This is a genomic window from Clavibacter tessellarius, from assembly GCF_001618005.1.
GTDB lineage: Bacteria > Actinomycetota > Actinomycetes > Actinomycetales > Microbacteriaceae > Clavibacter > Clavibacter tessellarius_A.
This window is the reverse complement of sequence record NZ_LQXA01000030.1, coordinates 1-109,990: the sequence shown is the minus strand read 5'-3', so window position 1 is coordinate 109,990 and position 109,990 is coordinate 1. Positions and strand designations below refer to the sequence as shown.

General features: G+C 73.8%; 115 protein-coding genes, 5 tRNA genes and 1 riboswitch. Of the genes, 47 read left to right on the top strand and 73 right to left on the bottom strand.

What is annotated here, in order from left to right; genetic code table 11:
* The first annotated feature begins 26 nt into the window (after positions 1-26).
* The 4 genes from AWH51_RS08190 (at position 27) to AWH51_RS08175 (ending at position 5,254) form a co-directional block, all read left to right on the top strand.
* Complete coding sequence (locus AWH51_RS08190; RefSeq protein WP_063071593.1) at positions 27-968, top strand: carbohydrate ABC transporter permease; 942 nt, start codon at positions 27-29, stop codon at positions 966-968.
* Positions 969-970: 2 nt separating this feature from the next.
* Positions 971-1,921 (top strand): carbohydrate ABC transporter permease, encoded by a 951-nt coding sequence (locus tag AWH51_RS08185; RefSeq protein ID WP_063071592.1) that lies wholly within the window; start codon positions 971-973, stop codon positions 1,919-1,921.
* A 61-nt stretch (positions 1,922-1,982) separates the two neighbouring features.
* Positions 1,983-3,335 (top strand): ABC transporter substrate-binding protein, encoded by a 1,353-nt coding sequence (locus tag AWH51_RS08180; protein WP_063071591.1) that lies wholly within the window; start codon positions 1,983-1,985, stop codon positions 3,333-3,335.
* 83 nt (positions 3,336-3,418) lie between these two features.
* Positions 3,419-5,254, top strand: a complete 1,836-nt coding sequence (locus tag AWH51_RS08175; protein WP_063071590.1) for a glycoside hydrolase family 35 protein — start codon at positions 3,419-3,421, stop codon at positions 5,252-5,254.
* A 19-nt stretch (positions 5,255-5,273) separates the two neighbouring features.
* Here the strand turns inward: AWH51_RS08175 and AWH51_RS08170 are convergent, their stop codons facing one another.
* Entirely contained in the window at positions 5,274-5,651 is a 378-nt protein-coding gene (locus AWH51_RS08170) for a hypothetical protein (RefSeq protein ID WP_063071589.1), read from the bottom strand.
* The gene (locus AWH51_RS08165) at positions 5,632-5,862 is read right to left on the bottom strand and encodes a hypothetical protein (RefSeq protein WP_063071588.1); all 231 of its coding nucleotides are present in this window, start codon (positions 5,860-5,862) and stop codon (positions 5,632-5,634) included. The genes AWH51_RS08170 and AWH51_RS08165 overlap by 20 nt, the downstream gene beginning before the upstream one ends.
* Before the next feature lie 251 nt (positions 5,863-6,113).
* Here AWH51_RS08165 and AWH51_RS08160 point away from each other — a divergent pair, with 251 nt between their 5' ends.
* Genes AWH51_RS08160 through AWH51_RS08145 form a run of 4 tightly spaced genes read left to right on the top strand, consistent with a single transcriptional unit; the run spans position 6,114 to position 10,416 of the window.
* Positions 6,114-7,604, top strand: a complete 1,491-nt coding sequence (locus AWH51_RS08160) for an aldehyde dehydrogenase family protein (RefSeq protein ID WP_063071587.1) — start codon at positions 6,114-6,116, stop codon at positions 7,602-7,604.
* On the top strand, positions 7,601-9,187 hold the full coding sequence (rfaE2, locus tag AWH51_RS08155; RefSeq protein WP_063071586.1) for a D-glycero-beta-D-manno-heptose 1-phosphate adenylyltransferase: 1,587 nt from the start codon (positions 7,601-7,603) through the stop codon (positions 9,185-9,187). Before AWH51_RS08160 ends, rfaE2 begins: the two co-directional genes overlap by 4 nt.
* Positions 9,184-10,203 (top strand): glycosyltransferase family 2 protein, encoded by a 1,020-nt coding sequence (locus AWH51_RS08150; protein ID WP_081234980.1) that lies wholly within the window; start codon positions 9,184-9,186, stop codon positions 10,201-10,203. Before rfaE2 ends, AWH51_RS08150 begins: the two co-directional genes overlap by 4 nt.
* Before the next feature lie 21 nt (positions 10,204-10,224).
* Complete coding sequence (locus tag AWH51_RS08145; RefSeq protein ID WP_063071585.1) at positions 10,225-10,416, top strand: DUF2795 domain-containing protein; 192 nt, start codon at positions 10,225-10,227, stop codon at positions 10,414-10,416.
* A 73-nt stretch (positions 10,417-10,489) separates the two neighbouring features.
* Here the strand turns inward: AWH51_RS08145 and AWH51_RS16270 are convergent, their stop codons facing one another.
* Positions 10,490-10,630, bottom strand: a complete 141-nt coding sequence (locus tag AWH51_RS16270) for a hypothetical protein (protein ID WP_175345489.1) — start codon at positions 10,628-10,630, stop codon at positions 10,490-10,492.
* A 57-nt stretch (positions 10,631-10,687) separates the two neighbouring features.
* On the opposite strand from AWH51_RS16270, the gene AWH51_RS08140 reads away from it, so the two are divergent.
* Positions 10,688-11,203, top strand: coding sequence for a DUF2087 domain-containing protein (locus tag AWH51_RS08140; RefSeq protein WP_063071584.1), 516 nt, complete (start codon positions 10,688-10,690; stop codon positions 11,201-11,203).
* A gap of 8 nt (positions 11,204-11,211) precedes the next feature.
* On the opposite strand, the gene AWH51_RS08135 is transcribed toward AWH51_RS08140, so the two are convergent.
* The 4 genes from AWH51_RS08135 to AWH51_RS08120 form a co-directional block, all read right to left on the bottom strand.
* A complete protein-coding gene (locus AWH51_RS08135) occupies positions 11,212-12,453 on the bottom strand; it encodes a PP2C family protein-serine/threonine phosphatase (RefSeq protein ID WP_063071583.1) in 1,242 nt (413 codons plus the stop codon).
* A gap of 148 nt (positions 12,454-12,601) precedes the next feature.
* Positions 12,602-13,927 (bottom strand): PP2C family protein-serine/threonine phosphatase, encoded by a 1,326-nt coding sequence (locus AWH51_RS08130; protein WP_063071582.1) that lies wholly within the window; start codon positions 13,925-13,927, stop codon positions 12,602-12,604.
* Positions 13,924-14,367 carry an ATP-binding protein gene (locus tag AWH51_RS08125; protein ID WP_063071581.1) on the bottom strand — a complete coding sequence of 148 codons (444 nt, stop codon included), beginning with the start codon at positions 14,365-14,367 and terminating at the stop codon, positions 13,924-13,926. Before AWH51_RS08125 ends, AWH51_RS08130 begins: the two co-directional genes overlap by 4 nt.
* Positions 14,360-14,698 (bottom strand): STAS domain-containing protein, encoded by a 339-nt coding sequence (locus tag AWH51_RS08120; RefSeq protein ID WP_063071580.1) that lies wholly within the window; start codon positions 14,696-14,698, stop codon positions 14,360-14,362. The genes AWH51_RS08125 and AWH51_RS08120 overlap by 8 nt, the downstream gene beginning before the upstream one ends.
* Positions 14,699-14,969: 271 nt before the next feature.
* Between AWH51_RS08120 and AWH51_RS08115 the strand changes: the two genes are divergently transcribed.
* On the top strand, positions 14,970-15,329 hold the full coding sequence (locus AWH51_RS08115; protein ID WP_063071579.1) for a hypothetical protein: 360 nt from the start codon (positions 14,970-14,972) through the stop codon (positions 15,327-15,329).
* 20 nt (positions 15,330-15,349) lie between these two features.
* Here AWH51_RS08115 and AWH51_RS08110 read toward each other — a convergent pair whose 3' ends face one another.
* The gene (locus AWH51_RS08110) at positions 15,350-15,994 is read right to left on the bottom strand and encodes a histidine phosphatase family protein (protein ID WP_063071578.1); all 645 of its coding nucleotides are present in this window, start codon (positions 15,992-15,994) and stop codon (positions 15,350-15,352) included.
* Positions 15,995-16,082: 88 nt separating this feature from the next.
* Here AWH51_RS08110 and AWH51_RS08105 point away from each other — a divergent pair, with 88 nt between their 5' ends.
* The 4 genes from AWH51_RS08105 (at position 16,083) to AWH51_RS08095 (ending at position 19,325) form a co-directional block, all read left to right on the top strand.
* Positions 16,083-16,457 (top strand): hypothetical protein, encoded by a 375-nt coding sequence (locus tag AWH51_RS08105; protein WP_063071577.1) that lies wholly within the window; start codon positions 16,083-16,085, stop codon positions 16,455-16,457.
* Positions 16,458-16,459: 2 nt separating this feature from the next.
* Complete coding sequence (locus AWH51_RS08100; protein ID WP_063071576.1) at positions 16,460-17,284, top strand: nitroreductase family protein; 825 nt, start codon at positions 16,460-16,462, stop codon at positions 17,282-17,284.
* Positions 17,285-17,287: 3 nt separating this feature from the next.
* The gene (locus tag AWH51_RS16265; RefSeq protein ID WP_175345488.1) at positions 17,288-17,452 is read left to right on the top strand and encodes a hypothetical protein; all 165 of its coding nucleotides are present in this window, start codon (positions 17,288-17,290) and stop codon (positions 17,450-17,452) included.
* A 301-nt stretch (positions 17,453-17,753) separates the two neighbouring features.
* Positions 17,754-19,325: an ABC-F family ATP-binding cassette domain-containing protein gene (locus AWH51_RS08095; protein ID WP_063071575.1), complete on the top strand. Its 1,572-nt coding sequence runs from the start codon at positions 17,754-17,756 to the stop codon at positions 19,323-19,325.
* A 6-nt stretch (positions 19,326-19,331) separates the two neighbouring features.
* Here AWH51_RS08095 and AWH51_RS08090 read toward each other — a convergent pair whose 3' ends face one another.
* Complete coding sequence (locus AWH51_RS08090; protein ID WP_063071574.1) at positions 19,332-19,754, bottom strand: GNAT family N-acetyltransferase; 423 nt, start codon at positions 19,752-19,754, stop codon at positions 19,332-19,334.
* 113 nt (positions 19,755-19,867) lie between these two features.
* On the opposite strand from AWH51_RS08090, the gene AWH51_RS08085 reads away from it, so the two are divergent.
* The 3 genes from AWH51_RS08085 (at position 19,868) to AWH51_RS08070 (ending at position 23,103) form a co-directional block, all read left to right on the top strand.
* A complete protein-coding gene (locus AWH51_RS08085; RefSeq protein WP_063071573.1) occupies positions 19,868-20,989 on the top strand; it encodes an ice-binding family protein in 1,122 nt (373 codons plus the stop codon).
* Between the two features lie 159 nt (positions 20,990-21,148).
* Positions 21,149-22,114 (top strand): carbohydrate ABC transporter permease, encoded by a 966-nt coding sequence (locus AWH51_RS08075; protein ID WP_063071571.1) that lies wholly within the window; start codon positions 21,149-21,151, stop codon positions 22,112-22,114.
* On the top strand, positions 22,114-23,103 hold the full coding sequence (locus AWH51_RS08070) for a carbohydrate ABC transporter permease (protein WP_063071570.1): 990 nt from the start codon (positions 22,114-22,116) through the stop codon (positions 23,101-23,103). The genes AWH51_RS08075 and AWH51_RS08070 overlap by 1 nt, the downstream gene beginning before the upstream one ends.
* Positions 23,104-23,125: 22 nt before the next feature.
* Here the strand turns inward: AWH51_RS08070 and AWH51_RS08065 are convergent, their stop codons facing one another.
* The 5 genes from AWH51_RS08065 to AWH51_RS08045 all read right to left on the bottom strand — a co-directional run bounded on the left by AWH51_RS08065 (position 23,126) and on the right by AWH51_RS08045 (position 28,341).
* The gene (locus tag AWH51_RS08065) at positions 23,126-23,449 is read right to left on the bottom strand and encodes a DMT family transporter (protein ID WP_063071569.1); all 324 of its coding nucleotides are present in this window, start codon (positions 23,447-23,449) and stop codon (positions 23,126-23,128) included.
* A gap of 10 nt (positions 23,450-23,459) precedes the next feature.
* A riboswitch (guanidine-III (ykkC-III) riboswitch) is annotated at positions 23,460-23,524 on the bottom strand.
* 48 nt (positions 23,525-23,572) lie between these two features.
* Positions 23,573-24,931, bottom strand: coding sequence for an ABC transporter substrate-binding protein (locus AWH51_RS08060; protein WP_063071568.1), 1,359 nt, complete (start codon positions 24,929-24,931; stop codon positions 23,573-23,575).
* Between the two features lie 128 nt (positions 24,932-25,059).
* A complete protein-coding gene (locus AWH51_RS08055; RefSeq protein ID WP_254654516.1) occupies positions 25,060-25,971 on the bottom strand; it encodes an alpha/beta hydrolase in 912 nt (303 codons plus the stop codon).
* Positions 25,972-26,031: 60 nt separating this feature from the next.
* Positions 26,032-27,018 carry a class II fructose-bisphosphatase gene (glpX, locus tag AWH51_RS08050; RefSeq protein WP_043668345.1) on the bottom strand — a complete coding sequence of 329 codons (987 nt, stop codon included), beginning with the start codon at positions 27,016-27,018 and terminating at the stop codon, positions 26,032-26,034.
* Positions 27,019-27,075: 57 nt separating this feature from the next.
* Positions 27,076-28,341 (bottom strand): AI-2E family transporter, encoded by a 1,266-nt coding sequence (locus tag AWH51_RS08045; protein ID WP_254654515.1) that lies wholly within the window; start codon positions 28,339-28,341, stop codon positions 27,076-27,078.
* Between the two features lie 107 nt (positions 28,342-28,448).
* Here AWH51_RS08045 and AWH51_RS08040 point away from each other — a divergent pair, with 107 nt between their 5' ends.
* From AWH51_RS08040 to AWH51_RS08025, 4 genes are all read left to right on the top strand, one after another.
* Positions 28,449-29,567, top strand: coding sequence for a FecCD family ABC transporter permease (locus AWH51_RS08040; protein WP_081234976.1), 1,119 nt, complete (start codon positions 28,449-28,451; stop codon positions 29,565-29,567).
* 69 nt (positions 29,568-29,636) lie between these two features.
* Entirely contained in the window at positions 29,637-30,665 is a 1,029-nt protein-coding gene (locus AWH51_RS08035; RefSeq protein WP_063071567.1) for an ABC transporter substrate-binding protein, read from the top strand.
* Complete coding sequence (locus AWH51_RS08030) at positions 30,662-31,471, top strand: ABC transporter ATP-binding protein (RefSeq protein ID WP_063071566.1); 810 nt, start codon at positions 30,662-30,664, stop codon at positions 31,469-31,471. The genes AWH51_RS08035 and AWH51_RS08030 overlap by 4 nt, the downstream gene beginning before the upstream one ends.
* Positions 31,468-32,298 (top strand): class I SAM-dependent methyltransferase, encoded by an 831-nt coding sequence (locus AWH51_RS08025; RefSeq protein ID WP_063071565.1) that lies wholly within the window; start codon positions 31,468-31,470, stop codon positions 32,296-32,298. Before AWH51_RS08030 ends, AWH51_RS08025 begins: the two co-directional genes overlap by 4 nt.
* Here AWH51_RS08025 and AWH51_RS08020 read toward each other — a convergent pair.
* Both AWH51_RS08020 and AWH51_RS08015 read right to left on the bottom strand, forming a co-directional pair.
* Complete coding sequence (locus tag AWH51_RS08020) at positions 32,253-32,990, bottom strand: ABC transporter ATP-binding protein (RefSeq protein ID WP_063071564.1); 738 nt, start codon at positions 32,988-32,990, stop codon at positions 32,253-32,255. The genes AWH51_RS08025 and AWH51_RS08020 overlap by 46 nt on opposite strands.
* Complete coding sequence (locus AWH51_RS08015; RefSeq protein WP_063071563.1) at positions 32,987-34,072, bottom strand: ABC transporter permease; 1,086 nt, start codon at positions 34,070-34,072, stop codon at positions 32,987-32,989. The genes AWH51_RS08020 and AWH51_RS08015 overlap by 4 nt, the downstream gene beginning before the upstream one ends.
* A 147-nt stretch (positions 34,073-34,219) precedes the next feature.
* Between AWH51_RS08015 and AWH51_RS08010 the strand changes: the two genes are divergently transcribed.
* Together AWH51_RS08010 and AWH51_RS08005 are read left to right on the top strand one after the other, a co-directional pair.
* The gene (locus AWH51_RS08010; RefSeq protein ID WP_063071562.1) at positions 34,220-35,401 is read left to right on the top strand and encodes a sensor histidine kinase; all 1,182 of its coding nucleotides are present in this window, start codon (positions 34,220-34,222) and stop codon (positions 35,399-35,401) included.
* Positions 35,398-36,018 carry a response regulator gene (locus AWH51_RS08005; RefSeq protein WP_063071561.1) on the top strand — a complete coding sequence of 207 codons (621 nt, stop codon included), beginning with the start codon at positions 35,398-35,400 and terminating at the stop codon, positions 36,016-36,018. The genes AWH51_RS08010 and AWH51_RS08005 overlap by 4 nt, the downstream gene beginning before the upstream one ends.
* A gap of 159 nt (positions 36,019-36,177) precedes the next feature.
* Here AWH51_RS08005 and AWH51_RS08000 read toward each other — a convergent pair.
* A tRNA-Ser gene (locus AWH51_RS08000) sits at positions 36,178-36,267 on the bottom strand.
* Positions 36,268-36,397: 130 nt separating this feature from the next.
* Positions 36,398-36,982: a hypothetical protein gene (locus tag AWH51_RS07995; protein ID WP_063071560.1), complete on the bottom strand. Its 585-nt coding sequence runs from the start codon at positions 36,980-36,982 to the stop codon at positions 36,398-36,400.
* 173 nt (positions 36,983-37,155) lie between these two features.
* Between AWH51_RS07995 and AWH51_RS07990 the strand changes: the two genes are divergently transcribed.
* A complete protein-coding gene (locus tag AWH51_RS07990) occupies positions 37,156-37,797 on the top strand; it encodes an HAD family hydrolase (protein ID WP_063071559.1) in 642 nt (213 codons plus the stop codon).
* Positions 37,798-37,838: 41 nt separating this feature from the next.
* Here the strand turns inward: AWH51_RS07990 and AWH51_RS07985 are convergent, their stop codons facing one another.
* Positions 37,839-38,564, bottom strand: a complete 726-nt coding sequence (locus AWH51_RS07985; protein ID WP_063071558.1) for a GAF and ANTAR domain-containing protein — start codon at positions 38,562-38,564, stop codon at positions 37,839-37,841.
* A gap of 50 nt (positions 38,565-38,614) precedes the next feature.
* Positions 38,615-39,316, bottom strand: coding sequence for a GAF and ANTAR domain-containing protein (locus tag AWH51_RS07980; RefSeq protein WP_063071557.1), 702 nt, complete (start codon positions 39,314-39,316; stop codon positions 38,615-38,617).
* Between the two features lie 181 nt (positions 39,317-39,497).
* On the opposite strand from AWH51_RS07980, the gene AWH51_RS07975 reads away from it, so the two are divergent.
* Together AWH51_RS07975 and AWH51_RS07970 are read left to right on the top strand one after the other, a co-directional pair.
* A complete protein-coding gene (locus tag AWH51_RS07975) occupies positions 39,498-40,235 on the top strand; it encodes an NADPH-dependent F420 reductase (protein WP_063071556.1) in 738 nt (245 codons plus the stop codon).
* A gap of 10 nt (positions 40,236-40,245) precedes the next feature.
* Entirely contained in the window at positions 40,246-41,046 is an 801-nt protein-coding gene (locus tag AWH51_RS07970) for a sulfite exporter TauE/SafE family protein (protein ID WP_063071555.1), read from the top strand.
* A 60-nt stretch (positions 41,047-41,106) separates the two neighbouring features.
* Here AWH51_RS07970 and AWH51_RS16260 read toward each other — a convergent pair whose 3' ends face one another.
* On the bottom strand, positions 41,107-41,322 hold the full coding sequence (locus AWH51_RS16260) for a hypothetical protein (protein WP_063071554.1): 216 nt from the start codon (positions 41,320-41,322) through the stop codon (positions 41,107-41,109).
* The gene (locus tag AWH51_RS07960; protein WP_254654514.1) at positions 41,319-42,707 is read right to left on the bottom strand and encodes an SIR2 family protein; all 1,389 of its coding nucleotides are present in this window, start codon (positions 42,705-42,707) and stop codon (positions 41,319-41,321) included. The genes AWH51_RS16260 and AWH51_RS07960 overlap by 4 nt, the downstream gene beginning before the upstream one ends.
* A gap of 499 nt (positions 42,708-43,206) precedes the next feature.
* Here AWH51_RS07960 and kdpF point away from each other — a divergent pair, with 499 nt between their 5' ends.
* The 6 genes from kdpF to AWH51_RS07925 are packed head-to-tail and all read left to right on the top strand — an operon-like array spanning position 43,207 to position 51,113.
* Entirely contained in the window at positions 43,207-43,311 is a 105-nt protein-coding gene (kdpF, locus tag AWH51_RS07950; RefSeq protein WP_063071552.1) for a K(+)-transporting ATPase subunit F, read from the top strand.
* The gene (gene kdpA, locus AWH51_RS07945; protein ID WP_063071551.1) at positions 43,311-44,987 is read left to right on the top strand and encodes a potassium-transporting ATPase subunit KdpA; all 1,677 of its coding nucleotides are present in this window, start codon (positions 43,311-43,313) and stop codon (positions 44,985-44,987) included. Before kdpF ends, kdpA begins: the two co-directional genes overlap by 1 nt.
* Complete coding sequence (kdpB, locus tag AWH51_RS07940) at positions 44,984-47,146, top strand: potassium-transporting ATPase subunit KdpB (protein WP_063071550.1); 2,163 nt, start codon at positions 44,984-44,986, stop codon at positions 47,144-47,146. Before kdpA ends, kdpB begins: the two co-directional genes overlap by 4 nt.
* A 42-nt stretch (positions 47,147-47,188) precedes the next feature.
* Positions 47,189-47,797: a potassium-transporting ATPase subunit KdpC gene (gene kdpC, locus AWH51_RS07935; RefSeq protein WP_063071549.1), complete on the top strand. Its 609-nt coding sequence runs from the start codon at positions 47,189-47,191 to the stop codon at positions 47,795-47,797.
* Positions 47,798-47,829: 32 nt separating this feature from the next.
* Positions 47,830-50,412 (top strand): DUF4118 domain-containing protein, encoded by a 2,583-nt coding sequence (locus AWH51_RS07930; RefSeq protein WP_081234974.1) that lies wholly within the window; start codon positions 47,830-47,832, stop codon positions 50,410-50,412.
* Entirely contained in the window at positions 50,409-51,113 is a 705-nt protein-coding gene (locus AWH51_RS07925; protein ID WP_063071640.1) for a response regulator, read from the top strand. Before AWH51_RS07930 ends, AWH51_RS07925 begins: the two co-directional genes overlap by 4 nt.
* 65 nt (positions 51,114-51,178) lie before the next feature.
* Here AWH51_RS07925 and AWH51_RS07920 read toward each other — a convergent pair whose 3' ends face one another.
* Positions 51,179-52,111, bottom strand: a complete 933-nt coding sequence (locus tag AWH51_RS07920; protein WP_063071548.1) for a ketopantoate reductase family protein — start codon at positions 52,109-52,111, stop codon at positions 51,179-51,181.
* Positions 52,112-52,191: 80 nt separating this feature from the next.
* On the opposite strand from AWH51_RS07920, the gene AWH51_RS07915 reads away from it, so the two are divergent.
* The 6 genes from AWH51_RS07915 (at position 52,192) to radA (ending at position 56,967) form a co-directional block, all read left to right on the top strand.
* Positions 52,192-52,740 carry a TetR/AcrR family transcriptional regulator gene (locus tag AWH51_RS07915; protein ID WP_063071547.1) on the top strand — a complete coding sequence of 183 codons (549 nt, stop codon included), beginning with the start codon at positions 52,192-52,194 and terminating at the stop codon, positions 52,738-52,740.
* Positions 52,741-52,794: 54 nt separating this feature from the next.
* Entirely contained in the window at positions 52,795-53,571 is a 777-nt protein-coding gene (locus AWH51_RS07910; RefSeq protein WP_254654513.1) for an SGNH/GDSL hydrolase family protein, read from the top strand.
* A gap of 63 nt (positions 53,572-53,634) precedes the next feature.
* Positions 53,635-54,168: an RDD family protein gene (locus tag AWH51_RS07905; protein ID WP_063071545.1), complete on the top strand. Its 534-nt coding sequence runs from the start codon at positions 53,635-53,637 to the stop codon at positions 54,166-54,168.
* 26 nt (positions 54,169-54,194) lie between these two features.
* A complete protein-coding gene (locus tag AWH51_RS07900; RefSeq protein ID WP_063071544.1) occupies positions 54,195-54,554 on the top strand; it encodes a hypothetical protein in 360 nt (119 codons plus the stop codon).
* 176 nt (positions 54,555-54,730) lie between these two features.
* Positions 54,731-55,558 carry an ABC transporter permease subunit gene (locus tag AWH51_RS07895; RefSeq protein WP_063071543.1) on the top strand — a complete coding sequence of 276 codons (828 nt, stop codon included), beginning with the start codon at positions 54,731-54,733 and terminating at the stop codon, positions 55,556-55,558.
* Between the two features lie 47 nt (positions 55,559-55,605).
* Positions 55,606-56,967, top strand: a complete 1,362-nt coding sequence (gene radA, locus AWH51_RS07890; protein WP_063071542.1) for a DNA repair protein RadA — start codon at positions 55,606-55,608, stop codon at positions 56,965-56,967.
* Positions 56,968-57,023: 56 nt separating this feature from the next.
* Here the strand turns inward: radA and AWH51_RS07885 are convergent, their stop codons facing one another.
* The 17 genes from AWH51_RS07885 to AWH51_RS07805 form a co-directional block, all read right to left on the bottom strand.
* Positions 57,024-57,338 (bottom strand): ArsR/SmtB family transcription factor, encoded by a 315-nt coding sequence (locus tag AWH51_RS07885; protein WP_063071541.1) that lies wholly within the window; start codon positions 57,336-57,338, stop codon positions 57,024-57,026.
* Between the two features lie 100 nt (positions 57,339-57,438).
* A complete protein-coding gene (locus AWH51_RS07880) occupies positions 57,439-57,597 on the bottom strand; it encodes a hypothetical protein (RefSeq protein WP_063071540.1) in 159 nt (52 codons plus the stop codon).
* A gap of 108 nt (positions 57,598-57,705) precedes the next feature.
* Positions 57,706-58,374, bottom strand: coding sequence for a lipase chaperone (locus AWH51_RS07875; protein WP_063071539.1), 669 nt, complete (start codon positions 58,372-58,374; stop codon positions 57,706-57,708).
* A 113-nt stretch (positions 58,375-58,487) separates the two neighbouring features.
* Positions 58,488-59,030 carry an amino-acid N-acetyltransferase gene (locus AWH51_RS07870; protein WP_063071538.1) on the bottom strand — a complete coding sequence of 181 codons (543 nt, stop codon included), beginning with the start codon at positions 59,028-59,030 and terminating at the stop codon, positions 58,488-58,490.
* A 51-nt stretch (positions 59,031-59,081) separates the two neighbouring features.
* Positions 59,082-59,342 (bottom strand): hypothetical protein, encoded by a 261-nt coding sequence (locus tag AWH51_RS07865; RefSeq protein WP_063071537.1) that lies wholly within the window; start codon positions 59,340-59,342, stop codon positions 59,082-59,084.
* A gap of 1 nt (position 59,343) precedes the next feature.
* Positions 59,344-60,936, bottom strand: a complete 1,593-nt coding sequence (locus AWH51_RS07860; RefSeq protein ID WP_063071639.1) for a sensor histidine kinase — start codon at positions 60,934-60,936, stop codon at positions 59,344-59,346.
* A gap of 86 nt (positions 60,937-61,022) precedes the next feature.
* Entirely contained in the window at positions 61,023-61,796 is a 774-nt protein-coding gene (locus tag AWH51_RS07855; protein WP_063071536.1) for a response regulator transcription factor, read from the bottom strand.
* Between the two features lie 57 nt (positions 61,797-61,853).
* Positions 61,854-62,660: a hypothetical protein gene (locus AWH51_RS07850; RefSeq protein ID WP_063071535.1), complete on the bottom strand. Its 807-nt coding sequence runs from the start codon at positions 62,658-62,660 to the stop codon at positions 61,854-61,856.
* Positions 62,661-62,780: 120 nt separating this feature from the next.
* Entirely contained in the window at positions 62,781-63,809 is a 1,029-nt protein-coding gene (locus AWH51_RS07845) for a TerC family protein (RefSeq protein WP_063071534.1), read from the bottom strand.
* A 176-nt stretch (positions 63,810-63,985) separates the two neighbouring features.
* Positions 63,986-64,924, bottom strand: a complete 939-nt coding sequence (locus AWH51_RS07840) for a TolB family protein (protein WP_063071533.1) — start codon at positions 64,922-64,924, stop codon at positions 63,986-63,988.
* The gene (locus tag AWH51_RS07835) at positions 64,921-65,961 is read right to left on the bottom strand and encodes a sugar phosphate isomerase/epimerase family protein (protein WP_063071532.1); all 1,041 of its coding nucleotides are present in this window, start codon (positions 65,959-65,961) and stop codon (positions 64,921-64,923) included. The genes AWH51_RS07840 and AWH51_RS07835 overlap by 4 nt, the downstream gene beginning before the upstream one ends.
* Positions 65,962-66,063: 102 nt before the next feature.
* A complete protein-coding gene (locus AWH51_RS07830) occupies positions 66,064-66,933 on the bottom strand; it encodes an ABC transporter permease (protein ID WP_254654511.1) in 870 nt (289 codons plus the stop codon).
* The gene (locus AWH51_RS07825) at positions 66,930-67,940 is read right to left on the bottom strand and encodes an ABC transporter ATP-binding protein (protein WP_254654510.1); all 1,011 of its coding nucleotides are present in this window, start codon (positions 67,938-67,940) and stop codon (positions 66,930-66,932) included. The genes AWH51_RS07830 and AWH51_RS07825 overlap by 4 nt, the downstream gene beginning before the upstream one ends.
* Positions 67,933-68,988: a SagB/ThcOx family dehydrogenase gene (locus AWH51_RS07820; RefSeq protein ID WP_081234972.1), complete on the bottom strand. Its 1,056-nt coding sequence runs from the start codon at positions 68,986-68,988 to the stop codon at positions 67,933-67,935. Before AWH51_RS07820 ends, AWH51_RS07825 begins: the two co-directional genes overlap by 8 nt.
* Before the next feature lie 128 nt (positions 68,989-69,116).
* Positions 69,117-70,388 (bottom strand): YcaO-like family protein, encoded by a 1,272-nt coding sequence (locus AWH51_RS07815; protein ID WP_254654509.1) that lies wholly within the window; start codon positions 70,386-70,388, stop codon positions 69,117-69,119.
* Positions 70,376-71,323, bottom strand: coding sequence for a TOMM precursor leader peptide-binding protein (locus tag AWH51_RS07810; RefSeq protein WP_063071531.1), 948 nt, complete (start codon positions 71,321-71,323; stop codon positions 70,376-70,378). Before AWH51_RS07810 ends, AWH51_RS07815 begins: the two co-directional genes overlap by 13 nt.
* Before the next feature lie 10 nt (positions 71,324-71,333).
* Positions 71,334-71,558: a hypothetical protein gene (locus AWH51_RS07805; RefSeq protein ID WP_063071530.1), complete on the bottom strand. Its 225-nt coding sequence runs from the start codon at positions 71,556-71,558 to the stop codon at positions 71,334-71,336.
* A gap of 183 nt (positions 71,559-71,741) precedes the next feature.
* Here AWH51_RS07805 and AWH51_RS07800 point away from each other — a divergent pair, with 183 nt between their 5' ends.
* Entirely contained in the window at positions 71,742-72,404 is a 663-nt protein-coding gene (locus tag AWH51_RS07800) for a YqaJ viral recombinase family protein (protein ID WP_012039466.1), read from the top strand.
* 154 nt (positions 72,405-72,558) lie between these two features.
* Positions 72,559-73,611 carry an NADP-dependent oxidoreductase gene (locus tag AWH51_RS07795; RefSeq protein WP_414146349.1) on the top strand — a complete coding sequence of 351 codons (1,053 nt, stop codon included), beginning with the start codon at positions 72,559-72,561 and terminating at the stop codon, positions 73,609-73,611.
* Between the two features lie 13 nt (positions 73,612-73,624).
* Here AWH51_RS07795 and AWH51_RS07790 read toward each other — a convergent pair whose 3' ends face one another.
* The 6 genes from AWH51_RS07790 to AWH51_RS07765 form a co-directional block, all read right to left on the bottom strand.
* A complete protein-coding gene (locus AWH51_RS07790) occupies positions 73,625-74,209 on the bottom strand; it encodes a GNAT family N-acetyltransferase (protein ID WP_081234970.1) in 585 nt (194 codons plus the stop codon).
* A 104-nt stretch (positions 74,210-74,313) separates the two neighbouring features.
* A complete protein-coding gene (gene rplA / locus AWH51_RS07785) occupies positions 74,314-75,000 on the bottom strand; it encodes a 50S ribosomal protein L1 (RefSeq protein WP_063071529.1) in 687 nt (228 codons plus the stop codon).
* A 99-nt stretch (positions 75,001-75,099) separates the two neighbouring features.
* Positions 75,100-75,531, bottom strand: coding sequence for a 50S ribosomal protein L11 (rplK, locus tag AWH51_RS07780; RefSeq protein ID WP_012299878.1), 432 nt, complete (start codon positions 75,529-75,531; stop codon positions 75,100-75,102).
* Between the two features lie 53 nt (positions 75,532-75,584).
* A complete protein-coding gene (nusG, locus tag AWH51_RS07775; RefSeq protein ID WP_063071528.1) occupies positions 75,585-76,619 on the bottom strand; it encodes a transcription termination/antitermination protein NusG in 1,035 nt (344 codons plus the stop codon).
* A 183-nt stretch (positions 76,620-76,802) separates the two neighbouring features.
* The gene (gene secE / locus AWH51_RS07770) at positions 76,803-77,075 is read right to left on the bottom strand and encodes a preprotein translocase subunit SecE (protein ID WP_063071527.1); all 273 of its coding nucleotides are present in this window, start codon (positions 77,073-77,075) and stop codon (positions 76,803-76,805) included.
* Between the two features lie 86 nt (positions 77,076-77,161).
* Positions 77,162-77,234: transfer RNA gene (locus AWH51_RS07765), tRNA-Trp, on the bottom strand.
* Positions 77,235-77,422: 188 nt separating this feature from the next.
* On the opposite strand from AWH51_RS07765, the gene AWH51_RS07760 reads away from it, so the two are divergent.
* Positions 77,423-78,652, top strand: coding sequence for a pyridoxal phosphate-dependent aminotransferase (locus tag AWH51_RS07760; protein WP_063071526.1), 1,230 nt, complete (start codon positions 77,423-77,425; stop codon positions 78,650-78,652).
* A 33-nt stretch (positions 78,653-78,685) separates the two neighbouring features.
* On the opposite strand, the gene AWH51_RS07755 is transcribed toward AWH51_RS07760, so the two are convergent.
* The 7 genes from AWH51_RS07755 to AWH51_RS07720 form a co-directional block, all read right to left on the bottom strand.
* Positions 78,686-79,840, bottom strand: coding sequence for a UDP-N-acetylmuramate dehydrogenase (locus AWH51_RS07755; RefSeq protein WP_063071525.1), 1,155 nt, complete (start codon positions 79,838-79,840; stop codon positions 78,686-78,688).
* 6 nt (positions 79,841-79,846) lie between these two features.
* Complete coding sequence (locus AWH51_RS07750) at positions 79,847-80,284, bottom strand: MaoC family dehydratase (RefSeq protein WP_063071524.1); 438 nt, start codon at positions 80,282-80,284, stop codon at positions 79,847-79,849.
* On the bottom strand, positions 80,281-80,730 hold the full coding sequence (locus tag AWH51_RS07745) for an FAS1-like dehydratase domain-containing protein (protein WP_063071523.1): 450 nt from the start codon (positions 80,728-80,730) through the stop codon (positions 80,281-80,283). Before AWH51_RS07745 ends, AWH51_RS07750 begins: the two co-directional genes overlap by 4 nt.
* A gap of 601 nt (positions 80,731-81,331) precedes the next feature.
* Positions 81,332-81,523 (bottom strand): hypothetical protein, encoded by a 192-nt coding sequence (locus AWH51_RS07735; protein WP_063071522.1) that lies wholly within the window; start codon positions 81,521-81,523, stop codon positions 81,332-81,334.
* 227 nt (positions 81,524-81,750) lie between these two features.
* Positions 81,751-81,824 (bottom strand) — tRNA-Met (locus AWH51_RS07730).
* A 41-nt stretch (positions 81,825-81,865) separates the two neighbouring features.
* A tRNA-Thr gene (locus tag AWH51_RS07725) sits at positions 81,866-81,937 on the bottom strand.
* Positions 81,938-82,046: 109 nt separating this feature from the next.
* Positions 82,047-82,985 carry an aldo/keto reductase gene (locus AWH51_RS07720; RefSeq protein WP_063071521.1) on the bottom strand — a complete coding sequence of 313 codons (939 nt, stop codon included), beginning with the start codon at positions 82,983-82,985 and terminating at the stop codon, positions 82,047-82,049.
* 140 nt (positions 82,986-83,125) lie between these two features.
* Between AWH51_RS07720 and AWH51_RS07715 the strand changes: the two genes are divergently transcribed.
* Entirely contained in the window at positions 83,126-84,868 is a 1,743-nt protein-coding gene (locus AWH51_RS07715; RefSeq protein ID WP_081234968.1) for a glycoside hydrolase family 13 protein, read from the top strand.
* Positions 84,869-84,959: 91 nt separating this feature from the next.
* Here the strand turns inward: AWH51_RS07715 and AWH51_RS07710 are convergent, their stop codons facing one another.
* The 8 genes from AWH51_RS07710 to AWH51_RS07675 form a co-directional block, all read right to left on the bottom strand.
* Positions 84,960-86,141, bottom strand: a complete 1,182-nt coding sequence (locus tag AWH51_RS07710) for a M23 family metallopeptidase (protein WP_063071520.1) — start codon at positions 86,139-86,141, stop codon at positions 84,960-84,962.
* A gap of 225 nt (positions 86,142-86,366) precedes the next feature.
* Positions 86,367-87,176 (bottom strand): inositol monophosphatase family protein, encoded by an 810-nt coding sequence (locus tag AWH51_RS07705; protein ID WP_063071519.1) that lies wholly within the window; start codon positions 87,174-87,176, stop codon positions 86,367-86,369.
* Between the two features lie 88 nt (positions 87,177-87,264).
* Positions 87,265-88,011, bottom strand: coding sequence for a YoaK family protein (locus AWH51_RS07700; protein WP_063071518.1), 747 nt, complete (start codon positions 88,009-88,011; stop codon positions 87,265-87,267).
* A 62-nt stretch (positions 88,012-88,073) separates the two neighbouring features.
* Positions 88,074-88,784, bottom strand: coding sequence for a YoaK family protein (locus AWH51_RS07695; protein WP_063071517.1), 711 nt, complete (start codon positions 88,782-88,784; stop codon positions 88,074-88,076).
* A gap of 69 nt (positions 88,785-88,853) precedes the next feature.
* A complete protein-coding gene (locus AWH51_RS07690) occupies positions 88,854-89,840 on the bottom strand; it encodes an aldo/keto reductase (protein ID WP_063071516.1) in 987 nt (328 codons plus the stop codon).
* Positions 89,841-89,954: 114 nt separating this feature from the next.
* Positions 89,955-90,036, bottom strand: a tRNA-Tyr gene (locus tag AWH51_RS07685).
* Positions 90,037-90,275: 239 nt separating this feature from the next.
* Positions 90,276-91,139, bottom strand: coding sequence for a hypothetical protein (locus AWH51_RS07680; RefSeq protein WP_063071515.1), 864 nt, complete (start codon positions 91,137-91,139; stop codon positions 90,276-90,278).
* A gap of 304 nt (positions 91,140-91,443) precedes the next feature.
* Positions 91,444-92,256 carry a hypothetical protein gene (locus AWH51_RS07675; RefSeq protein ID WP_175345486.1) on the bottom strand — a complete coding sequence of 271 codons (813 nt, stop codon included), beginning with the start codon at positions 92,254-92,256 and terminating at the stop codon, positions 91,444-91,446.
* A gap of 867 nt (positions 92,257-93,123) precedes the next feature.
* Between AWH51_RS07675 and AWH51_RS07670 the strand changes: the two genes are divergently transcribed.
* On the top strand, positions 93,124-93,612 hold the full coding sequence (locus tag AWH51_RS07670; protein ID WP_063071513.1) for a YajQ family cyclic di-GMP-binding protein: 489 nt from the start codon (positions 93,124-93,126) through the stop codon (positions 93,610-93,612).
* A 99-nt stretch (positions 93,613-93,711) separates the two neighbouring features.
* The gene (gene cls / locus AWH51_RS07665) at positions 93,712-95,181 is read left to right on the top strand and encodes a cardiolipin synthase (RefSeq protein ID WP_063071512.1); all 1,470 of its coding nucleotides are present in this window, start codon (positions 93,712-93,714) and stop codon (positions 95,179-95,181) included.
* Between the two features lie 42 nt (positions 95,182-95,223).
* Here cls and AWH51_RS07660 read toward each other — a convergent pair whose 3' ends face one another.
* The 5 genes from AWH51_RS07660 to ubiE all read right to left on the bottom strand — a co-directional run bounded on the left by AWH51_RS07660 (position 95,224) and on the right by ubiE (position 99,950).
* Positions 95,224-95,718, bottom strand: coding sequence for a MarR family winged helix-turn-helix transcriptional regulator (locus tag AWH51_RS07660; protein ID WP_063071511.1), 495 nt, complete (start codon positions 95,716-95,718; stop codon positions 95,224-95,226).
* 122 nt (positions 95,719-95,840) lie between these two features.
* Entirely contained in the window at positions 95,841-96,518 is a 678-nt protein-coding gene (locus tag AWH51_RS07655; protein ID WP_063071510.1) for a prepilin peptidase, read from the bottom strand.
* A 123-nt stretch (positions 96,519-96,641) separates the two neighbouring features.
* On the bottom strand, positions 96,642-98,012 hold the full coding sequence (locus AWH51_RS07650; RefSeq protein ID WP_063071509.1) for an FAD-dependent oxidoreductase: 1,371 nt from the start codon (positions 98,010-98,012) through the stop codon (positions 96,642-96,644).
* A 90-nt stretch (positions 98,013-98,102) separates the two neighbouring features.
* Positions 98,103-99,176: a polyprenyl synthetase family protein gene (locus tag AWH51_RS07645; RefSeq protein ID WP_063071508.1), complete on the bottom strand. Its 1,074-nt coding sequence runs from the start codon at positions 99,174-99,176 to the stop codon at positions 98,103-98,105.
* A 36-nt stretch (positions 99,177-99,212) separates the two neighbouring features.
* On the bottom strand, positions 99,213-99,950 hold the full coding sequence (gene ubiE, locus AWH51_RS07640; protein WP_063071507.1) for a bifunctional demethylmenaquinone methyltransferase/2-methoxy-6-polyprenyl-1,4-benzoquinol methylase UbiE: 738 nt from the start codon (positions 99,948-99,950) through the stop codon (positions 99,213-99,215).
* 160 nt (positions 99,951-100,110) lie between these two features.
* Between ubiE and AWH51_RS07635 the strand changes: the two genes are divergently transcribed.
* Positions 100,111-101,385 (top strand): isochorismate synthase, encoded by a 1,275-nt coding sequence (locus AWH51_RS07635; protein ID WP_063071506.1) that lies wholly within the window; start codon positions 100,111-100,113, stop codon positions 101,383-101,385.
* A gap of 79 nt (positions 101,386-101,464) precedes the next feature.
* The gene (locus tag AWH51_RS07630; RefSeq protein ID WP_063071505.1) at positions 101,465-102,199 is read left to right on the top strand and encodes a tyrosine-protein phosphatase; all 735 of its coding nucleotides are present in this window, start codon (positions 101,465-101,467) and stop codon (positions 102,197-102,199) included.
* 40 nt (positions 102,200-102,239) lie between these two features.
* Here the strand turns inward: AWH51_RS07630 and AWH51_RS07625 are convergent, their stop codons facing one another.
* The 3 genes from AWH51_RS07625 to AWH51_RS07615 all read right to left on the bottom strand — a co-directional run bounded on the left by AWH51_RS07625 (position 102,240) and on the right by AWH51_RS07615 (position 105,426).
* On the bottom strand, positions 102,240-103,094 hold the full coding sequence (locus AWH51_RS07625) for a DMT family transporter (protein ID WP_063071504.1): 855 nt from the start codon (positions 103,092-103,094) through the stop codon (positions 102,240-102,242).
* 75 nt (positions 103,095-103,169) lie between these two features.
* Positions 103,170-104,987 (bottom strand): 2-succinyl-5-enolpyruvyl-6-hydroxy-3-cyclohexene-1-carboxylic-acid synthase, encoded by a 1,818-nt coding sequence (gene menD / locus AWH51_RS07620; RefSeq protein WP_063071503.1) that lies wholly within the window; start codon positions 104,985-104,987, stop codon positions 103,170-103,172.
* Between the two features lie 4 nt (positions 104,988-104,991).
* The gene (locus tag AWH51_RS07615; protein WP_063071502.1) at positions 104,992-105,426 is read right to left on the bottom strand and encodes a PLD nuclease N-terminal domain-containing protein; all 435 of its coding nucleotides are present in this window, start codon (positions 105,424-105,426) and stop codon (positions 104,992-104,994) included.
* 116 nt (positions 105,427-105,542) lie between these two features.
* Here AWH51_RS07615 and AWH51_RS07610 point away from each other — a divergent pair, with 116 nt between their 5' ends.
* Positions 105,543-105,917, top strand: a complete 375-nt coding sequence (locus tag AWH51_RS07610; protein WP_063071501.1) for a DUF4229 domain-containing protein — start codon at positions 105,543-105,545, stop codon at positions 105,915-105,917.
* Between the two features lie 52 nt (positions 105,918-105,969).
* Here the strand turns inward: AWH51_RS07610 and AWH51_RS07605 are convergent, their stop codons facing one another.
* From AWH51_RS07605 to AWH51_RS07590, 4 genes are all read right to left on the bottom strand, one after another.
* Positions 105,970-107,205, bottom strand: a complete 1,236-nt coding sequence (locus AWH51_RS07605; protein WP_063071500.1) for a cation:proton antiporter — start codon at positions 107,203-107,205, stop codon at positions 105,970-105,972.
* 39 nt (positions 107,206-107,244) lie between these two features.
* Positions 107,245-108,228, bottom strand: coding sequence for a 1,4-dihydroxy-2-naphthoate polyprenyltransferase (locus AWH51_RS07600; protein WP_063071499.1), 984 nt, complete (start codon positions 108,226-108,228; stop codon positions 107,245-107,247).
* 29 nt (positions 108,229-108,257) lie between these two features.
* Positions 108,258-109,010, bottom strand: a complete 753-nt coding sequence (locus AWH51_RS07595; RefSeq protein WP_063071498.1) for a histidine phosphatase family protein — start codon at positions 109,008-109,010, stop codon at positions 108,258-108,260.
* A gap of 109 nt (positions 109,011-109,119) precedes the next feature.
* Positions 109,120-109,990, bottom strand: an 871-nt coding sequence (locus tag AWH51_RS07590; protein WP_063071497.1) for a serine hydrolase, incomplete at its 5' end; no start/stop codon positions are given.

Here is a 109,990-nt window from a genome sequence, read left to right as displayed (position 1 = left end):
GCGATCCCCCGACGAAGTGGAAGCACATGACGACGATGTCGACCTCGGCCGCCCGGCCGACGGCGCCCGACGCAGCCCGCCCGAGCGGCGCCCCGATGCGACGCGACAAGCGACGCTGGACGGGGCTGTGGTTCGTGGCCCCGTTCCTCGTGGTCTTCCTCGTCGTGCTCATCGCGCCCGTCGGCTACTCGATCTACCTCAGCCTGTTCCAGGAGCGGATGATCGGTGGCAACTCGTTCGTCGGCATCGACAACTACACGCGTGCCTTCCGGGACGCGCAGTTCTGGGAGGCCCTCGGCCGCGTCGCGCTGTTCCTCGTGGTGCAGGTGCCGATCATGCTGTTCGTCGCCCTCTTCGCGGCGCTCGCGCTCGACTCGGCCCGCCTCCACCTCACGGCGTTCTTCCGCATCTCGATCTTCCTGCCCTACGCCGTCCCCGCGGTCGTCGCGGCGCTCATGTGGGGCTTCATCTACGGCAACCGCTTCGGCCTCGTCGGCAACCTGGAGCAGGCCACCGGCTGGGACCTCCCCGACCTGCTCTCGCAGAGCTGGATCCTCGCGTCGATCGGCAACATCGTCACGTGGGAGTTCGTCGGCTACAACATGCTGCTGTTCTACGCGGCCCTCCGCGTCATCTCGCCCGACCTCTACGAGGCCGCCGAGCTCGACGGCGCGGGCCCGTTCCGCATCGTCACCGGCATCAAGCTGCCCGCCATCCGCGGTGCGCTGGTCATCGGCGTGATCTTCTCGATCATCGGCAGCTTCCAGCTCTTCAACGAGCCGAACATCCTGCAGACGCTGGCGCCGAACGGCATCAGCTCGTTCTTCACGCCGAACATGTACGCCTACAACCTGTCCTTCGCGGGACAGGAGTTCAACTACTCCGCCGCCATCGCGATCATCATGGGCGTCCTGACGATGGTGGTCGCCTACGTGGTGCAGCTCGTCGGCACCCGGAAGGACAGCTGACCGTGTCGACCCTCACCGGAACCCCCCTCGCCGCGCCCGACGCCGGCACGCCCGTCCGCGACGCCCCGGCGGACCGCTCGCCCAAGCGCCGCCGCTCCGCCGGCGCCCCGCGCGAGCGCCGCAGCATCGTGCTCACCATCGTGATGTCGCTGCTGCTCATCTACTCCGTGCTCCCCCTGTTCTGGCTCCTGGTCAACTCGACCAAGACGCAGGACGCGCTGTTCAGCTCGTTCGGCCTCTGGTTCTCGGGCGACTTCGCGCTGTGGGACAACATCCAGGGCGTGCTGACCTACGGCAACGGCGAGTTCGTGCGCTGGCTCGGCAACACGCTGATCTACGTGGTCGTCGGAGCGGGCGGCGCCACGCTGCTCGCCACCCTCGCGGGCTACGGCCTGGCGAAGTTCGACTTCCCGGGCAAGAAGATCGTGTTCGCGGTGGTGCTCGGCGCCGTCGCGATCCCGGGCACGGCCCTCGCGGTGCCGACCTTCCTGCTCTTCAGCCAGATGGGCCTCACCAACACCCCGTGGGCGATCATCCTGCCGTCGCTCATCAGCCCCTTCGGCCTGTATCTCATCTGGACCTACGCGGTCGACTCGGTGCCCGAGGAGATCCTCGAGGCGGCGCGGATCGACGGCTCGAGCGAGATCCGCACCTTCTTCACGATCAGCCTGCGGCTCCTGTCGCCCGGCCTCATCACGGTGCTGCTGTTCTCGATCGTCGCGACCTGGAACAACTACTTCCTGCCCCTGATCATGCTGAGCGACTCCCGCTGGTACCCCCTCACGGTGGGCCTCAACCAGTGGAACGCGCAGTCCACCACCGTGGGCGGCCAGCCGATCTACAACCTCGTCATCACGGGCTCGTTCCTCGCGATCATCCCGATCGTGATCGCGTTCCTCTTCCTCCAGCGCTACTGGCAGTCCGGCCTCTCGGCCGGCGGCGTCAAGGCGTAGCGCCCTCCGACAGCTCCTCCGCACCTCCCCTCACCACCACGAAGAAGTGAAAGGCACCACCATGTCCATCTCGTTCCCCCGCAGGGCGAAGCGCGCCATCGCGCTCGGCCTCGGCATCGTCCTCGCGGGCTCGCTCGCGGCGTGCTCCTCCGGATCCGGCGGCGCCAGCGCCGACTCCGCCTCGGCCGACGACCTCGCGAAGGCCCTCGACACGCAGTCCTCCATCACCGTCTGGGGCTGGGCCCCGGCCATCAAGCCGATCGCGGAGGCGTTCGAGAAGGCGCACCCGAAGGTCACGGTCGACGTGCAGAACGTCGGCACCGGCGCCGACCAGTACACGAAGCTCCAGAACGCCATCAAGGCGGGCAAGGGCGCCCCCGACGTGGCGCAGATCGAGTACTTCGCGATCCCGCAGTTCGCGCTCGGCAAGTCCCTCGCCGACCTCTCGGGCTACGGCTACACGGACCTGAAGGACCAGTTCACGGCGTCCACCTGGAACGCCGTCACCGAGGGCGACGCCCTCTACGCGCTGCCGCAGGACTCGGGCCCCATGGCGATGTTCTACCGCCAGGACGTCTTCGACAAGTACCAGATCGCCGTCCCCACCACGTGGGACGAGTACGTCGCCGCGGCGGAGAAGATGCACGCCGCCGACCCGAACCAGTACATCACCAGCGACTCCGGCGACGCCGGCTTCACCACGAGCATGATCTGGCAGGCCGGCGGCAAGCCCTACAAGGTCGACGGCGACAAGGTCACCATCGACATGCAGGACGCGGGCGCCAAGAAGTACACGGCCATGTGGAACAAGCTCGTCGAGGGCGGCTCGCTCGCCCAGACGCCCGGCTGGACCGACGAGTGGTTCCGCGGCCTCGGCGACGGATCCATCGCGACGCTGATCACCGGCGCCTGGATGCCCGGCAACCTCGAGGCGCAGGCCACCGCGGGCTCCGGCCAGTGGCGCGTCGCCCCCATGCCGCAGTACAGCGCGGGCGACACCGCGACGGCGGAGAGCGGCGGATCCTCCATCGCCGTCATGCAGCAGTCGGCCAACAAGCTCGTCGCGGCGGAGTTCGCGAAGTTCACGACCGCGAACGAGGAGGGTCGCAAGATCTCCTTCGACGCCGGCGGCTTCCCCTCCACCACGGCCGACCTGAACAGCCCCGAGTTCCTCGCCGAGGCGCCCGAGTACTTCGGCGGGCAGAAGATCAACGAGGTGCTCAGCGCGGCCTCGAAGGAGGTCGTCCCGGACTGGCAGTACCTGCCCTTCCAGGTCTACACGAACAGCATCTTCAGCGACTCGGCCTCGTCGGCGTACTCCGGCGGCACCTCGCTCGACCCCGTCCTCGAGGCGTGGGGCAAGGCGGCTGCCGAGTACGGCCAGCAGCAGGGCTTCACCGTCGACGTGAAGTAGCAGCACCCGCACGACGAGGGGAGGTGCGACGCGAGTCGCGCCTCCCCTCTCCCCTGCCATCCCGCACCCCTGAGGACACGACCATGCCCGGCCTCCCCGCCACCAGCACCCGCTTCCGCATCGGCGCCGACGACTTCGAGCTCGACGGCCGACCGCACCGCGTCATCGCGGGCGCGCTCCACTACTTCCGCGTGCACCCCGACCAGTGGGCCGACCGGATCCGCAAGGCCCGCCTCATGGGCCTCGACACCATCGAGACGTACGTCGCCTGGAACGCCCACTCCCCCGAGCGCGGCGCGTTCGACACGAGCGACGGCCTCGACCTCGGCCGCTTCCTCGACCTGGTGCACGCGGAGGGCATGCACGCGATCGTGCGCCCCGGCCCCTACATCTGCGCGGAGTGGGACGGCGGCGGGCTCCCCGGCTGGCTGTTCGAGGATCCCGCGGTGGGCGTCCGCCGCAGCGAGCCGCTGTACCTCGCGGCCGTCGACGAGTTCCTCCGCCGCGTGTACGAGATCGTCGCGCCGCGGCAGATCGACATGGGCGGGCCCGTGATCCTCGTGCAGATCGAGAATGAGTACGGCGCGTACGGCGACGACGCCGACTACCTCCGGCACCTCGTCGACCTCACGCGCGAGTCCGGCATCATCGTGCCGCTGACGACCGTCGACCAGCCCACCGACGAGATGCTCTCCCGCGGCAGCCTCGACGAGCTGCACCGCACGGGATCCTTCGGCTCGCGCGCCACCGAGCGCCTCGCGACCCTGCGCCGCCACCAGCCGACCGGGCCGCTCATGTGCAGCGAGTTCTGGGACGGCTGGTTCGACCACTGGGGCGAGCACCACCACACGACCTCCGCGGCCGACGCCGCCGCCGAGCTGGACGCGCTCCTCGCCGCGGGCGCGTCCGTGAACATCTACATGTTCCACGGCGGCACGAACTTCGGCTTCACGAACGGCGCCAACCACAAGGGCACGTACCAGTCGCACGTCACCTCGTACGACTACGACGCCCCGCTGGACGAGACCGGATCCCCGACCCCCAAGTTCTTCGCGTTCCGCGACGTGATCGCGCGGTACCGGGACGTGCCCGACGAGGTGCCCGCGCAGCGCGGCGATGCGCCCGCGTTCCGGACGGCGTTCGACGCGGTCGTGCCGCTCGCGGACCTCGTGGCGGATCCCGCCGCCTGGCGCGCGACGCCCGCCGTGCCGTCGATGGACGCGCTCGGCGTGTTCCGCGGGTTCGCGCTGCACCGCGTCGCGCTGCCCGCGTCCGACGATGCGCGCGTGCTGTCGTTCGGCGAGGTGCGCGACCGCGCCGTGGTGTCGGTGGACGGCGTACGCGTCGGCGTGATCCAGCGCGACCAGCACGAGACGGCGATCGCGGTGCCGCCCGGCCGGATGCTCGAGGTGCTCGTGGAGGACCAGGGGCGCGTGAACTACGGCGTGCGCATCGGCGAGGCGAAGGGCCTCATCGGGCCGGCGACGCTCGACGGCGAGGAGCTCACGGGCTGGGAGAGCCTGCCGCTCGACCTCGGCGCGATGGCCGCGGCGGTGGCGTCGGCGGCCGTCATCGCGGACGCGCCGCGCGGGCCCGAGGTGCCGGACGCGGACGCGTCGGCTGAGCCCGATGCGCCCGTCCGCTTCCTCGACGGGCCCGTGCTCGCGCACGCGTCGTTCGAGCTGGAGGCGCCCGCCGACCTCTTCCTCGACACGCGCTCGTGGGGCAAGGGCGTCGCGTTCGTCAACGGCTTCGCGCTCGGCCGCTACTGGACCCGCGGCCCGCAGCACACGCTCTACGTGCCGGGCGCGCAGCTCCGCGCGGGCCGCAACGACCTCGTGGTGTTCGAGACGGGTGCGGCGGCGGATCCGGTCGTGGCGTTCCTGGCGCAGCCGGAGCTGGGGCACCTGGAGCCGTAGCCGCGCGCGGCCGGAGCGCTCAGCTGACGAGCTTCTCGGCGACGAGGAGCTCGTGCACCGCGCGGCGCACGAGCTCCGCCTGCTCCAGCCCGCTGCGCCGCTCCAGCTCGCGGAAGGCCGCGGAGTCGGCGGCGGAGATGACGGCGCGGACGACCGACTCGGAGGCGGGGCTCGGGTCCGGGTCCGCGGTCGCGCGCTTCTCGGCGTCGTACCGCCGGGCATCCTCGATCGCCTTCTCGATGGCCTCCATGGATCCGTACTCGCGGAGCATGAAGGCGCGCCCGTAGGCGGCCGCGGCCTCGCCCGTCAGCGGCGGACCCATGGCCTCGACGGGGCGGTCGGGATCCGTGAGTCGCGTGGCGAGGGCTTCGTACTCCTCATCCGTCATGTCGGCCATCCGGGTGCTCCTCTCGATAACGGCGGTACTTCGGGCCCAGCGGCATGGCGTGGAAGACGAGTGCCTCCCGCCGTGCTCCGGGGAACGTCCTCACCAGGATCTCCACCTCGCGCTCCGTCTGACCATGGGGGTGGCCGATGTAGAGCGTGATGCGTCCGCCATCAGGTTCCTCGCTGCGCAGGTGCTGGACGTAGTTCGGATGGAGGAGCATGTGGACCTGGTCGTCCTGGGGAACGCCGTGCTTCTCGGACGAGGGCGCCCATCGCGGTGTCATGGACGCACCATGTCGGCGGGTGCGCGCCCAATGTAGCCGACCAGCGCATCCGGGGACCAGGGGCGGATCCGGACTTCGGGGAGGAGCCGACGCCCCGTGTGGGACACCGGGGAAGTGGGTACGGGCCGGGTGGCGCGCGAGCGCCCCCGGCCGCGCATCCGCGGGCCGCCGACCCCGCGAGGAGACCTGTGACCACGGACACCGCACTCGACCTGGACGCCCTGATCGACCCCGAGGAGCCCGAGGCCGGACCCGGGACGCTGCGGATCACGGATCCGCGCGACGGCTCGCCCGTGGGCGACATCGACGCGTCGAGCCCCGAGGAGGTGGACGCCGCGGTGCGCCGCTCGGTCGCCGCATCCGCCGCCTGGGCCGCGATGCCGCCCGCCCAGCGCGGACAGGCCGTGCGCCGTGCCGCCCACGCGCTCGCCGAGCACGCGGAGGAGCTCGCCGCCCTCAACGCGCGCGAGACCGGAAAGCCCATCGGCGACGCGCTCGGCGGCGTCGGCGCGGGCGTCGACACGCTGCTCCAGTACTCCGAGCTCGGGCCCGTGCACCGCGGGAAGAGCCTGCTCGGCACGCTCCCGAACGTCGACTTCTCGGTGCCGCGGCCGCGCGGGGTCACGGTCGCGCTCACGCCGTGGAACGATCCCGTCGCGGTCGCGGCCGGCATCATCGGCGCGGCGCTCGTGATGGGCAACACCGTGGTCCACAAGCCGAGCGAGCGCTGCCCGCACACCGGCGAGCTGCTCGGGCGGATCCTCGCCGAGGCGCTGCCCGAGGGCGTGCTCGTGTCCGTGGTCGGCGGCGGCGACGTGGGCGACCGGCTCGTCGCGCACGAGGACACGCGCGTGGTCGCGCACGTCGGATCCACCGCCGCGGGCGAGGCCATCGCGCGCCGCGCCGCCGGCACCCCCACCCACGTGATCCGCGAGAACGGCGGCAACGACCCGCTCCTCGTCGACGCCGGGGTGGACCCCGCGTGGGCCGCCGCGCAGGCCGCCCTCGGGTCCTTCGCCAACGCCGGCCAGATCTGCACCTCGGTCGAGCGGATCTACGTGCACGCCGCCATCGCCGACCGCTTCACCGCCGCGCTCGTCGCGGAGGCCGAGCGCTGGAACTCCTCCGGCGACCTCGGCCCGCTGGTCGACGAGCGCATGCGCGACGCCGTGCACGAGCAGATCGCGGAGGCGCTCACCGAGGGCGCCCGCGCGCTCGTCGGCGGGCGCGTGCCCGACGGCCCCGGATCCCGCTACCCCGCCACCGTGCTCGTCGACTGCACCGCCGACATGACCGTCATGACGGCCGAGACGTTCGGCCCCGTCGCGGCCGTGCAGGTCGTCGCGGACTTCGACGAGGCGCTCGCCCGCGCATCCGACGACCGGTACGGGCTCGCCGCGAGCGTGCTCACGGGATCGATGGAGCACGCGCAGCGGGCGGCCGCCGAGCTGCCCGTCGGCACGATCAAGGTCAACGGCGTCTTCGGCGGCGCACCCGGCGGCGCCGCGCAGCCCCGCGGGCGTAGCGGATCCGGCTTCGGCTACGGCCCCGAGCTCCTCGACGAGATGAGCACCACGACGGTCGTTCACCTCGGGCTGCCGGTGCTCGACGCGGGCGACGTCACCCCGGCCGAGGCATCCTCCGGCTCGGTCAGCACCGACGCGGGCGACGCGCGATGACCAGCGAGCTGCGCGGCATCATCGGCCTGCTCGCGGAGCGCCGGCCCACCGTCACGGTCATCGGCGACGTGATCCTCGACGAGTGGTGGCGCGGCCACAGCGACCGCATGACCCGCGAGGCGCCGGCGCCCGTCGTGGACGTGACCGAGCGGATCCAGTCGCTCGGCGGCGCCGCGAACACCGCGGTGAACCTCGCGAGCCTCGGCGGCACCGTGCGGATGGTCGGCCTCGTCGGCCAGGACGCCGCGGGCGACCGCGTGCGCGACCTGCTGCTGGCGGCGGGCGTCGACGTGTCCGGCCTCGTGCACTCGCCGCGCCTCCGCACCACCACCAAGACGCGCATCGTGGGCGACGACCAGGTGATCGTGCGGGTCGACGACGTGCACCGCGGATCCGTGCACCGCGACGACGCGCGCGCCCTCGCCCGCGCCGCGCTGGAGGCCACCGCCGACGCGGACGCCGAGATCGTCTCCGACTACGGCACCGGCACGCTGCACGGCGTGGTGCTCGAGTCGCTCGCCGCGCGGTCGAGCCGCCCCGGCCTCACCGTGGTCGATGCGCACGATCCCGCCATGTGGGCGCCGCTCCGCCCCGACCTCATCACGCCGAACGCGGGCGAGACCGGCCGCCTGATCGATCGTCCGCTCGCGCGCGACGAGGACCGGGCCGCCGTCATCGCGGGGCTCGCCGACGCGGTGCTCGCCGCCTCCGGATCCGCGACCGCCGTCGTCACGCTCGACCGCGACGGCACCGTGGTGCTCGGCGCGGGCGAGCCGTACCGCACGCGCGCGCATCCGGTGCCGGAGAAGCAGGCGTCCGGCGCGGGCGACACGTTCGTCGCCGCCCTCACGCTCGCGCGCGCCGTGGGCCTCCCGCTCCAGGTCAGCGCCGACTTCGCGCAGGCCGCGGCGGACGTCGTCGTGCGCCTGCCCGGCACGTCCGTGTGCTCCGCCGCGACCCTCGCCGACCACCTCGGCGAGACGCGCTCGCGCACCGTGTCGCAGGCGGAGCTCGTCGAGCTCGTGGCCGCCGAGCGCGCCGCGGGCCGCCGCATCGTCTTCACGAACGGCTGCTTCGATGTGCTGCACCGCGGCCACACGACCTACCTCCGGCAGGCCAAGCGGCTCGGCGACGTGCTCGTGGTGGCGCTCAACAGCGACGACTCCGTGCGGCGGCTGAAGGGATCCGACCGACCGGTGAACACCGCAGAGGACCGCGCGGGCGTGCTCGCCGAGCTCTCCTGCGTCGACGTGATCACCGTCTTCGACACCGACACCCCCATCCCGCTGCTCGAGGCGGTGCGGCCCGACGTCTACGCGAAGGGCGGCGACTACACGCCCGAGATGCTCGACGAGACCGCGGTGGTGCGCGGGTACGGCGGCGAGGTGTCGATCCTCGGCTACGTGCCGTCGCAGTCGACGAGCTCGATGGTGGACCGGATCCGCGCCTCCGCTCCCGACCCCGGGTTCACGCGGCGCGCGGGGACGGCGACGTCCGCGTCCGCCGCCCCGCCCGCCGGTCCCGACGCCGCCGCAGCCGCCCCCGAGACGGATCCGGAGCCCGCGCCGGGAGCTCCCCGGTGACCGCCGGCCGCAGCCGCCGCTGGTCGGGCGAGTGGGGCGCCGGCCGCGCGCCCGACGCGCCCGCGATCGACGTGCTCGTGCCCACCGCGGGCCGCACCGCCGAGCTCGCGGTGACGCTCTCGGGCCTCGCCGGGCAGGACGACCCGCCGTTCCGCGTGATCGTGAGCGACCAGTCGGACGGATCCCGCGCATCCGTCGAGCCGAGCGTGCAGGGCATGGTCCGCGTGCTCCGCGCGCAGGGCCGCGAGGTCGAGGTGGTCGCGCACCTGCCGCGTCGCGGGATCGCCGAGCACCGGGCGTCGCTGCTCGCGCGCGCCACGGCCGACGCCGTGCTGTTCCTCGACGACGACGTGTGGCTGGAGCCCGGCATGCTGCGGCGGATGCACGACGCCCTCGAGGCGCTCGACATCGGCTTCGTCGGCGCCGCCGTGCAGGGCCTCAGCTACCTCGACGACCGCCGCGCGCACGAGGCCGCCGCCTTCACCCCGTGGGGCGACGGGGTCGAGCCGGAGCGCATCCGCCGGGGCACCCCGGGCTTCGACCGCTGGCCGCTGCACAACGCCGCGAACCTCGCCCACATCGCCGCCGACCTCGACCTCGAGGTCGACACCTGGCTCGCGTACCGGATCGCGTGGGTCGGCGGCTGCGTGCTCTACCGGCGCCGCGCGCTGGTGGAGACGGGCGGCTTCGACTTCTGGGAGCTGCTGCCCGAGCGGCACTCCGGCGAGGACGTCGCGGCGCAGTGGCGCGTGATGGAGCGCTTCGGCGGCGCGGGCATCGTCCCGAGCGGTGCCGTGCACCTCGAGGCCCCGACCACGCTGCCCGTGCGTGAGGTCGACGCGTTCGACGTGCTGTTCGCGGCGGAGGCGGCGGAGCGGCCGGATGCGGCGGAGCGGCCGGATGCGCCGGATGCGCCGGAGCCGTCGGATCCCCAGGAAGAGCACCTAGGCGACGTGCCGCCGGAGGAGTCGACTCGATCCGTGGGCGGCGTGGACCTCCGCGCCGACCGCTCCTGATCACCGACGAGAGGACACCCCATGGCCATCAATCCCATCGAGCTCCAGAAGCACCTCAGCGGCCTCGACTACCCGGCGTCGAAGGACGCGATCGTGAAGAAGGCGGAGGAGTCGGGCGCCGACTCCGGCACGCTCGACGCGCTCCGGAAGATCGCCGACAAGGAGTACGACGCCCCGACCGCGATCAACCAGGCGGTCTCCGACGCGAGCTGATCCGCTCCCGCACGACACGACGGCCCCCGTCCTCCTGGTGAGGACGGGGGCCGTCGTGCGTGGTGGGCCGCACTCAGGGTCGGTACTGCTGCGGCTTCTCGAACCCCATCGGGTCGCCGTTCGCCGGGTTCTGGCCGTCACCGGCCATGCGGCCCTTGCCGAGCACGTAGAGGATCCGCGACAGGGCGCGGCCGAGGAGGCGGAGGACGGGCATGTCCCGACCGTATCCGTCCCGCTCGGCGCGCCGGAAGGCGCCGGGCAGGATGGGGGCATGGACCACATCGACCCGCGCCGCATCGCCGCCGTGCTCGCCGACGCGGAGATGCGGGCCGCGTACGCGCGCGTCGTGCTCGGCTCCTCCCTCGGCGACGCCCTCGCGCACCTCTCCCCCGCCCGACGCACGAAGGCCGCACGCGCGCTCACCGGATCGGGGCTGGTGGCGGTCGCGGAGGACGACACCGCGACCGCGCCCGACGCCGTCTTCCGCGCGATCCTCGCCCAGCAGCCCGCGACCCCGCCCGCCCAGGGCGTCGAGCGCTTCCTCCGCGACGGCCGCATCGCGCAGTGGCCGGCCTCCCCGGCCGACCTCGACGACCTGCTGCGGCACGTCGTCGCCCAGGTGCTGGATCCGGAAGAGGTCCTCGACGAGAAGGCCCTCACCGCGCGCCTGGTCCGCCTCACCGACGACCACGCGCTGCTCCGCCGCCACCTCGTGGACGCGGGCCTCGTGCTGCGGACGCGCTCGGGATCCGAGTACGCGCGGGCCGAGCAGCCTGCGGCGGTGTAGTCGGAGGCTCAGGCCCCGCCCGCGTACCGCACGCACACCGCCGTCACGTCGTCGCCGACGCGCACGCCGGCCACCGCGTCGTGGATGCGCTGCACCGTCTCCGCGGCGTCGGCCGCGTCCCGCACGAGCTCCACGAGCGGCACGACCGAGTCGAGCGAGCCGTCGAAGAGGTCGAGGGCGCCGTCGGTGAAGGCGAGGAGGCGGTCGCCCGGGCGGAGCTCGCCCGCGGCCGTCGTCCAGGTGGCGTCCGGCACGACGCCGAGCGGCAGCCCGAGGGCCGGCAGCGTCTCGTGCGACCCGTCCGCGCGGAGCACCAGGGTGAGGCCGTGGCCGCCGTCGGCGTAGGCGAAGGCGCCGGTGGATCCATCGACCCGGCAGTGCAGGAAGGTCGCGAACGTCTCGGTCGCGTCGAGGTCGGTCTGGAGCTGCGCCTGCACGGCGCTCACGGTGCGCTCGACGTCGGCTCCCCGGTGCGCCTGGAAGCCGGAGCGGACGGCCGAGGCGAGGATCGCCGCGCCCGCGCCCTTGCCCATCACGTCGGCGAGGGTCACGTGGAGGCCGTCGGCGTCCTCGCCCCACGAGTAGAAGTCGCCGCCGACGCCGCGCGACGGGATGCTGATCCCGGCCAGCTCGAAGTCGGGCCAGAGCGGCCGGTCGACGGGCAGGAGCCGCCGCTGGATCTCCCCGGCCGCCTCCTCGTCCGCGCTGTCGCGGAGCTCGCGCTCCACCCACGCGCCCATCTCGTCGAGCAGCTTCTCCTGCGCGGGGTCGAGGTCGCGCGGCTCGGTGTCGACGAGGCACAGCGTGCCGACGGTCTGGCCGCCCGCGCGGAGCGGCCGCCCGGCGTAGAAGCGGATGTGCCGCGGCCCGGTGACCGTGGTGCGCTCGGCGAAGCGCGCGTCCCGGGTGGCGTCCGGCACGACGAGGAGGTCGGGCGAGCGGATGGTCACGTCGCAGAACGACTGCGTGCGGTCGGAGAGCAGCGAGACCCCGTGCGGCTGCGGCGACTTCGTGAACTGGTCGGTGTCGGCCACCAGGTTGATCTCGGCCACGGGCACGTCGAACATCTCGCGCGCGATGCGGGTGACGCGGTCGAAGCGCTCCTCGGCCGCGGATCCGACGAGCCGCAGGTCGTGCACGGCCCGCAGGCGCACCAGCTCGTCCTCGGCTCCGAGCGCCGCGGGCATCTCGGTGGACCGGCCGGACGGAGGCGAGCCGACCGAGCGCGCGACGGGTTGCTGCATGGTCATGTCGTCGTCCCCCTGCGTGTCCCGGCGCCGGCCGCACCGGACGGGAGACCCGACCGGCGCACGATCCCCCCGGATCCGGGCGCCTGGGCCGAGTGTACGTGCGCGTCCTGGGCGTGGACCGAGCCCGGACGACCCGTCTCCGGGGGCCTCACGCCTCCCGGCGGAGGACCAGCACGGTCACGTCGTCCGGGTTCTCCTGGCCGGCGGCGAGCGCCGTGATCCGCTCCACGAGCTCCTCCGCGGACGCCGACTCGCGCGCCAGCTCGGCCACCCGGTCGACCGCGCCGAGGGTGCCGTCGTAGAGGTCGAGCACGCCGTCGCTGAAGGTCACGATGAGGTCGCCGGGGTCGAGTCGCAGCGCGTGCGACCTCCAGCCCGAGGCGCCGGGCACGCCCACCGGCAGGTCGGCCGACTCGAGGCGCTCGTGCGACCCGTCCGCGCGGACCAGCGCGGTGAGCCCGTGGCCCGCATCCGCGTAGAGCACGGTGTGGTCCTCGGCGCGCACGCGGGCGTGGAAGACCGTGGCGAACGTCGAGGTCTCGCCGAGCTCCGCGGTGAAGCAGTCGGCGGTGCGCTCGATGGCGACGACCGGATCCGGCACGTTCTTCGCGCTGCGCACGACCGCGCGCGCGGTGGCCGCGATGATCCCGGCGCCCATGCCCTTGCCCATGACGTCGCCGAGCGTGAACGCCAGGCCCTCCTTCACGGGGTACCAGTCGAAGAAGTCCCCGCCCACGGCCTTCGACGGTAGGCACGCGCCGGCGACCTGGTAGCCGGGCAGCGGCACGAGCGCCTTGGGCAGGAGGGCCTGCTGCACCACGGAGGCGCGCCGCATCTCCTCCTGGCTCGCGCGCTCCCGGGCGCGCGACGCCTCGAGGCTCAGCCGCGTGAGCCGCGACAGCTCGTTGACGACGAAGGCGGCGAGCGCGAAGGCCACGGCGCTGTAGAAGCCGCGCCACAGCTCGTTCGCGTTCTGCTCGCCGAGCTCGAGGAGGAGCGGGAGGCCGAAGGTCACGTAGACGCCGACGAACGCGACGAGCACGTTCCACCGGCCGGGGTTCAGGCCGAACCAGACCACGGGGAGGATCACGAGGGTCCCGTAGATGGAGGCGTTCTCGCCCGTCGCGATCCGCAGCACGCCGATGGCGACCATGTCGAGCGCGGGCACGAGGTTCGTGAGGCGGGCGCGTTCCCGGCGCAGCGCGACGGCGGCGGCCAGCAGGGTCGCGAGCGCGACCAGCGCGATGGAGATCAGGAGGGCGCGCGGCGAGGTGACGGTGAGGGTCGGCACGGCGAGGGTCATCACCACGGCGAGCCCGAACATCGCGACCATCGGCAGCTGCTTGACGAGCGCGGTCGGGCCCGCCGGACCGATCGCCCGCGGACCCGTCTGCGGCACCCATGCCATGCGCTCGACCCAGGCCGGCGCCGGCCGCGAGGAGAAGACGCGCGGCAGCTTGAACGGCGTGCTCACGCCGGCGACCCGGCGGCGCCGTCGACCTCCGGCTCGGCGCGCGTGCGCCGGACGCTCCAGACGTTCTCGGCGCCGACGCGCTCGTAGGAGAGGTCGTCGCAGAGCAGCTGGACCATCGCGAGGCCGCGGCCGGACTCGGCGTCCTCGCCGGGCATCTCGCGCGGGGTGAGGCGGAAGTCGCCGGGCTCGGATCCGTCGCGCAGCCGCGCGCTCATCGTGCCGGCGTCGACGGTGACGCTCACCTCGCACGTGACGCCCTGGCCGTGGTCGGCGTGCTCGATGACGTTGGAGGCCAGCTCGATGAGGGCCGTCTCGAACGCCATGCGGTCGAGGGCGCCGATGTCGGGACGCTCGTCCCAGAGGCGGGCGATGAAGCCGTGCACGGCGTCGACGTCCTGGCCGGGCGAGCGGAGAGTCAGCGACCGCGTGGTCTCAGTCACGGTACGCGGCTTCGGACGTGGGCGACGCGATCAGCACGCGGTCGAGGTTCGACAGCTGCAGCACCATCGCGACCTGGGGTCCCGGGGCCGACAGCCGCAGGTCGCCGCCGGCGTCGCGGGCCGACTTGAGGCCGGCGATGAGCGCCCCCAGCCCGGACGAGTCGATGAAGTCGACCTCGGCGAGGTCCACCACTATCCGGGACGCCCCGCCGGCGAGCGCGTCGTGGACGGCCTCCCGGAGCTCCGGGGCCGAGGCCATGTTGAGCATGCCCGTCACGGCGACGACGGTGACGTCGTCCTCCCGGCGTGCGGTGGCGGTCGTGAACGCCATGGATCCCCCTCGCTTCGGACGCTGCGCCGGCGTCGGCATCCCCCCGGACGCGACGACGGTCCGTGCCCGGTCCGCGCAGTGCCCTGCGCTGATCCCCGGCATCCGTCCGGGCACATCCTCCCACAATCGAGGAAATACGATGAGGGGACGAAGGGTTCCGGATGGTGTCCGTGGAGCGCATCCGGCTGGCGACGGCCGGGCGCACGCGGCAGTGTCGCTCCGGGATCCCCCACCCGCCGAGCACGGCCCCCGGCCGCACGAGGAGACGACCGTGTCGACCGCACCCGAGCACGTCCCGACCGAGCGCCGCATCACGCGGCAGGCCATCGAGACCTCCATCGCGATGGCGTGGAACGCCGAGGGCGAGGTGCGCGGCCTGCCGCCGCTCGCCTGGCAGCTCGGCGGCCTGTGGGAGGGCATCCACTTCGCGGGCGACGCCGACGCGTACGCCCCCGAGCTGCGGCGCGAGATCGTCGAGTCGTGGATCGCGGGCCTCGGCCTCGCGGACGCCATCGACCTCACCGACGGCCCGCTCGCCCGCTCCGGCGACGACATGGTGTGGACGGGCGCGCTCGACGACGTGGTGTTCCAGCTGCGCTATCCGGCGACGGACGCGGATCCGGCCTGCTGAGCGGCGCGTGCGGAGCCGCGCTACCCGCGCCGCGCCGCCCGGCTCCCCGCGGGCCCGCTCTCGCGCCACCCGGATCCGTCGCGCTCCAGCTCGATGAGCTGCCCGTTGGCCCACACCAGCGAGCGGGTGAGCGCCGGCGAGCGCCCGAGCGCCGAGAGGTAGAGCACGCGCAGCAGGTAGCCGTGCGCGACCACGAGCGTGGTGCGCGGATCCGCCGCGACGTCGTCGAGGACCGCCCGCGCCCGGATCGCGGCCGCCGCCCACGTCTCGCCGCCGCCGGGCGCCGCGGGCTCGCCGTCCTCGCCCGTGAGCCAGGCCGCGAACGCCGCCCCGTGCACGGGGCCGCGCAGCTCGTCGCGCGTGATCCCCTCGAAGCCGCCGAAGTCGAGCTCCACCAGCTCGGCCCGCGGCTCGGGCACCACGCCCGGCGCGACGCCCTGCTCCTGCAGGATCCGCGCGGTGCTGCGGGCGCGCGACAGCGTGCTCACGAGGATCCGCTCCACGCCCTCCCCGCGCAGCCGCGCCGCGAGGGGCGCGAGCTGCTCCGCCGCGTCGTCGTCGACGTCGATGTCGGTGCGCGAGTCGTACCGGTACTCCCGGTTCCAGGGCGTCGGCGCGTGCCGGGTGAGGAGCAGGCGCGCGGGGGCGGCCGGGGAGGTCTGCATGGGTCCATCCAACCGGGATCTCACCCGCGGCTGTGCGCCGCCGCCCGGGCCCGGTCGTCGTGCCGGGCCCGGACTAGCGTCGCAGGGGATGACCAGGAGCCGCACCCGCGCCGCGTCGCCCGGCGTGCGCATCGCCTTCGCCGCCGCGAGCGCCGCGTACCTCGCGAACTGCGCCATCGGGATCGCCGCGGCCACCCGGATCCTGCCGCCGCGCCCCGAGCTCCGCCTCCACCACCGCGCGTACCTGCTCACGAGCACCCTCACCGCGGTCGCGCTGGCCGTCGCGCTCCGGGCAGCCGCCCCCGGCCGCGCCGCCGGCCGTCGCGCCGCGCTCCGGCTCGCCCCCGCCCTGATCCCGCTCGCCGCGCTCCCCGCCGCCGGCACGCGCACCCGCCGGCACCCCGCCGTCGCCCTGACCGCCGCGCCCTGGTACGCCTGGGGCACCCTCACCGCCTGGAGATGAACGTGGAGTTCCTCGACGTCCTGCGCGCCCGGAAGACCACCAACGGCGCCTTCCTGCCCGATCCCGTGAGCGAGGAGCACCAGCGGCTCCTGATGGAGGTCGCGGGCCGCGCGCCGTCGCAGCTCAACAGCCAGCCGTGGCGCTTCGTGCTGATCGAGGAGCGCGACACCATCGAGCGCATCGCGGACATCAGCGGCGAGAGCATGACCGAGACGATGTCGAACGGCACGTTCTTCGAGCGCTACAAGCACCACTTCCGCTTCTCGCAGGAGGAGATGGACCGGCGCCGCGACGGCATGCTCTTCGACAGGCTGCCCGCGCCGCTGCGCCCCTTCACGAAGCAGGCCTTCACGCCGCGCGGCCAGGGGCTCATGAACGCGCTCCGGGTGCCGCAGACGCTCGGCCGCGAGAACCGGCGGCTCGTCGCGGGCAGCCCGCTGCTCATCGGCGTGATGCTCGACCGCGCCGAGGACCGCCCCGAGTCCCTCGCATCCTTCTACTCGACGTTCTCGCTGGGCGCGGCGATGGAGAACGTCTGGCTGACGACCGTGGAGCTCGGCATGGGGATCCAGTTCATCTCGTTCCCGATGGAGATCCGCGCGCAGTGGACCCGCGTCGAGGAGCTGCTCCGCGTGCCGCCGGAGCTCCAGCTCATGGCCGTCTACCGGCTTGGATACCTGCCGCCGGAGGCCCGCCGCCCCGCGATCGACTGGTCGAGCCGCGAGCGCAAGCGCCCGTCGCAGTACGTGTTCCGCGGCACGTGCGACACCCCGCAGGAGGGGTGGGACGAGCCCGCCGAGCCCGGCCGCCCCGTCGACCGGAGCTGACGCGTGGCCGACGACGGCTGGGTGCGCGGATCGGGGATCCAGACGCACGCCGCGTCCTACGACCCCGACGGCCGCTTCACCCACCTGAACTTCCCCGGCAGCCTCGACCTCGACCACGCCCCGCGCCTGGTCGAGGACCCGCAGAGCGCCCGCACGCTCCCCGGCTGACGCGCGCCCGCGGGCTGCCCTTGCCCCGCCGCCGCCCGACCGCGTAGGTTGCCAGGCGTACCCCGTCGCGACCCGACGCCTCCGGTGCGGCCGACACACCGGCCGGTCGGTCCGGCCGCGGACACGGGGGCTCCCCGCCTGGAAGTCGGACCGATGCGCCTCACCCCCGGTACTGCGCCCCTCGCGCAGCAGCTGATCACGCACTGACGACCCCCGCGCGCGCCCGCATCCCCGGGCCGCGCCCTCCGCCTCGGCGGACCGGTGGTCGTCGTGCACCCGCATCGACCCACCGGGACGGCCCATGCCCTTCGCACCCTCCATCACGCTCGACCGCTGCACCTTCGCCTGGCCGGACGGCGCGCTCGTCCTCGACTCCGCCAGCGCGCGGTTCGGCCGCGGCACGACCGGCCTCGTCGGCCGCAACGGCGCCGGCAAGTCCACGCTCGTCCGGCTCGTCGTCGGCGACCTCGCGCCCGCATCCGGATCCATCGCCACCAGCGGACCGGTCGACCACCTTCCGCAGCGGCTCCGCACCGGCCCCGACGACACGGTCGCCGACCTCCTCGGGGTGCGCGCCCGGCTCCGGGCCCTGCGCGCGATCCTCGACGGGGATCCCGACCCGGCGCACTTCGACGCGCTCGGCGACGAGTGGGAAGTGGAGTCCCGCGCGGCCGCGGCGCTCCGCGACGTCGGTCTCGCCGAGGACGACCTCGACCGCCCCGTCGCGACCCTCTCCGGCGGGCAGGCCGTGCTCGTCGCGATCAGCGGGGTGCGCCTCCGCGGCCGGCCCGTCGCGATCCTCGACGAGCCGACCAACAGCCTCGACGGCCGGGCGCGCGGGATCCTCCTCGACCTCGTCGATGGCTGGCGCGGCGCACTGGTCGTCGTCAGCCACGACCGCGAGCTGCTCGAGCACGTGGACGAGGTGGCCGAGCTCCGGGACGGCCGGATCACCGTGACCGGCGGCGCGTTCCCGGAGCACGAGGAGCGCGTGGCCGGTGAGCAGGCGGCGGCCGAGCGGCGGATCCGCGCGGCCGAGCACGCGCACCGCGCCGAGCGCCGTCAGCGCATCGAGGCCGAGACGACGATCGCCCGCCGCGCGAAGGCCGGGGCGCGGGCGAGCGGGTCGATGCCGCGGATGGCCGCGAACGAGCGCCGGAAGCACGCGGAGGCGACGGCGGGGCGCCTCCACCGGGCCCACGCGGACGCCGAGCGGCAGGCGGCGGACGCGGTCGCCGAGGCCGAGTCGCACCTCCGGGAGGATGCGCCCGTGCGGCTCGACCTGCCGGGTCCCGGGCTCCCCGCCTCCCGACGCGTCGCCGAGATCACGGTCCGAGGCCGCGCACGCGTGCTGCGGGGGCCGGAGCGCATCGCGATCACGGGCGCGAACGGGGTGGGCAAGTCCACGCTGCTCGCGCAGCTCGTCGGGGCACCCGACGCACGTGAGCACCCGCTGCCCGACACCCGCGCCGTCGCCCTGACGGATCGGATCGCGTACCTCCCGCAGGGACGCGACGGGCTCGACGACGACCGCACCGTGCTGGAGAACGTGCGCCGGGCCGCGCCCGACGTGCCGCCCCGTGACCTGAGGAACCGGCTCGCGCGATTCCTCATCCGCGGCGACGCCGTCGACCGCCCGGCCGCGTCGCTCTCCGGCGGGGAGCGCTTCCGGGTGGCGCTCGCGGGGCTGCTGCTGGCGGATCCGCCGCCGCAGCTCCTCGTGCTCGACGAGCCGACGAACGACCTCGACATGGCGGGCGTCGACCGCCTCGTCGAGGCGCTCCGTGCCCACCGTGGCGCGCTCGTCATCGTCAGCCACGACCGGACGGTGCTCGACCGCCTCGACCTCGACGAGAGGATCGAGCTCGCGTGAGCCCCGTCAGGGCCGCCGCGCGAACGCCGCCAGCCCCTGCTCCCCGTGCGGCACGAAGCCGAGCGAGCGGTAGAACGGGTGCGAGCGCTCGGCGTCGTCGGTGCCGCCCGCGTCGGTGGTGAGCACGATGAGCGCGCAGTCCCGGTACCGGTCGCGCACGTGCTCGAGGAGCGCGCGGCCGACGCCGCCGCGCTGGCGGTCGGGGCGCACGAGGAGGTCCTGCACGTAGCAGATCGACACCCCGTCGCTCACGGTGCGCACGAGGCCGACGAGCGTGCCGGCGTCGTCGCGCGCGGTCGCGACGAGGTCGGATCCGGCGAGCGCCCGCTCGAGCCGCTCCGGGTCGCGCGTGTAGACGGTCCAGCCGACGGATCCGTAGAGCTCGACCAGCTCGTCGCGGGTCGGGATCTCGTCCACGGGGAGGGTCACCCCCACACCGTAACCGCCTGTGGACGGAGCGCCCGCAGCCCGCTGCTCCCTCGATACTGTCGCGGTTCCGCCCGCCATACCTCGGACGGCCCCAACTCGGACGAGAGAGCCCCATGCCCCAGTCGCGCCATGCCCGCACGCCCTCGTCCACGACCCGGAAGCGCTGCGGATCCGTCGCGCTGACCGCGGCCGTCGTCGCCGCCACCGCCGCCGGCGGTCTCGGAGCCGCGCTCCTCGCTCCCGCGAGCGCGTTCGCCGCCACCGCCACGGTCGGACTCGGCACCGCCGCCTCCTACTCGGTGCTCGCCGGCCAGGGCGTCACGAACACCGGCCTCACCACGCTCACGGCCGACCTCGGCACCAGCCCGTCCGCGTCGGTCACGGGCTTCCCGCCCGGCATCGTCGGCGGCGCCACGCACGCGGCCGACGCCGCGGCCGGCCAGGCCCAGTCCGACCTCACCACCGCCTACGTCGACGCGGCCGGCCGCCCCACCACCGCCGCCATCCCCGCCGACCTCGTCGGCGCCACGCTCACGCCCGGCGTCTACACCGCGGGCGGCCCGCTCGGCCTCACGGGCACCGTCACGCTCGACGCGCAGGGCGACCCGTCCGCGGTCTTCGTCATCCAGGCCCCCTCCACGCTCACCACCGGTTCGAGCAGCCGGGTCTCGCTCGTCAACGGCGCCCAGGCCTGCAACGTGTTCTGGCAGGTCTCGAGCTCGGCCAGCCTCGGCACGAACTCGGGCTTCGCCGGGTCGATCCTCGCGCTCACCTCCATCTCCGTCGGAACCGGCGCCACCGTCGACGGCCGCGCGCTCGCTCGCAACGGAGCCGTCACCCTCGACGACGACGCGTTCGTCGCCTCCACCTGCGGCAGCACCACCTCGCCCATCGGCTCGGGCTCCACGCCCGTCGTCACGCCCACCCCGGCGCCCTCGGCCTCGCCCGCCCCGACGCCCACGCCCGGCGGCGGCACGGGCGGCGGCACCGGCGGCGGAGGGGGCGGCGGCACCGGCGGCACGACCGGCGGATCCACGCCCACCCCGTCGCCCACGCCCACCTCCGGCGTCCCGTCGTCCACCCCTCCCGGCGACGTGCCGCCCCCGAGCGGCCACCTCCCCCGCACGGGCGGCGACGGCGCGCGCCTCATCCTCGAGCTGGGGCTCGGCGCCGCGGCGCTCGTGGCCGGCATCGTCGCGGTCATCGCGGTCCGCGCCCGCCGCCGCCGGGGCTAGCCGCACGGCGGCCGCACCACCGCATCACCCGACGCCCGTCCCCGCCTCGCGCGGGGGCGGGCGTCCGTCATGCGCACGACCCGGACGCCGAGGAGGAGCCGGTCTAGGGTCGGCAGGAGGAGCGACGACGCCCCGATCCACCAGTCGACGAGGACCACCATGACGACGACGAGCCGCCCGCCGCGCAGCGCCCGCGCCTCCGCCGACCGGGCGCCCCGTCCCCGCCGCTCCCGCATGGCCCGCCGCGAGGCCGTGGCCGGCTACCTCTTCATCAGCCCGTGGATCGTCGGGTTCCTCGTCTTCACGCTCGGCGCGATGGTCTACAGCCTCGTGGTCTCGTTCAGCGACTACAACCTCGCCACCGACGTGGCCACCCCGGTCGGCACGGAGAACTACGAGCGGCTGTTCTCGGATCCGCGCGTGGCCCTCTCGCTCGGCAACACGCTCTTCTACGCCATCCTCGCGGTGCCGTTCGAGGTCTGCCTCGCGCTCCTGCTCGCGATCCTCCTGGCGCGCCTCGGCCGCGGCGCCGGCCTCTTCCGCACCCTCTACTACCTGCCGAAGATGACCCCGACGGTCGCGACCGCGAGCGTCTTCCTGCTGCTCCTGAACGGCAACACGGGCGCGGTGAACCAGGGGCTCGAGGCGATCGGCATCGACGGCCCGCAGTGGCTCATCGACCCCGACTGGGTGAAGCCGTCGATCGTCCTCATGACGCTGTGGGGCGTGAGCGGCACCATGGTGATCTTCCTGGCCGCCCTCAAGGACGTGCCGCGCGAGCTCTACGAGGTCTCGTCGCTCGACGGCGCCGGCCCGGTGCGGCAGTTCTTCGCGATCACCGTGCCGATGATCTCCGGCGCGATCTTCTTCAACGTCGTCGTGCTCACCATCGCCGCGCTGCAGGTCTTCGACCAGGCTTACCTGCTCTTCTGGCGCGACCAGACGAACGCCTCCCCGGACTCGTCGCTGTTCTACGGCGTGTACCTGTTCCAGCAGGCGTTCCGCTCGTTCGACTTCGGGTTCGCGGCGGCGATGGCGTGGCTGCTGTTCGTGATCGTGCTGCTGATCACTCTCGTGCAGGTGAAGCTGAGCCGCCGGTTCGTCTACTACGAGGGGGACCGCTGATGGCCGTCACCGACCGCACGCCGGACGCCGCCGCGACCACGACGCCCGCCGCCGCGACCGGCGACCCTCGCCTCGCGGCCGCCCTCACGCCGCGGCCGTCGCGGGATCCGTCGCCCCGGGGCGCCGACCCCGACCGCGGCCGCCGCGTGCGCTCCCGCATCGGCCGCGGCCTCATCGCCGCGGTGCTCGTGGGCTTCGCGCTCCTCTTCCTCTACCCGTTCGCGTGGCTGCTGGCCGCGAGCCTCAAGCCGCGCGGCGAGGTCTTCGACAACGCGCTGTGGCCGCGCACCTTCACGCCGCAGAACTACGTGGAGGTGTGGGAGCAGCTCCCGCTCCTCGGCTGGATGGGCAACAGCCTCGCCATCGCGCTGCTCTCCGCGGCGCTCGTGTCCATCTCGAGCGCGCTCGTGGCGTTCGGCTTCGCGTACTTCCGGTTCCCGGGCCGCAGGATCCTGTTCGGCCTCGTGCTCGCGACCATGATGCTGCCGGGTGCCGTCACGATGGTGCCGCAGTTCCTCATCTGGAAGAACCTCGGGCTCATCGGCACGTGGATCCCGCTGTTCGGCATGAACCTGTTCGGCTCGGCCTTCTACATCTTCCTGCAGCGCCAGTTCTTCCTCGGGCTGCCGCGGGAGCTGTTCGAGGCCGCGCGGCTCGACGGCGCCAGCTACTTCGGGATGTTCCGGCGGATCGCGCTGCCGCTGTCGATCCCGTCGTTCGTCATCATCTTCATCTTCGAGTTCCAGGCCAGCTGGAACAACCTGCAGGCGTCGCTCATCTACCTCAACGCCGGCAGCGTCGAGGGCTTCACGGTGCCGCTCGGCCTCTCCTACGCGATGACGGCGTTCAGCCCCACGAACGGCGGGCAGGGCGACTACCAGCTCGTGATGGTCGCGGCGCTCCTCGTGACCCTGCCGATGCTCGTGCTCTTCGCGTTCGGCCAGCGCTACTTCGTGGAGGGCATCGCGACGCAGGGGCGGAAGGGCTGATGCGCCCGGCTCCTGCCGCGGGTCAGCTCCCGGAGTCGACCAGCTTGAGGCCGACCACGCAGCCGACGAGGCCGAGCAGCAGCAGCACCTTCACGACGCTCGCGGGCTCCTCGCCCGTGATGATCGCGTAGGTCACGGTGAGCGCCGCGCCGATGCCGACCCACACGGCGTACGCGGTGCCCGTGCTGATCTCGCGCATCGCGAACGCGAGCCCGGCCATGCTCGCGACGACGGTCACGGCGAAGACGACGGTCGGCACGAGCTTGGTGAACCCGGCGGACTTCCCGAGGGCGGTGGCCCAGACGGCCTCGAGCACCCCGGACACGATGAGGACGATCCACGACATGACTTCTCCTTGCGGCCAGTCTTGTCGCGTTCCGGGTACTGATCCCTCGTCCGGGAGCGCGGGTGGGCGCCCGCCTCCGACGCTACCCGGGCGCCCTGGTCACGGCGTGTGCAGATCGGCGGATCAGCGCGCCGCCTGCTCGTAGGCCCGCATCGCCGCGGTCTGCGCGTCGCCGAGCGCCTGCTCGGGCGTCTTGTCGCCGAGGAGCGTCGAGGCGACCGCGTTCTGGAGCTCGCTCTGGATCTGCTGCCCGGCGGGCGACCCGCCGATCGAGCGTCCTTCCGCCACCACGTCGTAGAACGTCGCGATGGCCTGGTCGATCCCGTCGTCGCCGCTCGGCACGACGTGGGCGTCGCGGACCGCCTGGTCCGCGGCCGGAGATCCCGTGAACAGGCCCGTGTAGATGCCGCCGTTCTCGGCGACCGTGGCGGCACGGACGTCGCCCGCGGCCTCCCACGCCTCCTGGCTCGTGAGGTCGAGCATCCACGCGCACGCGGCGTCCTTGTTCGCGGCGCCCGCGGGGATCACGAACGCGGATCCGCCGGCCACCGCGAAGGGCTCGCCGTCGCGGTCGCGGAACGGCACGGCCGAGATGTCGATGTCGTCGCGGTACGGCGCCACCACGTTGAGGTACCACTGGGCGTCGACCTGCGCGCCCACCTGGTCCTTCACGAACTGGTTGCCGTCGCCGAACGTGTCGAACGCGTCGGTGAAGCTCTTCGCCTTCGCGTAGCCGCCCTGCGCGTCGGACAGCCGCTGGAGGAACTCGAGGCCAGGGAGGTTGGCGGCGTCGTCGAGGGTGGGCTTCCCCTCGTCGTCGACGAGCTGCCCGCCGAAGCCGAGCATCCAGAGGGCGGCCTGGCTGGTGGGCACGGCGTCGAGGCCGAGCACCGCGGGGTCGCCGCCGGACTCCCGGTAGACCTTCCCGACGGCCTCGAGGAGCTGGTCGGGCTTCGAGGTGTCGAACTCGTCGGCCCTCACGCCGGCCGCCGCGAGCACGCGCTCGTTGAGGAGGATCGCCGGCGGCTGGAAGAACTGCGGCACGGCCCAGATCGCGTCGTCGTAGCGGATGTCGTTCGTGACGGACTCGTAGAAGCGCTCCTCCGGGTCGACGCCGTTCACGGAGTAGCACTCGTCGAGCGGGAGGATCAGGTCCTGGGCCGCGTAGGTCGCCACGAACTGGCGGTCCATCTGCACGACGTCGGGCGTCTGGCCGCTCGCGACGCGGGTCGTGAACTTCTGCGCGTCGAACGCGGTGGAGTCGAGGTCGATCGTGACGCCGGAGAGCGCGTCGGCCGCGTGCTGCATGCGGGCCTTCCCCACGTCGTCCGCGCCGTCGAAGGCCCACGCCTTCAGGGTGCCCGTGGCCTCCTCCGTGAAGGAGGCGTCGGCCGAGCCCGTGCCGCCGGATCCGCATCCCGCGAGCAGCGTGGCCGTGGCGGCCGCCGCGATCACCGCGAGCGTCCTGTGTGTCCTGGTCATGGGGATCCCTCCGCGAGCACCGGGCCTCGTCGCCCGCTCCTCGAACGTACGCCGCTTCTCCTCCCGCGATCCGGGCGGCCGCCGGCGGGACGGCGCGAGCGCGGGCCGAGCCAGGGCGCGCGCTCGCGTCAGGCGCGGAGCAGCTCGACCATCGCGTCACGCGCGCGGGCGCCCTCGGGGATCGGCATGAGCGCGTACACGTGCAGCAGGTTCGGCTCCACGTGGATCCGCACCGGGTGCCCGGCGGCGGCCGCCTTCCGCTCGAGGGCGCGCGCGTCGGCGAAGAGGATGTCGTGCGTGCCCGTGAACACCGTGATGCGGCCGACGCCGGCGAGCGATCCGCGCAGCGGGCTGACCCGCGGATCCTCCACCGGCAGGTCCCCGCGCCACGACTCGACGGCGGCGCGCAGCCCGTCGACCGCGAGCCACGGGTCGGTGGGCTGGATGCGCGCGATGAGCGGATCCGCGAAGGAGAGGTCGAGCGCGGGTGAGAGCAGCACGACGTCGCGCGGCGCGGGCACGCCCCGGTCGCGCAGCGCCAGGGCGGCCGACAGCGCGATCTGGCCGCCCGCCGAGTCGCCCATGAGCGCGACGCGGTCGGCGCCGACCTCCGCGACGAGCGCCGCCGCGAGGTCGGCCGTGCGCTCGACGACCTCCGCGGCCGTGCCCGAGGGGACGAGCGGGTAGATCGGCACGGTGAAGGTCGTGCCGGTGCGGCGCGCGAGGCCCCCGACCAGCCACCAGTGGAACGGCGAGATCTCGTGGGTCCAGCCGCCGCCGTGCGCGTAGAGGGCCCGGCGGCCATCGCCACCCGCGGCCCGCGCCGGCGCCACCTCGTAGACGTGCCAGCCGCGCTCCACCCGCGCGGTGACGCGCACCCCGCGCAGGAGCGGCGGCGGGGCGAACCCGCCCGGCCGCAGCACGCGGCGGCCGGCCCGGCGCATCGTGCGGTCGGGCGACGCGAACTCGCCCTGCCCGCCGACCACCGCGATGACCGGCGGCACGAGCCGCGACATCAGGCTGCGGGGCGTGCGCGTCACGGCCGGGGCCGCATCGTCGGGGTGGTCGGGGTCGTCATGGTCGTGCGGCGTGCGGTCGGGTCAGGCCGCGGGGCTGTACCACTTGGAGACCAGGTGGTCGGCCTCCACGCGGCGGATGGTGCCGGAGTGCGAGCGGAGCACGATGCTCGAGGTGCGGATCATGCCGCGGTGGCGGGTGACGCCCGCGACGAGCGCGCCGTCGGTGACGCCGGTGGCGACGAAGTACGCGTTGTCGCCCGTGACGAGGTCGTCCTGGTCGAGGATGCGGTCGAGGTCGTGGCCCGCATCGATCGCCCGCTGCCTCTCGGCGTCGTCCTTGGGCGCGAGGCGCGAGAGGAGCACGCCGCCGAGCGCCTTGATCGCGCACGCCGTGATGATGCCCTCGGGGGTGCCGCCGATGCCGACGCACATGTCGATGCGCGAGTCGGGGCGGGCCGCGTTGATGCCGCCGGCGACGTCGCCGTCGAGCAGGAGGCGGGTGGAGGCGCCGGCCGCGCGGATCTGCGCGATGAGGTCGGCGTGACGCGGCCGGTCGAGCACGGCGACCTGCATGTCCTCCACCGCGAGGCCCTTCGCCTCGGCGAGCGCGCGGATGTTGTCGCCGATGGGGCGGTCGAGGTCGACGACGCCGCGGCCCTCGGGGCCGGTGACGAGCTTGTCCATGTAGAAGACCGCGGACGGGTCGAACATGCTGCCGCGGTCGCTGACCGCGATGACGGAGAGGGCGTTCATGCGGCCGGCGGCGGTGAGGCTCGTGCCGTCGATGGGGTCCACCGCGATGTCGCACGCGGGGCCGAAGCCGTTGCCGACGTGCTCGCCGTTGAAGAGCATCGGCGCCTCGTCCTTCTCGCCCTCGCCGATGACGACGAGGCCGTCGAACGCGACGGTGCCGAGGAACTTGCGCATGGCGTCGACCGCGGCCCCGTCGGCGGCGTTCTTGTCGCCCTTGCCGATGAAGGGGGCGGAGCGGATGGCCGCGGCCTCGGTGGCCCGGACGAGCTCCATCCCGAGGTTGCGATCCGGATTCGAGTAGTTCTCCTCGGTCATGGTGGGGTCCTCCCGGTAGAGACGTTGGCGGTCGGCTCCGTCGACTCCGCAGGTGCGTCAGTCCGATCCTACGGCGGGGGCGCCGGCCTTCCAGCTGCCTCCGGCGATGTGCCGGACCATCACGTTCAGGGTCGCCACGAGGGGCACCGCGAACAGGGCGCCCGCGACGCCGCCGACGTAGGAGCCGGCCGCGACGGCGAGCACCACGGCGAGCGGGTGCACGTGCACGGCGCCGCCCATCACGAGCGGCTGCAGCACGTGCGACTCGAGCAGGTGCACGCCGATGACCGCGGCCAGCATGATGACCGCCTGCAGCGGCCCCACGAACACGAGCGCGATGACGACCGCGAAGGCGCCCGAGACGATGGCCCCCACGACCGGGATGAAGGAGGCGAGGAACACGACGACCGCGATGGGGATGGCGAGCGGGAGCCCGAGGAGCCACGCGGCGATGCCGATGCCGACCGCGTTGCCCGCGGCCACGAAGATCTGCACGCGCGTGAACGCCGAGAGCGTGCCCCAGCCGGCGCGGCCGGCGCCGTCGATGGCGGGCCGCGCGCGCCGCGGGAACACCCGGACGACGAAGCCCCAGATGCCGCGGCCGTCGATGAGCACGATGACGATGGTGAAGAAGGCGAGCAGCGCGCCCGTGACCAGGTGGCCGACGCCGAGACCCGCGTCGAGCGCGCCGGTGAGCAGCGCCTCGCGGCTGTTCTCGAGGGCCTTGCCCGCGGAGGCGAGCAGCGCGTCGTAGTCGGCCGGCACCACGTTGAAGGGCGGCTGCGCGAGGAGGTCGCGCACGTCCTCGAAGCGCGCCATGGCCTGGCGCTGCAGGGTGGGGATGCCCGTGTTGATCTGCGTGACGAGCAGCAGCACGAGCCCCGCGATGACGACGGCCGTGGCGAGCAGCGTGGACGTGATGGCGACCCACGCCGGCCAGCCGCGCTTCCGCAGCGACGCGACGAGCGGCTGCAGCAGCGCGCAGACGAGCAGGCCGATGAGGAACGGGATGACCACCTCCTTGAGCGAGACGAGGATCCACACGGCCCCGGCCACGGCGATGCCGATGACGATGAGGCGCCACGACCAGTCGGCGGCGAGCAGGACGCCCGGGGTGACGCCGCGCTCGGCGGCGCGGCGGGCGTGCGGGGTCGTGACGACGGGCGGCGCGGACGCGCCCGGCGAGGGCTCGACGTCGTGGGACATGGCGGTGCTCCGATCTGGATGCGCGAGGAGGACCGTCCCTCGATTCGAGGTGAGGCCGGCGCCCATCATGGCGGGGCCCGACGGGAACGCGGGCGACGGCGCCCGATGCGTGTGCATGAGGATCCTCCGCGTCGCTGTGCGGGATCCGTGCGGCGCCGCCCCCAGGGGTCGGGCGTCGCCCATCGGACATGTGAGAATGCTTCTCGACAACAGGAGGACGCCCGATGGATCCGCTCGTCGAGCATCCCGATGCCCCCGCGCCCGCTGCCGGGCGGGCACCCGTCGCGGCCCCGGCTGCCTCCGCCCCCTCCGTCGCCGCCGTCCTCCGCCGGGGCCGCACGACGCTCGGCGTGCTCGCCCTGCTCCTCGCCGCGGTCGTGCTCGCGGCGCTCGCGATCGGGCCCGTGCCGCTGCCGCCGACCACGGTCGCCGGGATCCTGGGCGAGCGCCTGCTCGGCCTCCCCCGGGGCGACTGGTCGGACTCGGCCGCGCAGATCGTGATCGGCACGCGGGCGCCGCGCGTCGCGATGGCCGTCGTCGCCGGCGCCGTGCTCGCGGCCGCGGGAGCGCTCCTCCAGGCGCTGGTGCGGAACGCCCTCGCGGATCCGTACCTCCTCGGCCTCAACTCGGGCGCGTCCACGGGCGTCGCGTTCGTCGTGCTCGTCGCGGGCGGCGGCAGCGCGCTCCTCTTCTCCGGCGCCGCGCTCGCGGGCGCGATCGGCGCCGTGCTCCTCGTGACCCTGCTCGCGGGCGCCGCCGACCGCCGCGGTCCGCTGCGGCTGGTGCTCGCCGGGCTCGCCGTCGGGTACGCGCTCAACGCCGCGACGAGCTTCCTCGTGTTCTCGAGCGACTCCCCCGAGGCCGCGCGATCCGTGCTGTTCTGGCTGCTCGGATCCCTGGCCAGCGTGCAGCCGCTCGCCCTCGCGGGAGCGGCCGTGGCCGCCGCGGTCGGCCTCACCGCGCTCGTCGTGGTCGCGCCGCTCGTGGACGCGCTCGCGTCCGGCGACGACTCCGCGCGCTCCGCGGGCCTCGACCCGGAGCGCGCGCGCATCGGCCTCATGGTCGGCGTCTCGGCGATGGTCGGCGTGATCGTCGCGGGCGTCGGCGGCGTGGGCTTCGTCGGCCTCGTGGTGCCGCACCTCGCCCGGCGGCTCGTCGGCGGGCGGCACCGCCTGGTGATCCCTGCGGCCGCGCTGCTCGGCGCGATGCTGCTCGTCGGCGCCGACACGGTCGCGCGCACGGCCCTCGCGCCGCAGGAGATACCGGTCGGCGTGGTCACCGGGATCCTCGGCGCGCCCTTCCTCCTCGTCCTCCTCCGCCGCGGAGGGATCCGCGCGGCCTGAGCCGCCGACCCGCCGCCACCTCGTCCCCGCACTCCCCCCGCACATCGACCGACCGACCCAGGAAGCCCCATGACCCGATCCCCCGCGCCCCGGCGCCCGCTCACCGCCCGGCGCCCGCTCGCCCTCGTCGCCGCCGCGACCCTCCTCGCCGGGCTCGCCGGCTGCGCGCCCGCGCCCACCAGCGCGCCGGGCGCCCAGGATCCGTCCGCCGGCACGTCCTTCCCCCTCACCATCACGAACTGCGGTTCGCCCGTGACCCTCGCGGCACCGCCCCAGCGCATCGTGCTCGTGAACGCCGACGAGATCCCGAACCTCGAGGCGCTCGGCGCCGTGGACCGCGTGGTCGCGATGACCGGCTCCCTGCAGCCCGACCTCTACGACCCCGCCACGTACGACACGCTCGCGAAGGCCGACGTCCTGTCGACCGAGACCAACGCGACCGGCGGATCCGTGGTGTCCCAGGAGAGCCTCATCGGCATGCGGCCCGACCTCGTCATCGCGCCCGAGAAGGCCGTCGACCGCGCGGCCCTCGCGGCCAGCGGCATCCCGCTCTACACGCCGAGCGCGTACTGCGCGGATCCGGCGCCCGAGCTCCGCACGACCGCCACCTTCGACCGCGTGTGGGACGAGCTGCGCTCGCTCGGCGCGGTGCTCGGCGCGGGCGACCGCGCGGAGCAGGCGATCACCACGGCCCAGGCCGGCCTCGCGGATCCCGCGCCCGACGCCGGCACGGCCGCCGCGCTCTACGTCTCCTCCGGCGGCAGCGTGCTCTCCCCCTACGGCGGCCCGAGCATGGTGACGCCGGTCTTCCAGGCGGCCGGCCTCCGGAACGTCTACGCGGACTCCGACCAGCGCGTGTTCGACGCGAACGTGGAGGACATCGTGGCCCGGGATCCGCGCACCGTCGTGCTCCTCTACTCCAGCGGCTCGCCCGACGACGCGATCGCCGCGTTCCGCGGGGCGCCCGGCGTCTCCGGGCTCTCGGCCGTGCGGGACGGGCGCGTGGTGGCGCTGCGGTTCCCGTTCACGGATCCGCCGAGCATGCTCTCCGCGAAGGGCCCGGCCGAGCTCGCGGGGCTCCTGGCCGCCCTGCCGTGATCCGCGCCGAGGGCGTGCGCGTGGTCGCGGGCGGGCGCGTCCTGCTCGACGACGTCTCGTTCGAGGCGCCGACCGGATCCGTGACCGGCATCGTCGGCCCGAACGGCGGCGGCAAGACCACGCTGCTGCGCGCGCTCGTGCGCGCCGTGCCGCTCGCGGGCGGTCGCGTCACGATCGACGGCGAGGACGTGCGCACGCGCTCGCGCCGCTGGATCGCCCGCCGGATCGCGGAGGTCGGCCAGCGCCAGGAGCCCGACGAGTCGCTCACCGTGGCCGACGAGGTCGCGCTCGGCGGGCTGGCGGAGCACGGCGTGCTGCGGGCGGGCGGATCCTCGCGGGACGCCCGGATCGCCGCCGCCCTCGACGCCGTCGGCCTCGCGCACCTGGCCGCCGACCGGCTCGCGACCCTCTCGGGCGGCGAGCTCCAGCGGGTCGCCCTCGCCCGGGCGCTCGCCCAGGGCGCCGGCCACGTGCTGCTCGACGAGCCCACCAACCACCTCGACATCCGGCACCGGCTCGAGGTCGTGGGGCTGATGCGGCGCATCGCCCCGACCGTGGTCGTCGTGCTGCACGACCTCGAGGCGGCCGCCGCGGCCTGCGACCACGTGGTCGTGCTCGACCGCGGGCGCGTGGCCGGCGCCGGATCCCCGCGCGACGTGCTCCGGCCCGACCTGCTCGACGCGGTCTACGGCGTGCGCACCACCGTGATCCCCGACGCCGACGGGCACCCCCACCTCCGCTTCACCCTCCCCGCGCCGGGCGACCCGCTCGGCGCATCCACCCCCCTCGAGAGGACCCGACCATGACCGACACCACCACCGCACCCGCCCCGAGCGAGGCCGACGCCGCCGTGATCGCGGACGCCCGCTCCCTCGCCGCCCGCTGGGACGCGCAGCAGACCGGCTACATCCGCCACCGGGCCGAGCGCTTCGCGACCATCGCGCGGGTCGTGCGGCATGTGGCCGCGGGCTCCGCCGCGCCGCGGATCCTCGACCTGGCCGGCGGCACCGGCTCGCTCGCGCTGGAGATCCTGGCCGCGATCCCGGGCGCCACCGCCGTCGTCGCCGACAAGGACCCGGCGCTGCTCGCCATCGCCGCCGACCTCGCGCTCGGCGAACCGCGCCTGGAGATCGCCGAGGTGGATCTCGCGCACGCCGGCTGGGCGGACCACCCGCTCATCGCCCGAGGCGGCTTCGACGCCGTCGTCTCCTCCACCGCCCTGCACTGGCTGCAGCCGGCCGCGCTCGTCGACGTGTACCGCGCGCTGCCCGCGCTCGTCCGCCCGGGCGGCATCGTGCTGAACGGCGACCACCTCTCCTACGACGCGCACCAGGAGGGCACGCTCCGGCGCATCTCCCTCGCGGACGACCAGGAGGTGCAGGACGCGGCGTTCGCATCCGGCGACGTCGACACCTGGGACGCGTGGTGGCAGGCCGTCGCCGACACCCCGCGCTACGCCGCCGCCCTCGCCCGCCGCGACGAGGTCTGGGGCGAGGAGCTCCACGTCGCGCCCCCGAAGGTCACGCTCGGCTTCCACCTGGAGGCGCTCCGCAGCGCGGGCTTCCCGGAGACGGGCACGCTGTGGCGCTACCTGGACGACGTGGTGCTGTACGCGGTGCGCGGGACGGACTGAGCGCGATCGCTCGCATCGTCCGCCACGATCCGCCCGTCCACCACCGTGACGAGCCGGTCGAGCGCGGCGCGGTGCACGAGGTCGTGGGTCACGAGCAGGGTCGCCGTGCCCTGCTCGTGGCTGAGCTGGGCGATGAGCTCCATGATCTCGGCGCCGCGCTCCTGGTCGAGCGCGCTCGTGGGCTCGTCGACGAGGAGCACGGACGGGCCGTGCACGAGGGCGCGGGCGATGGCGACGCGCTGGCGCTGCCCGCCGGACAGCTGCGCGGGCCGCTTGCCCGCGTGGGCGGCGAGGCCCACCGCGTCGAGGAGCTCGTCGGCGCGGACGCGGACGGCGCGACGCCGCGCGGATCCGCCGCCGCCGAGCTCCGCCATCACGAGGAGCTGCTCGCGCGCGGTGAGCGACGGGATCAGGTTCGACTGCTGGAACACGATCCCGATGCCGTCCCGGCGGAGCGCGGTCGCCTCCGTCCGGCTGAGGGTCGCGGCGTCGACGTCGCCGATGACCACGCGGCCGGAGTCGGGGCGGATCAGCGTCGCCGCGACCGCGAGGATCGAGGACTTGCCGGAGCCCGACGGCCCGGTGATGCCGGTGACGACCCCCGCGGGCGCCGTGAGCGAGACGTGGTCGACCGCGGTGAGGCGGGAGTCCCCGTCGGGGAAGGTGAGGGTGACGTCGTCGAGGAAGATCATCGGTTGCTCCCGAGTGCGGTGAGGGGGTCGGCGTGGGTGACGGTGCGGAGCGCGACGGCGGCGCCGGCGAGCCCCAAGACGGCCATGACGGCCGCCGGGAGGACGGTGGTGAGCGGGCTCAGCAGGAACGGGATGGTGCCGCTCGCGAGGTATCCGAGGCCGGCGACCACGGCGATGCCGACGCCGATCCCGAGCACCAGCACCACGAGCGCCTGCCCGAGCGCGTCCCGGATGAGCGACGCGTCGGATGCGCCGAGCGCCTTGAGCACGGCGATGTCGCCGGCGCGCTGCATGGTCCAGACGGTGAAGAAGGCGCCGACGACGAGCGCGGAGACGCCGAACAGCATCGCGATCATCAGGCCGAGCGAGCCGACCTCCGACTTGAAGGTCTCGAGCGCGCCGAGGCTGGTGAGCGCCGGGGAGGCCGTCGTGTGCGTGGCGGCCTGGGCGACGTCCCAGTCGGGGGATCCGGAGACGGCGAGCACGGTCGCGTCGCCGTCGCCGCCGAGCCGCTGGTCGGCCGCGGCCCACGCGGCGGGGGTCAGCGCGACGACGGGCGTGTGGCTGTAGGAGGCGTCGCCGCCGATCGAGGCGACGCGGTAGTCGGTGCCGGCCACGGTGATCCGGTCGCCGACGGCCGCGTGCAGCGAGCGCGCGGCGGCCGAGGAGAGGCCGACCGCGTCATCGGCGGTGGGCGCGAGGTCGGTGACCGTCGACGCCGGGGCGCCGTGCGGCACCCCGAACAGCGCGACCGCGACGGCGGATGCGGCGTCGCCCGTCGGGGTGGCCCGGCCCTGGACGATGCCGACGGGCGTGACCGCCGTGACGCCCGCGGTGCCCCGCCAGGCGGCGACCGTGGCGTCGTCGAGCGACGACTGCGCGAACGACGGCTGGCCGGCGTCCGGCTGCGCGAGCACGAGCCGGTCGCCGGGGAGGCCGAGCACGGCGGAGACGTCCTGCTCCGCGAGGCCGCCGGTGAGCCCGGCGAGGAACCCCACGAGCAGGGTGATGAGCGCGACGACCGCGCCGATGAGCGCGAACCGGCCCATGGCGAATCGGAGGTCTCGACGGGCGACGAACACGGTGGATCCTTCCGGCGCCGGGACCCTCCCTGCCGCCGTGACGAGCCTCGCCGCCCGGCCCTCCACATCCATCGGGGAGGAGTTCGGTCCTCCGATCGAACTTCCGATTGATCCGCTCCCCGCCTCGCGCCCGTAGCCTTCAGGCACATGGCCGCGCACAGCACCCTCACCCCCGTCTTCGTCGGACTCCGCACGGGGCTGCACGTGCTCTCCGCGGCGCTGCTCACCCTCGTCGTGGTGCGCGTGCTCGTCGTCGAGGGGCCGCGGATGCCGGCCGCGCTCGCGCTCTCCGCCGCCTTCGCCGTGCTCTACCTGCTCGGCGCGCGCGTGCCGGCCGCGCGCCCGTCGCGCCGCGTCGCCGCGGGGGCCGTGTGGATCACCGCGCTCACCGCCGCGTGGATCGCGCTCCTCGTGCTGGTGCCGGATGCGGCCTACCTCGTCTTCCCCCTCTTCTTCCTCTACCTGCACGTGCTGCCGCGCGTCGTCGGGCCGGTCGCCGTCGTCGTCGCGACGCTCGTCGCCGTGGTGGCGCTGGGGCTGCATGGCGGGTTCACGGTCGGCGGCGTGATCGGGCCGCTCGTCGGCGCGGGCGTCGCGCTCCTCATCGGCCTCGGCTACCGGGCGCTCGCCCGGGAGTCCGCCGAGCGCGAGGAGCTCCTCGCCGAGCTGATCGCCACCCGCGGCCTGCTCGCCGCCACGGAGCGGGAGCAGGGGGTGCTGACGGAGCGCGCGCGGCTCGCCCGGGAGATCCACGACACGGTCGCGCAGGGGCTCACGAGCATCCAGATGCTGCTGCACGCGGCGGAGGCGGCGGACGGCGACCGGCCGGGCCTCGAGCACATCCGCCTCGCGCGCGCGACCGCGGCCGACGGCCTCGCTGACACGCGCCGCTTCATCCGGGAGCTGGCTCCGCCGTCGCTCGACGCCGGGCTCGGCGCGGCGCTCGGCCGGCTCGGCGCGCAGTGGCGCCGGGAGGGGCTGCGGATCGACGTGGCGGTGCCGCCGTCCGACCCGCCGCTCCCCATGGCCGTGCAGACCGCCCTGCTGCGGATCGCGCAGGGCGCCGTCGCGAACGTCGCCCAGCACGCCGACGCGCGGTCCGTCGAGATCGGCGTCGCCGTCACGGCCGCGCACGCCACGCTCACCGTGCGGGACGACGGCACGGGCTTCGACCCGGAGCGCGTCGGGGAAGACGCGGGCACGACCGACTCGTTCGGCCTGCGCGCGATGGCGCAGCGGGTGGAGCAGCTCGGCGGCCGCCTCGACGTCGACAGCGCGCCCGGCCGGGGCACCACCATCACCGCGATCCTGGAGGTCGATCCCTCGTGATCCGCATCGTCATCGCCGACGACCACCCCGTCGTCCGCGCCGGCCTCCACGCCGTGCTCGACGTCGTCGACGACATCGACGTGGTGGGCGAGGCCTCCACGCCCGACGAGGCCGTGGAGCTCGCCGCGTCGCTCGTGCCCGACCTCGTGCTGATGGACCTCCGCTTCGGCCAGGAGCGCACGGGCGCCGACGCGACCCGGCAGATCCGCCAGGTGGAGGCCGCCCCCTACGTGCTCGTGCTCACCAACTACGACAGCGATGGCGACATCCTCGGCGCGGTCGAGGCGGGCGCCAGCGGCTACCTCCTCAAGGACGCGCCGCCGGCCGAGCTGCTCGCCGCGGTGCGCGCGGCCGCCGCCGGCGAGAGCGCCCTGGCGCCCGCGGTCGCGAGCCGCCTCCTCGCCCGGATGCGCGCCCCGCGCGTGAGCCTGTCGTCGCGCGAGATCGAGGTGCTCCGGCTCGTCGCCGACGGTGCCTCCAACACCGAGGTGGGCGCGCGCCTGCACATCACCGACGCCACCGTGAAGTCGCACCTCGTGCACGTGTTCTCGAAGCTCGGCGTGAGCTCGCGGACGGCGGCGGTCGCGGCGGCGCGGGAGATCGGGATCCTGCGCTGAGGCGGATCCGCGGGGCCGGTCGACGGCGCGCGGACGCGCGCCCGGGGTGCGCCGGGTGAGATGCACGCGGTGAGATGCCCGGGAACGACGAAGGGCCCCGGTCTCCCGGGGCCCTTCGCGCGGATCGGGCTGCGCGCGAGGCGCGGCGCCGGATCCATCTGGCGGTGGCGGTGGGATTTGAACCCACGGTGGAGTCTCCCCCACACACGCTTTCGAGGCGTGCTCCTTAGGCCGCTCGGACACGCCACCGGGATCGAGTGTAGTACAGGGCCGGGCGGGAGCCGCACGGGCGGCGGGCGGCGGGCGGCGCAGCGGCGGCGGCCGACGAGCGGCGAGCGGCGAGCGGCGAGGCGGACCGCCGGCCGCGGCCCGACCCGGATCAGCGCGCAGCCGACAGCGCCCGCACCACCACCGGCACCTCGACGCGCACCGGAGCCGCCGCGAGCCGGCCCGCCGCACGCGGCACGACCACGGGCGCAGACGCGTCGACCACACGGATCCCGCGCACCTCGACCGCGCCGGGCACGGGGACGACGACCAGGTCGCCCGCGACCACGTCGGCGGGCAGGCGCACGGCCGCGCCGCCGATCTCCGCGGGCCGGGCCGCGGCGGTCGACGCCCGGCCGATCAGCCGCGCCTCCTCCCACGCACAGGCGAGGCCGGCGATGTCCGCGTCGACGAGCATCGCGCGCGGGGCGTCGGCGGTGGCGGGCGCGACCGCGAGGATCCGCAGCACGACCGCCGAGGTGCGTGCCGTAGCGGAGGCGCGCCCGCTGCTGCCCGGCTCGACCGCGGGGGCGGTCACGGTGCAGGCGGTCCCCCGCTCCGCGGCGAGCGCGACGAGGGAGACGTCGCCGACCCGCAGGTCGGTGGTGGTGGCGACGGTGCCGACGGGCCAGCGCGTGGCGGCGAGCGGATCCGGGATGCTGCGGCGGAGCGACGGGAGGATCGCGGTGAGGGTCATGGCCTCCGGTCTACCCCCGCGGGGCCCGGCCCGCGCCCGCCCTCACGGAAGCCGTGCGCGCGGGCCGGTGACCCTCACGGGATCCGCACGGCCGGCGGCACGACGCGCGCGCCGCGCCGCCCGACCGGGCATGCTCGAGGGACCGCCCGCCCGCGATCCGCACCTGGAGCCACATGCCCGAGAACCGCGACCCCGCCCTCCCCTGGCTGCTCTTCGACATCGGCGGCGTGCTCATCACGCGGCCGGACGACATCGGCGCGCTGGCCCGGGCGCTGGATCCCGCGGGGGTCGCCGGCGAGGACGCCGAGGCCCGCGTGCGCGAGGCCTTCGACGCGCACCGCCAGGAGTACGACCGGGGCGGGAGCGCCCGGGTCTTCTGGGAGGCGGTGGCCCGGGACGTCGGCGCCGACGTCCCCACGGACGACGGCCTCGCGGAGCTGATCGCCATCGAGCAGCGCCGCTGGGGATCGCCCGACGCGGAGACGACCGCCGCCCTCGACCGCGCCCTCGCCGCCGGCTACCGCCTCGCGGTGCTGTCGAACGCCCCGCACGAGCTGGCCGACGTGCTCGAGGACCGCGACGGCTGGGGAACGCGCTTCGAGCACGTGCTCACGAGCGCGCGGATCGGCATGGCGAAGCCCGACGCGGACGTGTGGCCGCTCGCGTGCGCGCGCCTCGACGCCCCGGCCGAGCGGATGGTCTTCGTCGACGACAAGCCCGAGAACGTGGAGGCCGCCCGCCGCGCCGGGATCCACGCGCACGTGTGGGAGGGGCTGGGCACCCTCGACCGGATCCTCGACGGCACGCTCGCCTGAGACCTGCCCCGCGCCCCCGCGCCCCCGCGCCGCCGCGCACGCTAGCCCCGCGCCCGCTCCAGCGTGATCCGCCCGGCCACGATCCCCTCGGCGACCTGGGGCATCGCCTGGCTCGTGCTGCGGGCCTGCCGGCGGATCATGCGGAACGCCTCGTCCATGTCGACCCCGTGCGTGTGCGCGATGACGCCCTTGGCCTGCTCGATGAGCACGCGGCTGTCGAGCGCGTGCCGCAGCTGGTCGCGCACGACGGTGCTGTCGCGGATGGTGCGCTCCTGCAGCACGCTGATCGTCGCGACGTCGGCGAGCGCCTGCGCGGCGACCGCGTCGGCGTCGTTCAGCACGCCCTCGTGATCGCGGAAGAGGTTGAGGGATCCGATGATGTCGCCGCGCAGCCGCAGCGGGATCGCGTGCACCGACACGTACCCGGCGCCCGACGCCTGCGCCGCGAAGGCCGGCCAGCGGTCGGCGATCGCGCGCACGTCCGCGACGGACACGACCCGTCCGGTGGTCACGGCCTCGACGCACGGGCCCTCGCCGACCTCGACCTGCATCAGCCCGACGAGCCGGCTCCTCTCGCTCGTGGACGCGACGACCTCGAGGTGCGCGGCGTCCGGCCCGATGATGATGCCCGCCGCGCTCGCGTCGAACAGCAGCGTGGCCTGATCGACGAGGGTCTGCAGCAGCTCCAGCACGTCGAAGTCGCTCACGAGCGAGTCGGCGAGGCTGACGAAGGTGCGGACGAGCAGTCCTTCGCGGGTGTCCGGCATCGGCGTCGTTCCTCTGGGTCGTTCGGGCGGTAGGTGGTCCGTGGTGCGCATCAGCGGTCCGGGGTGAAGTCGAGGACCCGTCCCACCACGTCCTCGGCGACGTCGCGCACGCTGCGCCCCGTCGCGAAGGCGTGGCCCCGGAGGACGAGGAGCGCGTCGGCCGGCGGGATGCCCATCTGCGCGACGACCATCCCGGTGGCCTGGTGGACCTCGCGGCGCGAGAACCGGCCCTCCCACGATCCAGTGTCCTCCTGCGGGGCGTCGGCGGCGAGGAGCGCGCGGCGGAGGACCTGGCGCGCGACGATGCGCGTGAGGCCGGTCGCGTCGGTCACCTGCTGGTGGGAGATGTCGCGGGCGGTGCGGGAGTAGAGGTCGACCGCGCCGAGGCTGAGGCCCGCGACCACGAGCGGGAACGCGAACACCGCGCCGAGCCCGCTCTCGTGCATGGCCTGGCGGGCGAGGGGCCAGGTGGGGTCGTCGGATCCGCGGACGTCGGGCTCGAGCACCGGCCGGCGGGTGGCGACGGCCACCCAGCACGGGCCCTCGCCGAGGTCGAGCTGGATCTCGTCGAGCCGCGCGGCGTGGTCGTCGGACGCGCAGAGGGTCTCGTTGCCGAGCGGATCCCCGAGGGTGGAGACCGCGGCGCCGTTCATCCCGATGGCCGCGACGAGCGGCCCGCAGAGGTCGTCGCCGGACGCGGTGGCCCGCTCGAGCGCGGAGGCCGCGTCGGCGTAGAGCGCACGGTCAGCCATGCGGATCCTCGCGATGGGGGATCGTGCGCATGTCGCCTCCTCGGCCCGTCGGATGCGCGGGCGGGACGACGGGACCCGACCGCCTCGCCACCCTACCTTCGGGACGGCCCGCGGCCCATGGCCCGGTGCCGCGCGGGCCATGATGCCGCCCGCGCCCGTCGCCGGAGGGGAGGATGGGGGCATGACGCAGCACGCCGACGCCCCCGCCCGCCGCGACGACGCCGAGGGAGCGGCGCCCCGGGCGACCGTCGGGATCCTCGGCGCCGGCAAGGTCGGCACGGTGCTCGCCCGCCGCGCCGTCGCCGCTGGGCACCCCGTCCTCATCTCCGGATCCGGCGACCCGTCGCGCATCGCCCTCATCGTCGAGGTGCTCGCGCCCGGCGCCGTCGCCACCACCTCGGCGGACGCGGCCGCGCGCGCCGACGTCGTGATCCTCGCCCTCCCCCTCGGCAAGCTGCCCTCCGTGCCCGCCGCCGAGCTCCGCGAGAAGCTCGTGGTCGACGCCATGAACTACTGGTGGGAGGTGGACGGGCACCGCGACGATCTGGCGCACCCCGCCTCCTCCACGAGCGAGCTGGTGCAGGCGTTCCTCCCCGACTCCACGATCGTCAAGGCCTTCAACCACATGGGGTACCACGACCTCGACGAGGGGCCGCGGCCGTCCGGCGAGTCCGGCCGCAAGGGCATCGCGGTCGCGGGCGACGACGACGCGGCGCGCGCGACGGTCGCGGCCCTCGTGGACGCGTTCGGCTTCGACCCCGTGGACATCGGTCCGCTCGCGGCCGGCCGCGTGCTCGAGCCCGGCCGCTCCCTCTTCGGCGTGAACGTGGACGCGGACGAGATCCGCCGCCTGGTCGCGCTCGAGTCGGCGGACGCCTCGCGCTGCGCCGCCTCCCCCGCCGCCGGCTCCGCCGAGTAGCCGGCGCCCGGTGGACATCGGCGGATCCCTCGGCGAGATCACCCTCACCGTCGCGCTGCTCATGCTGCTCGCGGCGCTCGCGGCCGGCTGGATCGACGCGGTCGTGGGCGGCGGCGGCCTGCTGCAGCTGCCGGCCCTGCTGCTCGTGCCGGGGATCACGCCGGTGGAGGCGCTCGCGACCAACAAGCTCGCGTCGCTGTTCGGTACGTCGACGAGCGCGGTCACCTGGTACCGGCGCACGCACCCGGATCTCCGCACCGCGCTGCCGATGGCGGCCGTCGCGCTGGCCGGCTCCTACGGGGGCGCGAGCCTCGCGGCGCTGCTGCCTTCGTCGGTGTTCAAGCCGCTCGTGGTGGTGGCGCTGATCATCGTCGCCGTCGTCACGATCGCCCGCCCGCGGCTCGGCGACGTGGCCGCGCTCCGGCACACGGGACGCAAGCACCACGGGATCGCGGCGCTGCTCGGCGTGGTCATCGGCTTCTACGACGGCCTCATCGGACCCGGCACGGGCACGTTCCTGATCATCGCGCTCATCACCGCGCTCGGCTACGACTTCGTGCTCGCGAGCGCCAAGGCGAAGATCGTGAACGTCGCGACGAACCTCGGCGCCCTCGCCTTCTTCATCCCGCAGGGCCACGTGCTCTGGGCGCTCGCGCTCGGCATGGGCGTCGCCAACATGCTCGGCGGCTACGCGGGATCCCGGATGGCCGTCGCCCGCGGCAGCCGCTTCATCCGCGTCGCGTTCATCGTGGTGGTCGCGGTGCTGATCGTGAAGGTGGGGTCGGACGTGGTGGCGGGGTGGGCGGCGTGAGTAGCCGGGCGCGTCCCCGCACGGGGCGCTTCCGAACCGGCCACGCGCCGCAGCCGCGGACTACTTGCGGCGTTCCTCGGAGCGCCCGCGGGCTTCTTCACCGCTCGAGCGCTCGACGCGTGTCTCGTGGCCCTTGACGACGTACCGCCCGGTGACCGCGCTCCGACGCACAGCACCAACCCTGTAGACGCCGTTGCCCAAGCTCTGGTAACCCGCCGCGCTGTGCTTCTCGGCCATCACGCCTCCCGCTTCGTGTACGCGATCGTACTCGCTCATCGTGGGAACACAGCGTCGCTGATCCTCGATGTCCATGCATCTCCGATCTTGGAGACCGCGTCTGCCCAGAGGAAGCGCGACCCCGCGTAAGTCTCCGCTCGATCCGGGAGCCCGATGGTCACCACGGCCGACGTCACCGTGGGGAATTCGGGATGAGTCACGGGAATCGGGACCGCCAGCACAGAGCTCCAGCGCCGTATGTCACCTTCCGGGAGATCCTTGTGCAACAAGGTGTCGGATCCGAGGGATTGACCCGCGATCCACGGGCTGTCGAAACCCGTCTCGACCATACGGAGTCCATTCGGGTCGAGGTACCTGCGGTCTTGAGCCGCCCATCGCGCGAGCTTCCCTTCCGAGTTCGCCAGCCACAGAGTCAGATTCATGCTGTCGACGGAGAACGCGTCGGACAGGGTCTGCGCGTTCTGCGCCAGTTCTGCGACGTACTCTTCCTGAAGGCGAGCGAAATTCAGGGCGTGGTATGTCCAGACAGCTTCTGCTCGCTCTTGGGGAGCGCGATAGTGGGGCGCATCGATGAACCGGAGCTCCCGAATGACCTGCGCCGCATCGGAGAAGTCGTTCACCAGGACCGGCCGCATCCCTATCGCCGACCACTGCTCGGTGAGGGCAGACCGCAAGTCCTCGAACTCCTGCTTCGTGACCGCAAGACCCTGCCGAGCCAGCAGGATGAGGGTCGCGTGACTGTCCGGGGCGCCCCTCATGGCGTCATGCATCCATTGCCGCACGTCTGGATCCCGGTATGAGGTTCCCGCGATCACCACGGCGCCTCGCCCCACAGCTGCTCGCAGATTCCGCAACTGCCATGAGTCGGGATCGCTCATGAGATCGAGGAACTCCGTCAGCGTGAGCACAGCCTCCGTCGTCGCGGAAGTACTCACGACTCCGTGGAGATGATGGACCGCCATGTCAGTCACATCGCGCCCATCAGCGACGGACTCGACGGGAGCCCCGGTCTCCTCCTGGAGAGCATCCTCCAGCAGGGTGTCGAAGTTCAGCGTGACCAGCGTGGTGTCACCGGGCGAACCACCGAGTGCATGTGCGACGGCCGCAAGATGGAGTGGAGACGATTCCGGCGACAGCACTCCCTCGTATAGAGCTGCGCGGAGCTTCTTGTTCCACGACGGACCGTGGAGCGCCCGCGCTGATTCCACGACCATCATGGGATCTTGGCGTGACACCAGGGTTCGGGCGCTCTCTTCGTTCGACACGGCCCCGCTACTCACCAGCAAGCGGGTCGCGAGCTCGTCCCAATCCGGCAGACCGGATGTCGTCGAGGCTCCGGCGCCGAGCAGGAGCGTCGTGTGCGCATCCACTCCGGCATTGCGGAACTGCGCCATGACATCGGCCGTGAGGTCTGAAGCGCTCATTCGGAGACACGCCCGGAGCTCATCCCGACGGCTGTGATGCCGTGCTGTTCAACGAGCAAGACACTCACTTCGGGCTGCTTCCCTCGGGCGGACGGATGAAAGCGCGTGGCCTCAAATGGGAACCGACGGCGCCTTTCGTCGATGAAAGCAACATACAGGCGGCTGCTCCGATGTGAGCGCTGCGCGCAGATCACGAGACCCCATCGACGGCGTTCAGGCTGTGGAGGAGGAGCGTGAAGGGGTGATGCGCCGCCCCGCCGACCCCCGCGTAGGAGTGTCGTGAGGTTCCCCGCCGCCCCGTGAGGGAACCGTATGGATGCGTGAGGACGCCCGATCGCGAGGTGTCTACTCGTCCTCCGTGCCCCCGACGGGCACCCGCGTCCGACCGGCCGCGGCATCCCTCAACGGAGGATCCCCCAGTGCTCGACCTCGTGTACATCGCAGGCGCCATCGTCCTGTTCGCCCTCGTCGCCCTCGTCGGCCGAGGAGTGGAGAAGCTGTGATCACCTCGTTCGCCGACGCCGCCGGCCTCGCCGCCGCCGTGCTCGGCATCGCCTCCGTCGTGTACCTCGTGTACGCCCTCGTCCGGCCCGAGAGGTTCTGATGGACACGCTCGCCGGGATCCTCCAGGTCGCGTCCGTCGTCCTGGTCCTCGTCCTCATCCACCGCCCGCTGGGCGACCTCATGGCGCGCATGTACGAGTCGCGCCACGACTCCCGCGTGGAGCGCGGCATCTACCGCCTCATCGGCGTGGACCCCCGCTCCGAGCAGACCTGGCCCGCCTACCTCCGCGCGGTGCTCGCGTTCTCGCTCGTCGGCGTCCTCGTCGTCTACGGGCTGCAGCGCCTCCAGGCGTTCCTCCCCTACTCGCTCGGCCTCCCCGCCGTGCCCGAGGGCCTCTCCTTCAACACCGCGGTCTCGTTCGTCACCAACACGAACTGGCAGTCGTACTCGCCCGAGGCGGTGATGGGCTACACCGTGCAGCTCGCCGGCCTCGCCGTGCAGAACTTCGTCTCGGCGGCGGTCGGCATCGCGGTGGCGATCGCGCTCGTCCGCGGCTTCGCCCGCACGCGCAGCGGCACGATCGGCAACCTCTGGGTCGACCTGATCCGCGGATCCCTCCGCCTGCTGCTCCCCCTCTCGCTCGTCACCGCGGTCGTGCTCATCGCCGGCGGCGTGATCCAGAACTTCGCGGGCTTCCAGGACGTGGCGACCATCACGGGCGGCACGCAGACGATCCCGGGCGGGCCGGTGGCCTCGCAGGAGGCGATCAAGATGCTCGGCACGAACGGCGGCGGGTTCTTCAACGCGAACTCCGCCCACCCGTTCGAGAACCCGACGGCCTGGACGAGCGCGTTCCAGGTGATCCTGATGCTCGCCATCCCGTTCTCCCTCCCCCGCACCTTCGGCAAGATGGTCGGCGACACCCGCCAGGGCACCGCGATCGTGGCCGTCATGGCGACGATCTTCGTGGCCTCCCTCACGGCCCTCACGATCTTCGAGCTGAACGGCGCGGGCACGGCCCCGATGGCCGCCGGCGGCGCGATGGAAGGCAAGGAGCAGCGCTTCGGCATCATCGGATCGACGCTGTACGGCACCGCGTCCACGCTCACCTCCACCGGCGCGGTCAACTCGATGCACGACTCGTACACGGCGCTCGGCGGCATGATGCCGATGCTCAACATGATGCTCGGCGAGGTCGCCCCCGGCGGCACCGGCTCGGGCCTCTACGGCATGCTCATCCTCGCCGTCATCTCCGTGTTCGTCGCGGGCCTGCTCGTCGGCCGCACGCCCGAGTACCTCGGCAAGAAGATCGGGCCGCGCGAGATCAAGCTCGCGAGCCTCTACATCCTCATCACGCCGACGCTCGTGCTCCTCGGCACCGCGCTGAGCTTCGCGATCCCGGCCGTCCGCGAGGACGTCGAGGGCACCTCGATCCTCAACAGCGGCCTGCACGGCCTCTCCGAGGTCGTGTACGCGTTCACCTCGGCGTCGAACAACAACGGATCCGCGTTCGCCGGCCTCACCGCGAACACCCCGTGGTTCAACACGGCGCTCGGCGTCGCGATGCTGCTCGGGCGGTTCCTCCCGATCGTGTTCGTGCTGGCGCTCGCCGGATCCCTCGCGGCGCAGGACCGCATCCCCACCACCTCGGGGACCCTGCCCACCCACCGGCCGCAGTTCGTCGGCCTCCTCATCGGGGTGACGGTCATCGTGACCGCTCTCACCTACTTCCCCGTTCTCGCGCTGGGTCCCCTGGCGGAAGGGCTCGCATCATGACCACCATCACCCCCGAGACCGGCACCGCACCCGCGGCCGGCTCCGAGCAGCGGGCGTCGCGCGCCCGGGCCATCGATGCCCGGCAGCTCGCCGAGGCGCTCCCCGGCGCGTTCCGGAAGCTCGACCCGCGCCTGATGTGGAAGAACCCGGTGATGCTGATCGTCGAGGTCGGCGCCGCGTTCACCACGATCCTCGCGATCGCCGAGCCGTTCACGGGCGGCGCCGGATCCTCCGGCGGCAGCTCCGTGCCGACCACGTTCACCGCGGGTATCGCCCTGTGGCTCTGGCTCACCGTCGTCTTCGCGAACCTCGCGGAGTCGGTGGCCGAGGGCCGCGGCAAGGCGCAGGCCGACAGCCTGCGGAAGACCCGCACCAGCACCATGGCGCACGTCGTCGCGTCCTACGACGCCTCCGGGGACCCCGGCGCCCAGCGCGCCGAGCTCCGCGAGGTCTCGAGCGCCGACCTCACCCTCGGCGACATGGTCGTCGTGGTCGCCGGGGAGTCGATCCCGGGCGACGGCGACGTCGTGTGGGGCATCGCCTCCATCGACGAGTCGGCCATCACGGGCGAGTCCGCCCCTGTCGTCCGCGAGTCGGGCGGCGACCGCAGCGCCGTCACGGGCGGCACGCGGGTGCTGAGCGACCGGATCGTCGTGCGCATCACCTCGAAGCCCGGCGAGACCTTCGTCGACCGCATGATCGGCCTCGTCGAGGGCGCGTCGCGCCAGCGCACGCCGAACGAGATCGCGCTGAACATCCTGCTCGCGAGCCTCACCATCGTGTTCGTGATCGTGGCGCTCACGCTCAACCCGATCGCCTCGTACGCCGCGGCGACCGTGAGCGTGCCCGTGCTGATCGCGCTGCTCGTCTGCCTCATCCCCACCACCATCGGGGCGCTGCTCTCCGCCATCGGCATCGCCGGCATGGACCGGCTCGTGCAGCGCAACGTGCTCGCGATGTCGGGCCGCGCGGTCGAGGCCGCCGGCGACGTCACCACGCTGCTGCTCGACAAGACCGGCACCATCACCTACGGCAACCGCCGCGCCAGCGAGCTGATCCCGGTGGGCGGCGTGACGGGCGACGAGCTCGCCCGCGGCGCGGCCATGTCGTCGCTCGCGGACCCGACGCCGGAGGGATCCAGCGTCGTCGACCTCGCCGTCGCCCAGGGCGTGGACACCGCGACGCTGCCCCGCGGCGTCGACGTGCCCTTCACCGCCCAGACCCGCATGTCGGGCATCGACCTGCCCGACGGCCGCATCGTCCGCAAGGGCGCCTCGTCGGCCGTGTTCGCCTGGATCGAGGAGGGCGGCCGCGCGCTGCCGAAGCTCGTCCGCGACGAGCTCACGGCGACCGTCGAGGCCGTCTCGAACGGCGGCGGCACCCCGCTCGTCGTCGCGACCAAGGACGCCGACGGATCCGGCCGCGTGCTGGGCGTCGTGCACCTCAAGGACGTCGTGAAGGACGGCCTCAAGGAGCGCTTCGCGGAGCTGCGCGCCATGGGCATCCGCACGGTGATGATCACGGGAGACAACCCGCTCACCGCCCGCGCCATCGCCGCCGAGGCCGGGGTGGACGACCACCTCGCCGAGGCGACGCCCGAGGACAAGCTCGCGCTCATCCGCAAGGAGCAGGAGGGCGGCCGCCTGGTCGCCATGACCGGCGACGGCACCAACGACGCGCCCGCGCTCGCGCAGGCCGACGTCGGAGTGGCGATGAACACGGGCACGTCGGCCGCGAAGGAGGCCGGCAACATGGTCGACCTCGACTCGGACCCGACGAAGCTCATCGACATCGTGCGGATCGGCAAGCAGCTGCTCATCACCCGCGGCGCCCTCACCACGTTCTCCATCGCGAACGACGTGGCGAAGTACTTCGCGATCATCCCCGCGATGTTCACGGGCGTCTTCCCGCAGCTCGCGGTGCTCAACGTGATGCAGCTGCACTCGCCGGCATCCGCGATCCTCTCGGCGATCGTCTTCAACGCGCTGATCATCGTGGCGCTGATCCCGCTGGCCCTGAAGGGTGTGGCCTACCGGCCGCTCAGCGCCTCCAAGGTGCTCAGCCGGAACCTGCTCGTCTACGGGGTCGGCGGCGTGATCGCGCCGTTCATCGGCATCAAGCTCGTCGACCTCGTCGTCAGCCTGATCCCCGGCTTCTGATCCCCTCCCCGATCACCTCACGTCACCGATAGAAGGAAGCGCATGTCCTCCCCCCGCCAGTCCCTCCGCACCGCCGGCGTCGCCGTCCGCGCGATGGCCGTCCTCACCGTCGTCCTCGGCGTCGGCTACACGGCCGTCGTCACGGGCATCGGCCAGCTCGCGCTCCCCGCGCAGGCGGACGGCTCGCTCGTCTCCGCCGACGGCCAGGTCGTCGGATCGTCGCTGATCGGCCAGTCCTTCCAGGACTCCGACGGCGCCGCCCTCCCGGAGTGGTTCCAGTCCCGGCCCTCGGCCGCGGGCGACGGCTACGACGGGACCGCCTCCAGCGGCAGCAACCTCGGCCCGGAGAACGACACACTCGTCTCCTCCATCGCGGACCGGAAGGCCGCCATCGCCGCATCCGACGGCGTGGATCCGGCCTCGATCCCGGCCGACGCGCTCACCGCATCGGCCTCCGGGCTCGATCCTCACATCAGCCCGGAATACGCTCGGGAGCAGGTGGCCCGCGTGGCCGAGGCGAGGGGCATCCCCGAGCAGGAGGTCGCGCGCCTCGTCGACCAGCACGTGCAGGGACGCGACCTCGGCTACCTCGGGGAGCCGACCGTGAACGTGCTCGAGCTGAACATCGCGCTCGCCGGCCTCGGCGGCTGACGCCCGCACCCCACGGGCAAGAGAGAGAAGACATGAAGCGCGGTCGACTGCGGGTGCTGCTGGGAGCTGCGCCCGGCGTGGGCAAGACCTACGCGATGCTCGAGGAGGGCAAGCGACTGCGCGACGAGGGCGCCGACGTGGTGGTCGCGGTCGTGGAGACCCACGGCCGCGCCGCCACGGCGGCGATGCTCGAGGGGCTGGAGATCCTGCCCCGGCGCGAGGTGTCGCACCGCGGGGTGGAGATCACGGATCTCGACGTGGACGCGGTCATCGCCCGGCGGCCCACCATCGCGCTGGTCGACGAGCTCGCCCACACGAACGCCCCGGGCGGCCGGAGCGAGAAGCGCTGGCAGGACGTCGACCTCATCCGCGACGCCGGCATCGACGTGATCTCCACCGTCAACATCCAGCACATCGCCTCCCTCAACGACGTGGTCGAGAAGATCACCGGGGTGCCGCAGCGCGAGACGATCCCCGACCGCGTGCTCCGCGAGGCGCACCAGATCGAGGTCATCGACCTGGCGCCCGAGGCCCTGCGCGACCGGCTCGCCGGCGGGCGCGTCTACCCGGCCGAGCGGATCGACGCGGCCCTCTCCCACTACTTCCGGCTCGGCAACCTCACCGCCCTCCGCGAGCTCGCGCTCCTCTGGCTCGCCGACGAGGTCGACACCGCGCTCGCCGCGTACCGCGACGAGAAGGGGATCGACGCCCGCTGGGAGGCCCGCGAGCGCGTGGTCGTGGCGCTCACCGGCGGCGTCGAGGGCGAGACCCTCCTCCGCCGCGGCGCCCGCATCGCCGCCCGGTCGGCCGGCGGCGAGCTGATGGCCGTCCACGTCTCCAGCCAGGACGGCCTCCGCTCCGGCAGCCCGGAGGCGCTCGCCAGCCAGCGCGCGCTCGTCGACTCGCTCGGCGGCAGCTACCACCAGGTCGTCGGCGACGACATCCCGCGCGCGCTCGTGGAGTTCGCCCGGGCCTCCAACGCCACGCAGCTCGTGCTCGGCGTGAGCCGCCGCAGCCGCCTCGCCGCGGCGACCACCGGGCCCGGCATCGGCGCCACCGTGATCCGCGAGTCGGGCGACATCGACGTGCACATCGTCACGCACGCGGCGGCCGGCGGGCGCTTCCGCCTCCCGCGGATCCGCGGCGGCGCGCTCAGCATGCGGCGCCGGATCATGGGCGCGCTGCTCGCCCTCGTCGGAGGGCCGCTCCTCACCTGGTTCCTCTCGGCCACGCGCTCGGACGACTCCATCACGAGCGACGTGCTCTCGTACCAGCTGCTCGTGGTGCTCGTGGCGCTCGTCGGCGGGATCTGGCCGGCGCTGTTCGCGGCCGTGCTCTCGGGCATCACGCTCGACTACTTCTTCATCGACCCGCTCTACACGATCACGGTCGACGAGCCGATGCACATGCTCGCGCTCGTGCTCTACGTGGTGATCGCGCTGCTCGTGAGCTGGATCGTCGACCAGGCCGCCCGCCGCGCCCGCGTCGCCCGCCGCGCGGCCGCCGAGGCCGAGCTGCTGGCGACCGTGTCCGGATCCGTCCTCCGCGGCGAGGGCGCCGTGCACGCGCTCGTCAGCCGCACCCGCGAGGCGTTCGGCCTGCAGGGCGTGAAGCTCGTCGACCGCGACGAGACCATCGCGTGGGACGGCGTCGTCACGGGCGCCGCCGCGACCGACGTGGCCGTGGGATCCCGCGGCGTGCTCACCCTCTACGGCGACGATCTCGAGGCGTCCGGCCGCCGCCTCCTGCGGGTCATCGCGGCGCAGCTCGACGCCGCGCTCGAGCACCGCGACCTCTCCGACACGGCCCGCGAGGTCGGCCCGCTCGCCCAGACCGACCGCGTGCGCACCGCGCTCCTCTCCGCGGTCAGCCACGACCTGCGCCGCCCGCTCAGCGCCGCGACCGCCGCCGTCTCCGCGCTCCGCTCCCCCGGCATGACCTGGGCCGACGGCGACCGCGAGGAGCTCCTCGCCACCGCGGAGGAGAGCCTCGGCACGCTCGCCGACCTCGTCACCGACCTGCTCGACGTCAGCCGCGTGCAGGCCGGCGTGCTCGGCGTGCGGCTCATGGACGTCGACCTCGACGACGTCGTGCTCGCCGCCCTCGACGAGCTCGACCTCGGCCCCGCCGACGCCGTGCTCGACCTCGCGCCCGACCTGCCCGGCGCGGTCGCGGATCCGGGCCTACTCCAGCGCGTGGTGGTCAACCTGCTGAGCAACGCCGTCCGCCACGCGCCCGAGGGCGTACCCGTGCGGCTCAGCACGAGCGCGTTCGCGGACTCGGTCGAGATCCGCGTCGTGGACCACGGCCCCGGTGTCGCCCCCGAGCGCCGCGACGACATGTTCGTGCCGTTCCAACGCCTCGGCGACACCGACAACGCGTCCGGCCTCGGCCTCGGCCTCGCCCTCTCGAAGGGATTCACCGAGGGGATGGGCGGCACGCTCACCGCCGAGGACACCCCCGGCGGCGGGCTCACGATGGTGGTGGCGCTGCCGGTGTGCCGCGCGGGCGCGGAGCCGGCGGTGGATGCGGCGGCCGCGGATGCGGATCCGGGCGCCGACGCCCCCGCCGCTCCCCCGGCACCCGCCGCCGCGTCCTCGGAGGTGTCCGCGTGAAGATCCTCATCGCCGACGACGACCAGCAGATCCTCCGGGCCCTGCGCATCACCCTCACGAGCCTCGGCTACGACATCGTCACCGCGGACGACGGCGCCGCCGCCATCCGCGCGGCCGTCGCCGAGAAGCCCGACCTCTACATGATCGACCTCGGCATGCCGCGGCTCGACGGCGTGGAGGTGATCCAGGCGCTCCGGCTCTGGTCGACCGCGCCGATCCTCGTGGTCTCCGGCCGCTCCGGCGCCGCCGACAAGGTCGAGGCGCTCGACGCAGGCGCCGACGACTACGTGACCAAGCCGTTCTCCATCGACGAGCTGCTCGCCCGGATCCGCGCCCTCGGCCGCCGCGCCGCCGCCGACGAGGACCGCTCGGCCGCCGTGTCGTTCGCCGACGTCACGGTCGACCTCGCCGCCCGCGTCGTCACCCGCGGCGACGCGCGCGTGCGCCTCACCCCCACCGAGTGGCAGGTGCTCGAGCTGCTCGTGCGGAACCCCGACCGGCTCGTCTCCCGCCAGACGCTCCTCACCGAGATCTGGGGCCCGACCCACGTGAACGACAGCGGCTACCTCCGCCTCTACGTGGCGCAGCTGCGCAAGAAGCTCGAGCCGGATCCCTCGCACCCGCGGCACCTGCTCACGGATCCCGGCATGGGGTACCGGTTCGTGCCGGCGGGGGCGGGGCGGGCGCCCGAGGAGGCGTAGCCGATCCCGTCGACCCGGCGCCGCGCGGCACGACGCACGACGCACGACGCCCATCGACGGACGGGTCAGCGGTCGCTTCGCGCGAGCCGCGGCGTCGGGATGCCGAGCTGCCGGGCCGTGCTCCGCGCATCCTCGAGGACGGCCCGGTGCTCGGCGGCGTCCGGATCGGTGTGCGCGGCGAGGCTCACCCGCGCGATGGGCACGAGGACCGTCGCGGCCGCCAGCATCCAGGCGGTCAGCCCGGGCAGCCGCCAGGGGAGCGCGGCAGCGACGTGCCGGCGGAGGTCCACGCCGCGTGCCTCGAGGACGGGGAGCAGCTCACGGCTCGCCAGGAAGGCGTCCCGGAGCGCTCGCGGGTCCCCGACCATGCGCGCGAGACCTCCCGCGGCCCGCGCCCGGGAGAACATGCCGGCGTCCATGGCGAAGTGCAGCAGCAGCCATCCCCGCATGTCCTCCTCCTCCCGTGCGCCGATCCCCGCCTGCCGGAACGCCGCGCGCACCAGCCGTCCGCGACGACCGGCCGCTCGCCCGGATGCCTCGAGGACGATCGATCGGAACAGGGCGCCGTGGAGGACCCCGTCCGGCCCGAAGCCCCCGCCGGCCTGGGGGAACCCGAACACCACCTGCTCGCCGGGGAGGGGCGCGGTCGCCGCGAGCGGCTCGCCCCAGACGTTGCCGAAGACCAGCACGGTCGCATCGCCGATGCGGGGCGCGAGGTACGCGGCGGCCTCCTCGAGGCGATGGTGCCCCACGCTGAGCACGACGAGGTCGAACCCGTCCGCGGATCCGAGGTCCTCCCGCAGCCGCGTGGCGACGGAGCCGCGGACGCGACGCCCGAGGGGCGACCGGCGCGCGTCCATGACGTCCGTCCGCACCTCGTCGCCGTACTCGGCGGCACGGCCCGGGCGCACGAGGAACTCGACCTGGTGCCCGCCCTCCTGGAGCACCTGGCCGTAGATGGTCGCGATGACCCCGCGTCCGAACATGAGGATCTTCATGGCGCTCTTCCCGTTAAAGTGGAGATCGTCTCCACACCTGATTATGTGGAGATGATCTCCGGATGTCAACGGGAGGGTGCATGGCCGACGAGAAGCCGCTGAGGGCCGACGCGCGGCGCAACCGCGAGGCGATCATCGCCGCGGCGCGCTCGGTGTTCGAGCACGACGAGCAGCTGAGGTTCGACGACTTCGCCGCGCGCGCAGGAGTGGGCGTCGGGACGCTGTACCGCCACTTCCCGACCCGCGAGGCGCTGGCCGCGGCGGTCTACCGGGGCGAGGTGGTCGCGCTCTGCGAGCACGGCCGCGCCTCCTCGCTCCCGCCCGCGGAGGCCCTGGAGGCGTTCCTGCGCGCGTTCGTGGACTACGTCCTCGAGCACGCCCCGCTCGCGCGCACGCTGGCCGGCATCGTCGACGAGGCCGCCCGCGCCGAAGGCGGCAGCGAGCTCGAACGCACACTCACCGACCTGATGTCCCGAGGAGTCGCCGACGGCACCATCCGCGACGACGTGAGCGCGCGGGCCGTGATGATGGCGCTCCACGGGATCGGAGCCGCGGCCGACGGGCCCCGTCGGGCACCGGACGCCCGGGAGGTCGCATCGCTCCTCGCACGCGGCCTCCGCGTCGCCTGATCCCGCGACGTGCCGGCCAGCAGGCACCCGGATCCACGAGCGTAGGCTCCCGTGGTGCCCCAGAGATCCACCCGCTCCGCCCGTCACGCCGCCCTCCTCGCCTCCGTCGCCGCCGCGCTCGGCGGCCTCACCGCCGCCGCCCTCGTCCTGCCGCGCCGGTTCGAGGCCGGTCGCCGCGAGCGCGCCGCCGTCCTCAACGAGACGCTGCCCGTGAACTCCGCCTGGTGGCGCGAGCACGCGCAGCTCGAGGGCGACCTCCTCTACGTCGCGCTCGGCGACTCCACCGCGCAGGGCATCGGGGCGAGCCGTCCGGTGAACGGCTACGTCGGGATCCTCGCCGACCGAATCCGCGCCCTGAGCGGCCGCTCGGTCCGCACGGTCAACCTCAGCGTCTCGGGCGCCCGCGTCTCCGACCTGGTCGAGTACCAGCTCCCCCGCCTCGCGAAGCTGCGGCCCGACGTCGTGACCCTCGCGATCGGCGCCAACGACATCGCCGGATTCGAGCCGGTCGCGTTCGAGCGCGACCTGGGCCGGATCCTCGACGCCGTCCCGCCCACCACCGTCGTCGCCGACCTGCCGTGCTTCCACTTCCCCGCGAGCGAGCGCAAGGTCCGGGTCGCGAACGAGATCGTCCGCCGCCTCGTCGCCGACCGCGGCCTGCGCCTGGCGCCCCTCCACGCCATCACCCGCCGCCAGACCCCGATCCTCGCGATCACCCAGGCCGCCGGCGACCTCTTCCACCCCAACGACCGCGGCTACCGCGTCTGGGCGAGCGCCTTCCTCCCGTTCCTCCCGGCGACGGTGCGCGCGCTGGAGGTGGCGGGGCGCTGACGCGCGCGCGTCGTCGGGTCCCCCATCCCGAGCGGGGGCCGCACGGTCGATAGGGTCGCGACCATGACCCGGCACCCCGGCGACCGCGTCCTCGCCGTCCTCATCGACTGGCTGTTCATGTGCGTGTGGATCGCGCTGGTGGCGGCCGTCACGGTGCCCCTCCTCCTCGTCGGGGCCGCTATGCATCTCCCGCCCGTCGCGGAGAACGCCGTGGCGACGCTGGTGCTGGTCGTGCCGATCACGATCGCGCTGGCCGTGCTGGAGTCCGGACCGCGCCAGGCGACGCCCGGCAAGCGCGCGCGGAGGCTCATCGTGCAGGACGCCCGCACCGGCGAGGCGCTCCCGTTCCGCCGCGCGCTCCTCCGCAACGCCCTCAAGGTGGCGCTGCCCTGGATCATCGGGCACGCGGCCGTGTACACGCTCGTCCGCGCCAGCGACGGCACGACAGGAACCGTCCCGTCGAGCGCGCAAGCTCCCCTGGTCATCGCCTACCTGCTCCCGACCGTGTGGCTCGTGACGCTCCTGCTCGGCTCGGGCCGCACACCGTACGACAGGATCTCGAGGACGGTCGTCGCACGATCGGCCCCTCGCGCCTGACGGATCCGCGTCCGTAGGGTGGATGCATGGCCGACGACACCCCCGACGCCCGCTCCACCGGCACGCTCTGGATGGTGATCGGGCTCGTCTCGGGGGCCCTGCTCGTCACCGGCGCGGGCGTCTCACCGTGGATCTCCGCGGCCGCTTTCGCGCTCTCCGTCTTCATGTACGTGCGCGTCCGCGGCCGCGACCGGGCCCTCGCGCCGCCGCCGACCGGGACCCTGTGGTTCGTGGTCACGCTGATCGTCGGCGCCCTGCTCATCACGGGCACGTTCGATCCGCCGTGGATCGGCGCGGCCGCCCTCGCCGCGTCGGTGCTCCTCTACATCCGGGCGCTGGTCCGGCTGACGGCGCGGCCCGCCTCGGACCAGACAGCCGACGACTGACCCGACGGAGCCGCGCCCGCGGTGCCCGACCCCGCTGGATCCGCGCACCGGCCCGAGCGTGGTCCCGCGGTATCCCTCACGTGCGGGAACACGACCGCGTCGCGGCACCCGCGGCCCACGCACCAGGCACCGCCGCCCGACTCGGCTCCGGGCGTGCCCTCCGTAGCGTCGGCTCCATGACGCCGACCACACGATCCCCTCGCCGCCCTCGCGCCGCCCGGCCGACGCGGGTCACCTTCCGGCGCGCGACCCACGCGGAGCTCCTGAAGCTCGCGACGCTGCGCTCCACTCGCTGGGCCGTCGCGCTGGTCGCCCTCGCCGGGGTGGGCATCAGCGCGCTGGTGCCCCTCGTGGCCACCCCGTTGCCCGCGGACGCGTCGCCGTCGATGGCGGACGCGGGCACGGGCGCCGTCCTGACGATGCCCCTCCTGGTCACCCAGATCGCGGTCGGCGTCCTCGGCGTCCTCGCGATGGGTTCCGAGCACTCGAGCGGCACGATCGCCTCGACGCTCGCCGCGGTGCCGAACCGCCTGGAGGCGCTGGCCGCGAAGGCGCTCGCGGTCGCGCTGGTCGCGTTCGGCCTCGGCGTGATCCCCGGCCTCGCCGCCTACGTGCTCACGACCGGCACCCGCGCCGGCATCGGCTACGACGGCAGCCTCGCGTCGTGGGGCGTGCTCGGGCCGCTGCTCGGATCCGGCGCGTACCTCGTGATGGTCGCCCTCCTCGGCCTGGCGCTCGCGACCCTGATGCGCAGCGGCGTCGCCGCCATCACCGCCTTCATCGCGATCCAGCTCGTGCTGCCCCAGGTCGTCGGCCTGATCCCCGACCTCGGGGACGTGCCCGTGTACGACCTGCTGCTCACGACCGCCGGCCGGATCCTCACGGGCACGACCGGCAGCATCGCCCCGCCCCCGATCACGCCCCTCGAGGTCGCGGCCGTCGCGGTCTGGGTCGTGCTCCCGTGCGCCGCCGCGGCCCTCCTCTTCCGCCGCCGCGATGCCTGACACGAAGCCGTCGGACCATGTCGGCGGCCGCCGGTAGAGTCCCCCGCATGGCCCGCATCCACTCCACGTACCGCTGCTCGGAGTGCGGGTGGACCACACCGAAGTGGGTCGGCCGGTGCGCCGAGTGCCAGAGCTGGAACACCGTCGCGGAGGTGTCGCAGACGCCCGCGGCGGCCGGTCGCGTCACCACGCTCACGCCCGCCGGATCCAGCCAGGCGCGGTCCATCATGCACGTCGGCACCGCGTCCGCCAGCCACATGCCGAGCGGCGTCGGCGAGCTCGACCGCGTGCTCGGCGGCGGCATCGTGCCCGGCGCGGCCATCCTCATGAGCGGCGAGCCCGGCGTCGGCAAATCCACGCTGCTGCTCGAGGTCGCGGCACGCGCGGCCGCGAAGGGCGCGAAGGTCCTCTACGTCACGGCCGAGGAGTCGGTCGCGCAGGTGCGCATGCGCGCCGAGCGCACGGGCGGGCTGCAGGAGTCCCTCATGATCGCGGCGGAGACCGACCTCGGCACCATCCTCGGCCACATCGAGCAGGTGTCGCCGGATCTCCTCATCGTCGACTCCGTGCAGACCGTCTCCAGCAGCACGTCCGACGGGCTCCCCGGGCACCCGGGCCAGGTGCGCGAGGTCGCCGTCACGCTCATCCGCGTCTGCAAGGAGCGCGACCTGCCGCTCCTGCTCGTCGGCCACGTCACGAAGGACGGCTCCATCGCCGGCCCGCGGCTCCTCGAGCACCTGGTCGACGTGGTCTGCCAGTTCGAGGGCGACCGGCAGACGTCGCTCCGCTTCATCCGCGCGCTCAAGAACCGGTTCGGCCCCACCGACGAGGTCGGCTGCTTCGAGATGGCGGGCGACGGCATCGTCGAGGTGCCGGATCCGAGCGGCATGTTCCTCTCGCGCGGCGTCCACTCGGTCTCCGGCACGTGCGTCACCGTCGCGATGGAAGGCCGCCGCGCGCTGCCCGTGGAGGTGCAGGCGCTCGTCGTCGACACGAAGGCGCCGCAGCCGCGCCGGGTCGTCAACGGGGTCGATGCGTCGCGCGTCGCCATGCTGCTCGCCGTGCTCGAGAAGCGCGCCAACGTGCGGCTGTCCGATCGCGATGTCTACGTGTCCACGGTCGGCGGCGTGCGGCTCACCGAGCCCGCGGCGGATCTCGCCATCGCCGTAGCGCTCGTCTCCGCCGTCAACGGCAAGGCCATGCCGCACGACCTCGCCGCGTTCGGCGAGATCAGCCTCGCGGGCGAGATCCGCGGCGTCACCTCAGCTCCGCAGCGCGCGGCGGAGGCCCGGCGGCTCGGGTTCACGCAGATCGTCGACGCCGAGTGGGGGCCGCTGTTCTCCGCGCTCGGCCGCGCGTTCTCCCTCGCGAAGAGCGAGCGGGAGAAGGAGCTCGACGACGCGTTCTGATCCGCGGTCGGGCGCAGACGAGGCAGCCGCCGGGCATGCGGCCCGCGGCGCGCGCGTCAGCCGGCGTCGACGTGCCCGACGGCGTGCTCCCGCACGTGCGCCACGGCGTCGTCCACCACGTGCGTCACATGGGTGTCGGCCACCTCGTAGCGGGCGATGCGGCCCTCGCGCTCCACGGTGACGAGCCCCGACGCCCGCAGCACGCGCAGGTGCTGGGAGACGAGCGGCTGCGACATCCCGGACTCCTCGACGAGCTCGGACACGGTCATCCGCCGCGACGCCAGCAACCCGATGAGCCCCAGGCGCGACGACGACGACAGCACCTTGAAGAGCTCGGCGGCCTGCTCGAAGCCGGTGGGTGGGTAGGTCACCTGGACGATCCTACGGCGAGGGGTGGCCGGAGACGACGACGGGGACCGGGCCTGATGGCCTGGTCCCCGTCTCGATCCTGGCGCGTCGCCGCGCTCGGGATCAGTGCTCGTCGTAGTGGTCGCCGTGCTCGGCGTGCTTGTGGCCGTCGTGGACGAAGTCCACGTGGTCGTCGTGCGTGACCGTCTCGTGACCGCAGTCGGTGCCGTGCTGGTGCTCGGCGATGGTGTGCTCGGCGTGGGTCTCGGTGGTGTCGGTCATGATGCGTCCTTACGTCGGTGGAGCACCAGGATGACAGACGCATGCATGGATTGCAATGGATGCATCCAATCGAGAACCGTGCTCAGATGCGCACGCTCACGAGGCCGCTCAGTAGAGCAGGAAGGACTTCGACTGCGCGCTCTTCACGCCCGCCACCTCGACCGACAGCGTGTACGTCGCGCCACCCGCGGGCACGGCCGGGCGCTGCTTCTCCTGGCACGTCGTGGTGGACGAGCGCTGGCGGGACCACTCGAACGGGGACGACGTCTGCGGGGTGCGGGCCGCGAGTTCGACCTGCGCATCCTCGGCGCCCGTCTGGCAGTCGGTCGACTTCCAGTACACGTCGGATCCGCTCGAGATGGTGAACACCTGCGTGGTGGTGCCGAGGTTCGCGGTGCAGGGCTCCATGCCCGTGTTCGTCACGGTGAAGGAGAGCTTCGGGAGCACGCCCGACTTGTAGGAGGCGGCATCGGTGACCGGCGTCACCGCCAGCTGGCCGACGGCGCACGACCCGTCGGCGTTCGTCTCCGTGCCGGCGCTCGCGCTCGGCGTGGGCTCCGGGGCGGCCTCGGCCGCGGGGTCGGCCGCATCGCCGGCGGGCGCCGCGTCCGACGTCGGGGTCGCGTCGGGCGCCGCGACATCGGCGGTGCCGCGGCCGATGTTCGCGACGATGATCACGACGACCGCGATCACCGCCACCACCACGAGGAGCGCGAGCAGACGGCGGCGGCGGTACACGGCCGCGGACGGGCGGCCTCCGGGCGAGGTCGAGGACATGACGCCAGGGTACGGTCGGGCGGCCGAAGGGCCGGATCGACGCGCCCGGCGGTCACGGGCCGGGGCTGCGGGGCCGGATCGAGCGGAGACGCGAGCGCCCCGACGGGTGCCGGTCAGAGCGCCTTGAGCATGCGCGTGTTGCCGAGCGTGTTCGGCTTCACGCGCGAGAGGTCGAGGAACTCGGCGATGCCCTCGTCGTGCGAGCGGAGCATCTCGTAGTAGATCTCCTGCGCGATGATCGACTCCGCCACCTCGTGGTACCCGTGGCGCGAGAAGAAGCCGACCTCGAAGGTCAGGCAGAACAGGCGGCTGAGGCCGAGCTCGCGCGCATCGTCCTCGAGGCGCTCGAGGAGCGCGTGGCCGACGCCGGTGCCGCGCGTGTGCGGCGCGGCGGCGAGCGTGCGGATCTCGCCGAGGTCCTCCCACATCACGTGCAGCGCGCCGCAGCCGACGACCTCGCCGGACGCGTCGACCGCGACCCGGAACTCCTGCACGTTCTCGTAGAGCACCACGAGGTCCTTGCCGAGGAGGATGCCCTCCATCACGAGCGGCTCGACGAGCTGCTGGATCCGCGGCACGTCGCCGGTGCGCGCGCGTCGCACGCGGATGCCGCCTGCGGGCTCCGCTGGCTCGACGACGACTGGCTCTGCGCTCACGATGACGACCCTCTCGATCCGCGGCTCGGGCGCCCGGATCAGTTGTCCAGCCTAGCGACGGGCGGTTCCCGCGTCCGGGGCGGGCGGTGCGTCGTCGGTGCCCGGGGCGGGCGTCGCGAGCCGCGCGATCATCCGCGGCGCGATCCACACGATCGCGACCACGCCGACCACCGCGCGCAGCCCCGCGAACACGAGCACCCACCAGCCGACCCCGTCGCCGCCGACGAGCAGCGCGATCCCGATGACGACGAGCGCGGCATCCGCGACGAACGGCACGCGCAGCCAGAACATGAGGCGGCGGACGGGATCCACGTCAGCCCTGGTCGCCAGGACCGGGGCGGTCCGCGACGGGGGCGCCGGACGGGGGCGGCCACGCGGCGCCGTCGCCGTCGGCGCGCGCAGCCGGAGTCGCGGCGGCACGCGCCTCCGCCGCCCGCCGCTCCAGCGGCAGCCGCACCCCGAAGACCGTGCGGCCCGGCTCCGACTCCACCCACACCGCGCCGTGGTGCGCCGACACGATCGCCTGCGCGATCGCGAGGCCGAGGCCGGTGCCGCCGGTGGAGCGGGCGCGGGATCCGTCGCCGCGCACGAACCTCTCGAACAGCGAGGCCTGCAGCTCGGGCGGGATGCCGGGGCCGTCGTCGGTGACGCGGATGACCGCGTGCCCGTCGGATCCGGCGGCCTCCACCGCGAGCGACGCGACGACGCGCGTGCCCGCGGGCGTGTGCGTGCGGGCGTTGGCGAGCAGGTTGACGACCACCTGGCGGAGCCGGGCGTCGTCGCCGGGCACGGTCACGGAGTCGTCCGGCAGATCGAGGTCCCAGTCGTGGTCCGGGCCCGCCGCGCTCGCGTCGCCGACCGTGTCGAGGAGGATGCGCGTGAGGTCGACGGGATCCGACTCCAGCTCGCGCCCCTCGTCGAGGCGCGCGAGGAGGAGCAGGTCCTCGACGATCGTGGTCATCCGCACCGACTCCGACTCGATGCGCGACAGCGAGTGCGTCACGTCCTCCGGCAGAGCGTGGGGCCCACGCCGGGTGAGCTCGGCGTAGCCGCGGATGGAGGCGAGCGGCGTGCGCAGCTCGTGGCTCGCATCCGACACGAACCGCCGCACCTTGGCCTCGCTCGCCTGCCGTGACGTGAGCGCGTCCGCCACGTGGCCGAGCAGGCCGTTGAGCGCGGCGCCGACGCGGCCCACCTCGGTGCGCTCGTCGGTGTCGGAGGCGGGCACGCGCGCCTCGAGCGCGACGTCGCCGCGGTCGAGCTCCAGCGCCGCCACGTGGGTCGCCGTGTCCGCGACCCGGTCGAGCGGGCGCAGGGCGCGGCGGACGATGACGGTGCCGAGGAGCGCGGCGAGCGCGAGCGTGAGGGCGGCGACCACCGTGATCACGAGCACGAGCTGCTCGACCACGTCGTCGGCCGGCTTCGTCGGCAGGCCCGTGACGATGGTCGCGCCCGAGGACGACGTGCCGCCCACGAGCCGGTAGCTGCCGAGCGCACCGCCGAGATCGACCGTGCGCGGGACGCCGTCGGTCGGCACGCTCTGCAGCTGCTGGCTCTGGCGTCGGGTGAGCTCGACGGCGCCGGCGCCCCCGGGCTCGCCGGCGGCCGCGGTCCGGTCGGCGATGTAGCCGCCGGAGACGACGCCGTCGATGATGGTCGCGCTGATGGTGCCGACCTGCTGCCCGAACGCGCCGAGCCCGCCGGGTGGCGCTCCGGGGAAGCTGCCGTATCCGCCCGGATCCCGGTCGACGTAGCTCTCCGACCGCGCCGCCGTGGCCTGCAGCTGCTGGTCGACCTGCTGCAGGAGCGACGCCCGGAGCGCGAGGATGCTGACCGCCCCGATCAGGAGGCTCGCGAGCGCCAGGAGGCCCACGACACTGAGGACGAGACGGCGGCGGAGGGTCATCCCGCGGGCGGCGGCGGCCAGGCGGGACCGCAGCGGGGTGGATCCCGCGGAGTCGGCGGGGCCGCCCGAGGGCTCGGGGTCCGTCGTCACTCCGCGGCCTTGAGCATGTACCCGCTGCCGCGCACCGTGTGGATCATCGGGGTCCGCCCGGCGTCGATCTTGCGGCGCAGGTAGGAGATGTAGATCTCGACGACGCTCGACTTGCCGCCGAAGTCGTAGCTCCAGACCCGGTCGAGGATCTGCAGCTTGCTCAGCACGCGGCGCGGGTTCCGCATCAGGTAGCGCAGCAGCTCGAACTCGGTCGCGGTGAGCTCGATCGGGACGCCGGCGCGGGAGACCTCGTGGCTGTCCTCGTCGAGCGAGAGGTCGCCCACGCGGATGACGGGGTCGACGGTGTCGCTGACCACGAGCGTCGAGCGGCGGATGAGGCCACGTAGCCGGGCCACGACCTCCTCCAGGCTGAAGGGCTTGGTGACGTAGTCGTCGCCGCCCGCGGTGAGGCCGGCGAGCCGGTCGTCGAGCGAGTCCTTCGCCGTGAGGAAGAGCACGGGGATGTCCTCGGCGTCGGCCCGCAGGCGCGACAGCACCTGGAGGCCGTCGAGGTCGGGGAGCATGATGTCGAGCACCACGGCGTCGGGCTTGAACTCGCGCGCGGCGGCGAGCGCCTGGTGCCCGCTCTCGGCCGTGCGGATCTGCCAGCCCTCGTAGCGGAGCGCCATCTGGAGCAGGTCGGTGAGGGACGCCTCGTCGTCGACCACGAGCACCCGGATGGGCGACCCGTCGGCGCGGGTGAGGCGGGGCTGCGGAGCGGCGGCGGGCTGGAAGCCGGAGGGCGGGGTGGTGGTCACGGGGTCCATCATCCGCATCTTCCTATGAAGCGGCCATGAGCCCGCCATGGGGCCGCCTCGGCGGGATGGTCAGAACGGGAGCGGGCCGCCGGTCCGGAGATTCGCGGAGACCAGACCGTAGACGATGAGCCCGAGCATGATGGCCCCGATGATCCACCGGCTCACGTCGACGTCGACAGGATCGCTGTCGGGCTCGCGGCGGCGCCGGAACCGCTCGTCGGCTCGCATCACGAAGGCGCGCGCGGCGCATGCGGCCGCCATCGTGCCGAGCGTGGCGGTGCCCGTCCAGCGAGCGAGCGCGGTCACCGGCTGATCGAACAGCGCGGCCAGCCAGACGAGCCCCGCTCCCAGAGCGAAGACGGCACCGACCATCCACCACGAGAAGTCCGTCGCCATGCCCACGACCTCCATGGCGCCGGAGGGCCACATCGCCGCACGCTCTGCCTGCTCCGCCGCCTGTCGCGCCGCCTTCCGCTCCCATCGCGTCATGCGCGCCGGGTCGGCGAAGTGCGCCCGGTAGCGCTCGATCTCGGGCAGCAGCGCGGCGGCCTCGTCCGGCAGCTCGGGTTCGGACGGGTCCGCGGGAGGGAGCGCCAGGAACGCCGGGATCTCGTCGTCCGCGATCCCGGAGTGCGCGATCATGCGCGCGAGCCGATCGCGCTCGACGTCCGTCGTCCAGGCGGGGAATGCGATGCCCCAGCGACCCGCCTGATCCGGTGCGATGAGCTCGCGGTACAGCTCGGCGAGCACGAGCCGGCACGCCCGGTCCGTGGGATCCTCGCGCACGCGCTGCTTGAGGAGGGTCAGGATCTCCGATCGCAGCCCCTCCTCCCAGAGGTGGCGGGCGCGGGTCGCGGCATCGGCGTCGTCGGGCACCCGGTGATGCTGCCAGGTCGGCGCGCCCCACGAGCGGCCAGCGCACGGATGCGCCGGGCCGCACGACGACGGGCCCGGCGCGTGGTGCGCCGGGCCCGGATCGTGCGGAGGTGCGAGGAGCTAGCGCCCCTCGTCCGTCGCGCGCGTCACGGGCTCGCCGTCCACGCTCGCGCGGTCCTGCTTCTGCTTGTCGCCGCGGGTCTTCGCGAGGCTCGCGACGGTGGCGACCGTGATGGTCGCGCCGATGAAGAGGAGCGAGAACCAGATGGGGATCTCGGGCGCCCACTCGATGTGCTGGCCGCCGTTGATGAAGGGCAGCTCGTTGACGTGCATCGCGTGCAGCACGAGCTTGAGGCCGATGAACGCGAGGATGACCGCGAGGCCCTGCGACAGGTACACGAGGCGCTCGAGCAGGCCGCCGATGAGGAAGTAGAGCTGGCGGAGCCCCATCAGCGCGAAGGCGTTCGCGGTGAACACGATGTACGCCTCGTTCGTGAGGCCGTAGATGGCGGGGATCGAGTCGAGCGCGAACACCAGGTCGACGAAGCCGATCGCGATGACGCAGAGCAGCAGCGGCGTGACGAAGCGCTTGCCGTCGATCTTGGTGGTGAAGCGGTCGCCGACGAAGTCGTCGTGGACGGGCAGGATCCGGCGGGCGATGCGCACGAACATGTTGTCCGCCGCGTTGCCGCCGTGGTCGCCCTTGATCTGCTGGTAGGCGAGCACGAACAGCAGCGCGCCGAAGATGTAGAAGACCCAGGAGAAGTTCTCGATGAGGGCCGCGCCGAGGGCGATGAAGCCGGCGCGCATGATGAGCGCGATGACGATGCCGATCATCAGCACCTTCTGCTGGTACTTCCGGGGCACCGCGAAGCCGGTCATGATCAGCAGGAACACGAACAGGTTGTCGATCGACAGGGCCTTCTCCGTGAGGTAGCCGGCGAAGTACTGACCGCCGAAGTCCCAGCCGCTGGTGAACCCGATGCCGACGCCGAACGCCAGCGCGAGGCCGATGTAGAACGCCGACCAGCGGGCGGACTCGCCGATGGTGGGCTCGTGGGGCTTCCGCACGTGGGTGAAGAACTCGTAGACGAAGAACGCGATGGTCACCGCGATCGTGATGAGCCAGGTGGTCGTTGTGATGTTCACGGGGGTCTCCGGAAGTGAGGCCGACGGGATATCGGGACGGCGGGTGGCGCGGATCCCCATGATCCCATGGGGATTCGCCTCGCGCCGGGGAGATGCCTGGCACGACGCTCCGTGGATGGTCCGCGACCGCCGGCTCCCGTCCGGCCCTCGGCCGCCCGGCCGCCCGGCCGCCCGGATCAGCTGAGGCTGGGCGCCTGGAACGGGTACGCGACGTACGCGAACCGCCGGGAGTCCGGCGCCCAGCTCGTGACGTTGATGGTGCCCTGGCCGCCGGGGAACGAGGCGAGGTCGCGCGTGCGGTGGCTCTGTCGGTCGATGACGCGGAGGATCACGTCGCGGTCGGCGGGGTGGCCGAGCGTGCCGGGCGGGAAGCTGAGGTAGACGATGTGCTCGCCGTCGGGCGACGGGTGCGGGAACCAGTTGACGCGCGCGTCGGAGGCGAACTGGTGCACGTCGGTGCCGTCCGTGCGCATCGTGAAGAGCTGCGCGTGGCCCGGGAGATCCGAGCCGCGCTCCGAGTTGTAGTACAGCCAGCCGCCGTCGGGCGAGAACTCGGCGCCGTCGTCGGGGAAGCCGTCGTCCGTCAGCTGCGTGGTGGGGCCGCCGTCGACGGGCACGAGGTGGATGTTCGTGGTCCACTCGCCGCGCGCGTCGACCTGGCCGCCGATGACGCTGAGCGTCGTGCCGTCGGGCGAGACGCCGTGCAGGTAGTTCTTGAAGCGGAGCGCCGGATCCCGGTCGGCCGTGATGCGTCGCCCCGGCCCGCCCGCTCCCCGGTTCCAGGGCACGTCGTAGAGGTGGCCGTCGCGCGCGGAGACGTACACGTGCTCGCCGTCGGGCGAGATGACGTGGTCGTTGTTGATGGGCGGGACGCCGCCGAGGTCGACGGCCTGGAAGTCGACCGCGGGCTCCGGCAGGTCCGGATCCGGCTCCTCGGCGTCCGGGGCGGGCAGACGCCACAGGCCGCCCTCCGCGTTCACGACGAGCCAGCGACCGTCGGGCGTCCAGTTCGGCGCTTCGATGTGCAGCACGGCCGACTCGGCGACCATGCGCTCGGCGCCCGCCTCCACGTCGACGACGAGGAGGCGGGCGAGCTGGCCGTCGCGCAGGGTCACGCGGTGGATCCGGCGGGCGCGTCGTCCCGGTTGTTCGCGAACGCCGAGTCGAACAGGCTGTCGGGCGTCGGCCAGAGGAGGGCGCGCACCCGCGCGAGGGCGTCGGGGGCTCCGTGCAGGCGGTCCATCCCCGCATCCTCCCACTCGACGGAGACGGGCCCGTCGTAGCCGATGCTGCGCAGGGCTCGGAAGGCGCGCTCGAACGGGACGTCGCCGTGCCCGACCGAGACGAAGTCCCAGCCGCGGCGCGGGTTGCCCCACGGGAGGTGCGAGCCGAGGCGGCCGCCGCGGCCGTCGGAGGTGACGCGGGTGTCCTTGGCGTGCACGTGGTAGATCCGGTCGGCGAAGTCGAGGAGGAAGCCGACGGGGTCGATGCCCTGCCACATCATGTGGCTCGGGTCCCAGTTGAGGCCGAAGCCGGGGCGGTGGCCGATCGCCTCGAGGGTGCGGCGGGTGGTCCAGTAGTCGTAGGCGATCTCGCTCGGGTGCACCTCGAGCGCGTACCGCACGCCCTCGTCGTCGAACACGTCGATGATCGGGTTCCAGCGGTCGGCGAAGTCCTGGTAGCCGGCGTCGATGACCGACTCGGGCACGGGCGGGAACATCGCGACGTACGGCCAGATGCGGGATCCGGTGAAGCCCGTGACGCGCGTGACGCCGAGGCCGGCGGCCGCCTTCGCCGTGAGCTTCAGCTCCTCGGCGGCGCGCTGGCGGACGCCCTCCGCCTGGCCGTCGCCCCACACCTTGGAGCGGAGGATCGCCTGGTGCCGGAAGTCGATGGGGTCGTCGCACACGGCCTGGCCGGTGAGGTGCTGCGAGAGCGCGTGCACCTCGAGGCCGTGGCGCTCCAGGATCTCGAGCCGCCCGCGGAGGTACGCCGGGTCGTCGGCCGCGCGCCACACGTCGAGGTGCTCGGCGGAGCAGGCGATCTCGAGGGCGTCGAACCCCCACCCGCTCGCGAGGCGGGCCACCTCCTCGAGCGGCAGGTCGGCCCACTGGCCGGTGAACAGGGCTACGGGGGTGGTGCTCGCGGACATGCTTCCCTCTCGTCGACGGTGACGGATGACGTGCGGTGCGGCCCGGTGACGGCGCGCGGGATCCACGCTACACACCGGGCCGCGCCCGCTCGCGGGCCGGCGTCAGCGAAAGTTCGCCGACTGGGTGCGCTGGTAGCCGGCGAGCGTGACGCCGCCGAGCAGCACGGCCCAGGCCGCGAGGATCACCAGGGGCAGGCCGATGACGGTGGTGTCCTGCCGGGCGACCGCGCTCGTGAGCGTGCTCCACGCGCCGGTGGGCAGCAGCACCGTGAGCGATTCCCAGGGCGTGCCGCTCGTGTCGCCGCCCGTGAACAGGCCCCCCGCGAACGACAGCGGCAGGTACACGAGGTTCGCGAGGCCGAGCGCTCCGCGGGCGGGGAACCAGTAGCCCATCGCGAGCCCGAGCAGCGCCATCGGGATGGCGCCGGCCAGCACGGCGAGCCCGACGGCGGCGAGCGTGGCCGGATCGCCGCGCACGCCGCCGGCGAGGACGCCGACCGCGACCACCGGGATCACGAAGACGACGCCGAACACGCACGCGACCGTGAGCTTGGCGGCCAGGCGGATCCACGCCGGCACGGGCGCCGTGAACAGCCACCGCTCCCACGGCGACTCGCGGGCCGACGCGACGCCGACGCCGAACTGGAACGTGACCGTGCCGAGCACGGAGAACAGGACGTAGCCGAGGAGCACGCTGAGCCGCGCGCCCGGAGGACCGCCCTGCGGGAGGCCCACCACCACGTAGATGAGGACCGGGTACGCGAGGAGCGGGAGGACGAAGGCGGGCATCCGCGCGTTCTGCGCCAGCTCGCTGACGACGTGGGCGCGGTAGATCGCGGCCCGGCGTCGGGCCGTGGGGCGGGGCGGGAGCGGGGCGGGGGTCGGCGCGGGGCCCTGCCGGGATGGTCCGGATGCGACGGACGCGCCTGGCGCGCCGATCGTCGGGGCGGCGTGCGGATCGGTGCCGGTCATGCGCGGGGCTCCTCGTGTTCGGTGCGGCGGGCGGGGTCGGCGCTGGGCGCAGGCGGGGCGGCAGATCCGTGATCCGGGGTGCTGCCACCCGGCGCGGCGCCGCCCGGCCCTCCGCCCTCGAGCACGCGCGCGAAGATCTCGCCGAGGCCCGGCTCCGTCACGGTGAGCTCCGGCTCCGCTATGGCGGCGAGGACGAGGCCCGCGACCACGTCGGAGCGGTCGGTGTCGATGATCCAGCGCACCCGCTCGCCCGGGAGCGGCTCGGCGACCTGCTCGGGCCGGGCGCCGCAGGGCAGGAACGCGCGCGCCTCGTGCGGCGTCGCCCGGAAGCCGACGCGGCGCACCCCCGCGAGCCCGCGGAAGTCGGACGCCGTCCAGTGGCCGAGGACGCGTCCGTGGTCGAGGCACACGACGGTGTCGGCGAGCGCGGCGACCTCCTCCATGTCGTGCGAGGCGAGGAGCACGGTGCGGCCGGAGTCGCGCACCGCCGTGATGGCGTCGCGCACGGCCGCCCGCCCCGGGATGTCGAGCGCGGCGGAGGGCTCGTCGAGCACCACGACGGGCGTGCCCGCGCCCACCACGCAGGCGAGCGCGACCCGCCGCCGCTCGCCGCCGCTCAGGCCGCCGGTCTGGCGCGCGGCGAGCCGGTCGAGGTCGAAGCGGTCGATCGCCGCGGCCGGCGTCAGCGCGCCCGCGTGCGGCACGAGCGCGAGGGCCAGGACCTCGCGCACCGTGAGGTACTCCGGGAACGCGAGCGCCTGCGGCATCACCGCGACGAGCGAGGCCGTCGGGCCGCCCCGACGCACGTCGTGGCCGAGCACGCGGGCCCGGCCCGCATCCGGCCGGCGCGTCGCCGTGAGCACGTCGATGGCCGTGGTCTTGCCGGATCCGTTCGGCCCGAGCAGCGCGTGCACGAGCCCCGGCGCGAGCGCGAAGGACGCCGCGTCGAGGGCGCGCTTGCGGCCGAAGGCGCGGGTGATCCCGTCGAGCTCCACCGCGTCAGTCATGGGATGCCTCCTCCTCGGCGAAGTGCCGCGCGCCGGCGGCCGCCGCGTGCGGGTCGGGGGGACGCCGCGCGGCGGGTGCGGGTGCGGGCGCGGCTGCGGCTGCGGGCACGGATCCGGTGCCACCCCGCTCCGGACGCCCGCCCAGCGATACCGCGTAGAGCGACGACTGCGTCACCCCGTCGAGCCCGAGCACGGCGTCGAGCTCGTGGTCGACGAAGCCGACCCAGCCGATCGACGGCAGCCCGAGCGCCGTCGCCACCAGCAGCGCGTTCTGCGCCACGTGCCCCGCCTCGAGCAGCGTGAGCCGGTACCCGCGCAGCCCGTACTTCGTGCGGGAGCGCTCGAAGCTGCCGGTGATCACGATCGTCACGGCCGCCTGCTCCGCGAGGGGCGCCATGGCCGTCGGCGCCGCACGTCGGAAGCGGGCGAGCCGGCCGACGCGGTCGAGGCCGGACACGTCGACGAGCGCCTCGTCGAGCGGGTCGAGCTGGTGGATCCCCGCCGCGACGCCCTCCGCCGCCCGCACCACGACGTGCAGGTCGAGCGGGTAGAGCCCGCCGGCCGAGGGCACGAAGCGGCCCGTGCCGCCGTCGCCGCGCGGCCCGTAGGCGAGCCGGAGCACGGTCGCGAGCTCCGGGAGCGCGAGGGGCGCCGCGAGCTCGTCCGGATCCGCCGACCGCCGGGCCGCCATCGTCGCCCCGAGCCCGTGCGGGAGCGGCAGCGCCGGCGGCAGCGCGAGCGCCGGGAGCAGGCGCGGGGCGCTCGTGGCGCCGCCCGGTCCCGCGTCCGCGACGCCCTGCGCCTCCTGCGCCAGCTGCTGCGCGTACCGCACGTCGGTCCAGCCCGGGTGGGTGATGCGGGTGATCTTCGACGCCTCGTGGAAGTCCTCGGCGAGGTCGCCCGCCGCCCGCTCGACCGCGCCGCCGACGCTGAAGATCGGGCCGACGCTGCCGGCGGGCGCCGCGGCGGGACGGGACTCCGTGCCCGTCCCGCCGGGGCCGTCCTCCGCCGTGCGCGCGGGCGCCGTGCCGATGTCGGTGATGCTCATGGGGTCCTCCTGGTGGTGCGGGCGCGGTGGGCGGTGCGGGTGCGGTGGGCGGTGCGGGCGACGGGCGGTGCGGGCGCGCCGGGTCGGGCCGGCTCGCGATGACGGGGACGCGGGGCGGCGGGCCGCCCTCACGGGAACGGGTGCGGGATGCCGACGAGGTCGGCTGGCCCGTGGATCGCCGGCCCGTCCCGCCACCGTCGGTACAGCCGCGGATGCCCGAGGAACCGGGCGTCGTGCCGCACGTCGAGCGCGACGAGGTCAGGGCTCAGCGCGCGCACCACGTGGAAGCCCGCGGCGCGCACCTCCGGCGAGGTGATCCCGGCCAGCAGTACCTCGATCCCCTCCCGGTGCAGCCCCTCCACGACCTCTCCCCAGCTCGACGGCCCGCCCACGGACGCCACGCGCTCGTCCGACGCGTCGAGGGCGGCCGACAGCGGGCGGGCGGACGGCGGGCAGTGCAGCCGCACGTGGTCCTCGAACTCGACCACGGCGGACGGCTCGACGGGCGGCCGGGGCAGCAGCCGCAGGCACCAGTTGTGGGTGTGCACCGCCTCGCGCACGGCGTTGAGCACGGCCCGGTCCAGGCGGAAGTCGGCCGCGCAGCCCACCGCGACGCCGATCCGGTCGCTCCGCATGACGGCGAGGAGCACGGGCACGTCCGCCGCGGCGTCGAGCACGCGCAGCGAGAAGGCGGCGCCGAACCGCCCGCAGAGCTCCTCCAGCCGCGCGAGCTCCCTCCGGGTGGCCTCGGCGAGCCGCGGGCTGGCACGCCAGTCGAAGACCGGCGGCGTGGATCCGCGCAACCACGCCCGCTGGAACGCGTCGCGCTCGATGAGCTCGAGGATCGCCCGCCCCGCGGCGAAGCCGAACGTGGGGCCGGCCGCGACGCCGGACGAGGTGGCCGGCTCCAGGTGCCGCTCGCGGTGCCCGTCGGACGCGTGCGGGTCGTCGAAGACCACCATCTGCGCCGGGACGTGCACCGGCCTCCCGCCGTGCAGCGAGCGCGCGGCGAGCCAGGTGAGGAGGTCGCCGCGCTCGGCGCGCTCGAACGGGAACGCCGGATCCTCGCGCTGCGCAGGATGGAAGCGCCGGAACGCGTCCGGTTCGACCTGGCGGGCGTCGGAGCCCAGCGGCGTGCGGAACGACCCGCGGGCGCCGGCCAGGGAGAGGCGCTCCACCGCCTCGCCCACGCACGACCTGCGGGCCGCGGCGCCGTCGCCGCCCGGCCCCATGCTGAACCCCTCGGTGGGGATGCCCGCGAGGAAGCCCGTGTCGGCCGTGCGGGCGGAGTGCAGGGCGTCGGGGATGGCGTCCGGCGTGAACGCCATGGGGTGCGAGTACGCGACGAGCCCGGTGTACGGGCTCACCACGTCGGTGCCCGCCGTCCTCAGGCGCGCCACGGCGACACCACCCCCGCGTAGGGACGCGGCCCGCACGTGCCGCAGCGCGCGACGCGGAAGACCGGATGCGCCTCCGCCGACAGCACCTTCGGCTCGACCACGAGGACGGTGCTCGCGACCAGCCAGTCGCGCGCGAAGACCCAGCGGGCGGCGTAGCGCGCGGCGAAGCCCGCCGCGATGGCGTCGAGCCCGGGATCCCGGGCGATGGGCGCGACCGCGTCGGCCGCGGCCGCGTGGTCCGCGGCGAACGGCGTGGTCGAGGCCCAGCGCAGGGCGACGCACTCGAGGCACGGCCCCTCGGCCGGCACGACCACCGGGCCGACGAGCTGGAAGCGGCCGTCGAACGGGTGGATGGGGAGCCAGTCGCGACCGGCCGCGTGCATCCGGGCGCCCACCTCCCGGAGGACCCGCCGGCCGCCGGCCGCGATGACCAGGTCGGCGTCGGCCTCGTCCGTGAGCTCCGCCGAGGGCAGCGCCTCGGCCAGGGAGGCGAGCAGGGTCGGGATGGCGTCGCCGACCAGGGCGACCCGCGCGGGGGTGCGCGGATCCCGGGGGCGGCCGAGGCCCGTGCGGTCGCCGCCGTTGCGCCGCGCCTCGTCGAGCACGTGCGCGAGCTCGGCCTGGTGGGGGTCGTCGAGGCGGCCCACGGGATCGGGCGCGGCATCGGCGGCGGGCCGCGTGGGCGCGCCCACGACGACGTCGCGCACGACGAGCTCGTCGACGAGGTCGGCCACGACCGGGGCGTGCACGCCGAACGCCTCGTCGACGTCCGCGCGCGTGAAGGGTCGGGAGAGGAGCCGCGACACCGCGGAGACGGCGTCGCCGGAGGGCAGCTGCAGGGAGACCAGCTCGCGGCCGCCGAGGAGGTGGAGGGTGTCCTCCACCTCCCCGACGGCGTAGCGGGGACTCACCGAGTAGGTCGTCGACGGGTCCATGGCGGATGCGTCAGCGAGGCTGCTGCTTGCTGCTGCACGAGCAGCACGTGCTGCAGCAGAGGGTGACGTCGGCCATCACGACCTCCGCCTCCCGCCCGCGGTGCGTGATGGTGAAGCCGAACGCCTCCGCGAGCAGCGCGTCGGCGCGCGCCGCGTCGACCTCCTCGACGCGCGTGGGCGCCTCCGCGAGCGCCGATGCTCCCGTGCGGGCCGGTCCTTCCATGAGCAGGGTCATGCCGTTTCCTCTCTCCGTGCTGGTGTGGGTGGGTGGGACGACGCCTTTCTAGCACGATCCTCCGTGCCCTGGTCGGAAACGCATTGCCTGTTGACAAGCCCGTCGTCGGGCAGCATGATCCGCCCGCGCGAGGTCCCCGGGGCACCGGATCCGCGGCGTACCCTGGAGCCCGTGACGGACGAGATGCTGGCCTTCCCGTGGGAGGACGACCTGGCACCCGCCGCACCCGCGCCGCCGCCTCCCCCGCCGCACCTCACGCGCATCGTCGCCCACTCGTCCGACCGGGTCGCGTGGCTCCGCGCGCGCAGCTTCGGCATCACGGCGACCGACGTGGCCCGCCTCGCGACCGACGCCTCCCTCCAGGCCGTCGCGCTCGAGAAGCTCTACGGATCCGGTTTCGGCGGCAACCGCTACACCGACCACGGGCGCGAGCGCGAGCCCGAGATCGCCCGCTGGGTCGAGGCGGAGCACGGCATCGTCCCGAGCGCGCACCTGTTCCACGCCGAGGGGCAGCGCCGGCACCTGGCGACCCCCGACGGCGTGGGCCTCCGCGCCGACGGCCGGCTCGAGCTCGCCGAGATCAAGACCACCGCGAAGCCGTGGCGGAGCATCCCGCGCAACTACCTGCGGCAGATCTGGTGGCAGCAGTACGTGCTCGGCGCCGAGCGCTCGCTCATCGTCTGGGAGCAGCACGTGGACTTCGTACCGGTGCACGACATCCCGAAGTGGAAGTGGATCGACCGGGACGAGGCCGAGATCGCCGCGCTCGTGGCGCGCGCGAACGACCTCATCGCCCTCATCGTGCGCATGGCGAACGCGCCGGCGGGAGCCCGCGGGCTGGCCTGATCCGCCCCGGCACGACGCCGACCGGTCCCGCCCGCGCATTCTTCTCGCCCGGGGAACACCGCGGAAACACGCCGGACTCATCCGCCGACTTCACTGGTGGTGCGGGGGCGCGGTGGGATCCACCGCACCGTCACGTCCGAGGGAGGGTCGCACCATGAGCCAGGTCGTCCAGTCGAGAGCCGGCGTCGCCGCCCAGGCCCAGCGGGATCGCGCGGCCGCGTCCCTCGCCCTCGCCCCGCTCGGCGCCACCATGCGCGCCGCCGTCGTCACGGAGACGGGCGGGCCCGAGATGCTGCGGATGGCCGACGTGCCCGTGCCGCGCCGCCTCGACTCCGAGGTGCTCGTGAAGGTCGTCGCCGCGGGCGTGAACCCGGTCGACCTGCGGCTGCGCGCCGGCGGGCCCGGCGGCCCGGCGCTCGGCGCCCTGCCTGCGGTGCTCGGGCGCGACTTCAGCGGCGTCGTCGTCGAGTCGCCCTACGAGGACCACGCGCTGCACCCGGGCGACGAGGTCTTCGGCCTGGCCATGGCGCCGCGGATGCCCGGCAGCTACGCCCCCTACGTCGCCGTCCCCAGCGTCAGCCTCGCCCGGAAGCCCGCGCGCCTGTCGCACGTGGAGGCCGCGGCGACGCCCGTCAGCGCGCTCACCGCGTGGGGCATGGTCGTCGACATCGGCAAGGCGCACGAGGGCCAGGTCGTGCTGGTGCACGCGGGGGCCGGCGGGGTCGGCCACTTCGCGGTGCAGTTCGCGCGGCACTTCGGCGCCCGCGTGATCGCGACCGGCTCGCCCCGCAACGTCGACTGGCTGGCGGAGCTCGGCGCCGACGAGGTCATCGACCGCACGCAGGTGCGCTTCGAGGACGTGCTCGCCGATGTCGACGTGGTGATCGACCTGGTCGGCAACTGCACGGACGACACCGGCACCCGCTCGCTCCCGGTGCTGCGCCGCGGCGGCCTGATCGTCAGCGCGCCGATGCAGGGCTGGCCGACGCTCGTGCAGGACGCCGCCGCCGCGGGCGTGCGCGCCACCCACTACGAGGTCGCGCCCGACGGGCAGACGCTGGCGGTCATCGCCCGGCTGCTCGAGTCGGGCGACATCCGGGTCTACGTCGACGAGGTCTTCGATCTGCAGGACGCCGCCGAGGCGCACCGCCACATGGAGAGCGGGCGGGCGCGCGGCAAGGTCGTGCTGAACGTGTCGCGCGGCTGATCCGGGGACCTCGTCACGGGGTGGGATCCGCCAGCGGCCGCTCCATGACGTGGTCGGTCTCCACGGAGTCCGCGAGGCGGAACGACCGCGTGCCGACGATGCGGAACCCCTGGCTCGCGTAGAACCGGATCGCGCGCGCGTTGTGCTCGTTGACCCCGAGCCATATGCCCGCCAGGACGTCGGCGCCGCGCTCCCCCGCGAGCCCGCGCGCCGCACGCAGCGTCTCCGCCATCAGCGGGCGTGCGACGCCGGCCCCGTGGGATCCGCGCTCGACGTAGACCTTGCTCAGCTCGATGACGGGCCGCAGCCGCAGCGCGCCCGCGACGTCGGCATCCGCGGGCGGAGTCGCCACGATCATCGTGTAGCCGACCGCGCGGCCGTCGACCTCCGCGAGCAGCACGCGATGCGCCGGGCTCGCCAGGTGCGCGGCGAAGCGCGCGGGCGAGAGGACCGTCCGGACGTGCTCGGCGATCGCCTCCGCCGTCGTGCTCGGAGGGCAGGCGAGGGCGAAGGTGCGGGCAGCGAGGGCCGCCACCGCGTCGGCGTCCGCGGGCGTCGCGACGCGGAGGGAGGGGACGGCGGGATCCGGGATGCTCACCCCTCGAGCCTAGGCAGCGCCGGACCCCGGGAACGACGGAAGGGCCCGCCGAAGCGGGCCCTTCCTGTGCTGCTGGTCGTGCGTGCGCTCGTCGCGCGGTGGGGCTAGATGGAGTTGACGTCCACCGGGATGCCGGGGCCGAAGGTCGTGGAGACCGTGGCCTTCTGCACGTAGCGGCCCTTGGAGGAGGACGGCTTGAGGCGGACGATCTCCTCGAGCGCGGCGCCGACGTTCTCGGAGAGCTGCTCGGGCGAGAAGCTCGCCTTGCCGACCACGAAGTGGACGTTCGCGTGCTTGTCGACGCGGAACTCGATCTTGCCGCCCTTGATGTCGGACACCGCGCGCGCGACGTCCGGGGTGACCGTTCCGGTCTTGGGGTTGGGCATGAGGCCACGCGGTCCGAGGACCTTTCCGAGGCGTCCCACCTTGCCCATGAGCTCGGGCGTCGAGACGGCGGAGTCGAACGACGTGTAGCCGCCCGCCACCTTCTCGATGAGCTCGTCGCCGCCGACCTCGTCGGCTCCGGCGGCGATGGCCGCCTCGGCCGCGGGGCCCGTCGCGAAGACGATGACGCGGGCGGTCTTGCCGGTACCGTGGGGAAGGATGACGGTGCCGCGGACCATCTGGTCTGCCTTGCGCGGGTCGACGCCGAGCTTGAGCGCGACCTCGACGGTGCTGTCGAACTTGCTGGATCCGGTCTCGCGCGCGAGCTCGACGGCCTCGGAGGCGGTGTACGCCTTCGTCGGGTCGATCTTCTCGGCTGCGGCCCGGTAGGCCTTTGACTTCGCCATTCGTGTCTCCTGTTTCGAGAGTGCGGTGGATGTGAGCCTGGCTGGCTCTCCCGCGTGATGCTGGAGCGGATCCCGGACGGGATCCGCGGGTGGTGGAGGTTAGGCCTCGACCGTGATGCCCATGGAGCGGGCGGTGCCGGCGATGATCTTCGCCGCGGCGTCGATGTCGTTGGCGTTGAGGTCGGCCTGCTTCTGCTCGGCGATCTCGCGGACCTGGTCCATCGTGAGCTTCGCGACCTTGACCGTGTGCGGCGTGCCCGAGCCCTTGGCGACTCCGGCGGCCTTCTTGATGAGCTCCGCGGCCGGGGGCGTCTTCAGGATGAACGTGAACGTCCGGTCCTCGTAGACGGTGATCTCGACGGGGATGACGTTGCCGCGCTGCGACTCGGTCTGGGCGTTGTACGCCTTGCAGAACTCCATGATGTTGACGCCGTGCTGTCCCAGCGCCGGCCCGATGGGCGGTGCGGGGTTGGCGGCGCCGGCCTTGATCTGCAGCTTGATCAGACCCGTGACCTTCTTCTTCGGTGCCATTTCTCTTCCTTCTCCTTGATTGCTAGATCGAGCGGGCCGCGCGGCCCGACCGCCTAGAGCTTGGTGACCTGGTCGAAGCTGAGCTCGACCGGGGTCTCGCGCTCGAACAGGGAGACGAGGACCGTGAGCTTGCCGCTCTCGGGCTTGATCTCGCTGATGGAGCCGGGGAGGCCCGCGAACGAGCCCTCCTTGATCGTGATGGTCTCGCCGATCTCGAAGTCGACCTCGGCCGCGACGACGCGCTGGGCCTGGCCGCCCTTGGTGGGCTGGCCCTTGACCTGCGCCACCTCCTTGATCTCGACGAGGCTCTTCAGCATGGAGAAGGCCTCCTCGAAGCGCAGCGGCGTGGGGTTGTGGGCGTTGCCCACGAAGCCCGTGACGCCGGGGGTGTGGCGGACGACCGACCAGCTGTCCTCGTTGAGGCTCATGCGCACGAGCACGTAGCCCGGGATGCGCACGCGGTTGACCATCTTGCGCTGGCCGTTCTTGATCTCGACGACGTCCTCCATCGGGACCTCGATCTGGTAGATGTCGTCCTCCATGTTGAGCGACACCATGCGGTTCTCGATGTTGCTCTTCACGCGGCGCTCGAAGCCCGCGTAGGAGTGGATGACGTACCACTTGCCCGGCTTGGAGCGGAGCTCCTTGCGGAAGTCCTCGTACGGGTCGACATCGGAGTCGTCCTCGACGGCGTCGTCGGCGGGCACCAGGTCGGCCTCGGCCTGGGCGACGTCCTCGGCGGTGGCGGGCGGGACGTCGGCGGGCTCGAGCGCCTCCTCGGCCGCCTCCTCCTCGGCCTCGTCGTCGGTCGCCTCGACGGCGGCCTCGGCCTCGTCGGGCGAGTCGATGTCGAGGGCGTCCTCGACGATGGCGTCGGCCTCGGGGTCCTCGACGGACTCCATCGCGTCGAGCGCCGCCGTCAGGTCGGTCTCGACCGAGTCGGACTCGACGTGCAGGGCGGTGTGCTCCGCCGCGTCCGAGCTCTCCTCGGAGGACTCGATGGCGTGGCCCTCCTGGACCTCGTCCACCTCGGAGGACTGCTCCGCCGCGGGGGCGAGGTCGACGTCGTCGCGCTTGCTCTCAGCCAATGGATCTACTTCCCTCGTTCTTCGTCGTGCGTTGCCGTTCCGTGCCGTGCTGATCCCGCGCCGGGCCGCGCGGATGCGGGATCCGTGGGGATCCCGGCCGCCGTCGTGCCCGCGCGATGCCGGGCCGGTGTCCCGCCCGCTGTCCGCGTCCGTCCCGTCCCGCCCTCGCGGGCGGGCCTGGTGCTAGGCGCCGTTGCCGAACACCACGATGGAGAGGTACCCGAACAGCTGGTCGAGGAGGGAGACGATCACCATCATCACGATGACGAAGGCCAGCACCACTCCCGTGAACGTGAGCAGCTCCTTGCGGGTGGGGGTGACCACCTTCTTGAGCTCCTGCACGACCTGCTTGATGAAGAGCACCAGCCGGGCGAAGGGGTTGCGTCGTGCATCCCGCTGCTCGCGAGCCTGCGCGACGATCTCCTCGCTGGGCTCGTCGACGATCTTCCGCGCCACGCGTGGGTCCCTTCCTGCATTGCTCGGCTCCGCCCGGAGTTCGGGCGAGCCGCGATGTCACGTGCCCGGGGACCCGTTCCATCTAGCAGGGCGGACAGGACTCGAACCTGCAACCTGCGGTTTTGGAGACCGCTGCTCTACCAATTGAGCCACCACCCTCTGCGTCGACATCCGCCCCGCGCCCTTCGCGACCCTCCCTCTCGGACCGTGCGAGCACAGACGGAAGAGGGCGCGGAAGAGCATGGCGGAGATACCGACCCGGACGAGTGTACCAGCATCCGCGCCCACCCGGTCCGAGCGTCCGTCCGGGGACCGCGGACCCCGCGTGGCGCACGGGCCGGATCCCTATGCTCATGGGCATGGCCGAACCGCAGAGCACCGTCCCCCTCAGCCGCGTCTCCACCCGCATCGGATCCATCGCCGAGTCCGCGACCCTCAAGGTCGACGGCAAGGCCAAGGCCCTGCAGGCCGCCGGACGCCCCGTCATCAGCTTCGCCGCGGGCGAGCCCGACTTCCCGACGCCCGACTACGTGGTCGAGGCCGCGGTCGAGGCGGCGCGCGATCCCCGCAACCACCGCTACACCGCCGCCGCCGGCCTGCCCGACCTGCGTGAGGCGATCGCCGAGAAGACGCGCACGTCGTCGGGCCTCGACGTCGGGATCGACCGGATCATCGTCACCAACGGCGGCAAGCAGGCCGTCTACCAGGCCTTCCAGACGCTGCTCGACCAGGGCGACGAGGTCCTGGTGCCCACGCCGTACTGGACCACGTACCCCGAGGCCATCCGGCTCGCGGGCGGCGTGCCCGTCGACGTCTTCGCGGGCGCCGACCAGGGCTACCTCGTCACCGTCGAGCAGCTCGAGGCGGCGTGGACCCCGCGCACCAAGGTGCTGCTGTTCGTCTCGCCCTCGAACCCCACGGGCGCCGTCTACTCGCGGGAGCAGACCCGCGAGATCGGCGAGTGGGCGGACTCGAAGGGCCTCTGGGTCATCAGCGACGAGATCTACCAGGACCTCGTCTACGACGGGGCCGAGGCCGCGAGCATCGTCGACGTGGTGCCGGCGCTGGCCGACCGCACGATCCTCGTCAACGGCGTCGCCAAGACGTACGCGATGACCGGGTGGCGCGTCGGGTGGATGGTCGGCCCGGCCGACGCCATCAAGGCCGCCGGCAACCTGCAGTCGCACCTCTCCTCCAACGTGTCCAACGTCTCGCAGCGCGCGGCCATCGCGGCGCTCCGGGGCCCGCGCGACACCGTCGACCGGATGCGCGAGGCCTTCGACCGCCGCCGCCGCACGATCGTCGCCGAGCTCGACGCCATCCCCGGCTTCGTCACGCCCACGCCGCAGGGCGCGTTCTACGTCTACCCCGACGTGACGGGGCTCTTCGGCCGCGACATCGACGGCGTCACGCCGACCACCTCGCTCGAGGTCGCCGACGTGCTGCTCGAGAAGGCCGAGGTCGCGGCGGTCCCCGGCGAGGCCTTCGGCCCGAGCGGCTTCCTGCGCTTCAGCTACGCGCTCGGCGACGAGGCGCTGCTCGAGGGCGTGCGCCGGATCCGCGACCTGCTGGCCTGATCCGCGATCCGGCCCGTGCGGGTCGGCCCGGCCCTAGAGGGAGAGGCCGACCAGCACGGGCTCGGGCTGCAGGATCACGCCGTGCTCGCTCATCACGCGGCCCTGCACGTAGCGCGCGAGGGCGGCGACGTCCTCGGCGGTCGCGGTGCCGCGGTTGGTGAGCGCGAGCGTGTGCTTGGAGGAGACGGCCGCGCCGGACCCCGGCAGCCGGAATCCGCGGTGCACGCCCGCGTGCTCGATGAGCCACGCGGCGCTGAGCTTCACGCCCGCGGGCGCACGGCGGCGGCGCTCGACGGCCTGGCGCTCGATGGCCTCGGCCACCTCCCACTCGTCGCCGAGCGGCACGACGAGGTCCTCGGGCGGCGCCTCCTGCGGCCAGCGCGGGGCGTCGGCCGGGAGCGTGCGCGCGAAGGCCGCGCTGACGATCGGGTTGGTGAAGAACGAGCCGGCGCTCCAGGTGTCGTGGTCGGCGTCGTCGAGCACCATCCCCTTGGACCCGCGGAGTGCCAGCACGGTCTCGCGCACGCGGGCGACCGGGACGCGATCCCCGAGCTCCACGCCGAGCGCGCCCGCGAGCTGCGGGTACGCGATGGGCAGGCCGAGCGCGTCGGGGCCCTCCCCGCGGGTGAGCGCGAAGTCGACGGAGAGCACGACGCCCACCCGGCCGCGCTTGAGCGACGACGTGCGGTAGCCGAGCCCGAGGTCCGCGGCGGTCAGCCGCTCGACCGCGCCCGTCTCGTAGTCGAGGAGGTCGACGCCCTCGAGGACATCGGCGACCTCCTGCCCGTACGCGCCGATGTTCTGCACGGGCGCGGCCCCGGTGGACCCGGGGATGCCCGAGAGCGCCTCGAGCCCGGCCAGCCCGTCGGCCACGGTGCGCGCGACGAGCGCGTCCCACGGCTCGCCCGCCTGCACGCGCACGAGGACGGTCCCGTCGGCCCGCTCCGCGCCGACCTCGACGCCGCGCGTGGCGATGCGGATGACGCTGCCGGCCACGCCCTCGTCCGAGATGAGGGAGTTGGACCCGCCGCCGATCACGTGCCAGTCCTCGCCCACGGCCCACAGGCCGGTGAGGATCTCGACGAGCTCGTCGCGCTCGCTCACGGTGACGAGCTCCTCGGCCGGGCCGCCGACGCGCAGCGTGGTGAGGTCGGCGAGCGGGGCGTCGCGATGGGTCTGGATCGTCATGGGGCCCTACGCCAGCCGGACCTGCGCCTGCGCGCGGCCGAGGACGGTCTTGCCGTCGACGGACACGGCCACGTCGATGCGCACGGTCCCCGCCTCCGCGTCGATGGCGCCGACCTTGGCGACGATGGTCAGGTCCTGCCCGTCGGCGGGATCCACGACCACGGGCCGCGTGAACCGCACGCCGTAGGAGACGATGCGCGACGGGTCGCCCGCCCAGTCGGCCACCGGCTGCACGGCCTGGCCCATGGTGAGCATGCCGTGGGCGAGCACGCCCGGCAGGCCGACCGACGCGGCCACGTCGTCGCGGTAGTGGATGGGGTTGAAGTCGCCCGAGGCGCCGGCGTAGCGGACGAGGGAGTCGCGCGTGAGGTGGATCGCGCGCTCGGCGACGACGTCGCCCACGGAGAGGTCGGCGAGCACGGGCACGGCGGTTGCGGCGCTCACGCGTCGTCCCCGCGGACCACGAGGGTGGAGACGGCCGTGACGACATGGGCGCCCGTGGCATCCGCCATCGCGGACTCCGCGGTCACCATCGCGTTCCCGCCGAGGGTGGCGACCTTGGTCACGGTGAGCGTGGCGGTGAGCTCGTCGCCCGCGACCACCGGCCGGGAGTACGTGAAGGCCTGCTCGCCGTGGACCACGCGGCTGAAGTCGATGCCGGCGTCGGGCTCCGCGAGCAGCTGCGCGAGCGTCGCCTCCTGCACGACGACCGGGAACGTGCTCGGGGCGACCACGTCGGCGTGGCCCGCGGCGCGCGCGGCGCGGGGATCGAGATGGACGGGGTGGGTGGCGCCGACGGCGCGGGCGAACTCGCGCACCTTCTCGCGTCCCACCAGGTACGGGGCGGCGGCGGGGAGCACGCGGCCCTGGAGCTCTGGATTCACTGGCACCGGACGATCCTACGCGGCGGCTGCGCGAGCGCCCCGGGCGGGCCGCTCCCCCGGATGCGCTCGGACATGCGAGAGCCCCGGCCCCCACTTCTCGTGGGGACCGGGGCCTGAGGTCGCGATGCTGCCGCTGCGGCGTCAGCTGCCTACTGGCAGGAGTCGCACTGCAGGAGCTCCATGGGGTCGACGGGGATCGCGTAGCCGCCGACGGTGTCGTTGTTGTCGTAGTCCATGGGTGCCTCCCGTTGTGTCTGGATCGGGAGCCGCCGGTGCGGCTCCTCAGGTCTCGTGGCTCTCGCCCCGATGGCCTCCGGACCCGCGTCTTCGCGAGGATCCGGTGTGCTCGGCCACCCGGTGGGGCGGTGAGGTTCTCCACTATATAACCCGAACTACAGACCTGTCATTCCACTACATCTAGTGTTTCGGCGTGTCGCGGCCGCTCCCGCGCCATCATGCGGATCCGGGCCGGGCGTCCGATCCGCGACCCCGTGCGAGCCCGGCGTGTCGACCGGCCGGGACCCCGTCCGCCGCACCCCGGGCATGCGCGAGGGCCGCCGCGAACGCGTCGCGGCGGCCCTCGTGCGCGTGGTGCGCGGGGTGCGGATCAGGCGCCGCCCTCGCGCGCCTCCTTCTCCGCCTCGGACTCGCTGGCGGTGTAGTCGCCGCCGGCGGGCGCCTCGCGGCGCTCCTCGTCGTGGGCGTCGGGGACGGGGTTGCCCTGGGTCTTGTAGAGCACGTCGTCGTGCTCGGCGCTCGAGGCGTGGTCGGGGTGGTCGGGGGATTCGTGGTGGGTCATGCCCGGAGGCTACGCCGCGGGGGCGGGCGCCGGAAGGGCGACGGCCGCGGCCGGACACGGGCGCGGAGGCGGCTACGGGCGCGGCTGCGGCTGCGCGCACGGCGGTGCGGATCCCGAGGGCGGCATCTCGCAGCACCGGCGAGCGGGCAGAGGAAAGGCCCCGGAACCTGGCGAGAGGTGTCCGGGGCCTATCGAGGAGGGCGGACCCCGAGGGATCCGCGCTTCCGTAGCGGGAGCGGGACTTGAACCCGCGACACCACGATTATGAGCCGTGTGCTCTAACCACCTGAGCTACCCCGCCACGATCCCTGCGGCCGACCGCAGCCGGACCGGTGAGGATCGAGCCCCCAGTGAGGATTGAACTCACTACCTCTTCCTTACCAAGGAAGTGCTCTACCAATGAGCTATGGGGGCGTGCCCGGGCGCGTCGGAGATGCGCTGGAACCCTACGACGATAGCAGGTCCCGGGCCGCCCCCGGGACGCGGGGCGGCCCGGGGGCGGGGCCATCGGGCGATCGCGGGATCAGACCGCGGAGAGCTCGGCGACCTCGTCGGCCGTCAGCTCGAGGTCCACCGACGCGAGCAGGTCGGGCAGCTGCGTGAGGTCGCGGGCGCTCGCGATGGGCGCGGTGACCGACGGCTGGGCCCGGAGCCAGGCGAGCGAGACCGTGGTGACGGAGACGCCGTGCGCCTCGGCGACCCGGTCGAGGACCTCGAGCAGGGCGCGGCCGTGGTCGTCGTGGTACTTCGACGCGGTGCCGGCGCGGGGGCTGTCGACCTCGCCGCCGCGGTACTTGCCCGTGAGGAAGCCGCTGGCGAGGCTCGAGTACGGGGCGGAGGCGATGCCCTCGCGGATCAGCAGGTCGGCGAGCTCGCCCTCGTAGGCGTCGCGCTCGACGAGGTTGTAGCGGTTCTGCAGCACCTCGAAGCGGGCGACGCCCTCCCGGGCCGAGACGTCGAGCGCGGCCTGCAGGCGCTCCGCGGTGAAGTTGGAGGCGCCGATCGCGCGGACCTTGCCCTCGGCGACGAGCTCGGCGAGCGCCGTGACGGTCTCCTCGATCGGGGTCTCCTGGTCGTCGACGTGCGCGTAGTAGAGGTCGATCGCGTCGACGCCGAGCCGACGGAGGCTGGCCTCGACGCCGCGGCGGACGCTGTCGCGCGAGGTGCCCTTCGCGGCCTCGTGGGCGCCGACCTTCGTGGCGATGATCAGGCCGTCGGGGCGACCGCGGTCCGCGAGCCAGCGGCCGATGATCTCCTCGGACTCGCCGCCGGAGTTGCCGGGCTTCCACGCGGAGTAGACGTCGGCGGTGTCGACGAAGTTCCCGCCGGCCGCGACGTAGGCGTCGAGGAGCTGGAAGGAGGTCGCCTCGTCGGCGGTCCAGCCGAAGACGTTGCCGCCGAAGGACAGGGGGCTGACCTCGAGGCCGCTGGATCCGAGGGGCACGCGTGCGGGGTTCGTCATGGCTGATCTCCTTCGTCCGGTGATGGCGGCGGGCCGCCGCCTCCAGGGTCAAGCCGCGGCGCGCGCCCGGCTATTCCGCTGTTCCCCGGCCCGCGGTCGTCGGCGGGGTCGGCCAGGGGGCGTCACCTAGGCTCGATCCCATGACTCCGCCCTCCCCCACAGCGCCCGCCCCGGCTGCCCGGGACGCCCTCCTGACCCGTCCCGACGGCGACGACGCGCCCGGCACCGGATCCGAGTGGTGGCGCACCGCCGTCATCTACCAGGTCTACCCCCGCTCGTTCGCTGACTCGGACGGCGACGGCATCGGCGACCTCCCCGGCATCACCGAGCGGCTGCCCGCGCTCCGCGAGCTCGGCGTCGACGCGATCTGGCTCTCCCCCTTCTTCCTCTCCCCGCAGAACGACGCCGGCTACGACGTGGCCGACTACTGCGCGGTGGACCCGCTGTTCGGCACCCTCGACGACTTCGACCGGATGCAGCGCCGCGCGCACGAGCTCGGCCTCCGCGTGATCATCGACATCGTCCCGAACCACACCTCCTCCGAGCACCGCTGGTTCCAGGAGGCGATCGCGACCCCCGCCGGGAGCGAGGAGCGCGCGCGCTACATGCTCCGCGACGGGAAGGGCGCCGACGGCGAGCTGCCGCCGAACAACTGGGAGTCGATCTTCGGCGGCCCGGCCTGGTCCCGCCTCACGGAGCCCGACGGCACGCCCGGCCAGTGGTACCTGCACCTGTTCGACTCCTCGCAGCCCGACCTCGACTGGACGAACCCGTGGGTGCGCGAGCGCTTCCGCGAGATCCTCCGCTTCTGGCTCGACCGCGGCGTGGACGGCTTCCGCGTGGACGTGGCGCACGGCATGGTCAAGGCGCCCGGCCTCCCCGACTACACGCCGCCCGAGGGCCAGGGCAGCATGGGCGGCGCCGGCGGCGTCGACGACCAGCAGCCCGCTCCCCCGCCGCCGTACTTCGCTCAGGAAGGCGTGCACGAGATCTACCGCGAGTGGCGCGAGATCTTCGACTCGTACGAGGGCGACCGCGCCATGGTCGCCGAGGCGTGGGTCGAGCCGCTCGCGAAGCTCGCCGACTGGGTCCGCCCCGACGAGATGCACCAGGCCTTCAACTTCAGCTACCTCGAGACGCCGTGGGACGCGCAGGCGCTCCGCCGCACGATCGACGCGTCGCTCGCGACCTTCGGGTCGGTGGGCGCCCCCAGCACGTGGGTGCTGTCGAACCACGACGTGGTGCGGCACGCGAGCCGCCTCGCGCTCTCGGGTGAGAACCCGCAGGGCGTGGGCATCGGGCCGGAGTCGACCGTGACGGTCGACGAGGAGCTCGGCCTCCGTCGCGCCCGCGCCGCGAGCGCGCTCATGCTGGCGCTCCCCGGCAGCGCGTACGTCTACCAGGGCGAGGAGCTCGGCCTGCCCGAGGACACGCGCCTGCCGGACGAGGCGCGCCAGGATCCGACGTTCCACCGCACCGCGGGCGAGCGCTACGGGCGGGACGGCTGCCGCGTGCCGATCCCGTGGGAGGCCGGGAAGCCGTCGTACGGGTTCAGCGACGGCGACGCGAGCTGGCTGCCCCAGCCCGACGACTGGGACCGGTTCGCGCGCGACACCGAGCAGGCGGACCCCGCGTCCACGCTGTCGCTCTACACGGAGGCGCTGCTGCTGCGCCGCGAGCACGGCCTCGCGCTGGGCGCGATCGAGTGGATCACCGCCGAGGACGACGACGTCATCGCGTTCCGGAGCGCGGGCGTCACCGTGATCGCCAACCTCGGATCCGCGTCGGTGCCGCTGCCCGAGGGCCGCGTGCTCCTCGCCAGCCAGCCGCTGGACGGCGACGCGGTGCCGTCGGACACGACCGTGTGGATGATCGCCGGCTGACCCCTCCCCATCACGACGACGCCCCCTCGCGCCTGCAGGCGGAGGGGGCGTCATCGTGCGACGGACGCGGCGGTCGGCCGCGCGGGATGCGCTAGTTCGCGTGCTCCTTGAGCCAGGCGAAGGGATCCACCGCGGTGCCGTCCGCCATGCGGACCTCGAGGTGGAGGTGCGGGCCGGTGGACGCGCCCGTGTTGCCGACCTGGCCGATCTGCTGGCCGACCTTCACGGGATCGCCCGCCTGCACGCGCATGGAGCCCGGCAGCATGTGGCCGTAGACGCTCGTGACGAGCTGACCCTCGATGACGTGGTCGATGACGAGGTGCACGCCGAGGCCCGTGTCGCTGTTGACGGACTCGCGCACGACGCCGTCGGCGATCGCCTGGATGGGCGCGCCCATGCCGGGGGCGAAGTCGACGCCCTGGTGGTTGCTCGAGCAGCCGTTGGAGCAGGGCGCGATGCGCTTGCCGAAGACTCCGCTGATGGGCACGCCGGCCGCGAAGGGCCATTGGATCGTGCCGTTGATGTCGTTCGTGAAGGCGCCGGCGCCCGTGGACGTCTGCGCCAGCATGATCTGCTGCGGCGTCGTGGCCGTGAACGCGTCGTCGGTGCCGCCGACGACGACGGCCTCGGGGGCGGAGGAGAGCGCGATGCTCTGGCTGGGGACCGCGGTGCCCGGCGCATCCGTGACCACGTTCGCCTGCGCCATGTCCTGGCCGGTGAGGAACGCGGACGACGGCAGCGACGTGGCGATGGTGACCGTGGCGACGAACGCCATGGTCAGGAGCGTGAGGCCGCGCGAGGCGTTCGAGCGGCGGCGGCCGGCGGTGGACTCGGGCGACGGCGCCGCGAGGGCGGGACGCGAGGAGGCGGGGACGCGGCGGCCTCGGACCCGGACGTGCGGCGCGGCGGAGGGGACGCTCGCGCGCTTCGCGTGCACGAAGGAGGAGCGGCGCGCGTCTGACGCGGCGGACGCGGCGCTGCGGATCCGACGGGCGCGGGTCGCGAGCGGCACGTCGTCGGCGGAGGCGGCGACAGCGGCGGGCTCGGCGTCCGCGGGGAGGTGCGTGGTCGGCGCGGCGGGGGCCTCGACGGCGACGGGGGCGATGCGGGGAGCGGCGGGGGCCTCGGTGGCGGCGGGCGTCGGCTCGGGCTGGGGTGCGTCCTGCGCATCCGCCCGAGGGGCGAGCGCCGCCTCCGCCGCTCGGCGCTCGGCCTCGCGTCGCTCGCGTCGCGTCGGGTAGACGACCCCTGCGGTCTCGTCAGGGGTCAGCACGAGAGCCGCCGGACGGAGGACTGGGGGGCACGCGAGGCGCGGAGGACGGACAGGATCGTGGAGCTCCTAGTGCGAGGGACAGTGTGCTGCGCGGGCCGGTCGACGGGGGTCGGGGCGTGCGCGTGCGACCGGATCGAACCCGGTCGCGATGTAACGGATCGGTAAAGGCTAACCGCTGGGAGGGATTCACGCCACCCGGGGGATGCGCGCGCGGGCCTCGGGGGGCTAGGCGTCCGGCCCATCCAGCCGCTCCTCGAGGGCGCGCGCGAGGTCCGGATCCGCCGCGATCAGCAGCTCGGCGGAGGCGGGACCGCCGCCGATCCCGGTCACCCGCGCACCCGCCTCCGCGGCGATGAGCGCGCCCGCAGCGTGGTCCCACGGCTTGAGGCCGCGCTCGAAGTAGGCGTCGGTGCGGCCCGCGGCCACGTTGCAGAGGTCGAGCGACGCGGCGCCGATGCGGCGGATGTCACGCACCTCGCCGAGGAGGTCGGTGATCACGCGGCCCTGCCGGATCCGCGTCGAGGCGCCGTAGGAGAAGCCGGTGCCGACGAGCGCCAGCGACAGGGGGACGCCCGCGTTGACCGCGATGGCGCGCCCGTCGAGCTCGGCGCCGCCGCCGGCGGTCGCCGTGTAGACCTCGCCGAGGGTGGGGTTCACGACGCAGCCGGCGCGCGCGGTCCAGGTGAGCGGATCCGCCTCGCCCTCGACCACGGCGACGCTCACGGCCCACGCGGGGATGCCGTAGAGGAAGTTGACGGTGCCGTCGATCGGGTCGACGACCCAGGTGAGGCCCGACGTGCCGGAGGTGCCCTCGGACTCCTCGCCGAGGAAGCCGTCGTCGGGGCGCACGTCCCGGAGCGCCTGCCGGATGAGGTCCTCGGTCTCGCGGTCGGTGTGCGTGACGATGTCCTCGGGGCTCGACTTCGACTCGGCCACCTCGACGCCCTCGCGGCGGCGGCGGAGCGCGAGCTCCCCGGCGCGGGTCGCGATGTCGCGGGCGATGGTCAGGAGCGCGGCGTCGCCGGGGGAGGTCATGGATCCACCCTGCCAGAGGGGCGCGGGTCACCGCGCCGAGCGCTCAGGGGCGGGACCGCGGGACGGACGGCGGACCCCGGGGAGCTGATCAGGCGGGGGCGACGCCCGTGCGCTCGTCGACCGCCGGGGTCGCCGTCCCGCCCTCGTCGAGCCGCTTCCGCTCCACGCGCCGCGCGTTCCACAGCAGGGCGACGCCCAGCACCATCAGGCCGCCCGCCGCCAGCAGCGCCCACGCGCCGCCGACGTGCGTGGTGATGAGCGCGGCCACGAGCGCGCCGAGCCCCATGCAGACGATCGCGCCGATGCGGCGGGCCCACGCGGCGCCCGTTCCGCCGGCCACGCGGCTGTCGGAGGAGAGGTTCACCATCGTCATGGTCACGACGACGGTGGAGAGGTCGCGGAGGCCGATGCTCTTCACGGCCGCCGCCTGCGCGCCGAGGAGCAGCGCGAGGAAGCCCGTGATCGCGATCATCACGCCCGTGTCGAGCGCGCCGACCACGAGCCAGACCACGGCGAGCGCGAGGGTGAGCAGGGTGCCGGTGACGAGGATCCCGACGGACGAGCGCGGCAGGTGCACGTCGGTCGGCGCGCGCCGCGTGATGCGGGACGCGATCACCGCCCCGAGCATGAAGGCCACGAGCGCGACGAGGTTGTTGAGGACGGGGATGCCGGCGACGCCCACCAGGCCGAACCCGATGAAGAGGACGTTGCCGGTCATGTTGCCGGTGAAGACGCGGTCGAGCGCGAGGTAGCTCACGCCGTCGATGGCGCCGGTCGCGGTGGTCATCACGAGCAGCGCGGCGATGTAGGAGCCCTCGGGCCAGGGACGGGACACGGGCGGATCTCCTCGGCGTTCGGGCGGCGGATCCCCTCACCCTATGCGGGCCGTGTCGGGCGTCACGCGCCTGCGGCGCCCTCCCGCACGTGCTTCCGGTCGAGTCGGCGCGCGTTCACCAGCATCCCGACCCCCGTGGCCATGAGCGCGCCCGCCACGAGCAGCGCCCACGGGGCGCCGATGCGCGTGGTGATGAGCGCGGAGACCAACGCGCCGATGGCCATGCTCGCGATCGCGCCGAAGCGGCGGGCCCACGCAGCGCCCGAGCCGCCGGCGATGCGGCTGTCCGCCGACAGGCTCACGGCGGTCATCGTCACGACCACGGTGGAGAGGTCGGGCAGGCCGATTCTCTTCACGGCGGCCGCCTGCGCGCCGAGCAGCAGCGAGAACAGCCCGGTGATGACGATCATCACGCCCTTGTCGAGCGTGCCGACCGCGAACCACACCCCCGCGAGCGCGAAGGTGAGCGCGGTGCCCGTGACGAGGATCCAGACGGCGGACCTCGGCAGGCGCAGGTCCGCGGGCGCGCGGCAGGTGATGCGAGCCGCGAGCACCGCGCCGGCCATGAAGGCGAGCAGCGCGACCAGGTTGTTGAGCACGGGGACGCCGGCGACGCCCACCAGGCCGAAGCCGATGAAGATGACGTTGCCCGTCATGTTGCCGGTGAACACGCGGTCGAGGGCGAGGTAGCTGACGCCGTCGATGGCTCCGGTGGCGGCGGTCAGGACGAGCAGGGCGGCGACGTACGCGCCGTGGGGCCGGTCTCGGGGCATGACAGATCTCCTCGATGTCGGGACGGTGGGCGCCCCAAAATAGGGGGCGCCCCTCCGTGGCCCCTGGGATCAGGCGATGTCGTCCCGCGCCGCGCGCGCGGCCGCCGACGCGAGGCGCGACACCTCCTCGTCGTCGAGCACGAGCTGCCCGGCGGGCATCAGCTGCCGGATCTGCCGCGCCGTCCGCGCGCCCACGAGCGCGCTCGCCACCCCGCGCCGCCCGAGCACCCACGCGATGGCGACCTGGGCGACGGTGACGCCGCGGAGCCGGGCGACCTCCTCGGCGGCCCGCACCGTGGCGTGCCCGCTCGGCGTCATGTACTGCTCGGCGTCGAGCGCGCGGGCGGACGGCACCGCGGGCGCGCCCGGCAGGTACTTGCCCGTGAGGAAGCCCTTCGCGAGCACGCTGTGCGCGACGAGGCCGACGCCCTCCTGGCGGACGACGGCCTGCATCCGGCCCTCCGCGCGGTCGCGGGTCAGCAGGCTGTACTCCTCCTGCACCACGCCGACGGGCACGGCGCCGGATGCGTGCGCCAGCGCGAGGGCCTGCTCCAGTCGCTCGGGGGTGAAGCCCGAGACGCCGACGAGCCGCGCCTTGCCGTCCTTCACGAGGTCGGACAGCGCGGCGACGGTCTCCTCGAGCGGGGTGCGGGTGTCGTCGAGGTGCGCGTGCACGACGTCGACGTGGTCCGTCCGGAGGCGTCGCAGCGACGCGTCGACCCCGCGACGCACGGACGCGGCGGACGTGCCCGGCGCGTCCCGGCTCTTGCCGACCTTGGTGCCGACGACGACCTCGTCGCGGCAGCCGCGCGCGGCCAGCCAGCCGCCGATGATCGCCTCCGACTCACCGCCCGCGTGCCCGGGCACCCACTGCGAGTAGGACGAGGCGGTGTCGACGAACGTGCCGCCCTCCTCGCGGTAGGCGTCGAGGATCGCCCACGCCTCGTCGCGGTCGGCGGTCCAGCCGAAGCCGCTCGTGCCGAGGCCGAGGGTGGAGACGACGACTCCGGAGGTGCCGAGGGCACGCGTCGAGGGGCCGGGGGCGGCGGGGAACATCGGTGGTGGATCCAGGTCGTCGGGCGCGCGGGCGACGCTGCCCGCGCGGGCGGGCCCCGACGGATGCGGCGGGGCAGACGAACGGCCCCGCGCGAGCGGGGCCGTTCCGTGCGGTGGCGAGTGAGGGATTCGAACCCCCGAAGGCTGAGCCGTCTGATTTACAGTCAGATCCCTTTGGCCGCTAGGGTAACTCGCCATGCGCACCCGACCTGTGTGATCACGGACCGGAGACGCTCGTCGATGATAGCGGGCGTCGGCCCGGGAACCGAAATCCCGGCCCGGGCCGCCGCCGCATCGCCGAGACACGCGCACGGCGGACGACGGCGGTGCGGTGGATCCGGCCTCGACGGGCGCGACCGGGGCTGACGACGGGCGCCTAGCTGTTCCCCGGCGTCACCGGCGTCGCCGAGCGGCGATCCGCACCGTCGCCGACCGTCACGACGAAGGGGCCAATGCGTACGTGTACTGCATCTCCGAGATGAATCCCGTCAGAGGCACGTAGTACATGACCCTCGAGTCGTAATGGGGCTGGGATTCCTGCATCCCGCCGTGGAGGATCCCGTAGACCGTGACGCCTGCGGTGTCCGCGCCGTCGGCGTTCGGGTCGCTGAAGATGGGAGCGCCGGAGTCGCCGGGGGCGGCTCCGCTGAGGGAGTTCCGCAGCGTCCTCAAGTACGCCCCGGGATTCCCGTACTTCGACCAGAGACAGCTGTAGTCCGTGGTCGCCCCGCTGTGACAGGCCCAGTTCACGTTCGCGGGCATCTCCTCCGCCAGTTGCAGGACGGGGACGGCGCCGACGGCGCGGAGGCGCTGCGAATAGGTGAGCACGGCACTGAAGGCACGCGGCTCGTAGTGGTAGTTGATGTAGTACACGGTGTGGGAACCCGACCCGGTGTGATGCCGCATGGGCACGGCCTTGGGGGGCACGGTGACGATCATCATGTCGTAGGCGTTCGACACCCACGAGACCTCCCCGACCAGGTGGCCGTTGACGTCGACCCGGTCATAGCGATCGCCGCAGTGCGCGGTGGTGGTCACGTACCGCGTGGCCCGTTCGTAGGGGGTGGCGTTCGCCCGGAGCCCCCGCTTCGTCAGGACGAACCCCGCCGTGCAGCTCTTCGTCTGTCGAGAGCTCGCGTTGAGGACCTGCAGCTGCGTGCCGCCGACGATGCGGTCGCCGTTCAGACGCTCCGGCTCGGTCGCCGAGGCTCGATCCGCGCCCACCATGCCGAGCCCCGAGACCAGCGCGAGGATGACCAGGGCGGAGGACAACCGGCCCCAGAGGCCGAGGCGTCTCATAGGTCGGCTCCCGTGATGAGGGCGCCAGCGGCACCTGCGCTGGTCGTCGTCGCGATCGATGGTCGTGGCATGGGGGACTCCTGTCTGGGTGTGGTCGTGCGATGAATGTGCGTGTCGTGTGGCAGGGAGGTCGCGGAGGGACCGCGGGTGTGCCGGATGGGCACCCGCTCCGTCGGGCTGGCATGCGCCCGGAGACCCCTCTCGGCCATCACGAACCCCGCCGTGCAGAGCCCGGCTTCGTGGTGGTCCGTCCGTCGGAAGAGCGACTGGGTGCCCCCGAACACGCGATCGCTGTCCAGCCGCTCTATTCGGCATCGCCGTCCATCGACTGCTCGAGGCTGGAGACGACGGGGAACGCGGCATCCGGCGCCGGAGCCACGGACTCGATGATGTCCGAACCGTCCACGCGGAGGACCGCGTCGACCGCCGCACCGTTCGCATCCACGGCCTCCGGAACGAGGAACCGCGTCCCCACCTGGTCGTCCGCGTCCTCCACCGCGACGGAGCCGTCGTCGCGGACCACAGCGTGGAAGCCGTCCGGGATGTTGACGGAGAAGCGGTACTCCCTCGCCGAATCCGCCGACGGCACACGCGTCAGCACCTGCATGCCGGTGTCCTCGCTGAAGCCGGAGAGCACGGTGTCGTCGACACGGGTGGAGACCACCGCAGCCCCTGAGCCGTGGAAGATGCCCCCGGGGACCGTGGCCGGATCGACGACGTCGTCCGTCCCGTCTCCGGGCAGCGAGAGGGCGAACGCGTCGGGCGACGACGTCCCGTCGTCCGAGGGCGTGTCCGACGACGACGGATCCGGCTGCTCCACCACGAGCTCCGCGGACTGATCACCGGCGGGCGTCGACCCCGCCCCCTCATCGCCGGTCGAGGGCCCCTTCTCCTCACCGGCATGCGCCACCCCCACCGAGAGGGCGCTCACGATGATGACGCCCGCGGCGCCGGCGAGGGTCCACTTCCCGACTGTTCGACTTCTCATGTGAAACTCCTTGTTCCTGTGCGTGATCGCGCGTGATGCGCAGGTTCTCTTCGAGGTGGGACGCATCGGTGCGGCATGACCGTGCCGTGCCGCACACGCCACGGACGCGGCTCTGTCGGCGCCGGACATGGGCGGATCCGCGACACATCGACGTGATGGAGCTCGTGGACGTCGTCCATGTCTCGGGCCGAGATGATTGCGTACGCAGTGACTCCGTTCGGATTCGCACCGTCAGCGTCCGGGTCGCTGAACACCGACCCACCGGAATCGCCTGACATCGAGCCGCTGGCGCTGCTCTGGGCGGCCAGGAGCCACCGACTCGGATCGGCGTCTTCGGTGTCGGCATTCCATGGGCAGCCGACTCCCGAGACGGTGCCACTCGCACATGAATGTCGGGCGCCGGCTGGGGCTGCGTCCGAGTGGTTCGACACGGGAACGGTCCCATATCCACGGAGCCGAGGCGGGAACGTGAGGACCCTGCCGGAAGCCCGGGGCGCCGGGCCCCGACGATGCTCGTCGGCACCGCGCCGGGCTCCCCGGCGGCGGACTCCCCCATATCCGAATGCTCCACTTCGGGCGGTGGACGCGATGGCCTCTATGTCCATCACCCCGCAGCTCCCCCGAAACCCGGACCCCTGATCGCAATCCTCAATGTGAACCCCTCCTGATGCGTCCTGTGTGCACGGTAAAGGCGGTGGCGGGGCGTGGGGGCGAGATATCCACACACGGCGTGGATGTCCGGATGCACGCACCTGAATACCTCGCCCCCCTCTTTTTCCTTGGGGCCCGGAATTCCCGGATGGGACAGCTTCCCGAGGCGCAGGAATAGCCGTTCCCGCACCGACATCACGCAGTCGGTCCGAATCCGATGCCTCCGCCCGGCCGGGTATCCACGTTCCGCGAGCGCGGCGATTCACCTCGCAGAGCCGCTCGACGCTCCGCGTCGCGACTCCGGCCTCCTGCCGTTACCCTCGACACAGCCAACGGAAGGAGTCCATCGTGGACAGCTCGTTCGACGTCGTCAGCAAGGTCGACCGCATGGAGGCGGACAACGCCGTCCACCAGACCCAGAAGGAGGTGGAGCAGCGCTACGACTTCAAGAACGTGGGCGCCTCCATCGAGTGGAGCGGTGACACCATCCTCATGAAGGCCTCCAGCGAGGAGCGCGTGAAGGCGATCCTCGACGTGCTGCAGTCGAAGATGATCAAGCGCGGCATCGGCCTCAAGAGCCTGGAGGAGGGCGAGCCCTTCGCCTCCGGCAAGGAGTACCGGATCGAGGTCACCCTCAAGCAGGGCATCGACCAGGCGAACGCGAAGAAGCTCGGCAAGATCATCCGCGACGAGGGCCCCAAGGGCATCAAGAGCCGCGTCGAGGGCGACGAGCTCCGCGTCTCGAGCAAGAGCCGCGACGAGCTGCAGCAGACCATCGCGCTGCTGAAGGGCGCCGACGTGGATCTCGACCTGCAGTTCGTCAACTTCCGCTGATCCGCGTGCCCGCGGGCGGCCGCCGGTCGCCCGAGCCGGCCGCGTCCGCCGCGCGCCGGGCCCGTCGGCGGAGCGCTCCCGCCGGTTAGACTCCGCCTGATGGATCCCTCGATGACCACCCTCGTCCTCGCGGGGCTCGCGGTCGTCGTCGACTTCATCGTGCGCGTCACCGCGCTGCTGGTGATCCCGCGCAACCGCCGGCCGTCCACCGCGATGGCGTGGCTGATGGCCATCTTCTTCCTGCCGTACCTCGGCATCTTCCTGTTCCTGCTCATCGGATCCACGCGGCTGCCCAAGCGGCGGCGCGAGAAGCAGCAGGAGATCAACCGGTTCATCGTCGAGTCGACCGAGGGCATCGAGCGGGTCACCCGCGAGCACTCCTGGCCGTCGTGGCTCGACTCCGTCGTGGAGCTCAACCTCACCCTGGGGTCGATGCCGCTCGTCGGCGGCAACCGGGCGAAGCTCTACAGCCACTACGACGAGTCCATCGCCGCCATGACCGCGGAGGTCGAGAAGGCCACGCGGTACGTGCACGTCGAGTTCTACATCCTCGCGTGGGACGTCACGAGCGCCCCGTTCTTCGACGCGATGGAGCGGGCCGTGCAGCGCGGCGTGACCGTGCGCGTGCTCCTCGACCACATCGCGTCGCTGCGCTCGCCCGGCTACCGGCGCACCACGCGCAAGCTCACGGAGATCGGTGCCCTCTGGCACCTGATGCTCCCCGTGCAGCCGCTCCGCGGGCGGTACCAGCGGCCCGACCTGCGCAACCACCGCAAGGTGCTCGTGGTCGACGGCCGCGTGGGCTTCATGGGCTCGCAGAACATGGTGCACCGCAGCTACAACAAGGTCGTCAACCGCAAGCGCGGCCTCAAGTGGCAGGACCTCATGACCCGGCTCGAGGGCCCCATCGTGAGCGGCCTCAACGCGATCTTCATCACCGACTGGTACGCGGAGACCGACCAGCTCCTCGTGCGCGAGACCGAGCCCATCGAGATCGCCGCGACGGGGGGCGACGAGGAGCTCGACTGCCAGGTGGTGCCGTCGGGCCCCGGGTTCCCCGGCGAGAACAACCTGCGCCTGTTCAACGCGCTGCTCTACTACGCGCAGGAGCGCATCGTCATCACGTCGCCGTACTTCGTGCCCGACGACTCGATGCGGTACGCCATCACGACCGCCGTGCAGCGCGGGCTCTCGGTGGAGCTGTTCGTGAGCGAGATCGGCGACCAGCCCGTCGTCTACCACGCGCAGCGCTCGTACTACGAGGAGCTGCTCAACGCGGGCGTGCGCATCTGGATGTACCGGGCGCCCTACATCCTGCACAGCAAGCACTTCACGATCGACGACGACGTGGCCGTCATCGGCTCCAGCAACATGGACATGCGGTCGTTCAGCCTCAACATGGAGGTGTCGCTGATGGTGCGCGGCCCCGGGTTCGTGCGCGAGATGCGCCGCGTCGAGGACGGCTACCGGGCACGCAGCCGCGAGCTGACCCTCGACGAGTGGAGCAGGCGCACGCGCTTCAGCACCGTGCTCGACAACCTCGCGCGGCTGACCTCGGGCGTGCAGTAGCCGCCGAGGGCGCCGCACCCGCGAGGGCCGGTCGCGCCGGGGTCAGTCGTCCGCGGTCGCGGTGCTGTCGGCCCGCGGATCCGCCTGCTCGTGCGCGATGGCACGTTCGAGCACGGCCTGCAGGAGCGCGTGCAGCTGCGAGTCACCCGACGCGCCGTCGGCGTCGTCACCCGCGATGTCGCGGCGGACCTGGTCGCCGACCCGCCAGATGACGGGGAGCATGTCGCGCCCGGCGTCGGTGAGGCCGACCGAGAGGCGGCGCTCGTCGGTCGTGTCGCGGAAGCGGGTGACGTAGCCGAAGACCTCGAGGCGCTTCAGCAGCGGCGAGAGCGTGCCGGGCGTGAGGTGCAGCTTCTCCGCGAGGTCGACGACGGCCTGCGGCTCCTCCATGTCGAGCGCCAGGAGCACCAGGTACTGGGGATGCGTGAGGTTGAGCGGCTGCAGGAGCGGCCGGTAGAGCGAGACCACCGCGCGCGAGGCGGCCGCCAGGAGGACTCCCGTCTCGTCTTCCAGGAGTGCGAGCGATCTCTGTGCCATGTCATTTCCTCTGGATCGTCAGTACGTCGATGCCGGGGTCTTGGACACTTCCTCCACCGTACGCCTCTCGTAGCGCGAGGGGATCCACGCACAGACGATCATCGGCCGGGGTCGTCGCACGCTCACGCGAGCGTAGTGGGCGCGCCGGCCACCAGGAGCGCGCCGAGCACGAGCCACGGGCCGAACGGGACGGCCGTCGACGCCCGCGCGCGGCCCCCGACCAGGAGGGCGAGCGCGGCGACGCCGCCGAGGAGCGTGCCCACCGCGAGGCCCAGGGCGACGTGCGCGAGCCCCAGCTGCCCGAGCGCAAGACCCAGGACGCCCGCGAGCTTCACGTCGCCCGAGCCGAGGCCGCCGGCGGTCGCGGCCTGCAGGAGCGCGAGCACGACGACGGCGGCGGCTCCGCATCCGACCGCCTGCAGCAGGAGCCCGGATCCGCCCATGACGAGCGCCAGGGCCGACGCCGCCACCGCCGCGGGAGCCGTGGCCCGGTCCGGCAGACGGTGGGCGGCGAGGTCGGCGAGCACGAGCACGGGGCCGACGGCCACGAGCAGCAGCGCGGGCGGGAGGCGCGCGGGCGGGGTCTCCGCGAGCACGAGGGCCGCGAGGATCCCCGTGACGAGCGCCGCCACGACCGCGGCGGTGCGTCCGAGGCCGGGGAGCGGATGGAGCGGGCGGGCCTCGAGGCCGTCCGCGCGGCGCCCGCCGGCGAGGGCGACGCGGGCGAGGCGCGGGGACACGGCGCCCACGACAGCGCCCGCGCTGCCGGCCGCGACGAGGAACGCGGGGGCGGGGATCACGCGGCGACCCTAGGGGCTCCCCCGCGCAGCCCGGGCTCGCGGCCCGCGACCTGGGGACGGACGACGGACGGGCGCCCGCGGGAGGACCGCGGGCGCCCGTCGGCGTCGATCAGGGGAGGCGGATCAGGCGGACCGCTGCGACCGGGACGCCTCCAGCATCTCCGCGCGCTCGACCACCTTGATGCGCGCGCGCCCGTGCGGGGCGCCGAGGGCGATCTCGTGCTCGTCGAGCGCGTGCCAGCCGGAGAGGTCGGTGTAGTCGATGCCGCGCTCCGCGAGGAGGTCGACGATCGCCTGCTCCTCGGGCGCCTCGGGGGTCCACCAGTCGCCCTGGTCGTTGAGCACGTGCGAGACGGTCTCCATGGCGTCGGACTTGGTGTGCCCGATGAGGCCGATGGGGCCGCGCTTGATCCAGCCCGTGGCGTAGACGCCCGGGATGCGCGCGTTGTCGAGGTCGAGCACCTGGCCCTCGTGGTTCGGGATGACGCCGCGGCGCTCGTCGAACGGGATCCCGTCGACGGGCGAGCCGAAGTAGCCGACCGCGCGGTAGACCGCCTGCACGGGCACGTCGCGGAACTCGCCCGTGCCCTCGACACCGCCCGTACCGTCGGGCCGGGTGCGCTCGATGCGCAAGGCCGCGACGCGGGGCTCGGCGTCGTCGGACGCGAGCACCTCCGCGGGGCGCGAGTAGAAGTGCAGGTGCAGGCGGCGGGACGCGGATCCGGTCTCGCGCGTGCGCCACTTCTCCAGCACGCGGCTGATGACCATGACCTGCTTGTTGGTCTTCGCGGCCTCCTCGGCGGCGGGATCCACGCCGAAGTCCTCGTCGTAGACGATCACGTCGACGTCGGGCACCTCGCCGAGCTCGCGGAGCTCGAGCGGCGTGAACTTCACCTGCGCCGGTCCGCGGCGGCCGAAGACGTGCACGTCGGTGACGGGCGAGCGCTTGAGGCCGGCGTAGACGTTGTCGGGGATCTCGGTGGGCAGCAGGTCGTCCGCGTGCTTCGACAGCATGCGCGCCACGTCGAGCGCCACGTTGCCGTTGCCTATGACGGCGACCTCCCGGGCCTCGAGCGGCCAGTCGCGCGGGAAGTCCGGGTGGCCGTCGAACCAGTTCACGAAGTCGGCCGCGCCGTACGAGCCCGGCAGGTCGATGCCGGGGATGTCGAGCTCGGCGTCGCGGATCGCGCCCGTGGAGAAGATGACCGCGTTGTAGTGCTTCTGCAGGTCCTCCAGCGTGATGTCGCGGCCGTAGTCGACGTTGCCGAAGATGCGGATGTCGCCGCGGTCGAGCACGTCGCGCAGCGCGCCGATGATGCCCTTGATGCGCGGGTGGTCGGGCGCGACGCCGTAGCGGACCAGGCCGTAGGGCGCGGGGAGCCGCTCGAAGAGGTCGATGGAGACGTCGAACTGCTTCTCGGCCTTCAGGATGATGTCGGCCGCGTAGATGCCCGCGGGCCCTGCGCCCACGATGGCCAGCCTCAGCTTGGTCACTGGTGTCCTCTTCGTTCGTCGTCGTCCCGTGCCGGCCGTCGGGGCGTGGTGATGCGGATCCCCGCGAGAGCCGGCGGGGACGAGCGGCAGCTAGCGCGTGCGCTCGACGATGGTGTCGGCGAAGCGCGTGAGCGCCTTCTTGACCGGGCCCTCCGGGAGGGGCGCGAGCGCGTCGACCGCCTCGGCGGCCCAGCGGTGGGCCTCCGCGATGGTGCGCGCCGTGACCTCGTGGTCGCGGAGCTCGGCGATGGCGGCGGTGAGGTCGGCCTCGGTCTCGGGCGTCTCCTCGTGCTCCACGTCGCGCTGGATGCGGGCGAGCAGCGCCGCGGCGTCCGGGTCGGTGGCAGCGAGGCGGGTCAGGTAGAGCAGCGGCAGCGTCGAGACGCCCGCGCGCAGGTCGGTGCCGGCGAGCTTGCCGGTCTCCTCGGGCTGGTCGGCGAGGTCGAGCACGTCGTCGACGAGCTGGAAGGCCACGCCCGTGCGCTCGCCGAACGCGACGACGGCCGACTCGAGCTCGGGATCCGCGCCCGAGTAGATGACGCCCATCTGCGCGGCGCACGCGATGAGGGAGCCGGTCTTGTCGGCCAGGACGTCGAGGTAGTGCTCGATGGGGTCCTGGCCCTCGCGCGGGCCGATGGTCTCGTGCAGCTGGCCGAGCACGAGCCGCTCGAAGGTGGCGGCCTGGAGGCGGATGGCGCGCGGCCCCAGGTCGGCGACGATCTTGCTGGCGCGCGCGAAGAGCAGGTCGCCCGCGAGGATGGCGATGGAGTTGCCCCACACGGCCTGCGCGCTCGGGACGCCGCGGCGCATGTCGGCCTCGTCCATGACGTCGTCGTGGTACAGCGACGCGAGGTGGGTGATCTCGATGGCGACCGCCGCGTCCACCACCTGCTGCGTGTTGCCCTCGCCGAGCTGGGCGATGAGGAGGGCGAGCATCGGGCGCACGCGCTTGCCGCCCGCGTCGAGCAGGTAGCGCGTGGTGACGTCGGCCACGTCGTCGGCGAAGCGGACCTCGCGGAGGAGCTGCTCCTCGACGAGGGCGAGGCCGTCGTCGATGCTGCGGGCCATGCGGCGGTCGCCCGACGACGCGAAGAGGCGCTCGGTGAGGCTGGCATGGGAGGCGACGGAGGTGCCGCGGCGGGCGAGCGGGATGCTCGGACTCATGATGGGCGACCTTGTCTGTGGTGGGTCACGCGCCGGTCAGGACGCGGCGGGCCGGGGAGCCGCGGCGTGGCGGCCGACGGGCTTGACGCCGCGGTGCAGCGCGACGATCCCCGCTGTGAGGTTACGGTGCTCGACCGACGAGAATCCAGCCGAGCGCAGCCACGAGCTCAGCGTCTCCTGGTCGGGCCAGGCCTGGATCGACTCGTTGAGGTACTCGTACGCGCTGGCGTTGGAGCTCACGAGCTTCACGAGCGAGGGCGCGACGGCCTTCATGTAGAGGTCGTAGCCGCGGCGGACGAGCGGCACGGGCGGGGTGCTGAACTCGCAGATGACGATGCGGCCGCCGGGCTTGAGCACGCGGAGCAGCTCGTCGAGGCCCTTCTTCGGCTCGACGACGTTGCGGAGGCCGAAGGAGATGGTGACGGCATCGAAGGAGTCGTCGTCGAAGGGGAGGCCGGTGGCGTCCGCGTGGACGAACTCGATGCGCGGGTTCCCCGCGTGGCGGCGGCGACCGACCTCGAGCATGCCCTCGGAGAAGTCGGCGGCGACGACGTGGGCGCCGGACGCGGCGAGCGCGGCGCTCGAGGTGCCGGTGCCCGCGGCGAGGTCGAGGATCCGCTCGCCCGCGACGGGCGCGACGGCCCGCGTGGTGGCGACCCGCCAGAGCTGGTCGTTGCCGACCGAGAGGAGGGTGTTCGTGCGGTCGTACGCGCTCGACACCTCGTCGAACATCACCGACACCTGGCCGGGCTTCTTGCTGAGGTCTGCGCGCATCACCCGTTCAGTCTATTCGGGCGCGCTGGGCACGCGGTGGGCGGCGGCCGGATGCCCAGGGGCCGAACAGGGGTCGGGGGCGGCGGGGGTCGCGAGGGGTCGCCGACGGGGGCGCCGGCTCCCCGGGGAGGCCCGGATCCCCGGCGGTAGGCTGGCATCCGTGACCGCCACCCGCGTCCGAGCGCTCCTCGTCGACACCACCCCCGTCGACTCCATCGCCCGGCTCGTCCCCCTCCTCGACGCCCGGCACCCGCTCCTGTGGCTGCGGCACGGATCCGGGATGGGCGGCATCGGCGAGGCGCTCCGGCTCGAGTTCACGGGGCCCGACCGCGTGCGCGACGCCGCCGCCGCGTGGCGCGAGGTGGCCGCCGCCGCGACCGTGACGGATCCGCTCGGGATCCCCGGCACCGGCCTCATCGCGTTCGGCGCCTTCGCGTTCGCGGACGACTCCGCGGCGGCCAGCGTGCTCGTGGTGCCGCGCGTGGTCGTCGGCCGGCGCGACGGGGTGTCGTGGGTCACGCGGATCCGGCTGGCCGAGCAGGAGGACGGCGACGTCGCCTCCCCGCTCGACGGCCTCGCCGCGGGTTCCGTCCCCGTGCCCGAGCGCTCCGGCGCCGAGTACCGCCTGCACCTGCGGCCCGGATCCATGGGTCCCGACGACTACGAGCGAGCCGTCGCGAGCGCCGTCGCCACCATCGGGACGGGCGAGGTGCAGAAGGTCGTGCTCGCGCGCGACCTCGTGGGCCGCCTCCCCCTCGGCGGCGACCTCCGCCTCGCGCTCAGCCGCTTCGCGCTCGGCTACCCCGACTGCTGGACCTACGCGGTCGACGGCCTCATCGGCGCGAGCCCCGAGACGCTCGTGCGCGTGGGCCGCGGCACGGTCGGGGCGCGCGTCCTCGCCGGCACGGTGTCGCGCGGCGCGGACGCCCGGGCCGACGCCGCCGCGGCCGCGGGCCTCGCCGCCTCCCCCAAGGACAACGAGGAGCACGCGTTCGCGCGCGACAGCGTCCTCGACGCGCTCCGCCCGCACAGCCGCGACCTCTCCACCACCGACGCGCCCTTCACGCTCAAGCTGCCGAACCTGTGGCATCTGGCGAGCGACGTCACGGGCACGCTGGGCGACGGATCCTCGTCGCTCGACCTCGTCGGCGCCCTGCACCCGACCGCCGCGGTCGCCGGGCACCCCACGGCCGCCTCGCTGGAGCTGATCGCCGAGCTCGAGCCCTTCGACCGCGGGCGCTACGCCGGGCCGGTCGGCTGGGTCGCGGCGGACGGCGACGGCGAGTGGGCCATCGCGCTGCGGGGCGCGCAGGTGGATCCGTCAGGCGGCATCGTCGCGCACGCGGGCGCGGGCATCGTCGCGGGATCCGACCCCGAGCGCGAGCGCGCCGAGACGGCGATGAAGTTCCGGCCGGTCGTGGAGGCGCTGGGCTAGGAGGGGTCCGCCGCCGGATCGACGAGGATCACTCGCTCGTCAGACGCGACGCGGCCGGTCCCCGTGGTCGACTCGCCCGATGACCGCATCCGACCGCACCCTCCCGATCGACGGCCTCGTGAACGCCCGCGACCTCGGCGGCATCCGCCTCCGCTCCGGCGGCACGACCCCCACGGGCGTCCTCGCCCGCTGCGAGGACGCCGACCTCATCACCGACGCCGGTTGGGAGCGCCTGCGCGAGCTCGGCTTCCGCACGGTGCTCGACCTCCGCCAGCCGCTCGAGCGCGCCCGCGACTCGCGTCCACGGCCCGAGTGGATCCAGGTGGTGCACGTCGACCTCGACGGCCTCGACGACCACCCGGACTTCTGGGTGCCCTACTGGGACACCGGCCTCGTCGGCACCCCGCTCTACTACCTGCCGCACCTCGCCGCGCTGCCGGAGCGCGCCGGATCCGCGCTGCGGGCCATCGCGCACGCCCCCGCCGGCGGCGTCCTCTTCCACTGCGGCGCCGGGCGCGACCGCACGGGCCTCGTCGCCCTGCTGCTGCTCCTGGCGGTGGACGCCGAGCCGGACGACATCGTCGACGACTACCTGGCCACGATCCGCCTGGGCCCGGAGCGGTCGGCGAACTCCGGCGAGCAGGACCTGGAGCCCGCGATCGCGGACTTCCTCGCCGAGCGCGGCACCACGAGCGAGGCGGCGTTCCGCGAGGCGATGGCGGGGATCGACCTCGACGCGCTCTTCGCCGCCGCCGGCCTCACGGATCCGGAGCGCGAGGCGCTGCGGACGTGGCGGGGCTCGCTCCCGGCCTGACGTCCGACGGCGCGACGCGGACTCCGCCCAGCCGGCCGCCTCAGGTCGCCGACACCGCGATCAGCAGGACCGCACCGGTCGCGAGCGCGGTCGACGCGAGCCGGCGGACGCTCACCCGCTCACCCATCGCGATCCACGCGACGACCCCCGACAGGACGATGCTCGTGCTCCGCAGCGCCGCGACCTCGCCGACGGGCGCGTGCTCCAGCGCGAGGAGGCTGAGCACGTAGGAGAGCGGGATCAGCACGCCGACGGCCGCGGCCAGCCCGAGGCGGCGCCGGTCGCGGAGCGCCGCACGACCGAGGTGCCGCCGGGCGGCGACGGTGATCATGCCCAGCTGCAGCACCGCGACCACCGCGTAGTACGGCACGGGTGGGATGCCCCAGCTGACGACCACGGCCGCGTCCCACAGCGTGTACCCGGCGATGACGACGCCGGTGAGCGCGCCCCAGCCGACGCCTCCCCCGGGGCCCCGGCCGGGTCCGTCGCCGAGGAGCAGCAGCACCGAGACGGCGATGAGGAGCACCCCGAGGCCCGAGGCGAGGCCGAGGCGCTGGCCGAACAGGATCACGCCGAGCACCGCGACCAGCACGGGCGCGAGGCCGCGCGACACCGGGTACACGACGCTCACCTCCGCGCGCCGGTAGCCGGCCTGGAGCACCAGGCTGTAGCCGCCGTGCAGGACGGCGCCCACCGCGCCGGCGCCGAGCCACGACCACGCGGGGACGAGCCCCTGCGCGAGCACGATCACGACCGCGACGGGGATCGCGACCAGCGCGCCGATCACGGTGCACAGCCACACGAACGCCGTGCCGCCGGCCGCGCCCGTCTTGCTGAGCGCGTTCCAGCCGGTGTGCGCGACGGCGGATCCGAGCGCGAGCGCGATGCCCAGCATGCGTCCCCCGATCGCGCGGGTCGGCGCCCGCCCTCCGACGGTACCGGCGAGGCGTCGCGGACCCTGGCCGACCCGCTACCGGACCAGCGGCACCTCGATGAGCAGCGGCGCATCCGACGCCGTCGTGAGCGCCGCCTCGAGCTCCCCGTGTGTGGCGGCACGCAGGTGCGTCCACCCGTAGGCGCGGGCGAGGGCCGCGAGGTCCACGCGCTGCGGCGTGAACATGACGCGATCGATGGCGTCGGGAGCGGCCGTGCGGGACACCTCGAGGCCGTCGAAGATGGTGCCGCCGCCGTCGTTGCCGACGATGACCTGAATGCGCGGCACCCGCTCGCCCGTGCCGAGGAGCAGCGAGCCGACGTCGTGCAGGAGCGTGAGGTCGCCGACGAGCACGCGCGTGACGCCCGCGGCGGCCGTGCCGGATCCGGCCTGCGAGGCGAGCGCGATGCCGAGGCCCGTGGAGATGGTTCCGTCGATGCCCGCGAGCCCGCGGTTGGCGTGCACGCGCACGCGCTTGCCGGGGAGCGCGCGGTCGGCCTCCCGGATGAGGCGCGACGCCCCGAGCACGAGCCGGTCGTGCGGCCAGGTGGCCTGCCAGACGGCGCGCACCAGGCTGCGGCGGGTGACGTCGGCGCGCACGGCGGCGAGCTCGGCCTTCGCGAAGTCGCGACGCTCGGCGGGCGTGGTACCGGAGGGGACGCGCGGCGTGGACTCCGCGGCGGTGGCCGCGTCGAGGATCGCCCGGCTCTCCTGCACCCAGGTGCCGAGCCAGCGCCGGGCTTCGGCCGGATCCGCGGGCTCGCCGACCACGCGCACGGCGGCGGGGTGAGCGGTGACGCGGTGGCGCGGGTCGTAGTCCTCGCCGCCGGTGGATCCGACGACGATCGCCTCGACGCCCTCCCGCCCGACGAGCAGCGGGACCTCGCGCGTGAGCGTGGGGTGGCCGAACACGATCACGCGTTCGACGCGGTCGCCGAAGCCGGGGCGGGCGAGCAGCTCGCGGAAGGAGACGACGAGGTTCGGGCCGAAGTGGGATCCGCTGGATATCTCCGCGGCGAGCGGCCATCCCCCGGCGCGCGCCAGCTCCTCGGCGGCCTCGCCCGCGGCGTGACCGGCGACGACGAGCGTGCGCGGACCGTGCGGGAGGTCGAGGACGTCGGCGGCAGGCGGGGTCGCGGGTGCGTCAGCGGAGGCGGCAGCGTCAGCGGAGGCGGCAGCGTCAGCGGCGGCGGCAGCGGCGGTTACGTCAGCGGCGGCGGCAGCGGCGCGCGCCTCCGCGGTGGCCTCGGCGAGGTCGGGCACCGCGACCGAGAGCGGATCCCGGAACGCCGCGTTCACGTGCACGGGCGTGCGCTCGTCGCGCGCCCGACGGTAGGCGTCGCGGGCGATGCGCGCGTCCTCCGCGAGGTCGTCGTCGGTGCCCTCGGGCGCCGGCACGTCGACGCACGCGACGCGCTCGCCGAACATGCCCGGCTGCCGCGTGGTCTGGTTGCTCGCGATGCCGCGGAGCTCGGCGGGCCGGTCGGCCGTGAGCAGGAGCATCGGGACGCCCGAGTGCCATCCCTCGAGGACGGCCGGGTGCAGGTTCGCGACGGCGGTGCCGGAGGTGGTGATGACGGGCGCGGGCCGGCCGGACTCGACGCCGAGGCCGAGCGCGAGGAACGCGGCGGCGCGCTCGTCGATGCGCACGTGCAGGCGGACGCCGTGGACGCGCTCCAGCTCGGCGGCGACGAGCGCGAGGGCCTGGGAGCGGGATCCGGGGCAGAGCACCACGTCGGTGACGCCCTCGCGCACGAGCGCCAGCAGCATCGCGAGCGCGCGGTCGGTGGAGGGGTTGCCGGTGCGGGGCGGGGCGACGGCGGACGGGACGGGGAGGGAGTCGGCGGCGGTCACCGGGTCAGGAGTCCCGGCGACCGGGGGCGCCGCGGTCCTCGTCGCCGTCGGGGCTCGGGCGCGGGGCCGTGCCCGTGCCGCCCGAGGACGCGGGGCCGTCGGCGTCGGGACCGGCGCCGTCGCTGTCGAGGTCGGCGAGCTCCTGCTCGAGGCGGCGGATGCGCTCCTGCTCCGAGCGGGCGCGGCCGAGGTTCGAGAGGAAGTCGGGGTCGTCATCCGGGCCGAGGCGACGCCCGGAGGAGCGGGCGAGGTCGGTGCGGTCCTTGCCGACGGTGAGCCAGAGGATTCCGCCGATGACGGGCACGAGGACGACCACGGCGATCCACGCCGGCTTGGGGAGGCCGCGCATGCGGGTCCGCGGCGTCATCGCGGTGTCCACGATGACGAAGACCGTGAAGAACACGATCACGACGGCGAGACCGATCAGCAGGCGGGGCATCTGTCGATGGTAGCTCCGCAACCGGGGAGGATGCCGGGCGTCCAGCGGGCGGGAAGGGCATGCGAGCTGTGCGCCCGGCCGGGGTCCCGCCCAGGCGCCCGACCTATGCTGGCCCGGTGAGTTCCCGTCGCTACTGGCTCGTCTACACCGTCCTCCGCGTGCTCATGTTCGCGATCCCGTTCGGCCTCGTGGTCGCGGTGAACGCCGACCTGTGGCCGCTGGCCGCGGTCATCGGCGCGGTGGTGTCGTTCTGCGGGTCCTACATCTTCCTGCGCACGCAGCGCGAGGCCATGGCGGCGGATCTCGCGGCCGTCGCCGCCGGACGCCGCCGTCCCGTCGAGGACGACGACAGCGAAGACGCCGCCATCGACGCGGCCGAGCGCCGGGCCGGCGGGCCCGCCTCCCCGGCCTCCCCGGCCGAGTCCGCGGGCGCCGCCGACGCTGTGGACGCCGCGAAGCCGCGCGCCGACGGCGAGGCCGAGCGCAGCTGACGCCGGTCCGCCGCGCAGAGTCGCCACCCGCCTCCGGGGGGCACCGGGATGATCACCCCGGCCGCGCGGCCCTCGCCTCCGCCTCCGCCCTGGTGCCGTAGAACCGGCTGATGAGCAGCGGGCCGCCGATGCCGTGGAGCAGCAGGCTCCCCACGATGATGAAGCTGGTCGCCGCGAGCACGTCGTAGCCGTCGGACCCGCCGAGGGCGTTGAACGCGATGAGCCCGAAGACGATGGACGCGGCGCCGCGGGGGCCGAGCAGGGCCATGAAGATCCGGTCGCGTCGGGTGGAGCGCGTGCCGATGAGCGCGACCATCACCGGGACGAAGCGTCCGACGGTGAGGGCGAACAGCGCGAGGAGCAGGGCGGGCCACCAGTCGACGGCGCCGCTGGACAGCACCAGGGCGGCGATCCCGAACGCGAACCACAGCAGGAGCGTGAGGAACGACGTGACGTCCTCCACGAGCGGCTTCTCGCTGTGCTCGTCCCACTCCCGACCCCGCGCCAGGCGGAAGGCCACGCCGCAGACGAAGGCGGCCACGAAGCCGTTCCCGTGCACCTCGTGCGCGAACGCGAAGGTCAGGATGGGGAGGGCGAGCAACCCGATGCGGATGCTCTGCGAGTCCGCCCAGCCCCTCGCGCGGGCGACGCGGAACAGCCGGCCGCCTCCCACCCCCACCAGCCCGCCGACGAGGATCGCGATGAGACCCGCGGGTGCGGCGGCGAGGAACGCGGCCACGGCATCCCTCTCGGGACGCGCGGACGTCTGGCTCACGAGCGCGAGCGCGGCGAGCAGCACGGGCGTCACGAGTCCGTCGTTGTATCCGCTCTCGATGTTCAGCCACCGCCGAACCCGGGCGGGGATGCGCGCGTCCCGGACGATGGAGGTCTCGGGCGCGAAGTCGACGGGCGTGGCGATGCAGGCGATGGCCAGGATGACGGGGAGCGACAGGCCGAGCGGGAGCGCGATGCCGACCGCGAGGATGCAGGCCAACGACAGCGGGAGGGCGATGAAGAGCAGGCGCACGGGGATCGCGCTGAGGACGGCGTGCGGCGGGCCCTTCACGTCGATGGCGTCCACGAACAGGAGGAGGGCGAGGACCACCTCCGCGACGACGAGCGCCGCGTCGGAGTCGAAGAACAGGGCGCTCTCCCCGACGACGAACCAGCCGGCGACGGCGCCGAGGATGACCATCAGCAGCGGACCGCTGACGGCGATGCGGCGCAGGCGACGGTGCGTGACGGCCCAGATGAGCAGGGCGCCGGTCACGAGGAGGAGAGCGATCACCCCTGACAGTAGCGGCCGACGCGCGCCGCGCGGCCGACGTCAGAACGCGAACGCCGCCCCGAGCCCGAGGCCGAACGTGAGGGCGGCCATGCTCGTGAGCTGCAGCGAGAGGATCAGCTCCTTCGGGGTGCGGCCGGTGCACGCGATGATCGCGGCCGGCAGCGCCAGCACGAGCGTGAACAGCACCAGCAGCGCCTTCGGGTAGAAGAGGAAGAAGAAGGCCACGACCGCGTAGGCGATCGCGATCTCGATGCAGTAGACGATCCGCGAGCCGCGCGGGCCGAGCCGCACCGCGAGGGTGCGCTTGCCCACCTTCCCGTCCTGCTCGATGTCGCGGATGTTGTTGACCATGAGCACGGCCGCCGCGAACCCGCCGGCCGCGACGCCGCCCAGCCAGCCCTCGCCCGTGATCATGCCGATGAGGATGAACTGCGTGCCCGCCGTGGCGACGAGGCCGAAGAACACGAAGACCACCACGTCGCCGAGGCCCGCGTAGCCGTAGGGGCGCTTGCCGCCCGTGTAGAAGTAGGCCGCGACGATGGCGACCGCACCGACCGCGAGCAGCCACCAATGGCCGGTGATGAGCACGATCGCGAGGCCCGCGACCGCGGCGAGACCGAAGAACGCGAGCGCCACGGTGAGCACGGTGCGGGGCTTCGCGGCGCCGGATCCGGTGAGGCGGGCGGGGCCGACGCGCACGTCGTCGGTGCCGCGGACGCCGTCGGAGTAGTCGTTGGCGTAGTTGACGCCGATCTGCAGCAGCACCGCGACGGCGAGGCAGAGGAGCACCAGGCCGAGGGAGACGCCCTCGTCCGGGCCGAGCGCGCGGGCGGCCCCGGCGCCGATCGCGACGGGGGCGACGGCGAGCGGGAGGGTGCGGATGCGGGCGCCGGAGATCCAGTCGCGCGCGGTGGCCTTCGGGGCCTTCGCCGGGTTCCCCGAGCGCGCCGCCGCGGGCGATCCCGGACGGGTTCGGGCGGAGTTCGAGGGGGCCTGCCGGGTGCGCTTCTTCTTCTGTGCCACGAGGGGCGATCCTACGCGGGAGCCGGCGGCTAGCGGCTGCCGCCCACGGGCGACGGCGCCCAACCGTCGGCCGGGCAGTTCCAGCGCATGATCGCGTGGCGGCCGTGCTCGAAGCCGAGCTCGCTGAGCGTGGAGGTGGAGAGGGTGAGGATCCCGCCGGCCTCCGCGGGCAGGCCGACCCACGCGACGGCGAGCGCGCGGATCACGTGCGCGTGGGCGACGAGCAGCACGTCCTGGCCGGACTCGAGCACGGGCAGCACGCGCTCGAGCACCTGGAGGACGCGGTCGCGGACCTGCTGCGACGTCTCGCCGGGGGTGTCGCCCGCGGGGACGCCGTCGGTCCAGAGATCCCAGTGGCCGCGCTCGGACTGGATGTCGGCGGTGGTGCGGCCCTCGTACGCGCCGTAGTCGAACTCGACGAGCCGGTCGTCGACCTCGGCCTGGTCGCCGTAGCCGATGAGCTCGGCCGTGCGCTGCGCACGGGAGCGGGGGCTCGCGAGCACGAGCCCGAAGTCGGTGCCGGCCAGCACGCCGCCGACCGCGCGCGCCTGCTCCTCGCCCGTCTCCGTGAGGGGGATGTCGGTCGTGCCGGTGTGGCGCCCGTTGACGCTCCACTCGGTCTGCCCGTGGCGCACCATGACGATGCGGCCGCGGACCTTCTCCTGCCACTCCGGGGTGCCGGGGATCTCGGCGCGCGCGATGGCCGCATCCACCTCCGCGTACACGGGCGCGACGTCGTCGCGGGCGAGGCGCTTGGCGGTGGCGGGGTTCATGCCGGTCATGCGGGGGTCTCCTCCGTCGTCCGGGCGGGTGGCGGGCGACATCCGACTCTACGCCCGGGCGGATCCGCGGCCGGTGGGCGCCGGGTCCGTCGGCCGCGGGGAGCCGGGCTCAGTGCACGTGCTCCAGGAGGTCGAGCCCGACGATCCCGAGGGCGTCGCGCACCGCGAGCCGGGCCGGGAGGTCGGCGTCGTCGAAGTGCACCATGACGGCGTACGCGACCGCGCCGCGCGGCCCGCGGAGCACGCCCGCCTCGGCGCGCACGCCCGCGTCCACCCCGGTGCAGTCGACCACCACGACCCCGTGCTCGCCGCCGCGCTCGACCAGCGGGTCGAGCCCGAAGGACGCCGCCACGAGCGAGCGGTCGGTGTTGAGCGCGAGCCAGCCCACCACGCGCGTGCTCGTCTCCTCGTCCACGACCTCGCCGTGCACGAGCGAGGAGAAGAGCGAGGCGAGCTCGCGGGCGGATCCGACGGAGAGCTGCGGCGCGTCGTCCGGCCCCCGGGATCCGCGCGCCAAGTCGAGCAGGGCCGTGCGCCGGAGGCCGAGCGACTCCGCGCGGGCGCGCACGGCGCCGAGGCCCACGAGCCGGAGGAGCGCGTTGGTGGCCGCGGCATCGCCGGTCGCGCCGACGAGGGACCCGAGGTCGGTCGCGGGCAGCGACGGCACCACGAGGTGCCGCCAGAGGCCCGCGCTGCCGCCCTCGTCCTCCGGCAGGCGGTCCACCAGGTGCAGCGGCGAGAGGTCGCCCGCGGTCATGCGCGCCGACAGCTCGATGAGGAGGAGCACGCGCCCGAGACCCGCGGCGGGCAGCGCGACGTGGTCGTCGACCGCGAGCACGACCTCCCCGGTGTCGAGGTCGGTCGCGCGGGCGGCGACGCGCATCCCGTCGAGGGCGAGGCCGCCGAGCGCGCGGAAGGCGCTGCGGAACGCGGCCGCCGTCTCGTCGCCGCGGTGCCGCGCCGGGCCCCCGCCGGCGTGG

What these genes read in the sequence shown, in the direction of transcription:
- AWH51_RS08190 (WP_063071593.1), top strand. Translation starts at nt 27, where the DNA reads ATGACGACGATGTCGACCTCGGCCGCCCGGCCGACGGCGCCCGACGCA.
- AWH51_RS08180 (WP_063071591.1), top strand. Translation starts at nt 1,983, where the DNA reads ATGTCCATCTCGTTCCCCCGCAGGGCGAAGCGCGCCATCGCGCTCGGC.
- AWH51_RS08175 (WP_063071590.1), top strand. Translation starts at nt 3,419, where the DNA reads ATGCCCGGCCTCCCCGCCACCAGCACCCGCTTCCGCATCGGCGCCGAC.
- AWH51_RS08170 (WP_063071589.1), bottom strand. Translation starts at nt 5,651, where the DNA reads ATGGCCGACATGACGGATGAGGAGTACGAAGCCCTCGCCACGCGACTC.
- AWH51_RS08165 (WP_063071588.1), bottom strand. Translation starts at nt 5,862, where the DNA reads ATGCTCCTCCATCCGAACTACGTCCAGCACCTGCGCAGCGAGGAACCT.
- rfaE2 (WP_063071586.1), top strand. Translation starts at nt 7,601, where the DNA reads ATGACCAGCGAGCTGCGCGGCATCATCGGCCTGCTCGCGGAGCGCCGG.
- AWH51_RS08145 (WP_063071585.1), top strand. Translation starts at nt 10,225, where the DNA reads ATGGCCATCAATCCCATCGAGCTCCAGAAGCACCTCAGCGGCCTCGAC.
- AWH51_RS16270 (WP_175345489.1), bottom strand. Translation starts at nt 10,630, where the DNA reads ATGCCCGTCCTCCGCCTCCTCGGCCGCGCCCTGTCGCGGATCCTCTAC.
- AWH51_RS08140 (WP_063071584.1), top strand. Translation starts at nt 10,688, where the DNA reads ATGGACCACATCGACCCGCGCCGCATCGCCGCCGTGCTCGCCGACGCG.
- AWH51_RS08135 (WP_063071583.1), bottom strand. Translation starts at nt 12,453, where the DNA reads ATGACCATGCAGCAACCCGTCGCGCGCTCGGTCGGCTCGCCTCCGTCC.
- AWH51_RS08120 (WP_063071580.1), bottom strand. Translation starts at nt 14,698, where the DNA reads ATGGCGTTCACGACCGCCACCGCACGCCGGGAGGACGACGTCACCGTC.
- AWH51_RS08110 (WP_063071578.1), bottom strand. Translation starts at nt 15,994, where the DNA reads ATGCAGACCTCCCCGGCCGCCCCCGCGCGCCTGCTCCTCACCCGGCAC.
- AWH51_RS08105 (WP_063071577.1), top strand. Translation starts at nt 16,083, where the DNA reads ATGACCAGGAGCCGCACCCGCGCCGCGTCGCCCGGCGTGCGCATCGCC.
- AWH51_RS08095 (WP_063071575.1), top strand. Translation starts at nt 17,754, where the DNA reads ATGCCCTTCGCACCCTCCATCACGCTCGACCGCTGCACCTTCGCCTGG.
- AWH51_RS08085 (WP_063071573.1), top strand. Translation starts at nt 19,868, where the DNA reads ATGCCCCAGTCGCGCCATGCCCGCACGCCCTCGTCCACGACCCGGAAG.
- AWH51_RS08075 (WP_063071571.1), top strand. Translation starts at nt 21,149, where the DNA reads ATGACGACGACGAGCCGCCCGCCGCGCAGCGCCCGCGCCTCCGCCGAC.
- AWH51_RS08070 (WP_063071570.1), top strand. Translation starts at nt 22,114, where the DNA reads ATGGCCGTCACCGACCGCACGCCGGACGCCGCCGCGACCACGACGCCC.
- AWH51_RS08065 (WP_063071569.1), bottom strand. Translation starts at nt 23,449, where the DNA reads ATGTCGTGGATCGTCCTCATCGTGTCCGGGGTGCTCGAGGCCGTCTGG.
- AWH51_RS08060 (WP_063071568.1), bottom strand. Translation starts at nt 24,931, where the DNA reads ATGACCAGGACACACAGGACGCTCGCGGTGATCGCGGCGGCCGCCACG.
- glpX (WP_043668345.1), bottom strand. Translation starts at nt 27,018, where the DNA reads ATGACCGAGGAGAACTACTCGAATCCGGATCGCAACCTCGGGATGGAG.
- AWH51_RS08045 (WP_254654515.1), bottom strand. Translation starts at nt 28,341, where the DNA reads ATGCACACGCATCGGGCGCCGTCGCCCGCGTTCCCGTCGGGCCCCGCC.
- AWH51_RS08040 (WP_081234976.1), top strand. Translation starts at nt 28,449, where the DNA reads ATGGATCCGCTCGTCGAGCATCCCGATGCCCCCGCGCCCGCTGCCGGG.
- AWH51_RS08035 (WP_063071567.1), top strand. Translation starts at nt 29,637, where the DNA reads ATGACCCGATCCCCCGCGCCCCGGCGCCCGCTCACCGCCCGGCGCCCG.
- AWH51_RS08025 (WP_063071565.1), top strand. Translation starts at nt 31,468, where the DNA reads ATGACCGACACCACCACCGCACCCGCCCCGAGCGAGGCCGACGCCGCC.
- AWH51_RS08020 (WP_063071564.1), bottom strand. Translation starts at nt 32,990, where the DNA reads ATGATCTTCCTCGACGACGTCACCCTCACCTTCCCCGACGGGGACTCC.
- AWH51_RS08010 (WP_063071562.1), top strand. Translation starts at nt 34,220, where the DNA reads ATGGCCGCGCACAGCACCCTCACCCCCGTCTTCGTCGGACTCCGCACG.
- AWH51_RS07995 (WP_063071560.1), bottom strand. Translation starts at nt 36,982, where the DNA reads ATGACCCTCACCGCGATCCTCCCGTCGCTCCGCCGCAGCATCCCGGAT.
- AWH51_RS07990 (WP_063071559.1), top strand. Translation starts at nt 37,156, where the DNA reads ATGCCCGAGAACCGCGACCCCGCCCTCCCCTGGCTGCTCTTCGACATC.
- AWH51_RS07985 (WP_063071558.1), bottom strand. Translation starts at nt 38,564, where the DNA reads ATGCCGGACACCCGCGAAGGACTGCTCGTCCGCACCTTCGTCAGCCTC.
- AWH51_RS07980 (WP_063071557.1), bottom strand. Translation starts at nt 39,316, where the DNA reads ATGGCTGACCGTGCGCTCTACGCCGACGCGGCCTCCGCGCTCGAGCGG.
- AWH51_RS07975 (WP_063071556.1), top strand. Translation starts at nt 39,498, where the DNA reads ATGACGCAGCACGCCGACGCCCCCGCCCGCCGCGACGACGCCGAGGGA.
- AWH51_RS16260 (WP_063071554.1), bottom strand. Translation starts at nt 41,322, where the DNA reads ATGAGCGAGTACGATCGCGTACACGAAGCGGGAGGCGTGATGGCCGAG.
- AWH51_RS07960 (WP_254654514.1), bottom strand. Translation starts at nt 42,707, where the DNA reads ATGAGCGCTTCAGACCTCACGGCCGATGTCATGGCGCAGTTCCGCAAT.
- kdpA (WP_063071551.1), top strand. Translation starts at nt 43,311, where the DNA reads ATGGACACGCTCGCCGGGATCCTCCAGGTCGCGTCCGTCGTCCTGGTC.
- kdpB (WP_063071550.1), top strand. Translation starts at nt 44,984, where the DNA reads ATGACCACCATCACCCCCGAGACCGGCACCGCACCCGCGGCCGGCTCC.
- kdpC (WP_063071549.1), top strand. Translation starts at nt 47,189, where the DNA reads ATGTCCTCCCCCCGCCAGTCCCTCCGCACCGCCGGCGTCGCCGTCCGC.
- AWH51_RS07930 (WP_081234974.1), top strand. Translation starts at nt 47,830, where the DNA reads ATGAAGCGCGGTCGACTGCGGGTGCTGCTGGGAGCTGCGCCCGGCGTG.
- AWH51_RS07920 (WP_063071548.1), bottom strand. Translation starts at nt 52,111, where the DNA reads ATGAAGATCCTCATGTTCGGACGCGGGGTCATCGCGACCATCTACGGC.
- AWH51_RS07915 (WP_063071547.1), top strand. Translation starts at nt 52,192, where the DNA reads ATGGCCGACGAGAAGCCGCTGAGGGCCGACGCGCGGCGCAACCGCGAG.
- AWH51_RS07905 (WP_063071545.1), top strand. Translation starts at nt 53,635, where the DNA reads ATGACCCGGCACCCCGGCGACCGCGTCCTCGCCGTCCTCATCGACTGG.
- AWH51_RS07900 (WP_063071544.1), top strand. Translation starts at nt 54,195, where the DNA reads ATGGCCGACGACACCCCCGACGCCCGCTCCACCGGCACGCTCTGGATG.
- AWH51_RS07895 (WP_063071543.1), top strand. Translation starts at nt 54,731, where the DNA reads ATGACGCCGACCACACGATCCCCTCGCCGCCCTCGCGCCGCCCGGCCG.
- radA (WP_063071542.1), top strand. Translation starts at nt 55,606, where the DNA reads ATGGCCCGCATCCACTCCACGTACCGCTGCTCGGAGTGCGGGTGGACC.
- AWH51_RS07880 (WP_063071540.1), bottom strand. Translation starts at nt 57,597, where the DNA reads ATGACCGACACCACCGAGACCCACGCCGAGCACACCATCGCCGAGCAC.
- AWH51_RS07875 (WP_063071539.1), bottom strand. Translation starts at nt 58,374, where the DNA reads ATGTCCTCGACCTCGCCCGGAGGCCGCCCGTCCGCGGCCGTGTACCGC.
- AWH51_RS07860 (WP_063071639.1), bottom strand. Translation starts at nt 60,936, where the DNA reads ATGACCCTCCGCCGCCGTCTCGTCCTCAGTGTCGTGGGCCTCCTGGCG.
- AWH51_RS07855 (WP_063071536.1), bottom strand. Translation starts at nt 61,796, where the DNA reads ATGATGGACCCCGTGACCACCACCCCGCCCTCCGGCTTCCAGCCCGCC.
- AWH51_RS07835 (WP_063071532.1), bottom strand. Translation starts at nt 65,961, where the DNA reads ATGTCCGCGAGCACCACCCCCGTAGCCCTGTTCACCGGCCAGTGGGCC.
- AWH51_RS07830 (WP_254654511.1), bottom strand. Translation starts at nt 66,933, where the DNA reads ATGACCGGCACCGATCCGCACGCCGCCCCGACGATCGGCGCGCCAGGC.
- AWH51_RS07825 (WP_254654510.1), bottom strand. Translation starts at nt 67,940, where the DNA reads ATGACTGACGCGGTGGAGCTCGACGGGATCACCCGCGCCTTCGGCCGC.
- AWH51_RS07820 (WP_081234972.1), bottom strand. Translation starts at nt 68,988, where the DNA reads ATGAGCATCACCGACATCGGCACGGCGCCCGCGCGCACGGCGGAGGAC.
- AWH51_RS07810 (WP_063071531.1), bottom strand. Translation starts at nt 71,323, where the DNA reads ATGGACCCGTCGACGACCTACTCGGTGAGTCCCCGCTACGCCGTCGGG.
- AWH51_RS07805 (WP_063071530.1), bottom strand. Translation starts at nt 71,558, where the DNA reads ATGACCCTGCTCATGGAAGGACCGGCCCGCACGGGAGCATCGGCGCTC.
- AWH51_RS07800 (WP_012039466.1), top strand. Translation starts at nt 71,742, where the DNA reads ATGCTGGCCTTCCCGTGGGAGGACGACCTGGCACCCGCCGCACCCGCG.
- AWH51_RS07795 (WP_414146349.1), top strand. Translation starts at nt 72,559, where the DNA reads ATGAGCCAGGTCGTCCAGTCGAGAGCCGGCGTCGCCGCCCAGGCCCAG.
- rplA (WP_063071529.1), bottom strand. Translation starts at nt 75,000, where the DNA reads ATGGCGAAGTCAAAGGCCTACCGGGCCGCAGCCGAGAAGATCGACCCG.
- rplK (WP_012299878.1), bottom strand. Translation starts at nt 75,531, where the DNA reads ATGGCACCGAAGAAGAAGGTCACGGGTCTGATCAAGCTGCAGATCAAG.
- AWH51_RS07760 (WP_063071526.1), top strand. Translation starts at nt 77,423, where the DNA reads ATGCTCATGGGCATGGCCGAACCGCAGAGCACCGTCCCCCTCAGCCGC.
- AWH51_RS07755 (WP_063071525.1), bottom strand. Translation starts at nt 79,840, where the DNA reads ATGACGATCCAGACCCATCGCGACGCCCCGCTCGCCGACCTCACCACG.
- AWH51_RS07735 (WP_063071522.1), bottom strand. Translation starts at nt 81,523, where the DNA reads ATGACCCACCACGAATCCCCCGACCACCCCGACCACGCCTCGAGCGCC.
- AWH51_RS07720 (WP_063071521.1), bottom strand. Translation starts at nt 82,985, where the DNA reads ATGACGAACCCCGCACGCGTGCCCCTCGGATCCAGCGGCCTCGAGGTC.
- AWH51_RS07715 (WP_081234968.1), top strand. Translation starts at nt 83,126, where the DNA reads ATGACTCCGCCCTCCCCCACAGCGCCCGCCCCGGCTGCCCGGGACGCC.
- AWH51_RS07705 (WP_063071519.1), bottom strand. Translation starts at nt 87,176, where the DNA reads ATGACCTCCCCCGGCGACGCCGCGCTCCTGACCATCGCCCGCGACATC.
- AWH51_RS07695 (WP_063071517.1), bottom strand. Translation starts at nt 88,784, where the DNA reads ATGCCCCGAGACCGGCCCCACGGCGCGTACGTCGCCGCCCTGCTCGTC.
- AWH51_RS07690 (WP_063071516.1), bottom strand. Translation starts at nt 89,840, where the DNA reads ATGTTCCCCGCCGCCCCCGGCCCCTCGACGCGTGCCCTCGGCACCTCC.
- AWH51_RS07680 (WP_063071515.1), bottom strand. Translation starts at nt 91,139, where the DNA reads ATGAGACGCCTCGGCCTCTGGGGCCGGTTGTCCTCCGCCCTGGTCATC.
- AWH51_RS07675 (WP_175345486.1), bottom strand. Translation starts at nt 92,256, where the DNA reads ATGTCCGGCGCCGACAGAGCCGCGTCCGTGGCGTGTGCGGCACGGCAC.
- cls (WP_063071512.1), top strand. Translation starts at nt 93,712, where the DNA reads ATGGATCCCTCGATGACCACCCTCGTCCTCGCGGGGCTCGCGGTCGTC.
- AWH51_RS07660 (WP_063071511.1), bottom strand. Translation starts at nt 95,718, where the DNA reads ATGGCACAGAGATCGCTCGCACTCCTGGAAGACGAGACGGGAGTCCTC.
- AWH51_RS07645 (WP_063071508.1), bottom strand. Translation starts at nt 99,176, where the DNA reads ATGAGTCCGAGCATCCCGCTCGCCCGCCGCGGCACCTCCGTCGCCTCC.
- ubiE (WP_063071507.1), bottom strand. Translation starts at nt 99,950, where the DNA reads ATGCGCGCAGACCTCAGCAAGAAGCCCGGCCAGGTGTCGGTGATGTTC.
- AWH51_RS07630 (WP_063071505.1), top strand. Translation starts at nt 101,465, where the DNA reads ATGACCGCATCCGACCGCACCCTCCCGATCGACGGCCTCGTGAACGCC.
- AWH51_RS07625 (WP_063071504.1), bottom strand. Translation starts at nt 103,094, where the DNA reads ATGCTGGGCATCGCGCTCGCGCTCGGATCCGCCGTCGCGCACACCGGC.
- AWH51_RS07615 (WP_063071502.1), bottom strand. Translation starts at nt 105,426, where the DNA reads ATGCCCCGCCTGCTGATCGGTCTCGCCGTCGTGATCGTGTTCTTCACG.
- AWH51_RS07595 (WP_063071498.1), bottom strand. Translation starts at nt 109,010, where the DNA reads ATGACCGGCATGAACCCCGCCACCGCCAAGCGCCTCGCCCGCGACGAC.